This is a genomic window from Actinacidiphila sp. bgisy160 (genome assembly GCF_057707815.1).
This window is the reverse complement of record NZ_JBYIQW010000002.1, coordinates 1-115,343: the sequence shown is the minus strand read 5'-3', so window position 1 is coordinate 115,343 and position 115,343 is coordinate 1. Positions and strand designations below refer to the sequence as shown.

Annotated in this window: 85 protein-coding genes, 1 tRNA gene and 3 pseudogenes (1 of these 89 running past the window's edge); 39 read left to right on the top strand and 50 right to left on the bottom strand. The window is 72.0% G+C overall.

What is annotated here, in order from left to right; genetic code table 11:
* From AC3EUJ_RS03135 to AC3EUJ_RS03110, 6 genes and pseudogenes are all read left to right on the top strand, one after another.
* A protein-coding gene (locus tag AC3EUJ_RS03135) for a UvrD-helicase domain-containing protein (protein ID WP_431959319.1) crosses the window boundary here: on the top strand, positions 1-13,934 show its 3' portion. The gene continues 10,909 nt to the left of window position 1, outside the view; 13,934 of the gene's 24,843 nt are visible here — the last part of the coding sequence; its start codon lies beyond the left edge, outside the window; its stop codon occupies positions 13,932-13,934.
* The gene (locus tag AC3EUJ_RS03130) at positions 13,931-14,134 is read left to right on the top strand and encodes a hypothetical protein (RefSeq protein ID WP_431959318.1); all 204 of its coding nucleotides are present in this window, start codon (positions 13,931-13,933) and stop codon (positions 14,132-14,134) included. Before AC3EUJ_RS03135 ends, AC3EUJ_RS03130 begins: the two co-directional genes overlap by 4 nt.
* Positions 14,135-14,302: 168 nt before the next feature.
* On the top strand, positions 14,303-15,265 hold the full coding sequence (locus AC3EUJ_RS03125; RefSeq protein WP_431959317.1) for a hypothetical protein: 963 nt from the start codon (positions 14,303-14,305) through the stop codon (positions 15,263-15,265).
* A gap of 96 nt (positions 15,266-15,361) precedes the next feature.
* Positions 15,362-15,895: a hypothetical protein gene (locus AC3EUJ_RS03120; protein ID WP_431959316.1), complete on the top strand. Its 534-nt coding sequence runs from the start codon at positions 15,362-15,364 to the stop codon at positions 15,893-15,895.
* A gap of 16 nt (positions 15,896-15,911) precedes the next feature.
* Positions 15,912-16,106 carry an Rmf/CrpP family protein gene (locus AC3EUJ_RS03115; protein WP_431959315.1) on the top strand — a complete coding sequence of 65 codons (195 nt, stop codon included), beginning with the start codon at positions 15,912-15,914 and terminating at the stop codon, positions 16,104-16,106.
* A 291-nt stretch (positions 16,107-16,397) separates the two neighbouring features.
* Positions 16,398-16,616 (top strand): annotated as a pseudogene (locus AC3EUJ_RS03110) (HK97 family phage prohead protease); the annotation flags it as partial.
* A 128-nt stretch (positions 16,617-16,744) separates the two neighbouring features.
* On the opposite strand, the gene AC3EUJ_RS03105 reads toward AC3EUJ_RS03110, so the two are convergent.
* From AC3EUJ_RS03105 to AC3EUJ_RS03090, 4 genes are all read right to left on the bottom strand, one after another.
* Entirely contained in the window at positions 16,745-17,734 is a 990-nt protein-coding gene (locus AC3EUJ_RS03105) for a coiled-coil domain-containing protein (RefSeq protein WP_431959314.1), read from the bottom strand.
* Between the two features lie 154 nt (positions 17,735-17,888).
* Positions 17,889-18,851: an ABC transporter substrate-binding protein gene (locus AC3EUJ_RS03100; RefSeq protein WP_431959313.1), complete on the bottom strand. Its 963-nt coding sequence runs from the start codon at positions 18,849-18,851 to the stop codon at positions 17,889-17,891.
* A complete protein-coding gene (locus AC3EUJ_RS03095; protein ID WP_431959312.1) occupies positions 18,848-19,558 on the bottom strand; it encodes an ABC transporter permease in 711 nt (236 codons plus the stop codon). The genes AC3EUJ_RS03100 and AC3EUJ_RS03095 overlap by 4 nt, the downstream gene beginning before the upstream one ends.
* Complete coding sequence (locus AC3EUJ_RS03090) at positions 19,558-20,238, bottom strand: ABC transporter permease (protein ID WP_431959311.1); 681 nt, start codon at positions 20,236-20,238, stop codon at positions 19,558-19,560. Before AC3EUJ_RS03090 ends, AC3EUJ_RS03095 begins: the two co-directional genes overlap by 1 nt.
* 168 nt (positions 20,239-20,406) lie before the next feature.
* Here AC3EUJ_RS03090 and AC3EUJ_RS03085 point away from each other — a divergent pair, with 168 nt between their 5' ends.
* Together AC3EUJ_RS03085 and AC3EUJ_RS03080 are read left to right on the top strand one after the other, a co-directional pair.
* Positions 20,407-21,624: an ABC transporter ATP-binding protein gene (locus AC3EUJ_RS03085; protein WP_431959596.1), complete on the top strand. Its 1,218-nt coding sequence runs from the start codon at positions 20,407-20,409 to the stop codon at positions 21,622-21,624.
* A 13-nt stretch (positions 21,625-21,637) separates the two neighbouring features.
* Positions 21,638-22,252 carry a GPP34 family phosphoprotein gene (locus AC3EUJ_RS03080; protein WP_431959310.1) on the top strand — a complete coding sequence of 205 codons (615 nt, stop codon included), beginning with the start codon at positions 21,638-21,640 and terminating at the stop codon, positions 22,250-22,252.
* On the opposite strand, the gene AC3EUJ_RS03075 is transcribed toward AC3EUJ_RS03080, so the two are convergent.
* From AC3EUJ_RS03075 to dacB, 13 genes and pseudogenes are all read right to left on the bottom strand, one after another.
* Entirely contained in the window at positions 22,246-23,217 is a 972-nt protein-coding gene (locus tag AC3EUJ_RS03075) for an SMP-30/gluconolactonase/LRE family protein (RefSeq protein ID WP_431959309.1), read from the bottom strand. The two genes, AC3EUJ_RS03080 and AC3EUJ_RS03075, sit on opposite strands and share 7 nt — an antisense overlap.
* Positions 23,218-23,758: 541 nt before the next feature.
* Positions 23,759-24,253 (bottom strand): DUF3180 domain-containing protein, encoded by a 495-nt coding sequence (locus tag AC3EUJ_RS03070; RefSeq protein ID WP_431959595.1) that lies wholly within the window; start codon positions 24,251-24,253, stop codon positions 23,759-23,761.
* Between the two features lie 54 nt (positions 24,254-24,307).
* Positions 24,308-24,898 (bottom strand): 2-amino-4-hydroxy-6-hydroxymethyldihydropteridine diphosphokinase, encoded by a 591-nt coding sequence (gene folK, locus AC3EUJ_RS03065; RefSeq protein WP_431959307.1) that lies wholly within the window; start codon positions 24,896-24,898, stop codon positions 24,308-24,310.
* Positions 24,895-25,254, bottom strand: a complete 360-nt coding sequence (gene folB, locus AC3EUJ_RS03060) for a dihydroneopterin aldolase (RefSeq protein WP_018558516.1) — start codon at positions 25,252-25,254, stop codon at positions 24,895-24,897. The genes folK and folB overlap by 4 nt, the downstream gene beginning before the upstream one ends.
* Before the next feature lie 227 nt (positions 25,255-25,481).
* The gene (locus AC3EUJ_RS03055; protein ID WP_431959305.1) at positions 25,482-25,967 is read right to left on the bottom strand and encodes a nuclear transport factor 2 family protein; all 486 of its coding nucleotides are present in this window, start codon (positions 25,965-25,967) and stop codon (positions 25,482-25,484) included.
* A gap of 181 nt (positions 25,968-26,148) precedes the next feature.
* On the bottom strand, positions 26,149-27,006 hold the full coding sequence (folP, locus tag AC3EUJ_RS03050; protein ID WP_431959304.1) for a dihydropteroate synthase: 858 nt from the start codon (positions 27,004-27,006) through the stop codon (positions 26,149-26,151).
* Positions 26,937-27,209, bottom strand: a pseudogene (locus AC3EUJ_RS03045) (phosphatidylglycerol lysyltransferase domain-containing protein); the annotation flags it as partial. The gene folP and the pseudogene AC3EUJ_RS03045, both read right to left, overlap by 70 nt.
* Positions 27,210-27,268: 59 nt before the next feature.
* Positions 27,269-27,877 carry a GTP cyclohydrolase I FolE gene (folE, locus tag AC3EUJ_RS03040; protein WP_431959303.1) on the bottom strand — a complete coding sequence of 203 codons (609 nt, stop codon included), beginning with the start codon at positions 27,875-27,877 and terminating at the stop codon, positions 27,269-27,271.
* Between the two features lie 134 nt (positions 27,878-28,011).
* The gene (ftsH, locus tag AC3EUJ_RS03035; protein ID WP_431959301.1) at positions 28,012-30,063 is read right to left on the bottom strand and encodes an ATP-dependent zinc metalloprotease FtsH; all 2,052 of its coding nucleotides are present in this window, start codon (positions 30,061-30,063) and stop codon (positions 28,012-28,014) included.
* A 192-nt stretch (positions 30,064-30,255) separates the two neighbouring features.
* Positions 30,256-30,795 (bottom strand): hypoxanthine phosphoribosyltransferase, encoded by a 540-nt coding sequence (hpt, locus tag AC3EUJ_RS03030; protein ID WP_431959593.1) that lies wholly within the window; start codon positions 30,793-30,795, stop codon positions 30,256-30,258.
* Positions 30,796-30,831: 36 nt separating this feature from the next.
* Positions 30,832-31,818, bottom strand: a complete 987-nt coding sequence (gene tilS / locus AC3EUJ_RS03025) for a tRNA lysidine(34) synthetase TilS (RefSeq protein ID WP_431959300.1) — start codon at positions 31,816-31,818, stop codon at positions 30,832-30,834.
* A 176-nt stretch (positions 31,819-31,994) separates the two neighbouring features.
* Entirely contained in the window at positions 31,995-33,173 is a 1,179-nt protein-coding gene (locus AC3EUJ_RS03020; RefSeq protein ID WP_431959299.1) for a zinc-dependent metalloprotease, read from the bottom strand.
* Positions 33,174-33,390: 217 nt separating this feature from the next.
* Positions 33,391-34,800, bottom strand: a complete 1,410-nt coding sequence (dacB, locus tag AC3EUJ_RS03015) for a D-alanyl-D-alanine carboxypeptidase/D-alanyl-D-alanine endopeptidase (protein ID WP_431959298.1) — start codon at positions 34,798-34,800, stop codon at positions 33,391-33,393.
* 142 nt (positions 34,801-34,942) lie between these two features.
* Here dacB and AC3EUJ_RS03010 point away from each other — a divergent pair, with 142 nt between their 5' ends.
* Positions 34,943-35,437, top strand: coding sequence for an inorganic diphosphatase (locus AC3EUJ_RS03010; protein ID WP_431959297.1), 495 nt, complete (start codon positions 34,943-34,945; stop codon positions 35,435-35,437).
* A 76-nt stretch (positions 35,438-35,513) separates the two neighbouring features.
* Here the strand turns inward: AC3EUJ_RS03010 and AC3EUJ_RS03005 are convergent, their stop codons facing one another.
* The 3 genes from AC3EUJ_RS03005 to AC3EUJ_RS02995 form a co-directional block, all read right to left on the bottom strand.
* Positions 35,514-36,923, bottom strand: coding sequence for a wax ester/triacylglycerol synthase family O-acyltransferase (locus tag AC3EUJ_RS03005; protein WP_431959296.1), 1,410 nt, complete (start codon positions 36,921-36,923; stop codon positions 35,514-35,516).
* Between the two features lie 163 nt (positions 36,924-37,086).
* Positions 37,087-38,691 carry a threonine/serine exporter family protein gene (locus AC3EUJ_RS03000; RefSeq protein WP_431959295.1) on the bottom strand — a complete coding sequence of 535 codons (1,605 nt, stop codon included), beginning with the start codon at positions 38,689-38,691 and terminating at the stop codon, positions 37,087-37,089.
* A gap of 112 nt (positions 38,692-38,803) precedes the next feature.
* A complete protein-coding gene (locus tag AC3EUJ_RS02995; RefSeq protein WP_431959294.1) occupies positions 38,804-39,529 on the bottom strand; it encodes a DedA family protein in 726 nt (241 codons plus the stop codon).
* Positions 39,530-39,668: 139 nt separating this feature from the next.
* On the opposite strand from AC3EUJ_RS02995, the gene AC3EUJ_RS02990 reads away from it, so the two are divergent.
* Both AC3EUJ_RS02990 and AC3EUJ_RS02985 read left to right on the top strand, forming a co-directional pair.
* Positions 39,669-41,018: an ABC transporter ATP-binding protein gene (locus tag AC3EUJ_RS02990; protein WP_431959293.1), complete on the top strand. Its 1,350-nt coding sequence runs from the start codon at positions 39,669-39,671 to the stop codon at positions 41,016-41,018.
* A gap of 37 nt (positions 41,019-41,055) precedes the next feature.
* Positions 41,056-41,427, top strand: a complete 372-nt coding sequence (locus tag AC3EUJ_RS02985; RefSeq protein ID WP_431959292.1) for a YbjQ family protein — start codon at positions 41,056-41,058, stop codon at positions 41,425-41,427.
* Here the strand turns inward: AC3EUJ_RS02985 and AC3EUJ_RS02980 are convergent.
* The gene (locus AC3EUJ_RS02980; RefSeq protein WP_431959291.1) at positions 41,408-42,181 is read right to left on the bottom strand and encodes a MerR family transcriptional regulator; all 774 of its coding nucleotides are present in this window, start codon (positions 42,179-42,181) and stop codon (positions 41,408-41,410) included. The genes AC3EUJ_RS02985 and AC3EUJ_RS02980 overlap by 20 nt on opposite strands.
* 54 nt (positions 42,182-42,235) lie before the next feature.
* Between AC3EUJ_RS02980 and leuE the strand changes: the two genes are divergently transcribed.
* Together leuE and gad are read left to right on the top strand one after the other, a co-directional pair.
* The gene (leuE, locus tag AC3EUJ_RS02975) at positions 42,236-42,895 is read left to right on the top strand and encodes a leucine efflux protein LeuE (protein WP_431959290.1); all 660 of its coding nucleotides are present in this window, start codon (positions 42,236-42,238) and stop codon (positions 42,893-42,895) included.
* A 67-nt stretch (positions 42,896-42,962) separates the two neighbouring features.
* Complete coding sequence (gad, locus tag AC3EUJ_RS02970) at positions 42,963-44,414, top strand: glutamate decarboxylase (protein WP_431959289.1); 1,452 nt, start codon at positions 42,963-42,965, stop codon at positions 44,412-44,414.
* Between the two features lie 366 nt (positions 44,415-44,780).
* Here the strand turns inward: gad and AC3EUJ_RS02965 are convergent, their stop codons facing one another.
* The gene (locus AC3EUJ_RS02965) at positions 44,781-45,839 is read right to left on the bottom strand and encodes a M23 family metallopeptidase (RefSeq protein WP_431959288.1); all 1,059 of its coding nucleotides are present in this window, start codon (positions 45,837-45,839) and stop codon (positions 44,781-44,783) included.
* Positions 45,840-45,994: 155 nt separating this feature from the next.
* Here AC3EUJ_RS02965 and AC3EUJ_RS02960 point away from each other — a divergent pair, with 155 nt between their 5' ends.
* From AC3EUJ_RS02960 to AC3EUJ_RS02945, 4 genes are all read left to right on the top strand, one after another.
* A complete protein-coding gene (locus tag AC3EUJ_RS02960; protein ID WP_431959286.1) occupies positions 45,995-47,683 on the top strand; it encodes a SpoIIE family protein phosphatase in 1,689 nt (562 codons plus the stop codon).
* 116 nt (positions 47,684-47,799) lie between these two features.
* Positions 47,800-48,828: a rod shape-determining protein gene (mreB, locus tag AC3EUJ_RS02955; protein WP_431959285.1), complete on the top strand. Its 1,029-nt coding sequence runs from the start codon at positions 47,800-47,802 to the stop codon at positions 48,826-48,828.
* A 742-nt stretch (positions 48,829-49,570) separates the two neighbouring features.
* Positions 49,571-51,103: a vWA domain-containing protein gene (locus AC3EUJ_RS02950; protein WP_431959284.1), complete on the top strand. Its 1,533-nt coding sequence runs from the start codon at positions 49,571-49,573 to the stop codon at positions 51,101-51,103.
* 17 nt (positions 51,104-51,120) lie between these two features.
* Entirely contained in the window at positions 51,121-51,633 is a 513-nt protein-coding gene (locus tag AC3EUJ_RS02945) for a pyridoxamine 5'-phosphate oxidase family protein (RefSeq protein ID WP_431959283.1), read from the top strand.
* Positions 51,634-51,783: 150 nt separating this feature from the next.
* Here the strand turns inward: AC3EUJ_RS02945 and AC3EUJ_RS02940 are convergent, their stop codons facing one another.
* Positions 51,784-52,956 carry a DUF2786 domain-containing protein gene (locus tag AC3EUJ_RS02940; protein WP_431959282.1) on the bottom strand — a complete coding sequence of 391 codons (1,173 nt, stop codon included), beginning with the start codon at positions 52,954-52,956 and terminating at the stop codon, positions 51,784-51,786.
* 101 nt (positions 52,957-53,057) lie between these two features.
* Here AC3EUJ_RS02940 and AC3EUJ_RS02935 point away from each other — a divergent pair, with 101 nt between their 5' ends.
* Together AC3EUJ_RS02935 and AC3EUJ_RS02930 are read left to right on the top strand one after the other, a co-directional pair.
* Entirely contained in the window at positions 53,058-53,816 is a 759-nt protein-coding gene (locus tag AC3EUJ_RS02935) for an MptA/MptB family glycosyltransferase (protein WP_431959281.1), read from the top strand.
* Positions 53,817-53,861: 45 nt separating this feature from the next.
* The gene (locus AC3EUJ_RS02930) at positions 53,862-55,094 is read left to right on the top strand and encodes a S8 family peptidase (protein ID WP_431959280.1); all 1,233 of its coding nucleotides are present in this window, start codon (positions 53,862-53,864) and stop codon (positions 55,092-55,094) included.
* Between the two features lie 36 nt (positions 55,095-55,130).
* Here AC3EUJ_RS02930 and AC3EUJ_RS02925 read toward each other — a convergent pair whose 3' ends face one another.
* The 8 genes from AC3EUJ_RS02925 to AC3EUJ_RS02890 form a co-directional block, all read right to left on the bottom strand.
* Positions 55,131-55,565, bottom strand: coding sequence for a GNAT family N-acetyltransferase (locus tag AC3EUJ_RS02925; RefSeq protein WP_431959279.1), 435 nt, complete (start codon positions 55,563-55,565; stop codon positions 55,131-55,133).
* A 320-nt stretch (positions 55,566-55,885) separates the two neighbouring features.
* Positions 55,886-57,238: a cytochrome P450 gene (locus tag AC3EUJ_RS02920; RefSeq protein ID WP_431959278.1), complete on the bottom strand. Its 1,353-nt coding sequence runs from the start codon at positions 57,236-57,238 to the stop codon at positions 55,886-55,888.
* A gap of 28 nt (positions 57,239-57,266) precedes the next feature.
* Positions 57,267-58,403 carry a selina-4(15),7(11)-diene synthase gene (locus tag AC3EUJ_RS02915; protein WP_431959277.1) on the bottom strand — a complete coding sequence of 379 codons (1,137 nt, stop codon included), beginning with the start codon at positions 58,401-58,403 and terminating at the stop codon, positions 57,267-57,269.
* Positions 58,404-58,725: 322 nt separating this feature from the next.
* Positions 58,726-60,153: a cytochrome P450 gene (locus AC3EUJ_RS02910; RefSeq protein WP_431959275.1), complete on the bottom strand. Its 1,428-nt coding sequence runs from the start codon at positions 60,151-60,153 to the stop codon at positions 58,726-58,728.
* Positions 60,150-60,776 (bottom strand): GTP-binding protein, encoded by a 627-nt coding sequence (locus AC3EUJ_RS02905; RefSeq protein WP_431959273.1) that lies wholly within the window; start codon positions 60,774-60,776, stop codon positions 60,150-60,152. The genes AC3EUJ_RS02910 and AC3EUJ_RS02905 overlap by 4 nt, the downstream gene beginning before the upstream one ends.
* On the bottom strand, positions 60,757-61,116 hold the full coding sequence (locus AC3EUJ_RS02900) for a DUF742 domain-containing protein (RefSeq protein WP_089222571.1): 360 nt from the start codon (positions 61,114-61,116) through the stop codon (positions 60,757-60,759). The genes AC3EUJ_RS02905 and AC3EUJ_RS02900 overlap by 20 nt, the downstream gene beginning before the upstream one ends.
* On the bottom strand, positions 61,113-61,499 hold the full coding sequence (locus AC3EUJ_RS02895; protein ID WP_431959592.1) for a roadblock/LC7 domain-containing protein: 387 nt from the start codon (positions 61,497-61,499) through the stop codon (positions 61,113-61,115). The genes AC3EUJ_RS02900 and AC3EUJ_RS02895 overlap by 4 nt, the downstream gene beginning before the upstream one ends.
* A 23-nt stretch (positions 61,500-61,522) precedes the next feature.
* Positions 61,523-63,076, bottom strand: coding sequence for a sensor histidine kinase (locus tag AC3EUJ_RS02890; protein WP_431959591.1), 1,554 nt, complete (start codon positions 63,074-63,076; stop codon positions 61,523-61,525).
* Positions 63,077-63,810: 734 nt separating this feature from the next.
* Between AC3EUJ_RS02890 and AC3EUJ_RS02885 the strand changes: the two genes are divergently transcribed.
* Positions 63,811-64,590 (top strand): SDR family NAD(P)-dependent oxidoreductase, encoded by a 780-nt coding sequence (locus AC3EUJ_RS02885; protein WP_431959272.1) that lies wholly within the window; start codon positions 63,811-63,813, stop codon positions 64,588-64,590.
* A 115-nt stretch (positions 64,591-64,705) separates the two neighbouring features.
* Positions 64,706-67,153: a SpoIIE family protein phosphatase gene (locus AC3EUJ_RS02880; RefSeq protein ID WP_431959271.1), complete on the top strand. Its 2,448-nt coding sequence runs from the start codon at positions 64,706-64,708 to the stop codon at positions 67,151-67,153.
* 81 nt (positions 67,154-67,234) lie between these two features.
* On the opposite strand, the gene AC3EUJ_RS02875 is transcribed toward AC3EUJ_RS02880, so the two are convergent.
* Positions 67,235-67,639: a VOC family protein gene (locus tag AC3EUJ_RS02875; RefSeq protein WP_431959270.1), complete on the bottom strand. Its 405-nt coding sequence runs from the start codon at positions 67,637-67,639 to the stop codon at positions 67,235-67,237.
* A 95-nt stretch (positions 67,640-67,734) separates the two neighbouring features.
* Here AC3EUJ_RS02875 and AC3EUJ_RS02870 point away from each other — a divergent pair, with 95 nt between their 5' ends.
* On the top strand, positions 67,735-68,721 hold the full coding sequence (locus AC3EUJ_RS02870) for a sigma-70 family RNA polymerase sigma factor (RefSeq protein ID WP_431959269.1): 987 nt from the start codon (positions 67,735-67,737) through the stop codon (positions 68,719-68,721).
* 9 nt (positions 68,722-68,730) lie between these two features.
* Here AC3EUJ_RS02870 and AC3EUJ_RS02865 read toward each other — a convergent pair.
* The 6 genes and pseudogenes from AC3EUJ_RS02865 to AC3EUJ_RS02840 all read right to left on the bottom strand — a co-directional run.
* Positions 68,731-69,027, bottom strand: a pseudogene (locus tag AC3EUJ_RS02865) (STAS domain-containing protein); the annotation flags it as partial.
* Between the two features lie 104 nt (positions 69,028-69,131).
* Entirely contained in the window at positions 69,132-69,797 is a 666-nt protein-coding gene (locus AC3EUJ_RS02860; RefSeq protein WP_431959268.1) for a histone deacetylase, read from the bottom strand.
* A 37-nt stretch (positions 69,798-69,834) separates the two neighbouring features.
* Positions 69,835-71,010 carry a transcription termination factor Rho gene (gene rho, locus AC3EUJ_RS02855; RefSeq protein WP_431959267.1) on the bottom strand — a complete coding sequence of 392 codons (1,176 nt, stop codon included), beginning with the start codon at positions 71,008-71,010 and terminating at the stop codon, positions 69,835-69,837.
* A 313-nt stretch (positions 71,011-71,323) separates the two neighbouring features.
* The gene (locus AC3EUJ_RS02850; protein ID WP_431959266.1) at positions 71,324-71,527 is read right to left on the bottom strand and encodes a hypothetical protein; all 204 of its coding nucleotides are present in this window, start codon (positions 71,525-71,527) and stop codon (positions 71,324-71,326) included.
* 69 nt (positions 71,528-71,596) lie between these two features.
* Positions 71,597-72,421, bottom strand: a complete 825-nt coding sequence (locus AC3EUJ_RS02845) for a hypothetical protein (RefSeq protein WP_431959265.1) — start codon at positions 72,419-72,421, stop codon at positions 71,597-71,599.
* Positions 72,405-72,938 carry a SigE family RNA polymerase sigma factor gene (locus AC3EUJ_RS02840; RefSeq protein WP_431959264.1) on the bottom strand — a complete coding sequence of 178 codons (534 nt, stop codon included), beginning with the start codon at positions 72,936-72,938 and terminating at the stop codon, positions 72,405-72,407. Before AC3EUJ_RS02840 ends, AC3EUJ_RS02845 begins: the two co-directional genes overlap by 17 nt.
* A 223-nt stretch (positions 72,939-73,161) precedes the next feature.
* On the opposite strand from AC3EUJ_RS02840, the gene AC3EUJ_RS02835 reads away from it, so the two are divergent.
* Positions 73,162-73,692 carry a TerD family protein gene (locus AC3EUJ_RS02835; protein ID WP_431959263.1) on the top strand — a complete coding sequence of 177 codons (531 nt, stop codon included), beginning with the start codon at positions 73,162-73,164 and terminating at the stop codon, positions 73,690-73,692.
* Positions 73,693-73,762: 70 nt separating this feature from the next.
* On the opposite strand, the gene gdhA is transcribed toward AC3EUJ_RS02835, so the two are convergent.
* Complete coding sequence (gene gdhA, locus AC3EUJ_RS02830) at positions 73,763-75,109, bottom strand: NADP-specific glutamate dehydrogenase (RefSeq protein WP_431959262.1); 1,347 nt, start codon at positions 75,107-75,109, stop codon at positions 73,763-73,765.
* 970 nt (positions 75,110-76,079) lie between these two features.
* Between gdhA and AC3EUJ_RS02825 the strand changes: the two genes are divergently transcribed.
* The 3 genes from AC3EUJ_RS02825 to AC3EUJ_RS02815 are packed head-to-tail and all read left to right on the top strand — an operon-like array spanning position 76,080 to position 78,846.
* A complete protein-coding gene (locus tag AC3EUJ_RS02825) occupies positions 76,080-76,481 on the top strand; it encodes a very short patch repair endonuclease (RefSeq protein ID WP_431959261.1) in 402 nt (133 codons plus the stop codon).
* Positions 76,478-77,473 (top strand): DNA cytosine methyltransferase, encoded by a 996-nt coding sequence (locus tag AC3EUJ_RS02820; RefSeq protein WP_431959260.1) that lies wholly within the window; start codon positions 76,478-76,480, stop codon positions 77,471-77,473. Before AC3EUJ_RS02825 ends, AC3EUJ_RS02820 begins: the two co-directional genes overlap by 4 nt.
* Positions 77,474-77,484: 11 nt before the next feature.
* The gene (locus AC3EUJ_RS02815) at positions 77,485-78,846 is read left to right on the top strand and encodes a DNA cytosine methyltransferase (RefSeq protein WP_431959259.1); all 1,362 of its coding nucleotides are present in this window, start codon (positions 77,485-77,487) and stop codon (positions 78,844-78,846) included.
* 17 nt (positions 78,847-78,863) lie between these two features.
* Here the strand turns inward: AC3EUJ_RS02815 and AC3EUJ_RS02810 are convergent, their stop codons facing one another.
* The 3 genes from AC3EUJ_RS02810 to AC3EUJ_RS02800 are packed head-to-tail and all read right to left on the bottom strand — an operon-like array spanning position 78,864 to position 82,885.
* Complete coding sequence (locus tag AC3EUJ_RS02810) at positions 78,864-79,742, bottom strand: DUF6339 family protein (protein WP_431959257.1); 879 nt, start codon at positions 79,740-79,742, stop codon at positions 78,864-78,866.
* Positions 79,739-80,734, bottom strand: coding sequence for a hypothetical protein (locus AC3EUJ_RS02805; RefSeq protein WP_431959255.1), 996 nt, complete (start codon positions 80,732-80,734; stop codon positions 79,739-79,741). Before AC3EUJ_RS02805 ends, AC3EUJ_RS02810 begins: the two co-directional genes overlap by 4 nt.
* Positions 80,735-80,737: 3 nt before the next feature.
* Positions 80,738-82,885 (bottom strand): helix-turn-helix transcriptional regulator, encoded by a 2,148-nt coding sequence (locus AC3EUJ_RS02800; protein ID WP_431959254.1) that lies wholly within the window; start codon positions 82,883-82,885, stop codon positions 80,738-80,740.
* Positions 82,886-83,839: 954 nt separating this feature from the next.
* Between AC3EUJ_RS02800 and AC3EUJ_RS02795 the strand changes: the two genes are divergently transcribed.
* Genes AC3EUJ_RS02795 through drmB form a run of 4 tightly spaced genes read left to right on the top strand, consistent with a single transcriptional unit; the run spans position 83,840 to position 95,620 of the window.
* On the top strand, positions 83,840-88,603 hold the full coding sequence (locus tag AC3EUJ_RS02795; protein ID WP_431959252.1) for a DEAD/DEAH box helicase: 4,764 nt from the start codon (positions 83,840-83,842) through the stop codon (positions 88,601-88,603).
* Complete coding sequence (locus tag AC3EUJ_RS02790; RefSeq protein WP_431959251.1) at positions 88,600-90,504, top strand: UvrD-helicase domain-containing protein; 1,905 nt, start codon at positions 88,600-88,602, stop codon at positions 90,502-90,504. Before AC3EUJ_RS02795 ends, AC3EUJ_RS02790 begins: the two co-directional genes overlap by 4 nt.
* Entirely contained in the window at positions 90,501-93,758 is a 3,258-nt protein-coding gene (locus AC3EUJ_RS02785; protein WP_431959250.1) for a helicase-related protein, read from the top strand. Before AC3EUJ_RS02790 ends, AC3EUJ_RS02785 begins: the two co-directional genes overlap by 4 nt.
* Positions 93,755-95,620 (top strand): DrmB family protein, encoded by a 1,866-nt coding sequence (drmB, locus tag AC3EUJ_RS02780; protein WP_431959249.1) that lies wholly within the window; start codon positions 93,755-93,757, stop codon positions 95,618-95,620. The genes AC3EUJ_RS02785 and drmB overlap by 4 nt, the downstream gene beginning before the upstream one ends.
* 237 nt (positions 95,621-95,857) lie before the next feature.
* Here drmB and AC3EUJ_RS02775 read toward each other — a convergent pair whose 3' ends face one another.
* Positions 95,858-96,244 carry a very short patch repair endonuclease gene (locus AC3EUJ_RS02775; protein WP_431959590.1) on the bottom strand — a complete coding sequence of 129 codons (387 nt, stop codon included), beginning with the start codon at positions 96,242-96,244 and terminating at the stop codon, positions 95,858-95,860.
* 283 nt (positions 96,245-96,527) lie between these two features.
* Between AC3EUJ_RS02775 and AC3EUJ_RS02770 the strand changes: the two genes are divergently transcribed.
* The gene (locus AC3EUJ_RS02770; protein WP_431959248.1) at positions 96,528-96,779 is read left to right on the top strand and encodes a hypothetical protein; all 252 of its coding nucleotides are present in this window, start codon (positions 96,528-96,530) and stop codon (positions 96,777-96,779) included.
* Positions 96,779-97,171, top strand: coding sequence for a type II toxin-antitoxin system VapC family toxin (locus AC3EUJ_RS02765; RefSeq protein ID WP_431959246.1), 393 nt, complete (start codon positions 96,779-96,781; stop codon positions 97,169-97,171). The genes AC3EUJ_RS02770 and AC3EUJ_RS02765 overlap by 1 nt, the downstream gene beginning before the upstream one ends.
* A gap of 67 nt (positions 97,172-97,238) precedes the next feature.
* Here AC3EUJ_RS02765 and AC3EUJ_RS02760 read toward each other — a convergent pair.
* From AC3EUJ_RS02760 to AC3EUJ_RS02735, 6 genes are all read right to left on the bottom strand, one after another.
* Positions 97,239-97,312: transfer RNA gene (locus AC3EUJ_RS02760), tRNA-Thr, on the bottom strand.
* Positions 97,313-97,447: 135 nt separating this feature from the next.
* The gene (locus tag AC3EUJ_RS02755; protein ID WP_431959245.1) at positions 97,448-99,019 is read right to left on the bottom strand and encodes an alpha/beta hydrolase; all 1,572 of its coding nucleotides are present in this window, start codon (positions 99,017-99,019) and stop codon (positions 97,448-97,450) included.
* 101 nt (positions 99,020-99,120) lie between these two features.
* Positions 99,121-100,179 carry a hypothetical protein gene (locus AC3EUJ_RS02750; protein WP_431959244.1) on the bottom strand — a complete coding sequence of 353 codons (1,059 nt, stop codon included), beginning with the start codon at positions 100,177-100,179 and terminating at the stop codon, positions 99,121-99,123.
* 213 nt (positions 100,180-100,392) lie between these two features.
* Positions 100,393-101,604, bottom strand: a complete 1,212-nt coding sequence (locus AC3EUJ_RS02745) for a DNA polymerase III subunit delta' (protein WP_431959243.1) — start codon at positions 101,602-101,604, stop codon at positions 100,393-100,395.
* A 629-nt stretch (positions 101,605-102,233) separates the two neighbouring features.
* Positions 102,234-102,887 (bottom strand): hypothetical protein, encoded by a 654-nt coding sequence (locus AC3EUJ_RS02740; RefSeq protein ID WP_431959242.1) that lies wholly within the window; start codon positions 102,885-102,887, stop codon positions 102,234-102,236.
* 156 nt (positions 102,888-103,043) lie between these two features.
* Positions 103,044-105,080, bottom strand: a complete 2,037-nt coding sequence (locus AC3EUJ_RS02735) for an asparagine synthase-related protein (protein WP_431959241.1) — start codon at positions 105,078-105,080, stop codon at positions 103,044-103,046.
* A gap of 772 nt (positions 105,081-105,852) precedes the next feature.
* Here AC3EUJ_RS02735 and AC3EUJ_RS02730 point away from each other — a divergent pair.
* On the top strand, positions 105,853-107,265 hold the full coding sequence (locus tag AC3EUJ_RS02730) for an NsdA family TPR-like regulatory protein (RefSeq protein WP_018558441.1): 1,413 nt from the start codon (positions 105,853-105,855) through the stop codon (positions 107,263-107,265).
* 277 nt (positions 107,266-107,542) lie between these two features.
* Here AC3EUJ_RS02730 and AC3EUJ_RS02725 read toward each other — a convergent pair whose 3' ends face one another.
* Positions 107,543-109,009 (bottom strand): glycoside hydrolase domain-containing protein, encoded by a 1,467-nt coding sequence (locus AC3EUJ_RS02725; RefSeq protein ID WP_431959240.1) that lies wholly within the window; start codon positions 109,007-109,009, stop codon positions 107,543-107,545.
* A gap of 740 nt (positions 109,010-109,749) precedes the next feature.
* Here AC3EUJ_RS02725 and lhgO point away from each other — a divergent pair.
* From lhgO to AC3EUJ_RS02695, 6 genes are all read left to right on the top strand, one after another.
* Positions 109,750-110,988: an L-2-hydroxyglutarate oxidase gene (gene lhgO, locus AC3EUJ_RS02720; RefSeq protein ID WP_431959239.1), complete on the top strand. Its 1,239-nt coding sequence runs from the start codon at positions 109,750-109,752 to the stop codon at positions 110,986-110,988.
* A 12-nt stretch (positions 110,989-111,000) separates the two neighbouring features.
* Positions 111,001-111,759, top strand: a complete 759-nt coding sequence (trmB, locus tag AC3EUJ_RS02715) for a tRNA (guanosine(46)-N7)-methyltransferase TrmB (protein ID WP_431959237.1) — start codon at positions 111,001-111,003, stop codon at positions 111,757-111,759.
* Positions 111,760-111,826: 67 nt separating this feature from the next.
* Positions 111,827-113,431, top strand: coding sequence for a PrsW family intramembrane metalloprotease (locus AC3EUJ_RS02710; protein ID WP_431959236.1), 1,605 nt, complete (start codon positions 111,827-111,829; stop codon positions 113,429-113,431).
* A gap of 41 nt (positions 113,432-113,472) precedes the next feature.
* Positions 113,473-114,126 carry a DUF6230 family protein gene (locus AC3EUJ_RS02705; RefSeq protein ID WP_431959235.1) on the top strand — a complete coding sequence of 218 codons (654 nt, stop codon included), beginning with the start codon at positions 113,473-113,475 and terminating at the stop codon, positions 114,124-114,126.
* A gap of 86 nt (positions 114,127-114,212) precedes the next feature.
* Positions 114,213-114,863: a DUF6230 family protein gene (locus tag AC3EUJ_RS02700; RefSeq protein ID WP_431959234.1), complete on the top strand. Its 651-nt coding sequence runs from the start codon at positions 114,213-114,215 to the stop codon at positions 114,861-114,863.
* A 20-nt stretch (positions 114,864-114,883) separates the two neighbouring features.
* Positions 114,884-115,343 (top strand): DUF6114 domain-containing protein (locus AC3EUJ_RS02695; protein ID WP_431959589.1); only part of this gene is annotated, 460 nt, incomplete at its 3' end.

Below are 115,343 nucleotides of genomic sequence, written 5' to 3'. Positions count from 1 at the left end.
AGCTCGACGCGGAGCAGGCGCCGACCTCCCCGCAGCGGCCCGTGGGCCCGGGTGAGGACCCGTACCGGGTCGGCATGCCCGATGACATCTCGGGCCTGGACCGCGACCAGTTGGCGAAGCTGTACTCGAACGTGCGGGGACGCATCGAGGGCGACGACGTCAACCGTTACGACGAGCACAGGAACGACCCGGAGTACCTGCCGACTCTCAGGCGGTACATGCAGGAGCTCCGCGACGCCTACCAGGCTCACGACGCGGCCGGCCCCGACACCGAGTGGGACCGGGTCCGGGCGGACGTGGCGCAGGCCCGGGAGGAGCTGGAGGCCGCAACCCGGCAGGCGTTCGGCCGCAAGAAGCCCCCGAGCACGCTGGGACGGCTGCTGCGCGACCTGGCGGACGATTCGATCCAGCACGGCAGCAGCGGCGACACGCTCGAAGGCCGGCAGCAGCTCCTCTACATGGACGGGACGCCATCGACATCGCTGGAGTGGGACGAGTACACCCCCGAGCAGCGAGCCATCATGCTCGGGCCGCTAGCGCGGCTGCACAAGGTGCTCAAGGACCACACGGAACAGCTCGACCGGCACGAAGCGACGTTCCGGCCGCGCCCCGCGGGCGTGAGCATCGCGGAGCACGAGACGCTGCAGCCCGGCTTCCGTGAGCAGCAGGAAGCGCGCCCCGGTCGGGTGATCGGCGGCCGGTTCCAGTTCCAGCAGCCCGTGACCGACCCCGAGGGGCACGGCTGGTACGTCTACGCCGACGGCGACGAAGACGGCACCGTGGTCGTGGGCCGTGGGCCGGCGCGAGCCACGTTCCGCGCGGACGAGCTGACCCCGGAGACCGCGCCCGGCGAGCAGGTCACGCCCTCGCCGGAGCAGGTCGCGCAGGACATGGCGTCCACGGCCACCCCGGAGACCGAGGCCGAGCGGCTGGGCCTGTCCCGCGCGTGGGCTGCGGCCGACTTCCAGCCTGGCGACCAGGTGCGGTACCAGAACGTCATCGGCGGCCGCGGCGGCCACTCCGAGGGCACGTTCGCCCGCGTCGAGGACGATGGCAAGTGGACGCTGACCGAGCCCGGCACCGGCCGCGAGTACCAGATCGACCCGGCGGGGGTCGTCGCCCGCGTCCGCGACGGCGCCGAGCTGCGCGACCCCGAGGGCGAAGAGACCCGGCCCGAGCCCGCGCAGGCCCCGACCGCGCCCGCGAAGGCGCCGTCGGCGATGTCCAACGAGGAGATCGCCGCCGAGCTGATGGCGATGGACGAGCGCCGTTTCACCGAGGGCGAGCTGTCCGGCGCGGACAAGACCCGTATGGCCGTCCTGGAGGCTGAGCGGGACCGCCGTGCGGGCCGCAAGCCCGCCGCCCCGGCCAAGCCGAAGCCCGCTGCCGCGGGCGATAGCGGCCTGTTCGGTGCCCCGGCCAAGCCGAAGGACCAGCGGCCGGAGCAGATCGCCCAGAAGCCGGTGGACCAGTTCGGTACGCCGGACATGTTCGCCGACGCCGAGGGTGCCGAGCAGATGGAGGCCGCGCCCGAGTACCGGCCTGCGGCCGACATCAAGCCCGGCGACCGGTTCGTGGACGCCGACGGCAACGTGATCCAGGCCGGAGACGCGCCGGACGCTGTGGTCCGTACGGGCCGCGGCAAGGTCAGGGTGACCGGCACCGACGGCCGCCAGCACTTCTACGACCCCAAGGCGCACGTGCGGGAGGCCGTGGACTCCGACGGGGAGCCTGGCGGCCCTGTCACGCCGCAGGAGACCGCCCCCGAGTCGCAGGCGGCTCCGCAGGCGCCGTCTGTGCCCGAGGCCCCGGGCGTGCCGGAGACGCAGAACAGCGCGGACAACCCGCCGTCGATCGAGCTGCCGGAGGGGCAGCGGTGGGTGCACCGCAACGACTTGCGTCCTGGTGACGTGGCCCGCTTGTTCCGTCGAGGAGAAAATGACGGAACCGCCGACCTGATCACGTACACGGCCGTCCCGGACAGTCTGCATTTCGCTTCGTTCGACAACAGAAACAGGCTCAACCGCGGCTCCGCCACCACTTGGCAGCACTACGACCCGTGGGTTGCGGTGGTCGACAAGGGTGCGGCCCGCACGGCGGCCAACAGGCACCTCAAGTCGGCTGCTCACCGTCACACGCGTGAGGACATCGCGGAGAACCTGCAGCGGTGGGAGGAGCGCCGAGCCAACCCGCACAAGCCGAGGGAAGTGCAGTTCGCCGGCCGCAAGTGGCAACACGTCCAGCGCGAGACAGCCGACGGCGTGTTCGAGCATGACATCTTCGACGGCTCCCGGAAGCTAGGCACGGTCACCGGCAACGACAAGGCGTACACATGGCGGTCCGAGGACGGCGCCACGGGCGGCACGTATCCGTCGTGGCAGAGCGCCGCCGACGGCCTGGTGCGCGGCACCGTCGGCCCGAACGACGAGGACCCCGCGAAGCTCCACAGGTGGGGCCTGATGAGCAAGGAGGAACTGGAGGCCTACACCAACTCCACGGTCCCGGAGGGCTGGGAGCGGGTTCCGCTCTCCGAGGCGCGGCCGGGTGACACCGTTCGCATCGCTCACGCCAAGGACGCCTACCACTGGCGTGCTGTCGGCGTTGGCTGGCACGACCGCGAGTACCGGGTGGCCCGCGTGGACACCTGGAGCGACGGGACGCCCCGCCTTGTGGTGGAGGACCCCGAGGCTCCCGGCGGTGAGCGCGTGAAGCAGTTGCGCCGTGAAGAGTCCAAGATCGGCCTGATACGGCCCGCGTCTTCGGAACACGCGCCGCAGGCATCTCCGCAGGCGCCCGCCGCTCCGGCCACCCCGGAGCCGATTACGCCGAAGGACGCTGTCCCGGTCGCCAACCCCAACGCGGCCGCCGAGTGGGAGCGGGCCACCCCGCGCCCAAGCGCGGACATCACGGTCACGCGGCAGGGCAACAACGTCCTGGTCTCCTCCAGCGCGCCCGACGTGGAGCTGAACACCTGGCTCAAGTCCAAGAAGTTCTCGTGGAACCCCGCCTCCAGGAGCTGGGAGTCCAACAAGGGCGGCTGGCGCACCAAGGGCAACGTCACCCGCACCACCGACGGCATCGAGCGCGACGTGCGGGCGTACGTCGCCGAGCGCGACCAGCAGTGGGAAGCCGAGAAGGCCCAGATCGGCAAGACCCTCACCCCGGAGCTCCGCGAGCAGTACGAGCGTGAGGCCGCCGCGGTCGAGACGTACCCGCCGACCGGGCAGCAGCGCGACGTGCTCGACTCCGGCATGAACGGCGAGAACCTGGCCGTCGTCGCCTACGCGGGCACCGGCAAGACCTCCACCCTGGTCATGCTGGCCCGCCGGCTGCGCAACCGCCGCATCACCTACCTGGCGTTCAACAACGCGAACAGCGTGGACGCCAAAAAGAAGTTCGCCGGGATGCGGCACGTCAGCGTGTCCACCGCGCACTCCCTCGCGGGCCGCGACCTGGCCGTCACCCCCCTCGCCGACAAGGTGAAGGAGGGCAAAGCCGACGGCGGAATCGGCGAGCGCGCCGACAGCGTGTGGGCCGACTTCCTGGGCGTGCGCTCCGCGGCTGGCATGGACGGCTCGATCGACCGGGAAGACATCGTCGCCCTGGTCAAGGAAGCCATCCGCCGGTACCGCAACAGCGACGACGACGAGATCAGCGGCAAGCACGTCCCGTCGGACGAGCACCCCACGCTGCAGCAGGCCCGCGACCCGAAGGCCCTGCGGGACGCCGTGGTTAAGTACGCCCGCGCCGCATGGGCCGACAAGATCGACCCGCGCTCGAGGAAGCTGCACTTCTCGCACGACGACTACCTCAAGATCTGGGCCCTGAGCCGCCCGAAGATCGCCGCTGACACGATCTTCTTCGATGAGGCGCAGGACATTAACCCGGTGCTGCGCCGCGTCGTCATGGACAACATGCGGCCCCCGCACGGCGGCCCGGGCGCGCAGGTCGTCATCGTCGGCGACCCCAACCAGGCCATCTACGCCTTCCGGGGCGCGGAAAACGCCCTGGACGGGTGGCCGGCCGACCGCACGCTGCCGCTGAGCAAGTCGTGGCGGTTCGGCCCCGAGGTCGCCGACATCGCCAACGTGTTCCTCAAGCTCCTGGGTGCCACGCACCTGATGGAGGGCAACGACAACGCCACCACGGCGATCGGCCCCATCGACCAGCCCAACGCGGTGCTGGGCCGCACCAACGCGGGCGTCGTCGCCGCGGTGATGAAGGCACTGGGCGAGGGCCGCAAGGTCCACATGGTCGGCGGCGGCAGCGAGCTCAAGCGCATGGCCGAGGGCGCGCGGGAGCTGCAGAACGGCCAGCGGACCAAGAAGCACCCCGACCTGGCCCCGTTCAAGTCGTGGGACGACGTCCGCAAGTACGCCGAGAAGACCGACGGCGCACAGCAGCTCGCCGCGTTCGTGCGGCTGGTGGACGAGAACGGCGCCGACGACCTGATCGACATGGTTGACCGGCTGGAGGAGGACCCGAAGCGCGCCGACCTGGTCGTCTCCACCGCCCACAAGTCCAAGGGCCTGGAATGGGACCTGGTCCAGATCGGCACCGACTTCACCGGCCCGAAGGAGTCCACCGACCCGAGCGCGCCGGTACAGCTCCCCTCCGACGAGGAGCTGCGCCTGGCGTACGTCGCGGCCACCCGCGGCATGAAGGGCGTGGACCTCGGCTCTCTGGAGTACATCGAGGAGCTGCGCGGCCTGGCCGACGAGCGGTTCGCCGCACGGCAGCGCGAGATGCCCGGCAACGCGCCCGAGGTCGACGCCCCCAACACGGTCGAAGTCGCCCCGGAGAAGGTGCAGGCCGAGCTGGACGCCCTCAAGGACACCGAGGAGCAGCCGCATCACCTGATCCACGGCCAGGAGGTCGAGTTCACCCCCGAGGGCGGGGCCGGCACGCAGACCGGTCACGTCGTCCTGGATCGCGGCTACGGCGATGTGGTGGTGCGCGACGCCGACGGGCACGACCACGGCATCGGCCGGGGAGATGTCCGGCCCACCGGAAGCATCGGCACTGTGCCGGAGGCTGACTGGGCGAAGGATCTCCCGGAGGGCAGCACCGTCACCCGCGTCGGGGAGCTGGAGCCCGGCCAGATCGTCCGCCGCGTCGTCCGCGGCGATACCGGAGGTGACCACACGGTCTTCTCCGACCCGCTGATCATCACCCGCCGCAAGGACGGGATCGGCCGAGAGGACGAGGGCTCGCCGGAAGAGTCCGACGTGGAGGCCGTGAACCTGGCCACCGGCCAGATCTGGCACAACCCGCACGCCCGCCGCGAGCTGGAGTTCGTGCGCGACGACAGCCCCGCCGCACGCCGTCAGGCCGAGGAGGCGATGGCCGGGTTCGCCGGGCGCCAGGCCGAGGCGCACCGGCTGGCTGACGAGCAGGACGCCATCGACGCGGAGCTGACCGCCCGCGGCGAGGAGCTGCCCGTCACCCGGACGTTCAACACCATCCCGGACGGCTTCACGCGGGTGGACGGCGCCACCGCCGACCTGCAGCCCGGCCAGTGGGTGCTGTACCGGGACGACTACATGAGCACCCGGCACAAGCCCGTGTACCACGAGGCGCGCGTCGGATACAGGAGCAGCTCGTCCGAGGTGCTGTTCTCCCCTGACCGCGGCGAGAGGAACCACCGCGCCCACCACGCCTTCCGGCCCGACCAAGTGGTGGCGGTCCGCGACGACCAGGGCGCCAACACCGCTCCCGAGCCGCAGACCCCTGCCGCGCCGGAGGCGCCTTCTGACGGTGTGCCCGTGGAGGAGCGGTTTAACTCGTACCCGAAGAAGGGCTGGGTGCGGCTGAACCGGCGGCTTATCGATCTGCCCGAGGGTGAGCGGGTCCTTGTCGAGTGGCCCAAGAACACTGTCATGGCCTCCCCCGGCAGGTACATGGCCGTGCGAGTCGGCCCCCGCAACCACTACGGGTACACGGTGCTCGGCGGCAACGGCGGCGAGCACGCCTTCCTCTCCAGGTGGGTGATCGCGGTTCCCGAGGGTTCCCCCCTTGCCGGGGACCACACCCCCGAGACCCCCGAGGCGCACACTTCTCTGGCCGCCCCGGAGCCGATCCAGGGCCGGGCAAGCGAGCACGTCGACGCGGGCAGCCTCAAGCACGGTGACCTGGTTCGCGCGGTCGGCAAGGGCCCGTCCGGTGCGACGGTGACCCGTGAGGGCTACCTGCTCGCGGAGCCCGTGAAGGCCACCAGCATCCGCAACGAGGGCCGGGAGAGGGTGCCGGTGTGGCGGCTGGTCGTCGGTGACCGGCCCGACATGGACCCGAGCGACGGCCGCCGGATCGCGCTGGACCGCGGCGCCACGGTGGAGCGGGCCGTCTCCGAGGCCACACCCGACGGCACGCCCGAGGCCCCCAACGTCCCCGAGACTCCGGCCGGCGGCCCGAGCATGGCCGACGACCACCCGGTGCGATTCACCAACATCGGGGCGCTGCGGGACCACATCCGCTCCGGCGACCTGGGCGACTGGTACTCCGCGAGCACCGATGTCAGCGGCGGGTTCAGCACCCCGCGGCCGACGGCCGAGGAGCGGGCGCAGATCGCGGACAGCAAACTGACCGGCCTGTCCAAGGGCAAGCGGCTGATGGTCTACCCGAACCGTCACGCTCTCGGCGGTGGCGACCAGTACATGCGCCACTACTTCGTGGCCGTGCCCGGCTCGATGGAGCCCCTGGTGGGCGCGGGCACCCGCAAGGACGCCCTGGCGATGGCGAACGCCCTGGAAGGGGTCCGCGACAAGGACGGCCACCTCTTCCCGTGGGACTCCCCGGACGCCTTCGCCCTCGCGCAGAAGTTCGTCGGCCCGAGCGGCGAGTCCCTGAGCGTGGCCATGGGCCGGGCGCTGGCCGAGCACGACAACAAGTACGGCCAGTGGAACCTCAGCCTCCAGCAGGGCGCCGAGGACGCGAACTGGGAGGCAGCGGCCGCCGACTGGCACGCAGGCCAGGAAGCGGACGGCTTCACCGTCGCAACCCGCCCGTGGGACCTGGAGCCCGGCGACGAGGTCGTGTTCCCGATCACGCGCGACTTCCTGGGGGGTGACCGGGCCACCAAGCCGAACCTCAGCGAGAACGCGAACCCGATGGGCACCGTCCACGCCACGATCACCGGGCCCGGGCGCCTGCTGTCCCGGGGCATCCGCGCGTTCGGCTCGGAGAACTACGCCCAGTACCCCGCCGACGGCACCCTCACCATGCCCGACGGGCGCAGCGAGCACGTCCACATGGCCAACATCGAATTCGGGGTGGTGCGCCGCAAGCCGCGCCCGGCCGAGCTTGGCGACGGCAACAACGACCGCACGCCGGCACCCGGCACGCACGAGGACCAGGGCGACGTCGACACCACCCCGGAGACCGGCGGCCCGCACCCCGACGAGCACGGCACCGACGAGCCGCAGCCCCGCCCCGACCACGAGCAGGGCGATAGCGACGACGACACGGACGCGCAGGAAGGCGCGGACTGGCAGGACGAAGCCGACGACGCGGTCAACGAGGACGGCGAGGAGGAGAACGACGAGAACGGCCGGAAGAAGAAGCGCCGCAAGCGGCCCCGCCACCGCGACCGCGACGGCGACGGCCTTGACGGTCTCCCCGGCGGTGGAGGCCTGCCGCTCGCCCCACTGCCGAAGGTCCCCCTCGCCCCGGCAGGCGGCGGCTCCGGCCGCGCCCCGGCGGACGGCCGCGCCAAGGCCGTCGCGGACCTGCGGGACCGGTACCGCACCAACCCGTACCCGCGCGACGCCGACCACGAGGCGTTCCGGCGCGAGCTCGCCGAGAACCCGACGCTGGGTGTCTCCGCTGACGGCGGCGTCGCGTACTGGTCGACGGACGGCGGCCGCACCTGGCAGTTCGGGCACGCCCGGACCGCGCTGACCTTCGGCAGCCACGACGACTCGCAGATCAGCGGCACCGCCAAGGACGCGCAGCGGATGGCCGACACCTACGAGGCGATGCCCGACGCCAAGGGCCGGCCGTTCACATGGAACGCGCCGCTCGACCCGGGCCATGCCGCCGAATGGCGGGACGCGCAGGGCCGCAACCTTGCTCAGGCCATGCGGGCGGCCCGCGACGCCGACCGGCTCGCCGGGCAGTCGCAGACCCCCGGCGCGGCCAAGGCCGAACAGGCCGCCGCCGATGCGGAGAAGGCCACCAACGGCGCCGCGCAGGCCGTCCAGGACGGCGCGATGCCGACGTGGAGCGGCGGCCCCGGCCAGGTCCCCGACGACCTGACGGCGCTGGATGACGGGCAGCTTGAAGGCCTGCTGCATGTGCTCGTCCAGCACGCCACGGACAACGGCTGGGACGACATCGCGGACCTGGAGCGGGTCGGCGACGAGCAGGACCGGCGCAGCGCCCTGCCGCTGGAGGACCAGCTGCGGGAAGCCGAGGCGCGCCGCATCGCCGCGGGCAAGCCGCGCGACGACGCGCAGGACATCGCCGACGCCACGGGCGTGATGTCCACCCGCGAGGCCCGCCGGGACCGTCTGGCCCGGCTGACCGCCGAGCGGGAGGCCATCACGGCGGACTACCGCAACAACTACCAGCAGCCGATCCTGGACGAGCTGGCCACCGTGCAGGGCCTGGAAGGCAACGTCGCCAAGCGGGCGTCCATCGACCGGGCAATGAAGGCCCGCGAGAAGCAGCCCGCCGAGGACGCCCTCGCCGAGGCCGAGGGCCGTCCCGCGAAGACGATCCCCGGGCAGCGCCTGGACGACCCCACGTACCTGCTATTCGAGGCCAACCAGGCCACCTACGAGAAGAACGCGTCGGACGAGCTCAAGGACTGGGTCCGCGAGAAGTGGGGCGACGAGAACGCCCGCCCCATGTCCGGCACCGCCTTCTACAACGAACAGATCCGGCAGCGCCGGGCCCAGCAGGAGGCGTACGACGAGGAGCGGGAGGCCGCGGCCGCCGACCTGGCACAGCGCCAGGGCGAGGCCGGGCGCCGCTTCCCGACCCTGGACGACCTGCGCAACCACCTGTGGGACCTGACGTGGTCCGAGAGCCCCACCCGGGATCAGGACCCGTCCGGCTTCAAGACCCACGAGTGGGCGCGGCGCGTGAAGGCCGCTCAGGCCGCCGCCGACGACCCGTCGCTGGAACTGTCCAGGGGCGGCCGCCTGGCCGTGCACGAGGGCGCTGACGGCCGCTGGCACGTCATGGCGCCCGGGTCGGCGCAGGCCCTCGGCGACGCCGACGGCCTGGACTCCCGCGAGCAGGCCCACGCGCTGGCAGATGCGCTGGAGGGCATCGAGGACTGGCGGGGCCGGCCGGTCGGTTGGGACTCCGACCTGCCGCCGCTGGGCGACTCCGGGTTCCGGGACGCCGACGGCCGCCGTATCGGTGCCGCCGTCGAGAAGGCCCGGTACGACGCGCCCGGCCTGCCGCCCGTGCCGGAGCCGCTCGGCGAGGCGTGGGTGCGCCGCACCCGCGCCGCCCGCGACCAGTGGGCCGAGCACGGCTACACGTGGCCGGTGTGGGACTCCGCCGAACTGCGCCCCGGTGATGAGGTGCTGGCCCTGGCGGCGGTCCCGTTCCGCGAAAGCGGCGGCCGCACCCCGTCCCCGTTCGCGCACCCCAATGAGCGGGACGCGTCGATCACCTCCGCAGGCAAGAACCCGCGGATCGAGTACGCGACGGTGCGGGCCCGCATCGGCGAGGACGGGCAGCTCCACGACGCGCAGTGGGTCCGCGAGGACGGCCCGGACGGTGTTGTCGCCGAGCCGGTGCCCGTCGCGTGGGTGACCCGCGAGCACACCGTCATCGGCCGGCGGCCGCGCCGCGGTGAACTGGCCACCCCGCAGCAGCAGACGGCGGCCGACGTCGAGCGCGCCGCGACCAGCGGCGACGAGACGCCCGTCAACGCGCCGGAGCCCATCGGCGGGCAGCCCGCACAGTGGGTCCGCGCCGACGAGCTCCAGCAGGGCGACGTGGCCCGGCTGGAGGGCACCACCAAGGGCGGCACCCCGCGCGTCGCGTCCGGCTACGTGCAGGGCGTCCCGCAGGAGGTGACGGTCTCCCGTCGCGGGCAGCGTCAGCAGGCTCTCAAGATCCTGGTGGCGGAGACCCCCGACGCGGCGTCCGGTGACCGCACTCCGGTGTACGTCCCGATGGACGCGCAGGCGGCCCGCGCGCAGCAGCTCCCGCAGTCGACGCCCGGCGCCGCCCCGACCGGGGCGCAGCTCGACGCGCTGCAGGGCAACCTGCCCGGGCAGGTGCCCACCGACCGGGACGGCAACGGCATCTTCCCCGGCACGGTCGTGCGCGACCACAGCGGCCGCGAAGGCATCGTCACCGAGGCCAACAGCAGCGCCGTGGCAGTGCACTGGGAGGGCCAGCGCGGCAGCAAGCCGACGGCCCCGACCGCGCTGAGCGTGGCCGACGGCGGCGCCTCCCGGCCCGAGGGCTGGACCGCCGACGGCCGCCGCATCGAGCCGGGCCAGGTCGCCATCAGCGAAGACGGCCGCCCGCTGGGCGTGGTCGACCAGGTCGACGGCGACCAGGTGACCGTGACCGGCCCCGACGGCAGCAGCCAGGTGGACGCCTCCACCCTGCGCGTGTCGGGCACCGGCAGCGAGCAGGGCCCGGCGGTCGCTTCGCTGGAGCCCACCACCCTGCGGGACCTGCACAAGGGCGACACGGTGATGCTGGACGACACCGGACATCCCACCCCCGTCCACGTCACCGACGTGACGCACAACGGGGACCGGACCCGCGTGGAGTACGCGGACATCGCCACCGGGGAGGTGGGCGTTCTCGAGAACGTCAGCTCTACCAAGGTGCAGCGGGCCCTGGACGGCTCCGGCCGGCCCGCCGACATCGCCCCGCACGAGGCCACGTCGCAGGTGGACGACACCCGGGTCATCGAGGCGCCCGCCCCGATCGACCCCGTGACCGGGCCGACGACCGACCCGGACCTGACCCCGGCCGAGCGGGACGCCGTGGACGACCTGGACCTGATGGACCTGGACGACCCCGACGCCGTGCAGGCCTCCGTCCGCCTGAACGCGGACCTGCCCGTGACCGAGGACCAGGCGCAGGCCTTGGCGGACTCGCTGCGGCAGCACGCCGACAACGGGCCGCGCGGCCGCGTCGCGCGCCGTGCCGCCGACAAGCTCGACGGCGGACAGCCCGACGGTGACCAGCGGCCGACCCCGGGCACCGCAGGGGACGTTGCCCCCGGTGACCATGTCGCCATCCCCGATGCGGACGGCACTGCCGAACCGGTCGCGGTCAACGACGTGACCGCGGGCCCCGGCGGCACCCGCACCCTGGACGTCACCGACGCCGACGGGAACGCCTCGCAGCACACCATGGCGACCGGCGCCGCGGTGTGGCACCTGCCCGACCCGGCGAACAGCTACCGCGTCATCCTGCCGTCGAGCGACGACGAGGACGGCACGGTGACTGTGGACCCGGCCGACGTGGAGGCCGAACTGGAGTCGCTGGACGCCGATGCGCCCAGCGTCCCCGCCTCGGCCGCCACCCCGGCCCCGGCGCCGAGCACCCCGGCGCGGCCCGCCACCCCGGCATCGAGCGCCCCCGCCCGGGCCGCCGTGCGCATCCCGGCATCGCGCCTCAAGCGCGGTGACGTGATCGACGCCCCGACGGGGCTGGGCGCCGGCCTGCACTCGCACCGCCGAGTGCGGATCATCGCCCCGCCGCAGGTCGAAGGGTTCTGGCGCCGCTTCACCGTCCAGGACATGCAGACCGGCGAGGTGATGGAGCTGTCCCGCAGCGCCAAGTGGGTCGCCACCGTCCACGACCGCGACGACCGCAAGCCGCGGACCATCGCCGACCTGACGACCGAGCGGGCCCGGTCCGTGATGGACGCCGTGATCGACTCCGCGATCACCGGAGCCACCCCGGGCAGCATCCACGCCCTGCGGCAGTCCATCGCCGAGCAGATGACCCCGGAGGCCACCCGCGCCGCCGAGCAGCGCGTCGCCGCGGCGTTCCTCGCGGGGCTGGAGTACGACGGCATCAGCGGCCCGGAACTGGAGTACGCGCAGAAGGTCGCCAACGACGCCGCCAAGAAGGCCCGCGAGCAGGCCGTCGCGGCCGCCCTGCGGATCGTCAACGACATCGAGCCCCTTCCCGACGAGACCGAGGAGGACACCGCCCGCCGGGCCGTGGACCTGCTGCGCGGCATCTCCAGCGCGGTCGACGTCGACCGCATCGTCAACGCTGCGACGTCCCGGCACACCATCACCGCCATCAACAGCCCCCGCAGTGGGGGCGCCGGCTCCCGCCGGGGCGGCTACGGCGGCGGCTCCAGCCGGGGCGGTCGCGGCGGCCGCAACGCGCCGCTGATTCAGCTCAACTTCGGCTTCGGCAGCCGCCGGGCACAGGCCGAGACCGACCGGGCCGTCAGCGACCACGTCACGCAGGCCGTCACGCCCGCGCTGAACCGCATCGCCGACGCCGCCACGAACGGCACCCTCACCACCGCCGAGGCCGACCGGATCGCCGCCGAGGCCGCAGCCGCCCTGCAGAACGGCGAGCAGGCCGTGGCCGGGCGGATCGCCGCGGCGGTCACCGACGCCACCGGGGAGGAGCCCCGCCCGGGCCTGTGGGCGCGGATCTGGGCGTTCATCAAGCGCATTGCCCGCAAGGTCGCCGAGTGGGTGCGGTCCGTGGCCCGCAAGGCCGCCGAGAAGTGGCGCGACCGGGACCGCGAGCGGCTGTCCCGCATCGGCAAGGGCCTCGCCCGCCGCATCAAGTCGTGGCCGGAGGCCGTGGGCCTGCGCTCCCTGGTCGCCGACGCCGTACAGGGCGCGGAGGACGGCGCTGACAGTGCCGAAGCCGTCGCCCGCCAGGCCGCGGACATGCCCGAGCCGGGCCGCTTCGGGCAGATCGCCCGCCGCGTCATCGGCTGGCGCCGTACGAGCACGGCGGAACTCGAGGCCGGCCGACTGCCGGAAGTCTCCGACGGCACGCGGTGGACGGCTGACCGTGCCGCCGACGGCGGACCGGGCGAGAGCGCCATGCGGCACCTGGACACGCTGCTGGGCGCGGGTGACGCCGTGGACGCCGACGTGCTGACCCGCATGCGGCAGGCCGCGCCCGAGCTGGGAGCGGACCCGCACGCCACCGTGGCGGCCGCCCGCGACACCGAGCGGCGCGCCGTGGAGCGGGTCGCGCAGGTCACCGCGCAGGCCCGATCCGGGAACCGCGGCGCCGAGCTCGACCTTGCCGGGGCCGAGACCGAGACGCGGCACGCCGCGGCGGACGCCCGCCGCATGGAGGAGGCCTACAACCGGGCACTGCGGGAGGCCTCGCTGGCCGCCCTCAGCGACATCCGGCCCATGGGCCCGGGCGCCGACACCATGGTCGTGGGCGGCCCCGACAGCGACAGCAAGGAGGCCGTGAAGCGGTCCCTGCAGTTCCTGCCCACGGACTGGCTGAGCGCGGCCGAGGAGCTGACGATCCACCCCGACGGCCTCACCCGCGGCTACTACAACGTGGACCTGGGCGAGGCCGCCCTTGGCAGTGAGGGCGCCTCGGTGGCGTCCGCGCCGGGCCTGGACGCGCAGGCCCTCCACCAGCTCGGCCACCACATGCAGCACTCCATCACGGACTTGGCGGCCGCCTCGGAGGCCTACCACTGGCTGCGGACGTCGACCGGCCGCATCGGGAACCGGAAGCGCAACACGCAGGTCCGGCTCGCCGACCGGTTCCCCACCCGCGGGCACCGTGCCGACGCGACGGCCCGTGACGGCTGCTGGGCTGACCTGCTGGCCGGCATGGACGCCCGCGACGGCAAGTCGTGGCAGCTCCTGCCCGTGGGCCTTGAGTCACTGTTCTCCGACTCGTGGTATCTGGACGACGACCTGCGGAAAGTTCCTGTTCGGCGCGCTCGCCGTACTGGGCCGCAGGCCGTGACGGCGGAAGGGAAGTGGCAGCGGTGAGCGTCGTGCAGGTGAAGGGCGCGTTCGATGACGGGTCGCTGTACTCGGTGCGGCTGACCGGGCAGCGGGCCCGGCCCGTCATCGGGTCGCAGCGGGTCGCGGCCATGTTCACGCGGCTGCCGGACCTGGACGGCACCAACGCCCGCGCGGTGCTGGCGGTGCTGGAGGCCTGGACGAAGGTGATGGAGGTGACGGGGTAGGTGCCCGCTCCGGCGGGCCCGCCCCGCCCCGCCGGAGCCGTGCGTTGAGGGTTTATGCGCTCGTTCGCCCGAGGCTGCCGCCCGGGAGCGCAGTCGAGTGATCCATTGGTAGCGGCAGCCCCAGCTGGACTAGTCTGACGCCCAATCAACTGGAGCGTCGGGGGAACCATGGGCATCGAGGAGTTGGCAACGCAGGCGATGGCCTACGTGGCCGGGATCGTAGGCAGCACGGTCAGCGGTGTCGCAAGCCAACGACTCACCGAGCTGATCTCGACACGGCTGGCGGAGAGCCCGGGCGGGGCTCTCGCGTACATGCGCATGCAACAGGACCCGGGGGATGCCGACCTGCAGCAGGGCGCCGCCGCTGCGCTCCAGGCCGAAGCAGAGGCCGACCCGAGCTTCGCAGCGTCGCTGAGGGAAGCTTTTCAGGCCGCCACGGACGAACGCGTCACCGGGGATCCAGGGAAGATCACCATCGGTGGCGTGTTGATTGGCGGGAACGTCAGAGGCAGAGGGCAGATCGCCGGACGGGACATCAACAACTCGCGCCGCTCCATTCGCATCGGCCTTGGAGCCCTGGCTCTACTTGCCGTGGTCGGGACGGGCACGGCCGTGTACCGAGCCATGGCCGACTCTCAGTCTCCTGTGAGTCACCCCACCGGCAAGAGTCAGGGCAACGAGCAGTCGTCCAATGAAACGCCACCTCTGTCTCCTGCCGACAACGCGAAATGGCACGTAACCAAGTTCTTTTCAGATGTCTCCCGCGGGGACTTCGCGGCAGCCTGCACACAGATCAGTCCAGCCACTCTGGCAAAGAATGACGGAGATTGCACGACCGCGTTGAGTGATCTACTCGATGAGGGACGCAATGATCAGGAGTTCACCCAGGACGCCAGCGGGAACACCGTCGTCGACTATATGGCTACGGCACGCAAGGACATCAATTCTGGCCAGCTATTGTCATATACCGACATTTACTCATCTCAGGCAATTCCCGGACTGGACGAGAACCACTCTCTAATTACAGTGGAATTCAACAATGGCAATAGCTACGCCTTCGCCCTTCAGCGCCAACAGAACGAATGGCTGATCTTCAAATCCACTTGCTTTTACGCCAGCAGCGGCTGCTAGGCGAGGAAGCCATGTTCGGAGGAGGGCCGAAGCGCCGAGGCTGAGCTGACTCGCCAAGCTCGACGCAAAGCCGCCCGGCGGTCCATGGTGCGCGGCGTGCGTAGATTCCGACTCCAGCTCCAGGTCAAGGGCGCCCCCGGTGGTGGCCCCGCCATACCGCCCATGGACCCCGCCGCTGATCCGGCCGCGGCCGCCGACCCCAACGCCGGCCAGCCACCCATGCCCACCGACGACTCCCGCCCGTGGGCAGGTGACCTGTACGACGAAGGGGACGAGACGCTGCCCGACGACCCGTCGGTCACCGACCATTTCTCCGACCCGAACGGGGAGGAAGCTTGGCTGGAGAAGGCCCCGGACGGCACCCTCACCGGGTGGGTCCGTGACGCCACCGGCCAGGTCTACCGGTACTCCGACGCCGACGCGTGGGCAACCGACGTGGACGACGCCGGGATGACGCCCTCCGGTGGCGGCGCCCCCGCCCCCGGCGATATGCCGGACGGCGAGGAGCGCGACGGCCTGGACGAGGGCGACGACGAGGGCGACCTGCCCGGCCTGGACGAGGAGCCGGACGACGAAGAGGACGAAGAAGAGGACGACCCTTCCGCGGCTCCCAACCCGTTCAAGAAGTGACCCGGAGGCAGGCACAATGAGCGACACCACCCCGCCCGCCACGCTCGTGGAGGGCTTCCGGTCTGCCAAGGCCGGGGCGGAAGCTGCCCGCACCGGCAAGGACGCGCAGGCCTGCCCCTACCCGGCCGATGGCGACGTAGTGCAGCGCTTCCACCGGCACTTCTGGATGCTCGGCTACGACAACCCCGGCAGGCACAGCGCAGGACGGTAGGCACACGCGGCGCGCACGGTACCCAGGCCAAACCCCCGGCCTGGAAGGACCACCGTGCCGCCGCGCCCCCGCCCTCAGCCCCCCGAGCGGGGGACATCTCGAGCCATAGCCGCCGTGACCGGAGTCGAAGACGACGTCGGCGACGTGATCCTGCCCGGCGCCTTCGCCGAGACGCTGCGAAAGCGCCCGGTCAAGCCCGTGTTCTCCCACGAGTGGAAAGACCCCATCGGGGTCTGCCGCGGCGTGGAGGAGTGGCTGCCGGGCGACCCCCGGCTGCCGAAGACCACGCCCATGGGCGCGCCGTGGCCCCCGGCGGCCGGCGCCCTGGTCGCCGACGTGGCGTTCAACATGAAGACCACCCGCGGCCGCGATGTGTACGAGCAGGTCAAGCAGTGGCACGAGGAGGGCGGCGGCGCCCAGTGGTCCATCGGGTACACCGTCCCCAAGGGCGGTGCGACCAAGCGCGCCGGGGTCCGGATGATCCGCAAGCTCGAACTGTTCGAGGTCAGCCCCGTCCTGCACGGCGGGCACCCGCTGACGATGAGTCTGCAGGTGAAGGGCAACCCCGCCGGGCTCGACGGTGAGATGGAGTACAAGGCCACAGAACGGCGGGCCGCCCGCGGGCCGCCCGCCGGGCGTCAGGAGGACTGGGCGCGCAGCTCGCTGAGGTCCAGCTGCTCTGTCTCGTCGTGCGCGGTCAGGTCGATGACCTCGGCCTGCTCGGCCACGGCCTCGTCCCCTACGACGTCGGCGAGGTCCGCCTCCTTGGACGCCGCCTCGCCGGCCGCTTCCAGCTCCTGGCGGGCCTTCTCGTTCTTCGTGCCGAAGAAGTCGAAGCCGCCCTGGGCACGGCTGGCCTGGCGGTTGGGCTTGGCGTACGGCAGCACGGCCGCGGCGACCGCCGGAACGAGCTTGGGCTGGCGCACCGGCAGCGCCGGGCTGCTCCCCGTGCCACCGACGGTGTCGTCGGCGGGACGCTCACGGACGGCCGGGTCCAGCGCGTGCCTGCCCTGCGGCTCGTCGGTGTCGGCGAGGTCGCGGCGGCGCGCCGCCTCGACGGTGAGCGCGGCCTGCTGGCGGGCGCCGTTGCGCGAGAGGTCCCGCAGCGCGGCGGCGGCCCGCAGGTACGTGGCCGCGCTGACCGGCGCGGTGTAGGGCACGGGCAGCGCGGAGCCGACCGCCTTCTTCGCGACCCGGCCGTCCTCCAGCGCGCGGGCCCGCTCGGACTCGGCGGTGGCGTAGCGGCGCAGCAGGTCCGCGTGCTCCGTGCGGAGCCGGGCCAGTTCGGCGCGCTTGCCGCGCAGCTTGTTCTCCAGCTTGCCGCGCAGCTCGCGGGAGTCCTCGAGGTCCACCTCGAGCTCCGCGATCCGCTCGTCGGCACGCCATTCGTCGCGCACCCGCGCGGTCTTCAGGTCGGCGACCTGCTTGCCGGCGGCGCGGTCCCAGCTGCGCAGCAGGAAGGCGCCGCCACCGGCGACACCGGCCGCGGCGACGACGAACACACGGAGCAGCACCGGATCACCGATCACCAGGGCGCCGACAGCGAGGGCCGCGGCGGAGCCGGCGACCGTCACGGGCGGGAGCAGCCGGTGCAGCGGCTGGGAATGGCGGTGTCGTCCACGGGGCATGGTAGGGAACTTAGCGTGCCGGTGCGCCGTGTGGGGCCGCGGCATCCGATTTCCCACCGAACACACAACGACAAATACGGAGGGCGCTCGCGCGCATACGAAACGTCATGCGAACGCCCTCCCGCCACGATTTATTCGATCTTGTCCCTCGGGCTCAGCCCTTCAGCAGGCCCTTCGACTTGAGGTAGTCCGCGGCCACGTCCTCGGGCTTCTTGCGCTCGGCGTCCACCTGCTTGTTGAGCTCGGTGAGGTCGGCCGTGGTCAGCACCTGGGTGAGCTTGTCCAGGGCCGCGGCGACGTCCGCCCCGCCGGCCTCCTTCGCGTTGACGACGGGCAGCACGTTGTCGGCGTTCTGCAGACCCTTGTCGTCCTCCAGGAGCACCAGGCCGAACTGGTCGAGGGTGGCGTCCGTGGTCGTGGTGAGCACCAGCTGGTCGGTGCCGTCCTTGACCGCCTGCTTGGACTGGACGGTGCCGACGCCCTTGGTGTCGACCGACGTGACGTCTATGCCGTAGGTCTTCTTCAGGCCGGGCGAGCAGAAGGGCCGGATGGAGCACTCCTCGCCCGCGGCGAGCTTGACCGCGATCTTCGACTTGCCGAGGTCGGAAAGGGTCTTGAGGTTGTTCTTCTCCGCGAAGTCCCTGGTGACCGCGAACGCGTTCTGGTCGACGGCCTCCCCGGCCGGCAGCACCTTCAGCCCGCGCGGGTCTGCGAGTTCGGTGAGCGCCGTCACGGTGGCGTCGACGTCGGAGGAGGCGACGGGCGGGGCGTCCTTGCCGTTCGCCTTCGCGTTGAGGAACTCCGCCAGGGTGGCCGCGTACTCGGGGACGACGTCGATCTGGCCCTTCTCCAGGGCCGGTTCGTACAGCTCGCGGTTGTCGACCGTCTTGATGGTGGTCCTGTAGCCGGCGTCGGTCAGCAACTGCGCGTACAGCTGCGCGAGGACCGTGCTCTCGGTGAACCCGGCGGAGCCGACGGTCAGGGAGCCCTTGCCGCCGGCCTGTGAGCTTCCCCCACCCCCGCTCTTCTCCAGGCTGTCGCCGCCGCAGGCCGCCAGGCCCGCGGAAAGGACCGCCACGGCGGCCAGGGCGGTGGCGGTACGCAGGGCCTTGCTCATGTGAACTCCATCTGATGGGTGGGACGGGCAGGTCTTCGGGCGGGTCGGGACTTGTGCGCGGGGGACACCAGGCGCTGCAGCAACAGGAAGACTCCTTCCACGAGCAGGGCGAACGCGGCCACGAGCACCGCACCCGCGACGACCTTCGGGGTGTCGTACTGGGCGAAGCCGGCGGTGATGAGGCGGCCGAGGCCGCCCTCGCCGGGAATCGCGGCGAGCGTGGCCGTGGCGACGACCTGGACGGCCGCCGAGCGCACCCCGCTCATGACGAAGGGCGCCGCGAGCGGCAGCTCCACCCGGGCCAGCAGCTGGCCGCCGGTCATCCCCATGCCGCGGGCGGCCTCCACCGCGTCCCGGTCGACCTGGCGCATGCCGACGTAGGTGTTGGTGAGCAGCGGCGGGACGGCGAACAGCACCAACGCGATGATGGTGGGCCAGTAGCGTGCCGAGTTCGTCGCGACGATGAGCAGCACCAGGATGGCGAAGGTGGGCACCGCCCGCCCGACGTTGGAGAGGTTCACAGCGAGCGCGCCACCCTTGCCGAGGTGGCCGAGGAGGATCGCGACGGGCAGGGCCACGGCGCAGGCGATGGCCAAGGACACGGAGGTCAGCAGGAGGTGCTCGCCGAGCCGCTGCAGGACCCCGTCGGTGCCGGTCCAGTTGGCGCCCGTGGTCAGCCAGTCCCACGCGCCGGGGATCACCCCCATCAGCCCACCGCCTTCGCGAGCCTGGTCCACGGCGTGAGCAGCCGCTGCACCCCGAGCAGCAGCAGATCGGCGACGAGGGCGAACACCACGCAGATCACGGACGCGGTGAGCACCTCCGCCTTGAAGAAGCTCTGCATGCCGTCCTTGATGAGATTGCCGAGACCCCCGTAGCCGACGATCGCGCCGACCGTGGTGAGGGAGATCGTGGCGACCGTGGCGATGCGCACGCCCGCCATCACCGCGGGCATCGCCAGCGGCAACTCGACCTCCCACAGCAGGCGTACCGGCCCGTAGCCCATGCCGCGTGCCGCCTCCCTCGCGTCCTCGGGCACGGCATCCAGTCCGGCCAGGAAGTTCCTGACGAGGATGGTGAGCGAGTACAGGGTCAGGCCGGTGACGACCACTGACGCGGAGATCCCGAACACCGGCACCAGCAGCGAGAAGAGGGCCAGGGACGGGATCGTGTAGAGCACCGTCGTCACCCCCAGCACCGGCGCCGCGGCCGCCCGCCAGCGCCGGGCCACCAGGGCGAGCGGCAGCGCGAGCAGCACACCCGCCGCCACCGACGCCGCGGTGATCCACAGATGTTCCACCCCCGCGTCCAGCAACTCCTGGCTGCGTGTGCGCACGAACTCGCCGCAAATCCAGTCGTTCGCCGCGAGACAGTCCTGTCCGGCCATGCGATGCCACCTCCCCCGCCCGGTTCAGATCATGCAGGTGAGCGTAAACCCGGCCGCCGACATTCCCGGGTCCTGCCACATCCTCGCAACACCCCCTTCACAACCATCGCCGAGCGTGTACCAAGCTGGGGGATGAGCCGCACCGCCCAGCGCCGACGAGAGGTCCCGATGATCCGCTTCGAGAACGTCACCAAGCGCTACCCCGACGGCACCACCGCCGTCGACGACCTGACCTTCGAGGTGCGCGAGGGTGAACTCGTGACCCTCGTCGGGCCGTCCGGCTGCGGCAAGACCACGACGATGAAGATGGTCAACCGGCTCATCGAGCCCACCGCCGGCCGGATCCTGCTGGACGGCGAGGACATCGCCCGCACCGACCCGGTGCTGCTGCGCCGCCGCATCGGCTACGTCATCCAGAACGTCGGGCTGTTCCCGCACAAGACCGTGCTGGAGAACACCGAGACCGTGCCGCACCTGCTCGGCTGGACGCGCGCAAAGCGCCGGGCACGCGCCGCCGAACTGCTGGAACTCGTCGGCCTCGACCCGTCCGTGCACGGCTCCCGCTACCCCGAGCAGCTCTCCGGGGGCCAGCGGCAACGGGTCGGCGTGGCGAGGGCGCTGGCGGCCGACCCGCCGCTGCTGCTGATGGACGAGCCCTTCGGCGCCGTCGACCCGGTGGTGCGGGAGCGGCTGCAGTCGGAGTTCCTGCGGCTGCAGGAACAGGTGCGCAAGACCGTGTTGTTCGTCACCCACGACATCGAGGAGGCGGTCCGGCTCGGCGACCGCATGGCGGTCTTCGGCCCCGGCCGCATCGAGCAGTACGACACCCCCGCGACCGTGCTCGGCTCCCCCGCCACCCCGTACGTGGCCGGCTTCGTCGGCTCCGACCGCGGCCTGAAGCGGCTGTCCGTCACCCCGATCGAGACCGCCGACCTGGAGCATCCGCCCGTCGTCCGCGCCGGCTCCCCCGCCGCGGAGGCCGCCGCCGTCCTGGCGAAGCAGGGCGACCCCTACGCCGTCGTCCTCGACGACGACGGCCGGCTGCGCGGCTACGTCACCGCGGGCACCCTCACCTCGGGCACCGTGGCCGACCACACCCGCCGCCTGGAGGCCTGGGTGCCGGTGGGCGCCCCCCTCAAGCGGGCCTTCAGCGCGATGCTCCAGCACGACGCGGGCTGGACAGCCGTCGTGGACGGCGACCGCTTCGCCGGGGTGCTGACCCCCGCGACCCTCCACACCGCGCTGCGCCGCTCGGTCAACGAGGACGGCGACGACGGGAACGACGGGAACGACGGGAACGCCGATCAGGACGCGGGGCGGGCGGTGGCGGTCGAGGCGGGGGCGGGTGACGATTTCCGGGCGGAACCGGACGCCGATGCCTCCTGATGCGGAGCGTTCCATGACCACCCCACGGGACCTCATCATCACCGCCCTGGAACGGGCCGCCGAACACGCAGTGGAACCCGGCGACCTCTCCCTCGCGCTCGCCGCGGCCGAGGCCGTCGACCTCCTGGCCGCCGGGGCCGTCGCCCTGGACGGCGGCCTTCTCGTGCCGGGCGGGCACCGGGAGATCACCGACCCGCTGCTGGCGGAGGCCGCCTCCGCGCTGGTGCGCCGGCCGCCGTACGAGACCCCCGGCGCTTGGCTGTGGCGCAGGGGCCGCGGCCTGACCGACGGCTACCTGACGGGCCTGGAGGCCGAGGGCGAGGCCGTACGGGAACGGCACCGCAACTGGCTGGTCCGCCACACCCGGACCGTGCTGACCGAGTCCGCCGCCCGGCGCCGCGCGGCCGACCGCCTGGCGGCGGACGAGCCCGTCCTCGCCGCCCTCACCAAGGCGCTCGGCCTGCGCGGCGGCCCGGAGGCCGACGCGGCACCCGGCGTGACCGACCCCGCCGCGGCCCGCGTCCTGGCCACCCTCGACGACGCGCTGGCCGAGCTGGCCGCCGAACGCCTGCGCCGCTCACGGCGGCAGGCCGACGCCGCCGCCGAGAACGTCCGGCGCGGTTACTGAGACGGCCGGGCGCACACCGGGTCGTCGATCGCGCTCACGGTGTACGGGGGCCGGCCCGGCGGCTCGTCGTTCTGGCTGTTGACGACGTAGAGCCGGCAGCCGTGGCGGGCCAGCGTCGTCGGCAGGTCGAAGGGCTCGCCGGTCACGCGGTGCGTCACCGTGCCGCTGCGCAGGTCCGCGTCGAGCTCGGCGACGTAGACGCCGTTCGGCGCGCCGTAGTTGAGCACCGCGTACAGCGTCCGACCGCGCAACAGCATCCCGTCGGCCCCGAAGGACGCGCCACCCAGGTCCAGTTGGCCCACCTCCCGGGTGGCGACGTCCACCCGCCACACCGCCTCGGTCCCGTTGGACGCCACCAGCAGAGTGCGGCCCGTCCGGTCCGCGACGATGCCGTTCAGCAGCCAGTACTGCGCGGGGAACTGCGGAAAGGCGGAGCGGATGTCCAGCCACGGCTCCAGCGGACCGGGCCGGCCGTGGCGAAGGGCGGCCCGGTACACCACGGGGTTGGCCCAGTCGGTGACATAGACGGCGTCGTCGGTGATCACGAGGTCGTTCAGGTCGGGCGCGCCGAGCGGGCCGCCCTGGGCGGTGCGCGTGGCGAGCAGCCGCCCGCCACGGTCGTGGACGGTCAGCTCGGCGCCGCCGACCGAGTACACCCGCCCCCGGCCGTCGGTGTGCACGCCCAGTGTGCTCGGGCGGTCCGCCAGGCCCTGCGCGCGGAAGGGCCGCAGGCGGGCGTCGCGTACGTCGCCCCGGTACAGCGCGCCGGTGCCGTCGGAGGACACGTACATCGTGCCGTCGCGGTCGATCGCGATCCCCTCGGGCAGCACACCGGGCGCCCGGGAGACGACGTAGGTGCGCGGCAGTTCCCGCGCGGCGGCCGGGCCGGTCTGGACGGGCAGCGCCGCCAGGCCGGCCAGCAGAACCGCGGCGCACAGCCGCGGGAGTCGGGTGGTGCCGGGCATCGTCACAACCTCCGGGACGCGGGGCGGGCGTCCCCGCGGCGCGGGGACGCCCGAGAGCCTGCCGGGCCCCCGGCAGCGGCCGCATCGCCTTTCACGTCTGGGTGAAAGGCTCCGCCCGGCCGACAATCGGGCTTCGTGATCCGCCTACACTTCGCCACCGTCGATCTGCGCCGGACCACGCTCGGCCCGACCTGGCGCCGGGATCCCCCGGTCCTGCATCCGCCGTCCTGGTTCGCCACACAACCGACGATCCGCTACCTGCCCGACGAGCCGGCCGTGCTCGCCTACCCGAGGCACGGGCCCGAACCGGCCGGGGACCCGGGCCGCTGCTCGGAAGAACCCGGACGGCGGTGCTCCAGGCGCTGCGCGAGCCGGCGACGACCACCGCGCTCACCGAACGGGTCCCGGTATCCTCGCGGCGGCCCGCGAGCACGCCGAGCTGGTGCGCACGACCCGGCTCGGCACCACCGTCCTGCACAGCCTCACGCCGCTCGGCTCGTCCCTGCTGTCAGGCGAACCCGCCCGCGGCGCAGCGCCGACTCTAGGCCCGGCCGCCCACCGTGCCGGTGTGGTTGTCGTCCTCGTCCTCGGGGAGGCGGCAGACCCGCTCCAGGAAGATCGCGGCAGCGCAGACCGCGACCCCGGCGATCACCGCGGCACCCGCGTAGATCGCCTGGTCACGGCGGGGGTCGTTGTCCATCTGGTACATGGCGAGGAAGACGCACGCGCCGCCGTAGATCCCGGCGACCAAGGCCGCGACCAAGGCGCTGGCCTGGCCGAAGACCACCGCGCGGGCGGCCAGCAGCGGATCCACGCCCTTGGCACCCGGACGTCGCTCGCGCTGCGCGCGCAGCCGGGACCGCAGCGACAGCGCCGTCGCCGCCAGCACGGCGGCGATCAGCGCCAGCACGATCGGCGCGGCCACGGGCACGCCCGGCAGCGTGCCGAGCGAGTCCCACAGCTTCACGCCCGCCCACGAGAGCACTCCGGCCACCACGAACAGCCCGACCAGGGTCCTGATGCGCAGCGCCTTCACCGAGTGCTCGCTCCCCACATCACATCGACGAACGTACCGACGAGATCGTAACGATTACTCCGGCAGCCTGAGTTCCACGTCGCCCCGGGCCCACACGCTCTCCCGGCCCACGCTCGCCAGCAGACCGGCCACCGGACCCTGGCCCGGCAGCTCGGCGGCGGGGTCGACGTCGAGCCACGGCGCCAGCACGAAGGCCCGCTGGTGTGCCCGCGGATGGGGCAGCGTCAGCTCCGGGTCGTCGGAGACGACGCCCTGGTAGGCGACGATGTCGACGTCGATGGTGCGCGCGCCCCAGCGCTCGGTGCGGGTCCGGGCGAAGGCGTCCTCGATCGCCCGGCCGCGCTCCAGCAGCGAGGACGGCGGCAGCGTCGTCCTGATCAGGACGACCGCGTTGAAGTAGTTCGGCTGGGAGCCCGGCTCGACGCCCCAGGGCTCGGTCTCGTACACCGGGGAGACCTTCTTGACCCGGACCCCCGGGGTGTCTTCAAGGGCGTCCACGGCGCCCTGCAGCGTCTCCAGGCGGTTGCCGAGGTTGCTGCCCAGCGAGATGACGGCGAACTTCGGATTCTGCAGCGTCGAGTCCGCGGCGTCGACCTGCGCGACGACGGAGGCCGGGACCGGCTGCACGGTGGGGTCGTAGCTCACGGGCGCCTCCGGGTGATGGTGACGGACACATCGGCGAACGGGACGGTGATCGGGGCCTGCGGCTTGTGCACGGTGACCTCCACCTCCTGGACCAGGTCGTGCTTGAGGACCTGGTCCGCGATCCGCTGGGCCAAGGTCTCGATCAGGTCCACGGGCTCGCCCTCGACGACGGCGGTGACCTCCTCGGCCACGATGCCGTAGTGCACGGTCCTGGTCAGGTCGTCCGTGGCGGCGGCGGGGGCGGTGTCCAGGCCGAGGACGAGGTCCACGAAGAAGTCCTGGCCCTCGCGGCGCTCGTGCTCGAACACGCCGTGGTGCCCGCGGGCCTTCAGGCCGCGCAGCGCGACACGATCCACGATTCACTCCCGCTGGTCGTCGAACGGACGGGCGGGCGCGGTCCACCCGCCCAGCGGGAGGGGAGAGCCGCACCGCCCTTACTCGAATCTACCTTCGACCGCCGACAGTCCCCGGTACCGGGCACCGAGGCGGCCGACCGCACCGCGCTTACCCGGGGACGGAACGGCCTACTCCGGCCTTCACCGGTTCTCACCACTTCTTGGCTCGAACGAGTGGTCAGAAGGCCTCAGGCTGACCCCTCGCCGCCGTTGTCGGCGTCCTCCGCGGCGGCCTCGTCAACCCCGTCGGCCATCACCGGGGAGCCGTGGTGCACCCACAGCCGCCAGCCCTCCGGTGTGCGCCGAAACACATTCGTGGCGACCACCAGACCGCCCACGAGCGAGCCCATCTCGCCCTCCTCCTCGGCGGGGCCGCCGGTGAGGATGTTCTCGGTGCAGGTCACCAGGGCCGTGTTCCCGTCGACCGCCACCTCCACGTCGGTGAGGAAGAACTGGATGTACTCGGTGTTCGCCATGATCAGGGCGTACGAGCGCATCACCTCGCGGCGCCCCCGCAGCACCGGCCACCCCGGGTGCACCACGGACACCGTCTCCGCCAGCGGCCCGGTCAGCACCAGCTCCTCCAGCGCGTCCAGGTCGGACCGCTCCACGGCGTCGTAGAACGCCTGGTTGGCCTGCTCGACCCGGGCGGCCTCGGCCGTACGCGGCGTCATCGCGTTCCCCCGTTCGCTTCTCCGCCCGCTCGGCACCCCGCCGCGGGCATCGTCGTCACCCGCGGCCCGGCGGCCTCGCGTGCGTCGCTCACCGTGCCGCCCCCGTTCGCTTCTCCGCCCGCTCGGCACCCCGCCGCGGGCATCGTCGTCACCCGCGGCCCGGCGGCCTCGCGTGCGTCGCTCACCGTGCCGCCCTCTCCAGGGCCCGCGCGACCCGTACGGCGTCGGCACTGTCGTGCACCTCGTGCACCCGGACCGCCCATGCGCCGCGGCCCGCCACGATGGCGGTGACGGCGGCCGTGGCGGCGTCACGGTCCCTGGCCGGGGGCGGATCGCCGCCCTCGCCGGCCAGCACGCGGCCGAGGAACCGCTTGCGGGAGGCCGCGATCAGCAGCGGGCGGCCGAGGGCCAGCAGGTCCTCGACGTGGGCGATCAGGGTCAGGTCGTGCTCGGCGTTCTTCGCGAAGCCCAGCCCCGGGTCGAGGACGATCCGCTCCGGGTCGATGCCGCCCGCCACCGCGTGGTCGAAGCTGCGCCGCAGCTCGGTGGTGACCTCGCCCACGACGTCCTGGTAGACCGCCCGGTTGTTCATGTCGATGCTCTGGCCGCGCCAGTGCATCACGATGAACGGGCTGCCCGTCGCCGCGACCACCGGGATCATCGCCGGGTCCGCCAGTCCGCCGCTGACGTCGTTGACCAGGGCCGCGCCCGCCTCGACCGCCTTCTCCGCGACCGTGGCCCGCATCGTGTCGACGCTCACCACGACCCCGGCGTCGGCCAGCTCGCGGACGACCGGGACCACCCGGCGCAGTTCCTCCGCCTCGTCCACCCGCGCCGCGCCCGGACGGGTCGACTCACCGCCGACGTCCACCAGGTCGGCACCGGCCGCGACGAGGTCCAGGCCGTGCTTCACCGCGAGCTCCGTGTCGAACCACTCGCCGCCATCCGAGAACGAGTCCGGCGTGACGTTCACCACGCCCATGACCGCGCACCGGTCCCAGGACGGCAATCCGGCCACGTGGCCGCGCATCGTACCCATGGGGCCAGCCTAGAGCGGGCGGCTCTCCACAGGCGCCGTGAGGCCCACGCGGGGAGGGCCAGGGTGACGAATCCCTCGGCCCGCATGGCCGCCAGGCCGATCCGGGGCAGGTCCCCGGTGGCCCGGAGGACCAGGAAGCGCGGTAGTCACTCCGGCTGGAACCAGGCGTTGAACCGGTACAGCGACTCGATCCGGAACCACCGGTAGGACGGGAACCGCGGCACACGTGCAATGGGGGGCCTGGTGACGTCGGCCCTTCAGGTCACTGGGCCATGATCAGGCTCATCGCCTCGGCGCGGGTCGCGGAATCGCGCAGCTGACCCCGCACCGCCGAGGTGATGGTCTTCGCGCCGGGCTTGCGGACCCCGCGCATCGTCATGCACATGTGCTCGCACTCGATGACCACGATCACGCCGCGCGGTTCGAGTATCCGCATCAACGAGTCCGCGATCTGCGTGGTGAGCCGCTCCTGCACCTGCGGGCGGCGGGCGAAGACGTCGACGAGACGGGCCAGCTTCGACAGGCCGGTGATCTTGCCGTCCACCGAGGGGATGTAGCCGACGTGGGCGACGCCCACGAACGGCACCAGGTGGTGCTCGCAGCTCGACAGCACCTCGATGTCCTTGACCAGCACCATCTCGTCGTGGCCGAGGTCGAAGGTGGTCGTCAGGACGTCCTCCGGCTCCTGGTACAGCCCGGCGAAGATCTCCCGGTACGCCCGCGCCACCCGTGCGGGGGTCTCCCGCAGTCCCTCGCGGTCGGGGTCCTCCCCGACCGCGATCAGCAGCTCACGGATCGCGTTCTCGGCACGCTTCTCGTCGAACTCCCCGACGGGGCGCAGATCGCCATCAAGGGTCACCGGGTCGGTCATGTGTGCCTCGTTCCTCAGACGTGCCGAATGCGTGGACCGCGGGGAACCGCGGAAACACAGCGCCCCCCAGGATAGGAAACCTGGGGGGCGCGGTACGCATTCCGATGTCCGTGACCAAGGCCACGTCGCAGGCGTCAGGCCTCGGGGTTCGGCTCCTCCGGGAGCCCCACCGTCTCGGCGGGCTTGCTCAGGGACGCCGTGGCACTGCCGTTGGCCGTCGGCTGGGTGCCGTTGGTCAGGGCGAGCTCACGGGGCGAGAGCACCGGCGGGCGGGTCGACGGCGTACGCCGCGAGGATCCCGTCCAGGCCGGACGCGGCGGGCGCTTGACGATCGGCTTGAAGATCTCGGCGATCTCCTCCTTGTTCAGCGTCTCCTTCTCCAGGAGGGCCAGAACCAGGTTGTCGAGGACGTCGCGGTTCTCGACGAGGATCTCCCACGCCTCGTTGTGCGCGGTCTCGATGAGCTTCTTGACCTCTTCGTCGACCAGCCCGGCGACCTCTTCCGAGTAGTCGCGCTGGTGCGACATCTCACGGCCGAGGAAGGGCTCGGAGTCGCTCGTGCCGAACTTGATCGCGCCCAGCCGCTCGGTCATGCCGTACTGGGTCACCATCGCGCGGGCCGTGGCGGTGGCCTTCTCGATGTCGTCCGCCGCACCGGTGGTCGGGTCGTGGAAGACCAGCTCCTCCGCCGCGCGGCCGCCCATGGTCATGGCCAGCCGGTCGAGCATCTCGTTGCGGGTGGTGGAGTACTTGTCCTCGTCCGGCAGGACCATCGTGTAACCGAGGGCACGGCCGCGGGACAAGATCGTGATCTTGTGGACCGGGTCGCTGTTCGGAGAAGCCGCGGCGACCAGGGCGTGACCGCCCTCGTGGTACGCCGTGATCTTCTTCTCCTTGTCGGACATGATCCGGGTGCGCTTCTGCGGGCCGGCCACGACGCGGTCGATGGCCTCGTCCAGCATCGCGTTGTCGACCAGCTTCTTGTCGCTGCGCGCGGTGAGCAGCGCCGCCTCGTTGAGGACGTTCGCCAGGTCCGCGCCGGTGAAGCCGGGGGTGCGGCGGGCGACGGCCTTGAGGTCGACGTCCGGGGCGACCGGCTTGCCCTTCTGGTGGACCTGGAGGATCTCCAGGCGGCCCTGCAGGTCGGGGCGGTCGACGGCGATCTGCCGGTCGAACCGGCCCGGACGCAGCAGCGCCGGGTCCAGGATGTCCGGACGGTTGGTGGCGGCGATCAGGATGACCCCGCCCTTGACGTCGAAGCCGTCCATCTCGACCAGCAGCTGGTTCAGCGTCTGCTCGCGCTCGTCGTGACCGCCGCCGAGGCCCGCGCCGCGGTGCCGGCCGACGGCGTCGATCTCGTCGACGAAGACGATGGCGGGGGCGTTCGCCTTGGCCTGCTCGAACAGGTCGCGGACACGCGAGGCGCCGACACCCACGAACATCTCGACGAAGTCGGAACCGGAGATCGAGTAGAACGGGACGCCCGCCTCACCGGCGACGGCGCGCGCGAGCAGGGTCTTGCCCGTTCCGGGCGGGCCGTAGAGCAGCACACCCTTGGGGATCTTGGCGCCCACGGCCTGGAACTTCGCCGGCTCCTGCAGGAACTCCTTGATCTCCTGGAGCTCCTCGACGGCCTCGTCCGAACCCGCGACGTCCGCGAAGGTGGTCTTCGGGGTGTCCTTGGTGATCAGCTTGGCCTTGGACTTCCCGAAGTTCATCACCCGGGAGCCGCCGCCCTGCATCTGGTTCATCAGGAACAGGAAGACCACGACGATGAGGACGAAGGGCAGCAGCGACAGCAGGATGCCGACGAAGGCGTTCTGCTTCGAGGGCGCGACGGTGTAACCGTCGGGCAGCGTGCTCTTGTCGCCGTCGTCGACCTTGGCCTGCAGGATCTTGGCCACGTCGACGCCCTGGTCGCCGATGTAGCTCGCCTTGATCTTGGAGCCCAGGTCCTTGCCGCCTACCTTGGCGCCGTCCTTGAGCTCGACCTTGATCGTGTTCTCGTCGCCGGTGGTCAGCTCGGCGGACTTGGCCTGGTTGCTGTTGATGGCCTCGATGGCCTGGCCGGTGTCCACCGTCTTGTAGCCACCGGACGAACCGACGACCTGCATCAAGACGACCACGGCGAGGACAGCCAGCACGATCCACATGACTGGCCCACGGAAATAGCGCTTCACGTCCATCCATGCGGGGCGATCTCGCCCCGTCCCTCCTGCCACAGTGAGGCACCTCGGCCTGGGGGCCGCCGGTGCATCCGGTGTATGAACCGACCTTCGGACGGTACCCCAGCATTGTCACCCGAAGTCGCCGGAGACCGTAAACAAACAACGTTCCCACCCTCCAACGTGAAGGAGGGCGTCGGGGTTCCCGGAGCCTCAGCCGCCGTACACGTGCGGCGCAAGGGTGCCGATGAACGGCAGGTTCCGGTACTTCTCCGCGAAGTCCAGGCCGTAGCCGACCACGAACTCGTTGGGGATGTCGAAGCCGACGTACTTCACGTCGATCTCCACCTTGGCGGCGTCCGGCTTGCGCAGCAGCGTGCAGACCTCGAGCGAGGCCGGACGGCGCGAGCCCAGGTTGCTGATCAGCCAGGACAGGGTCAGTCCGGAGTCGATGATGTCCTCGACGATCAGGACGTCCCGGCCGGCGATGTCGGTGTCCAGGTCCTTGAGGATGCGCACGACACCCGAGGACTTGGTCCCGGCACCGTACGAGGACACCGCCATCCAGTCCATGGTGACCTGGGAGGACAGGGTGCGCGCGAGGTCCGCCATCACCATGACGGCGCCCTTGAGGACGCCGACGATGAGGAGGTCCTTGCCCTCGTAGTCCTTGTCGATCTGCGCAGCCAGCTCCGCCAGCTTGTCGTCGATCTCTTGCTTGGAGACGAGCACCTTCTCGAGGTCGGTGCCCATGTCGTTCTCGTTCACCCGCACAACTTCCGGCTCGGTCTACAGGGCCTGGAAGAACAGTCTGCCATTGCGCCGGCCGACGACGACGCCGCCCGGGAGGTTGAGCGGCTTCTGACCGCGCCAGGCGGTGAGCAGGCGGTCGGTCTCCTCGACGTGCCGGGCGAAGAGCGAACCGGCGGGTGAGCCCGCCGCGACGGCCGCCCGGCGCAGCACCCGGCGGCGCACGGCGGCGGGGAGGGTCAGCAGCCGCGCGACGTCCAGCCCGCCGTCGGCGTCCAGGGCCGTCCGCTCGGCCTGGGCCGCCCACTGGTCGAGGGCGTCCGCGTCGTCCCGGGAGAGCTGGGCGGTGCGGGCCAGCGCCTCCACGACGCCCTTGCCCAGGGACTTCTCCAGCACCGGCAGCGCCTCGTGGCGGACCCGGGAGCGGGTGTAGGCGGGGTCGTGGTTGTGCGGGTCCTCCCACACGTCGATGCCCTGCACCAGGCAGGCCTTGCGGACGGTGTCACGGTCCAGCAGCAGGAAGGGACGGCGGTAGCGCCCGTTGACGGCGGGCATGCCGGACAGCGACCGGATGCCGGAGCCGCGGGCGAGCCCCAGCAGCACCGTTTCGGCCTGGTCGTCACGGGTGTGCCCGAGCAGCACGGCGGCGGCGCCGGCGCGCTCCGCGACGGTGTCGAGCGCCGCGTACCGGGCGTCGCGCGCGGCGGCCTCCGGACCGCCCTGGCGGCCCACGGTGACCGCCACGGCGTCCACCGGGTCGAGTCCGAGACCGCGCAGGCGGTCGGCCACGTCGACGGCGCGGGCCGACGAGCCGTCCTGCAGGCCGTGGTCGACGGTGACGCCACCGGCCCGGATGCCGAGCTTGGGCGCTTCGAAGGCGAGGGCGGTGGCGAGGGCCATCGAATCGGCTCCGCCGCTGCAGGCGGCCAGCACGAGCGGGCTGCCGCCGGGGTGGTCGGTCAGGACGTCCTGGAGTACGCGGCGGACCGCCAGGCGTATCGCCGCGACCGCGGGGTGGGGACCCATGTCCGGTTTCCCTCCTGGAGAGGCTGGGGGAGGCGTCGGGACGGTGAAGATGACGCAGGGTAGCTAGATGGTGACAGACAGCGTGCGATACTCGAGCATCGCACGCTTACCCTGCGCCCACGGTCCCTCGGACGGGTGAACCGGGAGGCCCGGGGCCCGCTGTGCCCCGGGGCGACTCAGGTTTCACTCCGCCTGTGCACCCGCGCCACCCAGTCCGCGGGTTTGGCGATCTCCTGCTTGGTGGGGAGGGTGTTGGGCGAGGTCCAGATCCGGTTGAAGCCTTCCATCCCGGCCTCGTCCACCACGGTCCGCACGAAGCGCTCGCCGTCACGGTACTGCCGCAGCTTGGCGTCCAGCCCCAGCAGCTTGCGCAGCGCCATGTCCAGCCGCCCGGCACCGCTCTGCCTGCGGCGCTGGAACTTCTCCCGGATCTCCGCCACGGACGGCACGACGTCCGGGCCCACGCCGTCCATCACGTAGTCGGCGTGCCCCTCCAGCAGCGACATGACCGCGGTCAGCCGTCCCAGGATCTCCCGCTGGTTCGGGGTCTGCACGAGGTCGATCAGACTGCGGCCCTCGTCGCCGTCCGCGTCGACCGACGCCTCCTCCACATCGGGCCGGCTGCCGGTGGAGAACGACTGGAACGCCTCGCGGAGCCGCTCGATCAGCGCCGACGGGTCGATCTCGGTCTCGCCGAGGAAGGCCTGGATCTCCTGCTCGATGTGGTCCCGCAGCCAGGGCACGGCCGTGAACTGGGTGCGGTGGGTCTCCTCGTGCAGACACACCCACAGCCGGAAGTCGTGTGGGTCCACGTCGAGTTCGCGCTCCACGTGGACGATGTTGGGGGCCACCAGCAGGAGCCGCCCGGTGCGCGGCTCGCCCGGGCCGGGCGCGGCGGGACCGGCCGGCATGTCACGGCTCGCGGGGGCGAAGGTCTCGTACTGGCCTAGCACGCGCGAGGCCAGGAAGCTCAGCAGCATCCCGACCTCGACGCCGGTCACCTTCCCGCCGACGGTGCCCAGCACCGCACCGCCGGGGCCACCCGGCTTGCGGGCCTGCATCTTGTCCAGCAGCGGCTTCAGCACTTCGCGGAAGCCGGCCACGTTCGCCTTGATCCACCCCGGGCGGTCCACGATCAGCACCGGGGTCCCGGTCTCGGCCGGGTCCTCCCGGTCGCCGAACATCCTGGTGAAGGCCCGGACGTGCGCCTCCGACTCCTTTGCGTGCCGCCGCAGTTCCGCAACGACCGCGCGCGCCTCGTCCCGGCTCACGTCCGGTCCGGGCCGCACGAAGCGGGTCGCGGTCGCGACCGCGAGATTCCAGTCGACCATCTCCGCACCACCGATGCTCGTCATTCCTTCACGGTACGTGCTTGTCCCCTTCCCCGGGAGCGTTCCCCGCCGGGGCGCGGGCCGCGAACCGGGTTGCGGGTCGGCCGCTCGCCGGAGGCCGGGGGCGCCCCCGGCGGTAGCCAGGGCCGGCGCAACCCCACCCACCGGCGTGCCCACGCCGACGAGACCCGCGGTACCGCGCAGCCGCGGCGCCGCCGTGGGGGGTGCCGACCGGTTCCGGCTACTTGCGGCAGCCGCACGTGGCGAGTTCGGCGGCGAGGCGGTCGAGGGCGGACTGCGCGGCCACGGGGTTGGTCGTGCCGTTGGTCAGGAAGGCGAACGTGAGCAGCCGGCCGTCCGCGTCGACCACCGTCCCGGCGAGCGCGTTGACCCCGGTGAGCGTCCCCGTCTTCCCGCGGACCAGCCCCGCGGCCCCGCCCGCGGAGGTGAAGCGTTCCCGCAGCGACCCGGTGAAGCCGGCGACCGGCAGCCCGGTGAGGACGGGGCGCAGCTCCGGGTGGTCGGGGTCGGCCGCCAGCGCGAGCATCCCCGCCAGTTGCTCCGCCGTGAGGTGGTCGGCGCGGCTGAGCCCGCTGCCGTCCGCGAAGCGGGCCCCCTTCAGCGGGAGCCCGAGTTCGCGGAGCGCGGAGCCGATGGCCCTGGCGCCGCCGGAGAAGGAACCCGGGCGGTCCGCGGCGAGGGCGGTGTGCCGGGCGAGCGCCTCGGCGATGTCGTTGTCGCTGTTGGTGAGCATGCGCTCGACCAGGTCGGCCAGGGGTGCGGACCGCACCTCCGCCAGCAGGTCGGCCGCGCGCGTGCGGGCGGGCGCCTTGCCGGACTTCACCGCGCCGACGACCTTGATGCCGCGCCCCCGCAGCAGGTCCGCGAAGACCGACGCCGCGGATGCCGCCGGGTCCCACTGGCGGGCGACGGGGCCCTTGAAGCTCTTGCCGTCGCTGCGGCCCTCGTCGGCCATCAGCGCGGTGACGGGCGCGATGTTGTCGTTGTGCCCGATGGGGTGGACGGCCGGGCCGGTGAAGAGCGAGGTGTCGTAGGTGAGCTGCACCGAGCGGACACCCTTGGCGCGCAGCGCGCGGGCGGTGTCGGAGGCGAGGGTGCGCAGGGAGGCCGCGGTCCAGCCGCCGCCGGGCTTCGCGCGGGCGGTCAGGGTGGGGTCGCCGCCGCCGACCAGGACGACACGGTCCTTGCCCGCGGCGACCACCGAGGTGGTGAGCCGGTGGTCGGCCCCGAGCAGCGACAGGGACGCGACGGCGGTGGCGACCTTCGTGGTGGAGGCGGGGACGGCGGGCGTACCGGGGCTCTGCCCCCACACGGTCCGCCCCGACACGGCGTCCACGACCGCGCCCGTCGTCACCGCGCCGAGCCCGCCGTCGTGCAGCAACGGGCCGAGCCGTCCGGCCAGTCCGGACGTGGTCGGCACCGGCGTGCTGTGCGGCCCGGACACGGCGGTGAGCACCTCGGGGGCGGCGGGCGGGACCGGGGCGACCGCCCCCTTGTGGCCGCCCCCGCCGCCCTTCTTGTGGGGACGCGCCTGCTCCCCCTGACCGTCCCGGGAGGCGGCGATCGCCCGTTCGGCCGTACGCTGGCCTGACTCCCACGGTCCCGCTGCGGCCACAGCCGTCAGCGCCACGGCAAATCCTGCGGCAGCCGACCCTGCCACCACCTGCCAGTTCTTCGGAACGGGCACCCCGGACCAGCCCCTTTCGCGACCACACACAAGCGTGGGAGACACTTAATCACCAGAAGTATGTGCTGATCATGGAGGACAGGCTGTGCTCGAGTTCGACGTAACGATCGAGATCCCGAAGGGTTCCCGCAACAAGTACGAGGTGGACCACGAGACCGGTCGTATCCGCCTGGACCGGCACCTGTTCACCTCGACGGTCTACCCGGCGGACTACGGCTTCGTGGAGAACACCCTCGGCGAGGACGGCGACCCGCTGGACGCCCTGGTGCTGCTCGACGAGCCGACCTTCCCCGGCGTCATCGTGCGCTGCCGCGCGATCGGCATGTTCCGCATGACGGACGAGGCCGGCGGCGACGACAAGCTGCTGTGCGTGCCCGCCTCGGACCCGCGGGTCGAGCACCTGCGTGACATTCACCACGTCTCCGAGTTCGACCGCCTGGAGATCCAGCACTTCTTCGAGGTCTACAAGGACCTCGAGCCCGGCAAGTCCGTCGAGGGCGCCAACTGGGTGGGCCGCGCCGAGGCCGAGGCCGAGATCGAGGCGTCCTACAAGCGCCTGAAGGAGCACGGCGGTCACTGACCCCGCCGGCCGGCGCAGCCACGAGGGCGGCACCTCCCCTGCCGGGGCGGGCCGCCCTCCCGCGTGTCCGGCGGCCTCACCCGCAGGCGTCGAGCAGTTCGGCCAGCGCACCGTGCAGGGCCGCGGCGAGCGTGTCGGCGTCCGGCAGGGACTCCGCGTCCGCGAGCAGCCCGATGTGGACCCGGCGACGGTACGTGGAGAGGGCGATCGCCAGCGACTGGCCGCGGGCGAGCGGGGCGATCGGGTAGAGCTCCGCCATACGGCAGCCGTCCAGGGTGAGCGGCACGTCGAGCATCGGCACGTTGGTGACCAGCACGTCGAACAGCAGCCGCGCCGAGGCGGCGAGCAGCGGCGCGGCGAAGCGGTGCGCGAGCGGCGGCACGCTGTCGGCCAGCAGCGCGACGGCGCCGGGGCCGGAGTCGGGTCCGGCGTCCTTGTTGCGGTCCATGCCGGCGCGCACGTCGCGCAGCCGGGCGAGCGGATCGGGCTCGCCGACCGGTAGCCGCAGCAGGTAGCCGGAGATGCGGTTGCCCCGGCCGCCGCGCACGCCCCTGCGGCGGCGCCGCGCCACCGGGATCAGGGCGCGTGGGCCCGGACCCGCCGGGTCGTCGCCACGGGCCTGCATCCAGCGCCGCAGGGCGCCGGCGACGACGGCCATGACCACGTCGTTGACGGTCCCGCCGCTGGTCTTGCGGACCTGGTGCAGGTCGTCGACGTCGAGCGAGGCGGTGGCGAAGCGGCGCTCGGCGCCGCCCCCGGGTGTCCAGGCCGCGCCCAGCGCGGCGGGCCCGCCGGGGTCGAGGGAGGCACGCAGCACGGCCGAGCCGATGCCCAGGGCGCGCCCGGCCTCGCGCACCCGGTCCGGCAGGGAGGCGACGACCTGCCGGGGATCGGGCAGCGGCAGCCCCGGCAGGTGGATGCCGGGGCCCCGGACCTGGGCCGGCAGGGCCGCCTCGGCTCCGGCCCGCGGCGCCGGAGCCGCGGCGGTGGGCGCCGGAGCCGCGGCGGTGGGCGCCGGAGGGCGGGCCCCCTGGTCGAGGAGGGCGGCGCCGAACTCGACGGCGCGCAGACCGTCGGCCAGGGCGTGGTGCAGCTTGACCAGGACGTGGAAGGGCGCGTCGGGGGCGCCCTCGATGACGTAGACCTCCCACGGCGGCCGGTGGCGGTCCATGGGGCGGGACATCAGATCGGCCACGGCGCCCCGGGCGTCGGCCCGCCGTACGGCGTGGACGTGGCGCCGGGCGTCGAAGTACGCGTCGGCCGCCCAGGCGGCGCCGCCGACGCCGTACCAGACGTCCTTCACGCGCTGCCGCATCCGCGGTACCGCCTCGGCGCGGGCGGTGAGCAGCGCGGCGAGCCCGTCGGCGTCGACCGGGCGCTGCGGGTCGCGGTCGAAGACGGCGACCGCGCCCAGGTGCATGGGATGACCCGGCGAGTCCAGGTTCCAGAAGGCGAGGTCCAGCGCGCTCAGGTGCTCGTCAGCCAAGGCTCCATGCCTCCGGAAGGTCGGGGTTTGCCCAGGAACGGACTCCAGTTGGTGAAGTGAAACCCCTAAAACCGATTACAGTCAACTACGACCACGATACGGACAGTTAACAGCAGGTTGCCCGCACGACGGCCGGGCGGCGAGGCGACGGGGGCCGGACGGCTCAGAAACCGCGGGTTCGCTTGGCCGCCGCGCGGCGTCGTGCCTGGTCGGCCCCACCGGGCAGCTTGATGAACAACCGCGCGATCTCGCCTCCCAGGTTCACCCCGATGGCCACGGCGAGCGCGAGCGCCGCCGCCTTCGTCAGCGAGGCGAATCCCTGGTCCAGGTGACCGCGGGTCAGCCCGAGGAGCCCGAAGTACGTCGCGGAACCCGGCAGCAGCGGGCCGATGGCGGCCGTGACGTACGGCAGCGCGGAGGCCCGGCGGTAGCGGGAGAGCACCTGGCCGAAGAGGCCCACCAGACCGGCGGCGACGGCGGTGGCCGCGACCGGCGACATGCCGATGCCGATCCGCTCCTGGTGCAGCGCCGCGTAGACCGTCCAGGCGACACCGCCGTTGAGGGCGGCGATCACCAGCACGCCGCGCTCGCACTGCAGCAGCACGGCGAAGGCGAGGCTCAGCACCATCGCGGCCACCAGTTGCACCGGCGGGTTCTCGTAGGCCCGGAAGGCCTTGTCGGGGTCAAGTCCGGCGCCCAGGCTGACCCCGGCGTAGAGGACCAGCGTCACGCCGACGACGATGCCGGTGAAGAGGTACATCACCTCCAGCAGGCGCGCGGAGGCGGTGATGTAGAAGCCGGTCAGGCCGTCCTGGACGGCCGCCACCAGGGCCCTTCCCGGGATCAGCGCGAAGAGCCCACCGGTGATGACCGCGGAGGCCTGCAGGGTGCTCGTACCGGGCAGGTGCTGGCCGAACCGGGCGACCAGCACCCCCATCACGGCGGCGGGCATCGCCGCGGCGACGAACTGGTAGAACTCCGGCAGCCCGCGGCCGGCGCACACCCAGGCCAGCCGGTCGCCCAGCATCGCGCCGAGCGCGGCGATCGCGAACACCAGCGGACCGCCGCCGCCGACCAGCATGCTCGCGGCGCCCGCGAGGAGCCCGGCCGCCGCGGTCAGCAGCCGGCCCGGGTACGGGTGCCGGTTGCGGCGGATCCCGGCGAGCCGCCGGTAGGCGTCCTCCAGGGTGAGGTCGGCCGCGGTGATGTCGTTGATCAGCCGGAAGACGGCCGCGAGACGGGTGTAGTCGGTGGCCCGTCGGCGCACCGTGCGGTTGGCGGTGACCGGCGCGTCCACCAGCGAGGGCTGGTACGAGATGCCCAGCAGGGTGAACGTCACGGTCGGCTCGACCCGTCCGAGCCCGTAGGCGTGGGCAACGCCGAGCATGGCGGCCTCGACGTCCTCCGCGCCCTCGCCGCCGGCGAGCAGCAACTCACCGATGCGCAGCGTCAGGTCGAGCACGCGCGGGACCGGTGGGCCGCCCTCCGCCTCCGGCCGCCGGGCGGGCTGCTCGGGGGCCGGGCGCTCGCCGACGGGCATGCGCAGCATCGTGCGCATCCGGTCGGGCCACGGGGTCTCCTTGGAGAGGCTGATGACCGGAACGCCCTCGGGGGGCGTGAAGGCCGGGTGGGCCAGCTGCGGGGAGGTCCGGGTCTCCGGGCGGGCGAAGGCGGAGCCCTGCGGCTCGGGCCTGGGCAGTTCCACGCCCAGGGGCGGTGTGAACTCCGAGCCGCCGGCCGGCTGCTCGGGCTCCTCGGGGTGCGCCACGGGGATCCTCCTTTCGGTACGTGACCGCGTACGGGTGCGGGTGTGCCAGGGGGGAGGGTGCGGGCACCCTCCCCCCTGGCACAGCGGAACGACTGCCCACTCCCTCCGTCGGCTAACGGCGGTTCGCGCGGTGCCGCCCGCCCGGACCCCGCTGGAGCGGGGGCTGGCCGGCGTCGGCTTCGGCTTCGGCGTGGGTCGCGGGCAGCGGCCCGGCCTTCCTGGACGCCGCGCGGGCGCGCAGGAACTCGATCGCGATCGGGACGACCGACAGGAGCACGATGCCGACGAGGATCAGCTCGATGTGCCGGTGGACGAAACCGATCTGGCCCAGCCAGTAGCCGAGCAGCGTGACACCGACACCCCACAGCAGGCCGCCGATGATGTTGTACGTCACGAAGACGCGGTAGTTCATGCGGCTGACGCCGGCGATGACCGGAGTGAAGGTCCGCACGATCGGCACGAAGCGGGCGAGCACGATCGACTTGGCGCCGTGCCGCTCGAAGAACTCGTGGGCCTTCTCGACGTTCTCCTGCTTGAAGAGCCTGGAGTCCGGACGCCGGAACAGCGAGGGCCCGACCTTGCGGCCGAAGAGGTAGCCCACCTGGTCGCCGGCGACGGCCGCGATCCAGACCAGCAGGCACACCGACCAGACCGGCCAGTCCAGCCGGCCGCCCGCGACCAGCAGGCCGCCGGTGAAGAGCAGGGAGTCACCCGGCAGGAAGAAACCGATGAGCAGACCCGACTCGGCGAAGACGATCGCCAGCAGGCCGATCAGGCCCGCGGACGAGATGAGGTAATCGGGGTCGAGCCATTGCGGGCCCAGGGCGAGAGTCGTCACGCGCCAAAAGTATCAACGTGGTCGTGACCGAACCGTTCCCAGCCCGGCAACGCTCGGCTACGGTCCTCCCAAGCGTTTCACCGTGCACCACCGCAAGTCGCCCGTCACTCCTGAATCATCACGATCCGGCGGAACCCACATGACTCGCGCCATCTCCCTGCACGACGTCTCGAAGACCTACGGCCGCGGCGTACGCGCCGTGGACCGCTTCTGCCTGGACATCGCCCCCGGCGAGTTCCTGGTGCTGCTCGGCCCCTCCGGGTGCGGCAAGTCCACGGTCCTGCGCATGATCGCGGGCCTGGAGGACATCACCTCCGGCGAACTGCTCCTGGACGGCGAATACGCCAACGACCTGGCACCGGGCGACCGCAAGATGGCCATGGTCTTCCAGAACTTCGCCCTCTACCCGAGCATGACCAGCCGGGAGAACATCGGCTTCCCGCTGCGCTTCGAGAGGCCCGGGCAGGACACCGGCCCCCGGGTCACCGAGACCGCGCGGACCCTGGGCATCGAGGACATCCTCGACCGCTACCCGGGCCAGCTCTCCGGCGGCGAGCGGCAGCGGGTCGCGATGGGCCGGGCCATCTCGCGGCACCCTTCCGTCTTCCTGATGGACGAGCCGCTGTCCAACCTCGACGCCAAGCTCCGCTCGCACCTGCGCGCCGAGATCGCCCGGCTGACCCGCGGCATGGGCGTGACGACGGTGTACGTCACCCACGACCAGGCCGAGGCGATGTCGCTGGGCGACCGCGTGGCGATCATGCGCAACGGCGTGCTGCAGCAGGTGAGCCCCCCGCGCGAGGCGTACCACCTGCCGCAGAACGTCTTCGTGGCCGCCTTCATCGGCACCCCGCGGATCAACCTCGTGGAGGCGACCGTGGTGGCCCCGCTGGACGGTGCGATGTGGATCGACCTCGGACGGCAGCGGCTGGTCCTCCCCCAGCCGCTGAGCAGGGACCACCAGATGCTCCGTATCCAGCAGGGCCGGCCGGTCATCGTCGGCCTGCGCTCGGAGGCCGTGCGCATCGACCGGCCGAGCAGCGCGCGGCCCGGCGAGGTGGTGCTGAGCGGTGTGGTGGAGCACGTGGAGTACCAGGGCCACGAGTCGCTGGTGCACCTCGGCACCGGCGCCCGACCGGCCGTCGTGCCCGAACTGGAGTCCGCCCGTCCGGGCACCGCGCGGCAGCGCTCCCGGGCTGCGGCCCGGCAGGGCGGCCCGGCCGGCCTCGGCCGGCTGGTGCAGAAGGCCGCGACGCGGGTCTCCGGCGCGGGCCAGACAGCCGTGCTGGACCCTCCGGTCCAGCGGCCGGAGGCCGAGCGGCCCGCCACCGGGGGCGGCGACCTGGTCGTCCGCACCGGGCCCGACCTGCGGCTCCGCCCCGGCCAGCACGTGCCGCTGCTGGTCGACATCGCCCACCTGTACGTCTTCGACCACGCGGGCCACCGGATCTGCCCGGCCCCGGACCGCGCACCGCACCTGGAGTACTGAGGCTGCGACCGGCGGCGGACGGGACGACGATGCCGGTATGGGTCTCGACGAGTACGGCGGCGGACAGTCGCCCCAGTCCGCCGTCCTGGTGGTCACCACGAACGACGTGCCGGGCTACCGGGTGGAACGGGTGATCGGTGAGGTCTTCGGCCTCACCGTGCGCTCCCGCCATCTGGGCAGCCAGATCGGCGCGGGCCTGAAATCCCTGGTCGGCGGCGAGCTGAAGGGGCTCACCAAGACCCTGGCCCAGACCCGCACCCAGGCGATGGAGCGGCTGGTGGAGCAGGCGCAGTCGCGCGGCGCCAACGCGGTGCTGATGATGCGCTTCGACGTCAGCGAGGCCGCCGACGTCGGCACCGAGGTGTGCGCCTACGGCACGGCCGCGGTGATCACGCCCCGGCACGCCTAGCGTTGGCCATGATCGCGTCGTGAACGTACCGGGCGGTGCCCGGCGCGATCGACTCGTAGTAGGCGTTGAATCGCGGATCGGCCAGGTACATCTCGGCGAGACCGGTGTGGATCTCGTACGAGCAGTCGTAGTAGTGGTCCACGATGAAGCGCCGGTGCTCCTCGGCCAGGTCCATCGCGGCCTCACCGTCCGCCGGGGCGCCGGTCTCACGGAGCGCGACCAGCCGGGCGCCCCAGTCCTCCTGCTCGGCCTTGATCCGCAGCCAGTCCTCCTTGGTGTAGGAGGCGGCGCGGCGTTGCGACTGCTCGTACGCCTCGGTGTCGCCCCAGCGCTCCCGGGTCTCCTCGGCGTGCCGGTCGGGGTCGTAGTCCCCGAACACCTCGAACTTCTCCTCGGGCGTGAGGTTGATGCCCATTGTGCGTGCCTCCATGGCTCGTTGGACGGCGTCGGCCATCTCCGTCAGCTTCCCGATCCGCGCGGTCAGCAGCTCGTGCTGGCGCCGCAGGTGCTCCCGCGGGTCCGCGTTCGGGTCGTCGAGGAGGACCGCCACCTGGTCCAGGGGAAAGCCGAGCTCCCGGTAGAACAGGATCTGCTGCAGCCGGTCGAGGTCGGCGTCGCTGTAGCGCCGGTGGCCCGCGTGGCTGCGGGCGCTGGGCGAGAGCAGCCCGATCTCGTCGTAGTGGTGCAGCGTGCGGACGGTCACGCCGGCGAAACCCGCCACCTGCCCGACCGGGTAGCCCGTGCTCGTGTTCATGACCACACCCTCCGGCCTCACGCCACGTGAGGTGCAAGTGCCATATTGATGCGCATGCTGGGAATCACCGACCTGCCGACGTATCTGCTGGGCACCGTACTGATCGTGCTGCTGCCGGGGCCGAACTCGCTGTACACGCTCTCCGTCGCGGCACGCCGCGGCGTCCGGACGGCGTACCGCGCGGCCCTGGGCGTCTTCCTCGGCGACACCGTCCTGATGACCGCCTCCGCGGCGGGCGTGGCCGGGCTGCTCCAGGCCAACGCCGTGCTGTTCGGCGTCGTGAAGTACGCGGGCGCCGGCTACCTGGCGTGGATCGCCTTCGGCATGGCGCGGGCCGCCCGGGACATGTGGCGGTCCAGGGGCGCCGAGCCGGTGGCGACGGCGGCCGCGGCGGAGGCGGTGGCGGACGCCGAGCGGCCGTTCCGGCGGGCGCTGGTGATCAGCCTGCTCAACCCCAAGGCGATCCTCTTCTTCATCTCCTTCTTCGTGCAGTTCGTGGACCCCGGCTACGCCCACCCGGCGCTGTCCTTCCTGGCGCTGGGCGCCATCGCCCAGGTCTTCAGCTTCAGCTACCTGACGCTGCTGATCTTCGGCGGAACCCACCTGGCCGCCCAGTTCCGCCGCCGCAGGCGCCTGGCGGCGGGACTGACCTCGGGCGCCGCGGCCCTGTTCCTGGGCTTCGCGGCGAAGCTGTCGATGTCCTCGGCGGGCTGACCGGCCCCTGGCCCCGGCCGGCAGCCGCCGACCTGCCGATGACCGGTTTCACACGTATCGTTACGGTATGCCACTGCACAAAGGTGCCGAGGGCCTGCCCAAGCTCGCCGTGAACCCCTTCTACGCCGGGGCCGACCCGGTCGCCGGGATGCGCGCGGCGCCCCCCAAGCACCGGCTCCCCGACGGCCCCATGGCGCCCGCCACGGCGTACCAGCTGGTCCACGACGAGCTGATGCTCGACGGCAACGCCCGGCTCAACCTGGCCACCTTCGTCACCACGTGGATGGAGCCCGAGGCCGGGGTGCTGATGGGCGAGTGCCTCGACAAGAACATGATCGACAAGGACGAGTACCCGCGCACCGCCGAACTGGAGCGGCGCTGCGTGTCGATGCTCGCCGACCTGTGGCACGCGCCCGACCCGGAGAGCGCCGTCGGCTGCTCCACCACGGGCTCCTCCGAGGCCTGCATGCTCGCCGGGATGGCCCTCAAGCGCCGCTGGACGAGGCGTACCGGCGACGGCGCCCGCGCATCACTCGCACGCCGCCTGACGAGGCGCGCCGGCGCCCGCCACCCGGGCACCGGCCGCCCGAACCTGGTCATGGGCGCCAACGTGCAGGTCTGCTGGGAGAAGTTCTGCAACTTCTGGGAGGTCGAGCCGCGCCTGGTGCCGATGAGGGGCGACCGGCTGCACCTGGAGGCGGACACCGCCGTCGCGCTGTGCGACGAGAACACCATCGGGGTGGTGGCCGTCCTCGGCTCGACCTTCGACGGCTCCTACGAACCCGTGGCCGAGATCTGCGCCGCCCTCGACGCCCTGCAGGAGCGGACCGGGCTCGACATCCCCGTCCACGTCGACGGCGCCTCCGGGGCCATGATCGCCCCCTTCCTCGACGAGGACCTGGTCTGGGACTTCCGGCTGCCCCGCGTGGTCTCGATCAACACCTCCGGCCACAAGTACGGGCTGGTCTACCCCGGCGTCGGCTGGGCGCTGTGGCGGGACGCCGAGGCGCTGCCCGAGGAGCTCGTCTTCCGGGTCAACTACCTCGGCGGCGACATGCCGACCTTCGCCCTGAACTTCTCCCGGCCGGGCGCCCAGGTCGTCGCCCAGTACTACACCTTCCTGAGGCTGGGGCGGGACGGCTACCGCACCGTCCAGCAGACCGCCCGGGACGTGGCCACCTACCTCGCCTCGCGGATCGAGGAGTTCGGTGACTTCCGGCTGATCACCCGCGGTGACCAGCTGCCGGTCTTCGCCTTCACCACCGCCGACCACGTCACCGCCTACGACGTCTTCGACGTCTCCCGGCGGATGCGCGAGCGCGGCTGGCTGGTGCCCGCCTACACCTACCCGCCGGACCGCGAGGACCTGGCGGTGCTGCGCATCGTGGTCCGCAACGGCTTCTCCGAGGACCTCGCCGACCTCTTCCTCGCCGACCTGGAGCGCCACCTCCCCCAGTTGCGGGCCCAGGACCACCCGCTCCACCCACCCGGCGAGGCGCCCACCGCCTTCCACCACTGAGCGGCGCGGGGCGGGGCACACACACCCCATGGGGGAGGGCGAACAGACCAGGGGCACCGTCTTCATCGCCCTCGCCGCGAACCTGGCGATCTCCGTGGCGAAGGCGGTCGGCGGACCGCTCACCACGTCACCGGCGCTGCGGTCGGAGGCGCACACTCGCGGCCGGCACGCTCAAGCACACACTGGCCGGGGAGTTGCCCGAACTGGACCAGATCTTCCTCCACGTCACCGGCGCCTCCGACGAGGACCGGCGCACGGCGCACCGGCTGCGGCGGTCGCTGCGCGCGAGGCGGCCGAGGGCGGGGGCGGGGGCTGACCGGTCGCCCGGCCCGCCCCCCGCCCGCGTGCGTTGGGCTGCCTTGACGCTCAGCGGGCGATCCGCACCCCGTGCCGGGCGAGCCACGGCAGCGGGGCCACCGACGAGCCCATCTGCGGCGTGACGCGGACCTCGAAGTGCAGGTGCGGACCTGTGGAGTTGCCGGAGTTGCCGGACCTGCCGATCCGCTCGCCCGCACGGACCCGCTGCCCGGCGACGACCTCCAGGACGGACAGATGAGCGTAGTGCGTGCAGTAGCCGTCGTCGTGCCGGACCACGATCTGGTTGCCGAAGCCGTCACCGCACGCGGCCACCACCACCGTGCCGTCGCCCACCGCGCGGACCGGGGTGCCCGGCGGCACGGCGAAGTCCTGGCCGGTGTGGCGGTGCGCCCAGTGCGCGCCCGAGGCGTCGTAGCCGGCGGTCAGCGTGTAGTGCGTCACCGGACGCACCCAGTGCGGGGCGCCCTGCCGGTGGGCGGCGGCGGACGACCGGGACGGGGCCGGGGGGAGGTCGTGGGGGCAGTCCACCGAGAGGCCCTCGTGGGCCATGAGCGCCAGGTCCCGGGCGGACAACTGGGCCCGGGCGCGCAGCAGCCGCGCCTCGATGCGACGGCGGAGCACGTCCTGGCGGCGCGCCTCGCGGGCCAGCGCCGCCAGCGTCCGGCCGACGGCCTCGGTGTCCGCCGCCAGCCGGCGCTCGGCCAGCATCCGCTCGGCCAGCAGCGCCGCCTGCGCGTGGTCGCCCTGCCGGGCCAGCGTCGCGCCCTCCAGCATCCGGTCGGGCCGCCCGGTCAGCAGCAGCCGTGCCGAGGGTCCCAGCCCGCCGTTGCGGTACTCGCTGCGCGCCATCGCCCCGATCCGGTCCCGCAGCGCCTCCAGCCGTCGCCGCTCCACCGCCGCGGCCCGGTGCAGCAGCCGCAGGTCGGCGCGCTTGCGGCGGACCGCCCGCTCCGTGTCCTCGTACGCCCGCACCGCACGGGCCGCCTGCGCGTACAGCCGCTCCACCCGGGCCGACGGCCCGGGGCGCGGCCCGGGGCGCTCGCCGGCCACCGCCGGCGAGGCGGTCAGCAGCAGGCAGAGGGCCACGGCCGCCGTCGTCCATCGCATCGCCCGATCCTTTCGGGCCGCTCACCGGGGTGCCCGGACGACACGCCCCGCCGGCCGACGGCCACCCGGCGGGGTGACCGCATCCGGGCGTGCGCACGGCGGGGGACCGCCCGATCATGGGAACGGGCGCACTCGGCGGACAGGAGGGTGACCGGGTGAGCGGTGACGGTGAGCCCGGCGGCTGGTCACCGCTGGACCGCATGGTCCTGCGGCAGGTGCTGGACGGCACCCCCGCGGGCGTGGGCATCTACGACCGGCAGCTGCGCTACGTCTACGTCAATCCCGCCCTCGCCCGGATGAACGGCCTGCCCGCCAAGGCGCACCTCGGCCGCCGGATCACCGAGGTCCTGCCGGACCTGGACGACGCCGGGGAGGAGGCGCTGCGCCAGGTCCTGTCCGACGGCAAGTCGCGCGAGGTGCCCTCCAGCGGCCGTACGCACGCCGAGTCCGAGCTGGGCCGGCGCTACTGGCAGGGCGCGTACCACCGGCTGGACGCGGCGGACGGCACGGTGCTCGGCCTGGTCGGGATCATGTTGGAGGTCAGCGCCTCCCGCCAGCACCAGCAAGGGCTGGAGCGCGCCCGGGAGCGACTGGCGATCCTGGACCGCGCCGCCACCCTCATCGGCACCACGCTGGAGATGGACGAGACCTGTGCCGAACTCGCCGGGTTCCTCGTGCCGCTGCTCGCCGACATCGCCACCGTCGAGGTCTTCCCCGCCGAGCACTCCACCCCCTGCAACCGCGGCGTACTGCGGCTGCGCCGGGCCGCCATGGCGGCGCTGCCCAACCTGCGCGAGCAGGCCAAGGCGTTCGGCGAGCCCGGCGAGTACGTGGAGTACCTGCCGGGCACGACCATCCCGCGCTGCCTGCGGTCCGGCAGCCCGGTGCTGCAGAACCTCTTCGACGAGGAGGCCCTGGGCCACGGCGGGCAGGCCCGCGAACGCATGGCCGCCTTCCGCTCGGTGGGCATCCACTCGGCGCTGGTCGTGCCGCTGGCGGCGCGCGGCGAGCCCATCGGCACGGTGACCCTGGTCCGCCGCGGCGAATCCCCGGGGTTCACCGAGCGGGACACCGAGATCGTCCAGGACGTCGTCCGGCGGGCCGCGATCTACCTCGACAACGCCCGCCGCTACACCCACGAGCACGGCATCGCCCTGGAGTTGCAGCGTGCCCTGATGTCCGAGCCGGGCTCCCCGCACCCGTCCGTGGAGGCCGCGTTCCGCTACCATCCGGCCGGCAGCACCGCGCTGGTGGGCGGCGACTGGTACGACGCCGTACGGCTGTCCCGCGGGCGCACCCTGCTGGCCATGGGCGACGTCATGGGGCACGGGGTGGAGGCCTCGGTCGACATGAGCCAGTACCGCTCGATGCTGCGCTTCGTGGCCGCGGCCGGCCTGCCGCCGCACCGTATCCTGCGCCGGCTGGACACCCTCGTCTCGGAGGCCGAATCGGGCCGTCCGGCGAGCTGCCTGCTGGCCCTTGTCGACCCGGTGCGCAACACGTGCACCTTCTCCAGCGCCGGTCACCTGCCGCCCGCGGTCATCCGGCCGGACGGCACGGTCCGCATCGTCGACGTCCCGGTCGGCCCGCCGCTGGGCACCGGGCACGGGGGCTACGAGCCCGTCGCGGCCTCCTGCCAGCCCGGTGACGTCCTGCTGCTGTACACCGACGGCCTCGTGGAGCGGCGCGGGGAGGACATCGACGCCTCGCTCGACCGGCTCGCCGGGTTGCGCCTGCACTCCGAGGGTGATCTGGGCGGACTGGTCGACCGGGTGCTGACACTCCTGGTCGTGGAGCCGGCGGACGACGACATCGCGGTCCTCGCGGCACGGATCATCCGCTAGTCACATCAACCGCCCGGCGTACCACAACAGGCACATTTCGACTTGCGCCCGCACGATGATCAGACGGGCCGCCGCAGGGGCGGTCCCGGGAACCGGCCCCTCGGGGAGGATCTGCCGTGACCGTCAGTCTGGCGCATCTGCGTCGTTGCTCCGTTGCCGTCGACCTCGGGGCGTCGCGCACCCGTGTCTACCTCAAGCACCAGGGACTCGTCGTGGACGAGCCGAGCGTCGCCGCCGTCAACGCGCACAGCGGTGCCCTCATCGCGGTCGGCTCGCTCGCCGAGAAGATGACCGGCCGCACGCCGGAGCACATCCGCGTGGTCCGGCCCATCCAGGCCGGGATGGTCGTCGACATCGAGATGGCCCAGCGCATGCTCCGCCACCTGCTGGGCGGTCAGCTCCGCAAGGCCTGGCGGCGCAAACCGATGCTCCGGGCGGCCGTCTGCACCCCCAACGGCAGCGGCCCGCTGGCCCAGCGGGCCGCCGTCGAGACGATGTACGGCCTCGGTTCGCGCCGGGTCGAGCTCGTGGATTCCGTCATCGCGGCCGCCATCGGGTGCGGACTGCCGGTCGAGGAACCCGAAGCGACGATGATCATGCTCGCCGGGGCCGGCACCACGCAGATCGCGGTCATGTCGATGGGCTCGATCGTCGCCGCGGAGACCATCGCGGTGGGTGGCGACGCGATCGACCACGCCGTCGTCCAGCACCTGCGCAACACGCACGAACTCGTGCTGCCCAGCCAGTCGGTGCGGCCGCTGCACGAGATCCTCTCCGCGCCCGGTCCCATCGCGCCCAGCGCCGAGGTCCAGGGGCGGGACGTCGCCAGCGGGATCGCCCGTACGGTCCGCGTCGACACCGAGGCGGTGCGGCAGGCGATCCGGATGCCCATGGCGACGCTGGTCGACGGGATCGGCCAGGTGCTCCGGCGGTGCCCGCCGGACCTGGTCGCCGACCTCACCGACCGCGGCATCATGCTCGCGGGCGGCAGCGCGCTGCTGCCGGGCCTGGACATGATGCTCCGTCAGGCCACCGGGATGCCGGTCACGATCGCGGACCGGCCCGACGTCTGCGCGGTGCGCGGGCTCGGCGCGATGATGGAGGGCCACCCCGTCCCGATGCCGCTCGACCCCCTGTCCGTGTAGGCCCCGGCCGGGATCGGACGTCCAGGACGAGACGGTAGCCGGCCGCTCCCCGCGCCCGCGCCAGAACGGAGAGCGCGCGGTGGCTCGGCCGGGACGGGGAGCACCTCCCCGTCCCGGCCGAGCTGCGTCCCGGCGGCGGTACCGTCCCTGGCAGCGCCGGGATCAGCGCCGGCGGACCGCGGAAGCAGACCTCCGTGGCCGCGTCCCGCCGGCGGGGGCCGCCGGCCTCCTCGCCGGGGCAGGCCGTCGCGGTCCCAGTGCTCGTCACGGGGCCTGCGGACGAGGTGTCCGGGCTCGGCGGTCACGCCGCGGTCCTTGCCTTCTCGACGCGTTCGACGAGGCGGGCGGGACTTCGCGTGCGCGGGCACCGCCGACGGCGCGCTCGCGCAACGGGGTGCGGGCCCTGGGCGCCGAGGGCCCGGCCCGGCCGTAGCAGCACGGCGGCCCGGACGGCCTCGCCGTCCGCCTCCCGCCGTGCCGCCGGGTGCGGACCGAAGAAGGGCCCGTACGCGAAGGAGCCGCCGGCCGCGCTCGCGCCCCACATCAACCGCGGGGTCATCCACCACGGGACCGAGACCGACCTGCTGCGCGACCTGTGCCGCGCCCGCCAAGCCCGCCCGGGAGAGGGGGCGTTGCCCGACTGAGATCCATCCGCAACGGCATCGATGCCACCCGCCCGCGGGCTCCTGCGTCACAGTCGCAGAAGGCGCAGGGGGCGCCCCGGGGGAGGCAGGTGACGGTGATGCGACGGATCACGGCGGTGGTGCTGGCGGCGGTGGCAGCCGGAGCGGTCCTGACGGGTTGCAGCGCGAGCGGCGACCGGGGGCACACCAGCGACGCGCGGCCCGGACCGGTGCGGGGCGCGGACGCCCCCGAGGGCACCGAGTGGAACGGCGGCGGCACCGACGCGCAGGACCAGGGCCTGCAGCGGGCGCCGGACGCCGCACAGTTGTCGACATTCGCGCTGGACGTGGACACCGCCTCGTACGGCTATGCCAAACGGCGGCTCGACCAGGGCTCGCTGCCCTCCCCCGCGGACGTGCGCCACGAGGAGTTCGTCAACAGTTTCCGTCAGGACTACCCCGCCCCCAGGGGCGACGGCTTCTCCGTCACCGTCGACGGCGCCCGCATCGGCGACGAGGAGGGCTGGTCCCTGATGCGGGTCGGCCTCGCCACCCGCCCCGCGGACGAGGGGAACAGGCCCCCGGCCGTGCTCACCTTCGTCGTGGACGTCTCCGGCTCCATGGGTGATCCCGGCCGGCTCGACCTTGTCCAGAAGGCGCTCCGCGCCGCGATCGGCGAGCTGCGGGACGACGACTCCCTCGCCGTCGTGACCTTCAGCGACCGCGCGAGGGTCGCCCTGCCGGCGACCCGCCTCGGCGCCGGGGGCGCCCGGCGGCACGCCCTGTCCGTGGTCGACCGGCTCGCGCCGGAGGACTCCACCAACCTGGAGGCGGGCCTGCGCACCGGCTACGACGTGGCCCTGGAGAGCGCCCGGCGCGGGGCCACCAACCGGGTCGTCCTGCTCTCCGACGCCCTCGCCAACACCGGGGAGACCGACCCCGACGCCCTCCTGGAACGGATCGACCGGGCCCGCTCACGGCACGGCATCGCGCTCTTCGGGGTCGGCGTCGGCAGCGAGTACGGCGACGACCTGATGGAGCGGCTGGTCGACAAGGGCGACGGCCACACCTCGTACGTCTCCACGCCGGCCGAGGCCCGCGCCCTGTTCGTGGACCAGTTGCCCGTCAACATCGGCCTGCGCGCCCGCGACGCCAAGGCCCAGGTCTCCTTCGACCCGCGCACCGTCGAGCGCTACCGCCTGATCGGCTTCGAGGACCGTGCCGTCGCCGACGAGGACTTCCGCGACGACCGGGTCGACGGCGGCGAGATCGGCCCCGGCCACACCGTCACCGCGCTCTACGCCGTACGGCTGAAGGCGGGCGCCCGGGGCCACGTCGCCACAGCCACCGTTCGCTGGCTCGACCCGCACGACCGCTCCCCGCACGAGGCCGCCGGCGCCGTCGAGGCGGACCGGCTCGCCGGCCGCCTGTGGGGCTCCGGCACCTCCCCGAGGCTCCGGGTGGACGCGGTCGCCGCCTACTTCGCCGACGCGCTGCGCACCTACGACACGGGCGAGGAGCAGCTGCCCGGCGCCCCCGGGCTCGCCGTGCTCGGCGACCGTGCGCACGCGCTGGCCGCGACCACCGAGGACCCGGCGGTGCGCGACCTGGCGGAAGCCGTGGACAGCGCGTACGCGCTGCGCGCGGGCTGATGGAGTATCAGTGGAGCATGGCAGAAGAGAAAGAACCCGAGCCCGAGCTCGACGCCCGCTACAGCAGCACCGGCGCGGCCCCCACGACCTGGCACGACGCCCGCGGGCAACTGGCCGGGGCCGAGATCTACTGGCTGACCACCGTCCGCCCGGACGGCCGCCCCCACGTCACCCCGCTCATCGGGGTCTGGCTGGACGACGCCCTGCACTTCTGCACCGGCGCCGACGAGCGCAAGGCCAAGAACCTCGCCCACAACCGCCGCGTCGTCCTGACCACCGGCAACAACGCGCTGGGCGAAGGCCTGGACGTGGTCCTCGAGGGCAAGGCGGGCCGGGTCCGCAGCGAGAACCAACTGCGCCGGATCGCCGCGGCGTACGGGGCCAAGTACGGATCGGAATGGCAGTTCGAGGTACGCGACCAGGTCTTCGTCGGCGGCGGCCATGAGGCCCTGGTGTACGAGGTGGAACCCACCGTGGCCTTCGCCTACGCCCGCGGCACCACCTACAGCCAGACCCGCTGGCTGTTCTAGGTGCCCGGGCCGGGACGCGGCCCGGGTGCGTCTGCGGCCTGCCGTCGTGTGCCGGTTCGTCTCGCGCCCCCGAAGGGCGCGAGACGGCAGGACGGCCGAAGCACCGGCGCGGTCCACGTGACCGGACGGCGCCAAGGGCTGACGGCGCCATCACTCGCGGAGACGCCTGGACGGGCCGGCCGGGCCGTGGAAGGCCGCGCGGTCGGCGGCGGCGGTACCGCGGGCCCAGCCCTCGTGGTCGCGGCCTTTGAGGCGCTGGGTGCGGGTGTCGGGGAACATCGCGTCGGCGGCGCGGCCGACGGCGACCTCGCGGGCCGCCAGCGCGGGGAGCACCTCCGTGGCCCCGGCCCCGGCGGCCCGCGCGGCTTCCTCCGTCGCGTCGCGGGAGGCGGCGGCCAGGCGCTCGCCGATCCGGCCCGCGTAGGCGATGAGGAAGGACTCCCGGAAGTCCCGTGACAGGTCACCGCCCCTACCGCCCTTGCGTCGCGGGCGGCGCGCGGCGGGTCCCGGGGTGCCGCCGCCGCGCATGGCCGCCTCGGCCTGCACCAGCAGGGAGGTGTACAGCACCTCCACGGCCTCCAGGTCGGCCTCCCAGCCCACCACCGTCGAGAAGCCGAACTCCGCCGACCACACGGCACGGCAGCGGTTCGCCGCCGCGACCGCGTCGAGCAGCAGCGCCTTCGGCGCCTCGTACGGACGCTCCACGCCGATCCGCCGCGCGCCGGGACCGGCGCCGCCCGGGGCCGTACCCGCCACCAGCGCCTCGTCCACGCTGTGCCGTGCCATAAGGTGCTGGGCCTTCGCGCTCAGCGCCTCCGCCTCCTCCGGGAAGGCCGTGGACTCCGCCTTCGCCAGCAGCGCCCTGATCCGCCGCAGCATCGGATGCCCCGTACCGCCGGGCGCCGCGCCCGCGGGCGCGGCCGGCGGCGTGATCCCGGGCAGCCGCCCCAGCAGGCGGACGAGCTCCAGCACGGCCGTCGCCACGGTGAAGCGGTCCAGCCGCTCGGCCGCCCCGTACGCCGCCAGGAGGCCCGCCGGGTCACCGCCGGCGTCCGCCGTCAGGCGCCCGGCGAGCCGCACGTGCTCCGGTCGCAGTTCGCGGCGCACCATGCGCAGCAGGTCCGCGTCCTCCCAGCCGCGCGTCCGGCACCCCCGCAGTAGCCGGCCCACCGCGGTCACCACCGCCCGGCCGACCTCGTCCCATCCGGCCTCCGCCGCCGCCATGGCCGACGCCCCGGCGTCCAGCGCCGTCTCGACATCCCCCTCCGGCGCCCCCAGGGCGCCGGCGAACGCCGCCTCGACCACCGTCATCGCATCTCGCACGCGGTTCAGGATCGCACCGACACGCCGCGTACGGAGCACGGTGCCCATCCGCCCAGGCGCAGCGGGCAAGGGGGGGCCAGGGGGGCCAGGGGGGTGGAGCCTTGAGCACCGACAGCGACTGGTGCCCCGCGCCCGGCACGGCGTCCTCTTCGAGCAAGCCGGCCCGGAGCGGACGTGACACGCGCGACGGCTCTCGGCCCGGCGCCGGCACCGCCGCGCCGGCCGTCGGCGGCAGGGCCGCGGGGGCGCTTCCGGTACGGGACGGGATCGCGCTGCCGCACGGGGAGGCGGCGGCCGGACTGCTGGTGGCGTACTTCGGCCTCAGGCTGCTCGTCGCGGCGCGGTCGCGGCTCGGCCGGCTGGTACGCGGGCCCCGGCCGCCGTCGCCACGCGCCCTGCTCGCGGCCTTCGCCGAGCGGGCCGCACCGTTGCCGGCGGGCCCGCCCCTGTTCGGCAGGGACGTCTACAGCTACCTGGCGCAGGGCGCGATGGTGAACGCGGGCATCGACGCCTGCACGCAAGGACCGGGCGTGCTCGGCGGCACGGCGGCGGCCGAGGTGCCGGCGATCTGGCGGAGCGTGCCGGCCTGCCCGGTGACCTGGGTGCACCACCTGATGTGGGTGGTCCCGGCGCCGGCGGCGCCGGCCGGCGAGGCGCTGCGGGTCCTGCTCTGCAGCAGCGTCGTGTGGCTGTGGCTGTGGCGGGGCGACCCCGGTACCGGCGGCCTGGGCGCCCTGGTGGGCGGCTGCGCCTACGTCTGGATCGGCCCGGGGCTGCTCGTGGCGCCCCGGCCCGGATGGCGTACCTGGGCGCGCCCGCGTCCGATCCTGGCTGACAGGGTGGAGGAGAGGGCGGGCTGACGGCCCGTCGGCCGTGCTGTCCGCCGAGCCCGAGGAGATCGACGCATGCGTGTGTCCCTGCGCCGGACGTTCGCCGCGGTGCTGCTGACCGCCGTCCCCGCGCTGGCCGCCCTCCCCGCCCCGGCGCCCGCGCAGGCGCATTCCCCCGTCGCCCTGGCACCCCTGCTCGGGGTGGGAGCGCCGAACTCCATCCCCGGCCGCTACATCGTCACCCTGTCCCCGCACAGCGACCCCTCCTCCGTCGCGAGCGCGGCCGGGGTCACCCCGGCCCACGTGTACGACGGCGTGATGCGGGGCTTCGCCGCCCCGCTCACCGGGCGGCAGTTGGCGCGGGTACGGGCCCTGCCCTCGGTGCGCGGCGTCGAGCAGGACACCACCGTCACCCTGCCCGCGGAGGACCGGATCCCACGGGCGATCAGCCGCCTGATGCCGGGCACCCCGGCACCGCCCGGCGGCACCGGCCGCTTCTGGGGCCTGGAGCGGGTGAACAACCGCGCCCCGGCCACCCACGGCTACACCGTCCGGGCGACCGGCGCCAAGGTCACCGCGTACATCATCGACAGCGGGATCGACTTCACCCACCCCGAGTTCGGCGGCCGCGCCAGGCCCGGCATCGACGAGATGGAGGACGACGACCGGAATGCCGCGGACTGCGCCGGCCACGGCACGCACGTCGCCGGCACGGTCGGCGGCGAGCACACCGGGGTCGCCCGGGGCGTCACGCTGGTCTCCGTGCGCGTGCTGGACTGCGAGGCGCGCGGCCCCAACTCCGGGATCATCGCCGGGATCAACTGGGTCGCCCGGCACGCGGTGAAACCCGCCGTGGCCAACATCTCGCTGGGCGGGCTCTACTCGCCGACGATGAACGAGAGCCTGGACGCGCTGGCCCGGTCCGGGGTCTTCCCGGTCGTCGCCGCCGGCAACGACGACGTCAGCTCCTGCGTCATCTCCCCGGCGAGCGCGACCGAGGCCTTCACCGTCGCCGCGACCGACCGGACGGACCACCGGGCGCCGTTCAGCAACTTCGGCAGCTGCGTCAACCTGAACGCGCCCGGGGTCGACATCGCCTCCGCCTTCCCCGGCGGGCTCTACGCGGTCATGAGCGGCACCTCGATGGCGGCCCCCCACGTCACCGGCATCGCCGCGCTCTACAAGGACACCTACGGGGACACCGGCTTCGAGGTGCTGAAGAAGTGGCTCCTCGACCACGCCACCCGGACCACGGCCGCCGAACCGTGGGGCACCCCGCCGCTGGTGGCCTTCACCGGGAACCTCTGAACGGCCCGAGCCGCCCATGCCGCTCGTACTCCCCCGTCAGGTGAGCTCGCGCGTGAAGTGCAGCGCCGTGATCGCCATGCGGCGTGCGTGGTAGAAGCGGTGCGCCCCGTGGTTGGCGACGCCCGCGTCCAGTTCGAGCCGCTCGCAGCCCGCCGCCCGGGCCCTGGCCTCCACCTCCGCGAGCAACCGCGTACCCACCCCGGCGCCGCGCGCGTCCAGCGCCGTGACCATGTCGTCGACGAGCAGCATCCGCCCCCTGCTGGTGGTCACCACCCGGTGCGTGGCCACCCCCAGATAACGCTCCCGCTCGTCCAGCGCCGCTGTGAAGACCACCCCCTGCGCGTACGCCTCGGCGGCGAAGGCCGCGAACCCGTCGGCGGTCAGTGCCGGTCTCAACGCCCTGATCAAGGGCCCGACTTCAGCGGTCATGGCCGGTTCACCAGGCTTCACGTCCACGAACGTCAGTTCCATGGCGTGATCCTAGGAGGCGCCGGCGCCCGCCGCCGTCCGGTACGGATCAACTCGCCCGGACGTTCAACGCGCCGAAGGGCCGGGCGAATGCGCGCCGCTGCGGGGCCGGCGACACGGCACACTCCCACCCGGTCCTCGCAGGACCCTAGGGCGTGCCGTCACATGAGCGCCGGCCGCCCGGAGGGCGGGCCCCGCGGTGTCTGGTGCGGTGCATCGCAAGGCGGAGAGTCGTCCTCGTAGTGGGCTACTCGGACGATTCGACAACGCAGCGAGGTGCCGTGCCAGGCGCCGCGGGGCAGGCGGGCATGTGACGGCACGCCCTAGGCCTCGGCCCTCTCGCGGACCTCGACCACCATCGGCAACCGGTCGGGATGCGGCACGGCCGCGGTGACCTCCCGGGCCGTGTGGCCGGGAGCCGGGCGCAGCCGCCGCCGGCTGAGCACCGTGGCCAGAGAGATGATCATCTGCGTCCAGGCGAAGGAATCCCCGATGCACTTGCGGGTCCCCGCGCCGAACGGGACGAACGCCCCCCGCGGCAGGTCCGCGCTGCGCTCCGGCAGCCACCGGTCCGGGTCGAAACGCTCCGGGTCGGGGAACACGCGACGGTCCCGGTGCAGGGCGTAGAGGCTGAAGGCGACCTCGGTGCCGGCGGGCAGCGTCACCCCGCCGAGTTCGACGGGTTCCACGGCTCGGCGCATCAGCAGGGTGACACCGTGCAGCCGGACCACTTCGTTGATGACCCGCGGCAGATACTCGTAGGCGGGTACGTGCTCCAGCGCGACCGGGCCGGAACCCGAGACCGCCGCGATCTCGGCCAGCAGCCGCTCCTCGACCTCGGGGTGCCGTGCGATCTCATGGAACGCCCAGGTGAGGGTGGTCGCCGTGTTCTCCGCACCGGCGAAGAGGATCGTGCTGAGCTCATCCCTGACCTCCACGTCCGTCAGGGCCTCACCGGTGTCCGCGTCACGCGCCGCGAGCAGCGTCGACAGCAGGTCGGGCCGGTCGGTGTCACCGGACTCGCGGGCCGCCACGACGACGTCGTCGATGACCCGCAGGAGTTTGTCCGCCGCGGCGTCGAAACGGCGGTTGGCCGGGATGGGAACCCGGTCGAGGAACTTGGGTGAGGCGGTGCGCAGCAGCAGGGTGTTGACGATGACCGGCAGGTGCACCCGTATGGCGTCGACCGCGGGCTTGCCGATGTCCGTCGAGAACATCGTCCCCGCCAGCGTGCTGACCACCATGGCGGCCATCTCCCGCTCGACGGCGACGGTGTCCCCCGGCCGCCACGAGTCGGCCGCCGCCCGTGCCTGGGCCGCCATGACCTCGGCGTATCCGGCGATGCGGGACCGGTGGAACATCGGCTGCATCAACCGGCGGTGCCGGCGGTGGGTGTCTCCCCCGGCCGTGACCAGCCCCTCACCCACCAGGACCTTCAGCCGGTCGAAGAACCGCCCCTTCTCGAAGCTGCGTCCTTTGGTGACGAGCAACTCGTGGACCAACGCGGGACTGTTCACGAAGTAGACCGGCATCGTGCCCACGTCGACCCGGACGAGGTCACCGGTGTCCCGGAGCGACGTGACAAAGCCGAGGGCATTGCGCGCCAGCGGCCAGACGTGGCCGATGAGCGGTAGCCGGCCGGGGGCGCGCGGAACCGAGCGCAAGTCTGCATTCACCCCGAGAACTCCTCTTCTTTCGCGGAATCTAGGCCGTGCGCTGTGCCACCGGGTGTATGAAGGAGTCGACTGTCGTCGCCTGGGTGAACTCGTGTGGCGGACGGGACGGGTCCCGCTCGGGAAGCAGGTCCCACCACCACGCGATCGCCGGGATGTCCAGCGGATCCAGACTGTCGTCGCTGGGTGTGTCGCAGAAGGTCGAGGGGAGGTTCGCCGGATCATCGGGTGTGGTGTAGCGGACCGAGCTGACGCCCCAGTCCTGGGCCCCGCGTATGAAGTGGCCGAGGCTGTCGAGGAACTGGCGAAGCTGGGGGCTGCCGAAGATCCTCAGATGTTCCGAGACCCGGAGGAAGAGGTTCATCACGCGATCACGCTGTGCGATGACCAGGGTGAGGGCCTTGTCCTGCGGAAGACCCCGCTCCTCGGCGAGCACCCGCACCGCGTTCAGGTAGAAGCCGCCGGCGCGCTTCTCCTTGTGATGCGAGAAGATGTCGTTGTCCCAGCAGATGATGAAGTACGCCATCTCGGCCGTGGCGCGTACCGCGGTGAGGTCCCGCTCCAGCGGCTGGAGCTCGTAACCGTGCCCCATCTCCAGCAGCGGCATCATCACGGACGTGGCGCCGTCGTAGATCCGCATGAGCGTGTAGTCGTTCAGGTCCGGTACGGTGCCGCGGCTCCTGAAGGACGCCTCCCACACGACGGAGGAGAAGTACTCCCGCAGCGCGTCGACCCAGCGGGCGACCTGGCCGGGAGTGCCGTACACATCCATGCGGTAGCGGAGGTCCCGCAGTCCCTGCGCCAGCGGATCGTCCGCCAGCATGGAGACCTCGGGGTTCTGGGCGATGCGCAGCAGGCGGGAGAGCGCTCCCATGAGTTCGCCCGGCCGGGTCCCGATGTCGCCTTCCTCACAGTAGCCGTCGTCAACGCCGAAGAGCCAGATGATGAAGTCCGCGGCGATGGAGATGACTTCCTCGCGGCCGCCCGGGAGGATGCGGGCCGCGAAGGTGCCGATGTCGTGCTGGACGAGGCGGCTGCGAAGTGCGGCGGAGCCGATGGCGAACTGGTCTGCCCACTCGGCGGTCCGCGCGTCGATGGCGGCGTGGCTGGGATGAATGGCCGGACTGAGTGGAGAGTAGATCGGTGGAACTATCAGGTCGGGCCCCACTGACGGTCACCTCTCAGTTGTCAACCCTCTGACCACCAGCAGTTTCGCCTGGCACATGCCGAAGCGGAACACGAGTGGATCATTTACAGCGACCATTACTCCGGCATATGGCCAAGCAGTCAAGTGGCTAAATCTCGCCATGTGAAAGCTAGTTGGCCCACGCCGCGCTTGCGCCGGGTGTGCGCCGTGTGCGCGGACGGCGCACGCTCGCGCCGCGACCAGGCGGGAAGGGCCCTCCCGATACACAGAGGCGCACGGCGGGCGCACGGGCGCATATGCCCGTGCGCCCGCCGTGCGCGGGTCACAGAATGAGACGCTCGGGCTACGACCGCAGTCGGCTCCACAGAGCACTCCACCAAGACCGCCTGCGGGCCTGCTCCGGGGGCATCGGCGACGCGCCCACCTGTGCGACCGCGGCCGCGGAAGGCTGCGGCGCCGCCTGCGGCAGCGGCTGGGGGATCACTTCGCGCGGCGCCGGCCTCGCGCTGACCCCGGTGTCCTCCCCTTCTCGCGGACGGCGCGGGGTGAATTCCACGGGGAGTTCGGCGAGATGGTGCGAGGTCCACGCCGGGATCCGGGCGAGGTCCTCCGGCTCGACCATGAGCCGCAGGTCGGGAAGCCGGGCCAGCAGGACGTCGATGCCGGTCTCGGCGATCGCACGACCGATGTCCTGGCCCGGACATTCGTGCGGACCGCCGCCGAACGCGAGGTGGGACCGGTTGCCGTGCATCGGGGTCGCGAGGTCGGGACGGATGGCCGGGTCGGTGTTGCCCGCGGCGAGGCCCAGGAGGAGCATGTCCCCCTCCTCGATGCGCTGGCCTCCCAGTTCCATCGGGCCCGTGGCGTACCGGGCCGGCATCACCCACAGCGGTGGCTCGTCCCACAGCACCTGCTCCAGGCCGTCGGGCAGCGTCATGTGACCGCCCGACAGGTTGCCGCGGAACCGGGGATCGGTGAGCACCAGTTTCACCATGCCCGCGATCAGGTTCGCGGTGGTCTCGTTCGCGGCCACGAGCACCAGGCGCAGGTGCTGGATGACCTCGTCGTCGCTGAAACCGGCGGCGTCGTCGATGAGCCAGGACGCCAGATCGTGGCCCGAGTCGACGTGCTTCTCCGCCACCAGCCGGGTCAGCGACTCCAGGATGTGGACGTAGCTGGCGCCGGAGGTCTCGGTGCCCTTCATCAGGTCACGGCACGCCTCGGCGAGTCGCGGACCTTCCTCCTCGGGAAGTCCGAGCAGGTTCGTCATGACGAGCAGGGGCAACTGCTCGGCGAACTGGGGCACCAGGTCGGCACTGCCGGCAGCGGCGAACTCGTCGATCAGCTGGTTCGAGACCCGCGTCACGTGGCGGCGGATGCCGTGGCGGTTGAAGCGCCCCATACCGCGGCTGACCGCGCCGCGCAGTCGCTTCTGGTCCTCACCGTCGGCGAAGACGACCAGGGGCTGCCAGGTGATGGTGGGGGCGAGCGGATGCTCCGGCTTGAGCTCCCCGCGCTGGAAGACGCTCCAGCGCCGGGAATCGGAGGAGAACCGCGAAGGCGTGCGGAGCACCTCCAGGTTCTCCCGGTAGCCGAGCACCAGCCACGCCGGCAGATCGTCATGGAGCAGGACGGGGGCCACGGCTCCGTGCTCCGCCCGGAGCTTCTCGTAGACGCCCATCGGGTCGGCCTCGGCCTCGGGGTCGTAGAGCCGGCGTACGCCGGCGGCACCGGAGGCGTGGGCGGGGCACTCGGGGGGTGGTGTGGTCACGATGCCTCCGTGGAGAGCGCGAGGGAGTGCAGGTAGCGCATCAGGGTGAGCAGCACGTCGCGGCTGGAGTCCCGCATGCGGGCGTCGCAGTCCACGATCGGGACGTGCTCGGGCAGGTCCAGGGCGGCCCGCAGTTCCTCGACGGGGTGGGCGGGTGCCTCCGGGAAGGTGTTGATGGCCACCACGAAGGGCACCCCGCGCTCCTCCAGCCGCCCTATGACGTCGAAACTGACCTCGAGGCGCCTGGTGTCGACGAGCACGACCGCGCCCAGCGCCCCCTCGAAGAGCCCGTTCCAGAGGAACCAGAAACGCTGCTGGCCGGGGGTGCCGAAGAGGTACAGCACGAGTTCCCGGTTGATGCTGATCCGGCCGAAGTCCATGGCCACGGTGGTCGCGGTCTTGCGTTCCACCCCGGCGGTGTCGTCCACGCCGACACCCGCCTGGGTCATGGTCTCCTCGGTCGTCAACGGCCGGATCTCACTCACCGATCGGACCAGGGTCGTCTTGCCGACCCCGAAACCCCCCACGATCACTATCTTGACCGCGGCGGCGGCGGTTTCCGGCAGTGCGTCCTCGCTCCGCGGGCCGGCGACGACGAGGGGGTCAGAGCTTCTCAAGTCCATGCATCACCGCCTCAATAAGAGCGACGTCGGGAAGGTTGGCGGGCGGAATCGGCGAACGCGCCTCCACCCTTTTCTCGGCCAGCAGGTCGGTGAGGAGCACCGTCACCACGCTGACCGGGAGATTGAGGTACGCGGAGATCTCCGCCACGGAGAGGGGCGAACTGCACAGCCGCACGATCGCGGCCTGCTCCGGCGGCATCCCCGGCGGTGGTCCGGTGCGCGCCCGGACCAGCGTGACCAGGTCGAGGGTGGAAGTCTCGGACCCCCCACTCCGACCTCCCGTGATCACGTAGAGCCGCTCGGGGCTTCCTTCCTCCCATCCCTGACCCGATTCACTCATCCGGCCTGCTCGTCACTGCGCGGCGGACTGCTCAGGTGCTCGCCGATGCGCGCCACGAGGTCGCGCATCCGCTGCCCCATCAGTCCGGCGTCGACTCCCTCGTCCGCGAGCACGGCGAGGTACGCGCCGGCCCCGGCCGCCATCAGGTAGAAGAAGCCGCCCGACATCTCGATCACGACCAGCCTCATACGGCCGTCACCGTGCGGAAACTCGGTGGCGACGGCCGCCGCCAGGCTCTGCAGACCCGCACAGGCCGCGGCGAGCCGGTCGGCCGCGTCCGTGTCCGTACCCCACTGGGCCATGCGCAAGCCGTCCGCGGAGAGCACCACCACGTGGCGGGTCTGCGGAACGCTGGTCGCCAGGTCCTTGAGCATCCAGTCCATGTTGGCCCGCTGCTGAATCACGGCTACTCACCCTTATCTAACGACTCGTCACTGTTGCTGACGGGAGCGGCAGCGGGCGTCTCTCCTGACACGCCGCTCTGGAAGGCGGCCAACCACATGCCGGGCTGCACCGGCTCCTGGGCCGGTGGTTTGGCACGGGAAGCAGTGACGGAACCGGCAGCGGACGCAGAGCCCGCGGGAGCGGCCGCGGCGGGCGGGGTACGCCGACGCCGCTGGGGCAGCCCGTTCGAGGTGCGCTCGTGGACGACGGGGATGTCGTCCGCCATGTCGGCCATCACGGGGGCCGAGGCCTGGGGCCCCGAGATCCGCTTGGCGTCGGAACCGGAACCGGAAGCGGCGCCGGCGCGGGGCGCCGGGACGGACCGCGGACCGGAGGCGGCACCGATGCCGTGCGCCAGACCCGTCGCGTTCGTGGTGGTGGTGATCAGGTCCTGCGGGACGATCAGGACCGCGCGCACACCGCCGTAGGCGGAGGTCCGCAGCGAGACCTGGAATCCGTAGGCCTTCGACAGACGGCCCACGACGGCGAGGCCCAGGCGGGGCGTCTCACCGAGGCCGTTGAGGTCCATGCCTGCCTGCGCCTGGGCGAGCATCTGCTCGGCCCGCTGCCGGGCCTCCTCGCTCAGGCTGACGCCGCCGTCCTCGATCTCGATCGCGATGCCGGACTGCACCTCGACCGCGGTCAGGTGCACCCGGGTCTGCGGCGGGGAGTAACGGGTGGCGTTGTCGAGCAGTTCGGCGACCGCGTGGATCAGCGGCTCGACCGCGGGGCCGACGATCGCGACCTCGGAGACCGAGTGCAGCTCGACCCGCTGGTAGTCGGTGATCCGCGACATCGCGCCACGCAGCACGCTGAAGAGCGGGACGGCCTTGCTCCACTGGCGTCCGGGGCGGGCACCGCCGAGGACCGCGATGCTGTCGGCGAGACGGCCGATCAGGGCGGTGCCGTGGTCGAGGCGGAGCAGATCGCCGAAGACCTCCGGGCTCTGGCCGTGCCGGTCCTCCATCTCCCGCAGGGCACTCGCCTGCTGGTGGACGATGGCCTGCACGCGGCGCGCGATGTTCACGAAGGCGCGCTGCGAGGACTCCCGGATGTCCTCCTCGGCGGAAACGGCCGTGAGGACGGAGTGGAGAACGGCCTGGTGCGCGCTGCGGAACTCGGCGGTGAGGCCCTCGGTACGGGTGTCGACGCCCTTGAGCACGTCCTCGAGGAACTCACCGCGCTGGAGCCGCGCCATGGCGTCGGGCAACTGCTCCTTGGCGAGGCGTACGGTCTCGGCCTCCTGCTGGGCCAGCCGGTACTTCAGTTCGGCCTCGTGGCGGGCCACCTCGGCACGGAGTTCCGCGTTCAGGTGCCCTCGGCGGGCGACCTCGACGGCGAGGACGGCGACGGCCACCGTGGCGGTCACACCGCACCACAGGACGGCCACCCTGGCGGACGAGGGGACGGTCCAGACCGCGACGGTCGCGACCGCCGCGACTATGACGACCGGGAATAACCACGCGGACGTGGCGGTGGGCCGGTGGTCTCCGGGGGACGATCCAGCACGAACCATCAGCATCCTCAGGTGATCGCTAGTCATGGAACGAACACGGCACGAGCAGCGGATTGCGGCGTCAGCGGAGTCGAGGACCAGGAGGCTTCGCCTGACCTGGCGTAATTGCTACAACACGCTGAGCCGCAAGTAGCATAGCCGCTTCCGTTCATGGCTGATGCCGCATCACGATGCCCTTGGCACATGCCGATTGACGTATGGTTATCGGTTTCCACGCGTCGGCGCAAACCCCTCCCGGGCACTCCCTCACCATCTGTGCGCCCACGATTCGATCATGAGCAATGACCGATATAAACTGTTTGACCACGGATGGCTCGATCGGCGGCAACGCCGGTCCCCGTGTCCCGGGAGGCCCTCATGAGCGAGCAGGAACACGCTGGGCGGGCCGCTCCCGCGAGGACTCCGGAACCCCGCTTCCCCATGTCACTCGCCCCCCGCGGGGTGCGTACCGGGCCGGGACGCGGGAGGCGGCGGGCGGCGGGGACGGGTGTCGCGGAGGGCGGCGGGGCTCCATCAGAGCGGCTGGCTCCCCGGGCCGCCCCCGGGCGGGTCGGCGGGACCCCCGACGGCACGGCGGGAAGGCCCGGACGGGCCCCCTCCGACCGCGCGCGCTGCGCCCGGGCCGCGGAGCCCGGGAGGGGCTCAAAAATTCGCTTCACTCGTAAGAGTGATGGGGACTTGCGCCCGGCCCGTGCGGGGAGCAATGTCACGCGCGCGGGGACCGGGACCGCCCGATGACCGCCCGGGAGCTGCAGGGGCTCGCCGCGATCGTCACCGGCGGCGCCACGGGGATCGGGCTCGCCACGGCGGAGACCCTGGCGGCACGCGGCGCACGGGTCGCCGTGCTGGACCAGGCGCCCGGCCGGGCTCCTGGGCACGTGCACGCGCTCGCCGCCGACATGGCCGACGACACGTCCGTGCGCTGGGCGGTCGGCCGCGCCGTGGAGGACCTGGGCGGGCTGGACATCCTGGTCAACAACGCGGGGACCGGGGCGGTCGGCACCGTGGAGGAGAACCCGGACGGCGAGTGGCGCCGGGTGCTGGAGGTCAACCTCCTGGGCGTGGTCCGGGCGAGCCGGGCGGCGCTGCCGTACCTGCGCCGCTCCCCCTACGCGTCGATCGTCAACATCTCCTCGGTCACGGCCACCGCCGGGCTGCCGCGTCAGGCGCTCTACGCGGCGAGCGAGGGCGCCGTCCTCGCGCTCACCCTGGCCATGGCCGCCGACCACCTGCCCGAGGGCGTGCGGGTCAACTGCGTCACCCCCGGCACCGTCGACACCCCCTGGGTGGAGCGGCTGATCGCGGCCGCCCCCGACCCGGCAGCCGAGCGGGCCGCGCTCCAGGCCCGCCAGCCCAGCGGGCGCCTGGTCACCGCCCAGCAGGTCGCAGATGCCGTCGCCTACCTCGCCGGGCCCTCCGCGGCGGCCGTCACCGGCACCGCACTCCCCGTGGACGGCGGCCTGCACGCCCTGCGCCCGACGCCACCACCCGGCCCCGCACGGCCCCTGCCCTGAGCGGCCGCGGAGCCGGACCAGAGCCGGTCCACCGCGAGGAGCCACCGCGAGGAGCCACCGCGTACGGGACGCCCTAGCATGAAAGACACGTATCAGCGGAAATGGGACGTCCCTGATGGTCATGCCGGAGGGAAGCGCGGCGGCGCCGGCCAAGGCGCCGTTCGACCTGGCCTATGCCGCGTCGGCGCTGATCGACGGCAAAGGGACCATCGTCGGATGGACGGCCGCCGCGGAGCACCTGCTGGGCCATCCGGCCGCGGAGGTGATGCACCGCCCCGCCGCGCTGCTGCTCGCCTCGCCGGAGCAGGGCGCCGGGGCCGCGAAAATGGCCGCCCAGTGGCAGGACCAGGACATCTGGGGCGGTCTGGTGGCCGCCCGGCACCGTGACGGGCGGCGGATCGAGCTCGGCCTGCGGGTGTCCGCGCTGACGGCCCCCGACGGCGCGGAGCGCTGGCTGGTGTCCGCGATCGACCTGGCCAGGACCCCGTCGTGGGCGGTGAGCAGCGCCATCCTGGAGAGCTTCCTCAGCCGGTCCCCGATCGGCATGGCGGTCCTCAACCCCGATCTGCGCTACGTGTGGCTCAACGACACCCTGGAACGCTTCGGCGGCGTGCCGCGCGAGCACCGCATCGGCATGCGCATGGCCGACGCCCTGCCCGGGATGGACACCGGGGCGCTGGAGGCCATCATGCGCGAGGTGCTGCTGACCGGTGAGCCCGCGATCGACCACGAGTTCCAGGGCTGGACGCTCGCCGCCCCCTATCGCGAGCGGTCCTTCTCCACCTCCTTCTACCGCCTGGACGACGCCGAGGGCCGGATGCTGGGCGTCTGCTACATGGCCATGGACGTCACCGACCGGTGGCGGGCCCGGGCCCGGCTCGCGCTGCTCAACGAGGCCGGGGCCTGCATCGGCAGCACCCTGGACGTCACCCGCACCGCCCAGGAACTGGCCGACGTGTCGGTCCCGCGGCTCGCCGACTTCGTCACCGTCGACCTGCTGGAGCCGGTGCTGCGCGGTGCCGAGCCGCCGACCGGCGGCGCTCTGGGCGAGGTGCCGCTGTGCCGTGCCGCGATGCGCTCGGTGCACCCGGGCACCCCGGAGTCGATCGTCGCGCTCGGCGAGCGGATCAACGTCGGCGTCACCTCGCCGCACGTGCGCTGCATGGCCTCCGGCCGGTCCGAGATGGAGGCCGACATCGCCATCGACCGGGCGTCCTGGCTCACCAAGGACCCGGCCCGCGCGGCCAAGATCCGCGAATTCGGAATGCGGTCGGTGATGTGGGTGCCGCTGCGGGCCAGGGGCACCGTACTCGGCGTGGTGACCTTCGTCCGGCACCGCAGACCCGGCTCCTTCGAACAGGACGACCTGCTGCTCGCCGAGGAACTCACCGCCCGCGCCGCGGTGTGCGTGGACAACGCCCGGCGCTGGACCCGCGAGCACGAGGCGGCACTCACCCTGCAGCGCAGCCTGCTGCCGCAGACGCTGGCCGGCGGCACGGCACTGGAGGTCGCCTCCCGCTACCTGCCCACCGACATCCAGGACGGCGTGGGCGGCGACTGGTTCGACGTCATCCCGCTGTCCGGGGCGCGGATCGCGCTGGTGGTCGGGGACGTCGTCGGGCACGGGCTCACCGCGGCGGCGACCATGGGGCGGCTGCGAACGGCCGTCCACACCCTCGCCGACATGGATCTGCCGCCCGACGAACTGCTGGCGCACCTGGACGACCTGGTCATGCGGCTCACCGAGGAGGAGACCGCCGACCCGTCCGTCGCCGCCGCCGTCACCGGCGCCACCTGCCTGTACGCCGTCTACGACCCGGCGACCCGGCGGCTGACGACGGCCCGCGCCGGGCACCCGCCGCCGGCGGTCGTCGACCCCTCCGGCCGGGTCACCTTCGCCGAGCTGCCCGCCGGGCCGCCGCTCGGCCTGGGCGCCATGCCCTTCGAGTCCGCCGAACTCGAACTCGCCGAGGGCAGCATCGTCGCCCTCTACACCGACGGCCTGATCGAGACCTCCGGCGAGGACATCGACGTCGGCCTGGGGCGGCTCACGCACGCCCTGGCGCACCCCGAACTGCCGCTGCAGGAGCTCTGCTCGGCCGTACTGGAGCGGCTGCTGCCCGGTCCGCCCGCCGACGACGTCGCGCTGCTGATCGCCCGCACGCACGCGCTCACCGCCGACCGGTTCGTCGCCTGGGACCTGCCGCTCGACCCGGCGGTCGTCAGCGAGGCCCGGGCGCTGGCCGCGCGCCGACTCACCGAGTGGGGGCTGGAGGAGCTGCTGATGATCACCGAGCTGATCGTCAGCGAGCTGGTCACCAACGCCATCCGGCACGCCTCGGGGCCGATCCGGCTGCGGCTGATCCGGCAGTCGGTCCTCATCTGCGAGGTCTACGACGGCAGCAACACCGTGCCGAGGCTGCGGCACGCCAGGACCACCGACGAGGGCGGCCGCGGGCTCTTCCTCGTCGCCCAGCTGTCCCGCCGGTGGGGCACCCGCTACACCGCCGACGGCAAGGTCATCTGGGCGGAGCAGGAGATACCGGACATCGGCCGGGACTGAACGTCCGTCGCCCGCAGCGGGTGGGCCGCGGAGCTCACGGCCGAGGCAGCGGCCCGCCCGCCCCCGGCCGAAGTCCGGCGGTCAGCCCTCGAGTGCCGCCGGGTCCATGTACACGACCTCCCACAGGTGGCCGTCCGGGTCCTGGAAGCTGCGGCCGTACATCGGCCCCTGGTCCATGGGCTCGTTCGAGGGCGACCCGCCGGTGGCCAGGGCCGTGTCGACCAGCTCGTCCACGCGCTCCCGCGACTCGACGCCCAGGCAGTGGATGGACTCGGTGGTCTTCGTGGCGTCGGCGACCTCCTTCTTGGTGAACTGCCGGAAGAAGGGCTCGACCAGCAGCATCGCGAAGATGCCCTCGCCGATCACCAGGCACGCGGCGTTGTCGTCGGTGAACCGGTCGTCGAAGGAGAAGCCGAGGCCGCCGAAGAACGCCTTCGCCCTGGGCAGGTCCTGTACGGGAAGGTTGACGAAGATCTGGGTCGGCATGGTCCGCCTCGTTCCGTTCCGGGCTCTCTGTCAGTGGTCTGTGCTGAAGTAGACCCGTGGGCACTCCGGAACTCATCGGAAGGCGGAGGAGAACCATGAGCGATCTCGCTGCACCCCCGGATGTGGCACAGGAGCTGGAGCGTTATCGCGCGGAGCTGACCGGCTACTGCTACCGGATGCTGGGCTCGGCGTTCGAGGCGGAGGACGCCGTCCAGGACACGATGGTGCGGGCCTGGCGGGCGTACGACCGTTTCGAGGGCCGCTCCAGCCTCCGCTCCTGGCTGTACCGCATCGCCACCAACGCGTGCCTGGACATCCTGGGCGGCACCGGGCGCCGCGCCCGCCCGATGGACCTGGCCTCGCCCGGCACCGCCGACGGCCCGCTGCCCGGCACCCTGCCGGAGAGCACCTGGATCTCCCCTGCGCCCGACGACCGCGTCCTGCCCGAGACGGGCGACCCAGCCGACCTCGCCGACCAGCGCGAGAGCGTGCGCCTGGCGTTCGTGGCCGCCCTGCAGCACCTCGCGCCGCGTCAGCGGGCCGTGCTCATCCTGCGGGAGGTGCTGGCCTGGAAGGCCGCCGAGGTCGCCGAACTGCTCGACACCACCGTCGCCTCGGTCAACAGCGCGCTGCAGCGGGCCCGCGCCGCCCTCGCCGCCGCCGGCCCCGCCGTGACCGACCCGGCCCGTCCGCTCGACGAGGGGCAGCGCGCCCTGCTCGGCCGCTACGTCGCCGCCTTCGAGTCCTACGACCTGGAGGCCCTCACCTCACTGCTCCACGAGGACGCCACGCTGTCCATGCCGCCCTTCGGCCTGTGGCTGCGCGGGCCCGCGGACATCAGGGCCTGGATGCTCGGGCTCGGCTCCGGCTGCCGCGGTTCACGGCTCGTCCCCGTCACGGCCAACGGCACCCCGGGCTTCGGGCAGTACCGGCCCGCCCCCGGCGGGGGGCACGAACCGTGGGCGCTGCAGGTCATCGAGATATCGGACGGCCGGATCACCGGGCTCAACTCCTTCCTCGACACCGAACGGCTCTTCCCGCTGTTCGGCCTCCCCGCGCGCCTCGGGCCCCAGGCCCGTTAGCCCGCCCAGTCCCGTGAGCGCGAGCAGTTCCCGCAGGGCGCCGCCGGCGCCCCGAAGCCGGATGCGGCCGCCGTGGCGCCGGGCGGTGAGCTGCAGCCGCGCGAGGGCGTCGACCAGCACGACGTCCGGGACACCGTCGAGCCCGCCCACGTCGCACAGCACCGTGCCGCCCCGCTCGGCCAGCAGCGCCCGCAGCCGCTCGGTCAGCGGCGGGATCCCGGCGCGGTCGAGCCTGCCGGTCAGGACGAGCACGGCGGGCCCACCGCCCGGTCGGGAGGCGGGTGGGGGCGGCGCGGGCCGGGCCATGGCGACCTCCCGGAAGGGGTTGCGGGCATGGGCGTACGGGCTCTCGTGCGTGCCCGTACATCCCTAGGACCGGCAGTGCCGCCGTAATCCATCGGCGCGGTGCGTCACCGTCGGAGCAGCGCCGTGATCTCCCGGGGGGTCCAGGCCCCGTCCGCGCACCGCGCGAGGTAGGCCGCGATGCCGGGCAGGTCCCAGGCGCCCGTCTCGGCCAGGCCCTCGGCGATGTGCCGCAGGTAGATCCCGGACGGCCTGACGTGCTCGGTCCCGCCGCAGCCCCAGGGCGCGGTGAAGGTGAGCACGGGGTGCCCGTCCACGTCCCCGGGGTACAGCAGCGTCTCGTAGCGCCCGTCGCCCACCCGGGCCCTGCCGTACCGGAGCACCTCGCCGAAATCGAGGTCGGTACCCGGCGACCGGTACATCTCCTGGGCGGCGATGTCCGAGAACTGATCGATCGTCAGCAGATGGGCGCGGGCGCGCACCCCGCCCCCCGGCGCGTCGCGGTCGTAGAAGGCCCGGCCGCCCGACCAGACCGGCGACCGCGTCGCGAAGTACATCCGCCCCGGCAGCTCCAGCGGCACCGACCGCGGCGGCGGCCGCGCGTCCCGGCAGCCCGGGTACTCCCGGCCGCCCCCGGGCGGCGCCCCGCCGGCGAGATAGCTGTCGAGGCGCGCGAGGTGGGTGTTGGAGCCGTAGGCCCCGTACCAGACGAAGCCGGGCGGCCGGTCCCGCCGGCCGCCGCCCCGGGGTCCCACGCACCGCGGTGTGGTCACCACTCCATGATGCGGCTCCCCGGCCGGCACCGCGGGCTCAGGCGGCCGGGACCGTGCCGCGGATCTGCCGCAGGAACGCGGCGTTGTCCGGCGTCGCCCGCAGCCGCTCCAGCAACGTCTCCAAGCCCCCCGCACCACGCAACGCCCGCCGCAGGCCACGGGCGGCGGTCAGCTCGGCAGGGCTGAGCAGCAGCTCCTCGCGCCGGGTCCCCGACGGGGCCACGTCCACCGCCGGGAAGACCCGGCGGTCGGCGAGCCCGCGGTCCAGGCGCAACTCCATGTTGCCGGTGCTCTTCAGCTCCTCGAAGAAGTAGTCGTCGGCCCGCGATCCGGTGTCGACCAGCGCGGTGGCCAGGATGGTCAGCGAACCGCCCTCCTCCGCGAGCCGCGCAGCGCCGAACAGCCGCTTCGGGCCGAGCAGCGCCGCCGCGTCGACACCGCCGGACAGCGTCCGGCCGCCCGAGGACGCCGCGTTGTTGTGCGCCCGGCACAGCCGGGTGAGGGAGTCCAGCAGGACGACCACGTCCCGGCCGGTCTCGACCAGCCGCTTGGCCCGCTCGACGGCCAGTTCGGCGACGGCGATGTGCTGCCTGGGCGTCCGGTCGAAGGTCGAGGCGACGACCTCGCCCCGCACCGACCGCCGCAGGTCGGTGACCTCCTCCGGCCGTTCGTCCAGGAGCACCACCATCAGGTGGCACTCGGGGTGGTTGTCCGCGACGGCGTGCGCCAGCCGCCGCAGCAGCATGGTCTTGCCGGCTTTCGGCGGTGCGACGATCAGCCCACGCTGGCCCTTGCCGACGGGGGCCAGCAGATCCATGACGCGGGTGGTCAGACCGCCCTTCGGGCACTCCAGGCGCAGCCGCTCGGACGGGTGGAGCGGGGTCAGGTCCGCGAAGTGCCGCCGCCCGCGGGCCAGGCCGGCTGGCTGCCCGCCGACCTGATCGGCCCGTACGAGGGCACGGGAGCGGCCGGCCGTGGCCAGGCCTTCGACGGCGTCGCCCTTGCGCAGCCCGTACCGCCTGATCACCTCCTGCGGCACCGGGACGTCGTGCGGACCCTGCGCGTAGCCGGCGGTGCGCAGGAATCCTCGTCCGTCCTCGACGTCGAGGACGCCGGCGACGGCGACGAGCCGTTCGCCCGAGGGGGAGGAAGCGGGGGCGGGGGCGGGGGCAGGGCTGAGGGTGGGGGTGGGGGTGGTGGGAGCTGTGGGCATACGTGGTCCTCGGGAGAAGGGCGCGTACGGCGGCGGAACGGGCCGGCCGTCGGGACGCGCGGCAGAGGAGGCGGAAGCCTCGGGAGATCGCCGACGCGGGGCGCGGGCGGAAGGGAACGCCGCAGCGGACTGCGGGAGCGGACCGCAGGACGGCCACGCGGGGGAGCACCGGCGCCGAAGAGGGGCGCACAGCCGTGCTCTTCGCACTGTAGCACCGCGACTCCGGAGCGCGAACCGCCCCAATGTCGCGGACCTGTCACACTTCGTACGCATACGGCACACCCAACGGCCCCGCGCCCGGCCGCCGTTCCGGTCACCGGATGAAGTCCGTGCCGATCGCCGCCGCCGTGGCCGCGCTGCTGGCCGTCCCTGCGTGCACGGCGCGGTCCGCCGGGCCGCCCTCGCGGTCGTGACCCCCGCCCCCGGCGGGGACGAGCGCGCCCCGGGCGCGGCGGTCACCGTCGCCCTGTGCGGTCACCGGGCGCACCAGCCGCCGTGCCCCTTTCACCTCATCCATGGGAAGGAGCGATGAACAAGTGCCGGGTCGGAGGAACCCCGCAAAGCGGGCGGACCGGTCCCCCGCGGGTCAGCCCGGCGTGCCCGGGCTTACCGGGCCGCCAGAAAACGGCGCGGCGAACGTCGCCGTCCTCAGGCTGGCGGTGACCGCGTCGACGGTCCCCTTCGCCGGACGGTTGAAACAGGCGCTGACCAACAGGCCGACGGAGGACGTGGCGTCCGGGTCCTCCCCCCAGCCCGTCAGCTCCCACTGGCCGCCGAGCGCACGGCAGCCCTCACCCGCCGCCACCACACCCTTCACCATGAACCGGCCGGGCCGGTCGCCGCTGCCCCCCGGCGCCTCCACCTGCCGGAAGGAGATCAGCACCCCCTCCTCGGCGACCTTGTCCACGGGCGGACAGACCGAGTAGCTGATGATCTCCGGCTTCGTGCACTCGCCGCGCTCGTGGAGCGGCCCGGAGCCGACGAACCCGACCACCAGGCCACGCGGGCCGGAGGTCGTGAAGGACCGCCAGTTCTCGCCGCGCATCTTCAGCCTCAGCCCGGACAGGCCGTCCACGCCGACCAGTTCGTACCCGGGGTCCGTGCTCCTCGTCGGCCCCGGCAGGGGATACCCCGGAGCCGGCACCGAGCGGGACGGGGACGCGGCCGGCAGGATCCGCTGCCCCCGGGGCGTCACGGGATTCGCGGGCTGCAGCAACGCGGCGGCCATCACCGCCGCCGTGACGCCACCGACCGCCGCCACCGCCCCGGCGGCCACCCGGCGCCGCCTGCGCCGCCGCACGAGCCGCCTGACCTGCGCCATCCGGTCGTGGGGCGCGGGCGGCCGCGGCACGGCGCGCTCCAGCAGCACGCTCAGCTCCCACTCGTCCTCCGGCTCAGGCTCCGCGTTCACACCGCTCACCACCCCTCGCCAGGCTCGGCACCGCCGCGAGTTGCCCCCGCAGCATGGTCAGCGCCTTGGCCGCCTGGCTCTTGACCGTGCCGGGCCGGCAGCCGAGCACATCGGCGGTCTCCTCGACGCTCAGGTCCTCGAAGTAGCGCAGCACCACCACCGCCCGCTGCCGTGCGGGCAGCCGGCGTATCAGCACCGCCAGCGACTGCTCCAGGTCGACCGAGGCGAACGGGTCCGCCGCGGCCGCCACCGCCGTGTCCGGCACCTCGCCGTGCGGCACCTCGCCCCGCCAGCGGCGCTGCCACCACGAGGAGGCCGTGTTCACCAGCGCCCTGCGCACGTAGGCCTCCGGGTTCTCCCCGGCTATGCCCCGCCACTTCGGCCACACCTTGGCCAGGACCGTCTGCAGCAGGTCCTCCGCCAGGTGCGTGTCCCCGGTCAGCAGCCAGGCGACCCGCAGCAGCCGCGGCCCGCGCGCGGCGACGAACTCCTCGAAGTCCGTCTCCGCATCCCTCACCGTGGTGTCCTTGCCATCGTGTTCCTGTCCGTGCTCCCAGCAGCCTCACACCGCCTGAACCGCCTGGGACACCGGATCGGTTGCCAGGAATCCGGGATCGCCCTCGTTCGTTGCCGCCTCGGACGGGCGCGCGACGCGCGGCCGTCCGTCAACTGACCGCAGATGAAAGGGCGTTCCCCGTGACAGCCGCACCCGACCAGCAGGAGACGAGGAGAGCCGGCCTGTGAGCAGCGTCACCAAGGGCCTCGGTAAGGTCGAGGTCCGGCTCAAATGGGACCCGAGTCCGCTCGGCGCACCCGCCAGCGACCTGGACATCGTCGCGGCCACCTACAGCGCCGCCGACCCGCAGGGCACCCCGGCGTACCTCGTCCACTTCGACAGCCGTTCCCCGGACGGCACCATCACGCTCAACCGCGACAGCAAGACCGGCAAGGGGCTGGGCTTCGACGAGGTCATGACCCTCGAACTCGACCGGCTCGGCGCCGCGTACCACCGCGTCGTCGTCGGCGTGGTCGTGCAGCAGCGCGACGGCCGGATGACCTTCGGCGACGTCGCGGGCACCGGCGTGCGCGTGGTCGAGGGCCACACCGACCTCGCCGCCTCCGACCTCGGCGAGGTCGCGGGCGCCACGGCCGCCACCGTGGGCGAGTTCCGCCGCGGCGACGCCGGTGAATGGCGCTTCCGCCCCGGCCTCCACGGCTACGACACCGATCCGGCGGACTTCGCCCGCGTGATGGGCGGCGGCCCCTCCTGACCGCCGCCGGGCACGCCCGTGCCCTCCCGCGCGCGTCGCGGGAGGGCACGGGCACCGCACCGCGCGGCGCCTAGACGACGCCCTGCGCCGTCATCGCCTCCGCCACGCGCAGGAAGCCCGTGACGTTGGCGCCGAGGACGTAGTCGTCCGGCGTGCCGCCGTAAGCCGCGGCGGTGGCCCGGCAGTGGGTGTGGACGTCGCGCATCACCTGCGCGAGCCGCTCCTCGGTCCGCTCGAAGGTCCACAGCTCGCGGGACGCGTTCTGCTGCATCTCCAGCGCCGAGGTCGCCACACCACCGGCGTTGGCGGCCTTGCCCGGACCGAAGAGCACGTCCGCCTCCCGGAACACCTCGATCGCCTCCGGGGTGCAGGGCATGTTCGCGCCCTCGGCGACGGCCAGCACGCCGTTCTTCACCAGCGTCCCGGCGTCCTGCCCGTCCAGTTCGTTCTGCGTGGCGCAGGGCAGCGCCACATCACACGGCACGTCGAAGACCGAGCCGCGCTCGGAGTACCGCGCGTTCGGCCTGGCCTCCGCGTACGCCGACAGCCGCGCCCTGCGCACCTCCTTGATCTCCTTCAGCAGTTCCAGGTCGATGCCGGCCTCGTCGACGATGTAGCCGCCGGAGTCCGAGCAGGCCACCACCGAGCCGCCCAGCGCGCGGACCTTCTCGATCGCGTAGACGGCGACGTTGCCCGACCCGGAGACCACCGCCCGGCGCCCCTCGAAGCCCTGCCCGCGGGTGGCCAGCATCTCGGCCGCGAAGTACACCGCCCCGTACCCCGTCGCCTCGGTCCGGGCGTGCGAGCCGCCCCAGGCGACGCCCTTCCCGGTCAGGACCCCCGCCTCGAAACGGTTGGTGATCCGCTTGTACTGCCCGAAGAGGTAGCCGATCTCCCTGCCGCCCACGCCGATGTCCCCGGCCGGCACATCGGTGTGCTCGCCGAGGTGCCGGTGGAGTTCGGTCATGAACGCCTGGCAGAAGCGCATGACCTCGCCGTCGGAGCGGCCCTTGGGGTCGAAGTCGGAGCCGCCCTTGCCGCCGCCGATGGCCAGCCCGGTCAGCGCGTTCTTGAAGATCTGCTCGAAGCCGAGGAACTTCACGATGCCGAGGTCGACGCTCGGGTGGAAGCGCAGGCCCCCCTTGTACGGGCCGAGCGCGCTGCTGAACTCCACCCGGAAGCCCCGGTTGACCTGCACGCGCCCCTGATCGTCCACCCACGGCACCCGGAAGATCACCTGCCGTTCCGGCTCGCACATCCGCTCCGCGATCCGGGTGTCCAGGTACTCCGGGTGCCGCTCCAGCGCCGGCGCCAGCGTGTGCAGCACCTCCCCCACCGCCTGGTGGAACTCCCTCTCGCCGGCATTGCGCCGGCAGACGTCCGCGTAGACGGCCTCGATGTGAGCACTGACGTTCATGCGCGCCTTCCCTCGTCCAATGTCCCGGACGCGCCCGCCGTGGCGCCGCGTCCGGCCGTCGCCGTGTCAACGAGTACGGATGGAAGAAAGCAAGGTGTCAGGCGGAGCAACTCCGCACCCCGAAAGTTCCCGGGTCACCCGAACGGGCCGCGCCCTTTTGGTAAGGGCACGGCGTGTCCGGGTGGCTCGGGAGGTTGTCGGACGCCCACGCGTCCAAGCCGGCCGCCGCCCGGAGGATCACGTCGACGGGCCGGCCGTCCGGGACGTTCGGCGGTCACCAACCCCAGGCGGGCTGTCAGCAACGACACCCCCGTCCACGGTCGTGAAGCCGCGGAAGGCCTCCAGCGCGCCGTCCCGGGCACGGGAGCGAGTCGTCTCGTCGGCCTCGTCCTCGCGCAGCCAGTGCCGGACGGGGCCCAGCCCATGAGGAGGTCGGCCGCGGTTGAGGACACTCGGTCGAAGCCCGCCTCGTTCAGGATCCGCTCGGTGTGCACGGGATCGCCGAAGCAGGCCGGCCCGGTGTTCCCGGTCAGGCCGGGTACGGAGACCACGGTCCCGATCGCCCGGTAGATCTTCGTCTGGTCCATGCTCCGGTGGCCGCGCGGACACACGAACGCCAACCGTCCGCCGGGTCGCAGCGCGCGGCGAGGTCGGCGAAGAACATCACCCCGAAGCGGCTCACCGCCGCGTCGAAGCCCCGCTGGGGGAACAGGTACACCTGTGCGTCCCTCGTGTGAAGGCGACTTCGTCAACCACACCCGATCAAGCCCACTGGTTTCGCAACCGTCTCACCGTAAACTGACAGGGAGTGCGGTACGGCAGCGCTCGGCCCGTGATGGAATCGACACGACAGCCGTAGTCCGCTGGCTCGACCGCCCCGGACTCGCCTGTTGTCGGGACCGAGCCACGATCGTGAGGCACAGCTGCATTGAGCACAATGAAGCCGTCGTCGCCCTCCATCTCCGCACGCATGAGCAGGCAGGCGAGCAAGGACACGGCCGCCGAACTGCTCATCCGACGCCTCCTGCACGCGGCCGGCCTGCGCTACCGCGTGGAGTACCCGGTGCCGGGCATGCCGCGGCGCCGCATCGACGTGGCGTTCACCTCGGTCAAAATAGCTGTCCTCATCGACGGATGCTTCTGGCACAGCTGCCCGGAACACGCGACGCAGCCGAGGTCGAACGCAGAGGAGTGGCGGCAGAAGTTGGACCGCAACATGGCGCGTGACAAGGAGACCACGGAACACCTCGTAGTGGCCGGTTGGAAGGTACTGCGCTTCTGGGAGCATGAAGCACCGGATGACGTGGCTCTCCGTATCGCGGCGGCGGTGGAGCAGCGGAAGGTCGAGCGGGGACTGCGGAGGAATCGTTGAGCGGACTGAGCTTCGTCGACGTGTGCTCCGGGGCAGGTGGACTCGCGCTGGGGTTGGAACGAGCGGGCTTCACGCCTCGACTCCTCCTGGACAACGATTCGTCTGCCTGCGACACGCTCAAAGCCAACCGGCCGCATTGGAATGTGCTGAAAGCCGACCTTCTCGACTTCGACCCCGTGGACCACCCCGAGGTGTACGACGTCGATCTGCTGGCCGCTGGGCTACCCAGGGTGAAGTCGAACGCGACAGTGACGCGCCAGTCGTCGGACACCGAGTTGCGGCTCATCGAAGCGACCGCCTACCTGGTCCATGCCGTCCAACCACGGGCACTGATCATCGAGAACGTGCCGAGCTTCGTTGACCAGGGTTCCCTGGCGCCGGTACGTGACTTCCTCCACGAAGAGCTGAAGCACCTCGGCTACGAGCTGACCTGGTTCATCTTGAACGCTGTCGACTTCGGAGTGCCCCAGGACCGCATGCAAGGCATCCTCGTGGCCGTGAAGCAGCAGTGGGCGAGCGTCTTCCGCCCGCCCCGCCCCAGCCTCCACAAGCACGTATCGGTCGGACAGGCGCTGGCACCGTCGATGCGCTCCCGCGGCTGGCCGGACGCCGACCGTTGGGGGGCCCAGGCAACGGGGGTGGCCCCAACCTTGGTGGGCGGATCCAAGACACACGGAGGTCCTGACTTCGGGCCGAGCGGCACAAAGGCCAAGTGGCGGCGCATGGGGGTCTACACGAAGTCATTCGGGAACGAGCCGCCGGGCCCCGACTTCACGTGGGATCCGTCACTCGGGGACGAGGGACTGGTGAGGATCACGGTGGACCAGACCGCCCTGCTCCAAGGCTTCCCCGAAGAGTGGCGGATCTCCGGCCTGAAGACCGCCCGATACCGTCAGATCGGGCACGCCACCCCGCCGCCGGTCGGAGAGGCGCTGGGCCGAGCCGTCGCTGAAGCGTTGAGCGCGGATCCGGGCGTCCGCGCAGCCGGCTAGACTTCGGCCACATGACCAGCTCGGCGCACCACCAGCCCATCCTCCACAACCCCTTTGTCCTGGACCTCTTCGCAGGACCCGGAGGGCTGGATGTCGCTGGGCACGCGTTCGACATCCCCAGTCTCGGTATCGAGTGGGACAGAAGTGCGTGCCTCACGCGATACGCGGCCGGGCTGGACACCCTTCACGCCGACGTGAGCGCGGTACGCAGGGATTCCTTCGAGTCCCTGCCGCCGGAGATCAACGTGCTCGCCGGTGGCCCTCCGTGCCAGACGTACTCTGTGGCCGGACACGGCGCCGGACGCCAGGCCTTGGACCGGGTCAAAAAGTACATCGACCGGCTGATGGCAGGCGAGCCCGACCAGAAGATCGACGAGGAACTGAAATCCCTCCCCGATCCGCGCACTGCATTGGTCCTCGAGCCTCTCCGATACGCGATCCAGGCGACCAGGAGCCCGAACCGGGGGCACCGCCCGTACGACGTCATCGTCCTTGAGCAGGTACCGGCGGTGGCCCCGCTCTGGAAGCACTACGCCAAGGTCTTGGAGGACATAGGGCTTCCAGATGAAACCAAATACAAGGTTGTCTTCGGCATCCTCGACACCGAGACCTTTGGGGTGCCTCAGACACGATCCCGCGCGGTACTGATCGCTCGGCGTGTAGGGCTCGGAGAGCCCTCGCTCCCTGAAGCGACCCACCGTTCCTATGAAGCGAAGGAATGGAACTGGAAGAGCGGAACGAGCGAACCCGACCGGGCTGCGGGCCAGGTCCATCAGCCGACACTCAACGAGGGCGCCACCGCATCGACGAGCGGCGAGGAGCCCCCGCGCTGCAGGTCGATGCGGGATGCCCTCGCGGAACCGGTGGGCTCACATCCGGGCCGTCGCACTCGCTTCCTGGTCCGCTCGAACTACGGCAGTTCCGGGAACCCGGGAAGGCGTGGAGTGCGGACCGACGAGCAGCCCGCCGCCACCGTCACCGGTCGTATCTCCCGCTTCGTGGTCTTCGAGCACCTCGACGACGACATCGTCTACGAGGGTCCGCGGTTCAGCATGAACGAGGCGGGCATGCTGCAGAGCTTCCCGCCGGACTATCCGTGGTCCGGTACGGGGCAGGCCCAGCAGGTGGGCAACGCCGTACCGCCCCTGTTCGGTGCGCACCTGCTGAGCGCCGCTCTAGGGCTCCACGAGCCGGACCCGGAGGCGTTGAGGAAGCCGTGGCAGCCGGCCACGAAGGAACAGCAAGCCAAGCTGCGCAGCAACGGCTGCGGAGCCGCCGACGCCTGCACCGACAGGTGCCCACGCCCCGAGGACCAGGTGCCGCCGCCTTCCTCCGTGCGTCCTCGTAAGGGCAAGCAGACGCCGGCGAAGTAGTCCGAGCACAGCCCAGGTCAATCCCCGCTCCTCTTGCCCCTGACCGGCGCGGTATCGAACAGCTCCGTGAAGTAGCTGGTGAGCGCGGCCACGGATTCCTCCGGGACAGGGTCCTCGTCGGGCCCGTTCGGGAGTTCGTACCGCTCGACGGGTGGCGCCGATTCCGCTTCCGCGATCCAGTCCCGCAGAGGGGCGGGGTCGCGGGGCTGGTCCGGCGCAAGGATGTCGTAGATCAAGGTCGCTCCCGCCGCGTTGATCGCGACACTGAGACCGTTGACCTCTCGCCCGCCGGCGACCTGGCCGCTCTTCAGAAGACGGACCAGAGCCTGAGCGGTGGGACGGTGATCGATCAGCTCGCTCCGGAGGACGGTGTGGATGAGGTCCTGATTTCCACAGGCGATTTCGACCGGCTCGTAGTCCGACCCGTTCCTGAAGAGTTCGGCCGCCCACCACAGGCGGGAGAAACACTGACGATCCGCGGGGCCACGGAAGCGCTCGGCGGCGACGCGCCTTTCCGGCCTGGTCGCCGTCGGCTCCGACAGGTGCCGCCAGACCACGTAATCCGGGGCCACAGCCAGGGCGAGGTGGTTCCAGAGACGCTTGTCCGCCGCTTCTCGTCGCGTCAGGCGCAGCGTGGCGTGCAGCCGTGGCGCGAGCCACGCGTCCGCTCGGGTGCGGTCCTCCCGGAACTCGAACATGGCGTCTTCCACCAGACTCCGGACCGGCTCGGCCCACCACCTGGCGTCGTCCTTGGGGAGCGATTCGACGACCTTCGCCAGATCGATGCCTTGGTGTACCTGTTCCCCTTTGAGCAGTTCCTCGGTGAGAAACGGATCGACAGCGGAGGTGGCGAGCAGCCCCAGGCGCTCCGGTACGTGGTTGGGTTGGGTGATCACGTCTCACTCTCGCGGTTCATCTGTTCCAGACTGCGGATGACAAAGGACAGGGCCTTTGTGGCATCGGCGCGGCGGACTGCCGCGTAATGGATACGCGTCTGTAGCTCCACCCAGCCCGAGTCGCCGGTGCGCCGGCGATGGACCTGCCGTAGGGCCTCCTCGACACGGACACCGGGAATCACATCCGGGAGCATCTCCCGCAGCACCTCGCCCTGCCAGTCGGTGGGGAAGACCGGCCCGCCACCGGGTTCTACCTCCAGATCGCCGATGGCACCATGAAACACCGCGGTCCACACGTCAGTGGCCATCTGGGCGACCAGAAGGTCACGCACCTTGCTGTCCACACCCGAACCATTGCTGTCCAAGAGGTCGATGACGCCTTCCACATCGGTGTTCACGAACACCGAGGGGACTCTGGCAGAGGCGTCCACGATCCAGGGCGCGTCGGCGTAAGCCTGCAGCCACTCCCGGGAGCTCCTCTTGAACGATGCCTTTTGGACCTCTAGCTGTAGCCCACGGACCGGCTCGTCGGAAACCGTGTCGATGACCCAGCTCCGGTCGGTCTCGGCGATCGACCGACCGCGCACTCCGTCCACCGTCCCGACCGCGTACACAGCGAGGGAAGCCCGAGCCATGTGATCGTCGCGGAACACCTCCAGCGAGCCGGACCAGTCCCGTCCGTCCTCAGCGTCGAGCCTGAGACTCGCGGAGGTACGGACATTGGTCTCGCCGTCCGTCAGTACGGCGAGGACACACAGATCCGCCCAGGGCGCATCCGGCGCGTTCGCCCCGGGCGGCAGCGTCGCAGAAAGAGCGACAGTGGCGCTCACCCAGTCTGTGTGGCCCGCGACTCCGAGCGCGACAGCCTGCTGTTGGGTCGAGTACGCGGCGGTCTCCAACTGGTCACGGGTTCCGTCGGAAAGCTTGAGGGAAACCGAAGTCACTCTGAGCGTGATCGGCCGGTTGAGCCGCTTGTACGGGTAGAACTTCACGTGTCACTCCCCCTTGCCGGCGCGGAGTTCGACAACAAGACGAGTGAGCGTGGTCCTGACGGGGTGGCTGGTGACGTCGGTGGTTCCTCGGAACTTCGCACGTCGCACGCCGGGTGTGAAACGCAGCATTCCGTCCTCGGCTTCGCAGCCCTCGACGCCCACGAGTTCGGCCCAGTCCAGCCTGGGTCGGCCCCCCGAACGCACGTCCAGCTGCGCCACCGGCACCATCGGGACGATCTCGTCGCCACGCGGGATGCTGACTTCGCCGGTGATCTGCCACTCCCCGCCGTCGCCGACCGACGCGTCGAGCCCGTCCAGGACCGGAACCGCCGGGCCGGTCGGGGTCTTGGCCTTGGGCCTCGGTCGCACGGTCAATGCCTTGCGCAGGGCCTCGCCCCCTTCGCCGCTGCTGCGCTTCGGCCGCGCGACGAGTTCCCTCACCGCACTGTTGGCCTCGGCAGTCAGCGCGCTGATCCGCCGGTACGCGGACGGCGACCATCGCAGTGTCAGCTCTTCCGTCTGCCCCCAACGGTCATGCTCGGGAGGTTCCGCCGCACGTAGGAATTCCTCGGCCTCCTTCGCGAAGGGGGCAGTCTCTCCGGCCGCCTCCCCCACCAGCAGAACTGCCTGGAAAGGGTTGGTGCTGATCGGCAGCCTCGGGACCACGCTCCTCTTGACGGTCATGCGATTACCGCGCAACGAGTGCATCCGGTTCTTCGCCCCGTCCCTGTCCCCGTCGGCCTCGGTGACGAGCAGGACCGCTTGGTGCGTGCCCAGCGTCCCATGGGCACCTCCGGACAACGGCAGCTTCAACGGGACGCTCCGCGCCGCCACCTGCCCGGCCTCGGTCAGGCGATCCACCGTGGTGCCCTCGTAGTGTGCCCTCAGCGCACGGGTCCGAGCGGGCTGTTCGACAGACGGGTCCACCTGCTGCTCCGCCACGACCACCTCGCCGTTCCGAAAAGTACGGACGGACACCTCCAGGAGGGGAAGCTTGCTGCCCCCGCCGGTCATCGCGGCCCAGAAGTCACGCCCCAGCGCTTCGACCAGCCGGGCGTGCATCGCGCTGATATCACGCGTGTCCGCATCACCCTCCTCGTCGCCGATGAACCCGTCGTCGGGATCGGAGGAGTTCGCCGCGAGGCCGGCCACATCGTGCGCACCGACGATGAGGAAGGATGTACCGGGTTCGTCGTTCTCCCGGGTCAGGTACAGCCTCTCCACGGTCTCCTCGTCAGCCCACCAGGAACGGGCGACCATGGCGCCGGCCGAGTCAGGATCAGGGCGGCCGAACCAGGCTGGGCCTGCGTACGACCGGCCATCGACCTCACGCCAGGGCAGTTCGAGACGGCCGATGACACGGCGCTCAGTGCGTCCCTCATGAGGCACGGAGAGGGTGGAGTTGATGAGTACGAGCCCGAGGGCGCTGGTGGCCCATAGAGTCGCCTTGCCCAGGCCGTACGAACCACCCGCACCGGGACCCGACTTGAGGCTCTCCAATTGGCGTCTGACCACGGCGGCGAACTTGCCGTCCGCGTAGTCGTCGCCGATGAGCCCGGAGGCGTTGTAGTCGTCGACGCGGAGCAGGACCAAGCGGCCCTTCTCGTACATGTCGCGCACCCCGGCGTCCACGACCCGACCGACCTTCTGGTGACCGGCGGTCTCCGAGACGGCGGAGTAGTGCGGAAAGAGATCGTTCCAAAGGATCGCCTCACGGAAGGCGTCCAGGGCTTCCCCCGTGAGCTCGTGCAGCGTGTAACGGACCTTGACCGGGCGGCCGTTCTCGATCAGCCGCTCATCCAGGCTGTTCTGGCACGTCTCTCGCGCGAGAACCTGAACGTCGGCGTCGAAGGCGAAGGCGGCGGCATTGCCGAGGTCACGGCCACCGTCGGGGTAGCCGGGGCGGTGGTACCAGGTGACCGGGAGGCCGGCCTGGGTGTCGGTGGTCCGGGTGTGCACCGTGCCCAGATCCGTGCCGAGCGCCTTGGCGATGTCCGCCATGACGGTCGGGCGAGGCGTCGACCGGCCGGTGATCCACGCGGACACAGCGGCCCGGGTCAGCTCGAGCTCGTCGGCCAGTTCAGCCTGCGTCTTCCCTGCAAGCTTGAGCTGTCGGGCCAACCACGGCCCGAACTCCTCACCTGTCTCCACGCGCCGCCTGCTCTTTCCTGAGAGTCCCATGCCGATCGCACGGTGTGGGCCATGAGGCTATTTTGACAAGTGCCGCAACGTCAACCAGCAGTTGATTGAGTCCGATCGCTCAGACGACTTCAGTCCGGTCTCAAAAAACCTGCCTCGAATGACCCCGTTTCGCCCCGTCTGCGACACCTCGCAAGCGGAGCCCTCCAACTCACTTTCATCATGGGGCAGTTGGAGGTTGACCTTCGGCTGACGAGCCACGTAACGTCACCCGACGACGGGAACTCCGTCTCGCTCGCGATTCCGAAATCGGGAAGGCGTGCGGCTTCAGGAGAAGTGTGACCAATTTCAGAACCTCGTGACACCCGACACCTCCACGGAGTTCCACGAAGAAAGCCCTCCTGAAAAGGACTGGCTGCACGAGACCTCCATCCGCTAGCTTAATCCCGGGGGAAAGAGTCACCCAAGGCGTCAACTTATCCCATTTCGTTTTCACAGGGGGCGCGTGCCCAAATTCACCCCTGTGCGGCTGCGCGACGCGACCTGACAGGGGGTAGACCGGATGACTGAGCAGGACAGTGAATCATTGGACTCATTTCGGGATTCGAGTGCATTCGAGCTGGATATCAAGACGGCGGAGAGCAAGGTCGAGGTCCTGGCAATCCTTCACAGACACGACATGTCCCAGGCAGATTTCACCATCAGGTTCCCCGTACTGGCGAAGGTGGCCCAGGAGCTGCCGGACGACCCGAACGGGGCTGCTCTCCCGCACTGATGCAGCGCGTCGGGCCCGAAGTCTCGGTCTCGCAACAAAACCGACGAATTCATCCTGATGCCTCCGCTTCATGAAGACGCTGTGGAAGATGACGCACAGCGCCACGACGACACGGGCCAGCCGACAAGCCGGTCGCCGGCTCACCATTCACTCTTTCGCCCGGAACTTTGACACCCAGGAGCGCAGAAGCAGTGCCGTCTTCGTCCTCTTCGGTAACCGAAACCGTTCTCGAACAATCCTCTCGCGTCCTGCAGACTTATGCTGTGGACCCCGGCCTCGTAGCCGAACATGCCAATGGAGAGCGCCGAATCACCCAGGGCGGATATGGCGACCGTCAGCTTTTCGAGCTCGTTCAGAACGCGGCAGATGAGATGTCCGGCGCGTCGGGTGGGCGAGTTCAGGTCGTCCTCACAGAGACCCATTTGTACTGTGCGAACGAGGGCAATCCGGTAACCTCAGAAGGCGCGGAGACAATTCTCCGGATGAGCATGTCGAAGAAGCGTGGCGGCCAGATCGGGCGTTTTGGGGTGGGCGTCAAATCGGTTCTCGTGGTGACCGACGCACCGGAATTCTTCAGCAGCACGGGAAGTTTCGGATTCGACCGCGCGTGGTCGTACGAGCAGATCAGGGCCGTGCCCGGCGTGACGGAGCGCTACGGCCCGAAGTTCGACGCCCCTGTGCTGCGGATGGCTCGTCCTCTGGACGTGCAGGCCGAGCGAGCGTCCGATCACGTCCTGAACGAGCTGTTGAACTGGGCCACCACCGTCGTTCGTCTGCCCCTGCTCCCGAAGGCGGATGACCGGCTGGGCCGGGACATGCACGGGGGACGTGCCAAGGACCACGGCGAGCCTCGCGAGGAATTCCCGGTCGGCTTCCAACTCTTCTCGCCGCACGTCGCGAAGGTCGTGCTGGAGGACCGCCGGCCACGGCCCATGGCCCGTCGGACACTGACCGCCCAGCAGACCGGCGACCTGCACACCGTGGCCGAGGAACGGACCGGGAAGGCCGTCGCCACCGAACGGTGGCGCGTGTTCACCACCACCCACGAACCTGGTCCGAGCGCCCGCGCAGACGCCGGAGAACTGCACGATCGGATCTCCCTCGAACTCGCCTGGGGCGTCCCCGCCCTGGAGAAGGACCCGGAGAGCGGTCTGTACGTCAGCCCGCGATCACGCGGCCGCGGCAAGTTCTGGTCCTTCTTCCCGACCAAGTACGAGATGTCGCTGAGCGGCATCCTCAACGGCGCCTGGAAGACGAACGAGGACCGCCAGAATCTCCTCGACTCCTCCCCCTTCAACCAGGAGATGATCCGGGTGTCGGCGAAGTTGGTCGTCAACGCCCTCCATGCCCTTGCACCCGCCGAGGACCCGGCCGCCTATCTCCCTCTGCTTCCGGGCCGAGTCAAGGAGGCGATCAGCTGGGCCGACGAGTTCCTGACCCGGGAGATCTGGGCCCGCACCGCGGACCGGCCGTCGCTGCCCGACCAGGACGGCGTCCTGCGCGTCCCGACGACGCTGAAGATCCACCCGCGCCTCGACAAGGACCTGAAGAAACTGTCCCGCTGGCTGCGGATGTGGCATGAGTGCTCCGGGCGCCCCTCGAACTGGCTTCACCCGAGTGCCGAGGCGGATGCCCTACGCTCCGGAAAGGTCGAGCACATCATCAGCGCGGCCGGGCATGAGCGGACCGATGTCCGCGAATGGCTGGAGGCGCTGGTCGAGAGCGGCACCCCTGAGGCGTCGGCGGTGGCCGTTCGCATCCTCGCCGAAATGATCGAGAACGGCTCTCCCTATGCCGAGGAGGCCCGGAAGGCCCACATCGTGCTCACCGAGGAGCACGGTCTCGTCGCACCCGTGCACGGGAAAGTGTTCCGGCGCGCCGACCAGGGCGGCCTGCGCGAGGCCCTGGTCTACGTGGTCGACGAACTCGCCCAGGACCCATCGCTGGCTCACGCGCTCGGTGTCCTGGGCATCCGGGAGGCCGATGTCGAGGGACGGTTCGACAGTGTCCTCGATCAGGGCTTCGACCACTACAGCCATTCGGACTGGGAGCGCTTCTGGGAGCTGTTCCGTCAGGCGGGGATCCGTCGCCTGACGCACAAGGTTCTGGAGCGCGTGCCCGCGGCACGTTCGACGCTTCGGGTGCGGACTGCCGACGGTCGGTTCCGGCCGGTCGAGGACTGCATGCTGCCGGGCGTCGTGGCCGACGCGAAGCGCGACCCGAGCATCGCTGTGGACATGACCTTCCACTCCGACGACACCGCGTTCTTCTCTCAGGTCGGTCTGCGCGAACGGCCGACCGGCGGGTTCCGGCCGCAGGAGGGTGAGGCGTGGTTCGAGGAGTACCGCGAAGCGCTCCACGCCGCCTACCTGCGCCGCCTGGACACTAGCGCCCCGCGCCCGGCGTTGAACCGGATGAAGGTTGAGGGTGCCGCTATCGGCGGCCCGCTCCACCTCTTCCGCGCCCTCTCCGAGGAATCCCGCGCCGCTTTCCTGAAAGTGCTGCCCGATGACGCCGTGGTGGACAACTGGACGCGCCAGATAGGCGCACAGACCAGCACCCGACAGGCCGTGCTCTCGCCGATCCGGTGGATGCTGAGGAAGTTCGGCACCATCGCCACCTCCCAGGGGATCAAGCCGCTCAAGGAGGCCGTCGGACCCCAGCTCGCCGGCTACCGGGATGTGCTACCGGTCGCCGACATCTCCCCCGAGAAGGCTCGGAGGTTGCGACTCCCGACCACCGTCGACGAGGTCCCTGCCGACCGTTGGGACGCGCTCCTCGACGAGGTGACCCGTAGCGAGGACGACTCCTTCGTCGGCGCCACCTACGTGATGCTGACCAGATTCGGTGCGGACTTCCCCGAGGACACCCTGACCCGATGTCGGATCGGCGACGCCTGGGGAACCCGGCCCGACGGTGAGATCACCGTCGCCGTCGGAGCCGCTCAGTACCAGGCGCTGCGCGCCGAGCAGCTCCCGGCGCTGCTCGTGCCGACCGCCGACGATGCCGAACTGATGATCGAGAAGTGGGGCATGCTCCGCTACGCCGACGTGATCAGCCGGGAGACCCGCGAGGTGCCGGAGGGTGACCCCGTACCGCTGGTCGAGTTGTTCCCCGCCCTGCGGCAGCGTCTGAACAGCGGGAACCGTAACAGCATGGTGCAACGGTGCAGTGAGTTGGAGGAGGTCACCCGTACGCCCAACGGCACGCACGCCTCCCCCCTGGACGCCGTGCGCCAGGACAGCACCGTCAAGGTCCGCCTTCCTCTGGACCCCGAACCGATGCTCCGCCTCATCGACCGCGAGCTCGGCCTGGGCCTCGGTGCTGCAGGTTGCCGTGCGGTTCTGGAGCACCAGGACCGTATGGCTCGGGACAGCGAGCTGAAGGCGGCGCAGAAGACGGTGCGCGAGGCTGAGGACGTGGTTACCAAGATCGAGCTGCTGATCGGTGCGGACGCTCTCCGGACCGGCCTCCCTGAGGGATTGATGGAGGCCGAGCTGCAGGCGACCGACGGGGTGGAGCCGTCCGGGCGCCGGATAGCGCAGATGGCGTTCAACGCTCACGGGGACGGGGTGCTACAACAGCATGCTCGGGACATCCAGGCGCATTTCCCCAACGCTCCGGTCTCGTACGGCGGTTCGCCGGCCGCCATCGCGTTCGTCTCGGAGCTGAGGCTGCCTGTCGCGTTCGCCGGCTCGAGGACTCCGTCCCCGCCTCCGTTCGAGACCATCGAAGGCCCCAGGGATTTCCCAAGGCTTCACGAGTACCAGGAGGACCTGGTCCGGAACATCTCCACCATGCTCGACCGTCTGGCCCCCCAGCGCGGAATGCTGTCGCTGCCGACCGGCGCCGGCAAGACCCGCGTCACCGCCGAGGCCGTGATCCGCTGGGTGAAGCGGGTCGGCGACCTCAAGGGCCCCCTGTTGTGGATCGCACAGACCGAGGAATTGTGCGAGCAGGCCGTTCAGAGCTGGAAGTTCGTCTGGAGCAAGGTCGGGGCCGAACGGCCGCTGACCGTCAGTCGACTGTGGAGCACCAACGAGGTCGGCGATGTCGTCGATCACCCGCACCTGGTGGTCGCCACCGACGCCAAGCTGGAGCGCTGCCTCGGCACCGACCAGTACGCCTGGCTGCGTCAGGCCGTGCTGGTCATCGTGGACGAGGCGCACACCGCCGTCTCCAAGCGATACACCGAGATTCTGAGCCAGTTGGGACTCACCCAATACGAGACGGGGCGGCATCTACTTGGCCTGACCGCCACCCCGTTCCGCAACCGTAACGAGGAGGAGACCCGCCGGCTGGCCGGCCGCTTCGGCAATCGACGCCTCGACGAAGGAGTCTTCCCCTCGGGTGACCCGTATCGCGATCTCCAGGACTGGGGGATGCTGGCGCAGGTCGAGCATCGCACCCTTGAAGGCGGCAGTATCGAACTCACCCGGGACGAGAAGACACACGCCGAACGCATGGCCATGCTCTCCCGGTCCGCGGAACAGCGGCTCGCCGACGACCATGCGCGCAGTCGGCGCATCGTCGACGCTATAGCCGATCTTCCTGGCAGCTGGCCGACGTTGCTCTTCGCCACCTCTGTCGACCACGCCAAGTACCTCGCGGCCATACTCAACGACCGGGGTGTCCGGTCAGCAGCCGTGGACTCGACGACCAGTGCACAGGACCGTCGTACACGCATAGAGAACTTCCGCAGCGGACGTATCCGGGTCCTCACCAATTACGGTGTGCTCACCCAGGGATTCGACGCTCCCGCCACGCGTGCCGTGGTCGTGGCCCGGCCGGTCTACAGCACCAATGTGTACCAGCAGATGATCGGCCGCGGATTGCGCGGACCGCGGAACGGTGGCAAGGAAAGCTGTCTGATCCTCAACATCAGCGACAACATCACCAACTTCGACACCGACCTCGCCTTCAATGAGTTCGAACACCTCTGGAGCCGGAAGTGAGCGACGCCTACCAGGACAGCCCCCCGCTCACCGACGAGCAACTGGCCGTGGTCGAGCAGCCTTGGGACGCTCGCGTCCTGGTCAGCGCAGGCGCCGGTGCCGGAAAGACCCACACCCTGGTACGTCGACTCGACGCGCTGTGCGGTCACGAGGACGCCGAACAGGCCCTGGAAGCCGCTGAAATCCTGGTGCTCACCTTCTCCAGAGCGGCTGCCCGGGAGCTGCGCGAGCGGATCTCTCGGCACGGAGAGGCGGCCCACCGAGTGCGGGCCCGTACGTTCGACGCGTGGGCCTACGAGGTGCTCCTCCAGGCACACCCGGACGTAGACTGGGGAAGGGTCGGCTTCGACGAGCGGATCGCCGGCGCGACCCACGCGATCGAGAAGGGTGCGCTGGAGATCGGTGACGCGGTCCCGCCGGCCCATGTCGTGATCGACGAGGTGCAAGACCTGCTGGGTGGGCGCCGCGAGCTGGTGGAGACGCTTCTCGACCGCTACCAGGACAGCTGCGGTTTCACCGTCGTCGGCGATGCCGCCCAGTCCGTGTACGGCTTCCAGATCCAGGACCTGGGCGAACGCGCGGACGAGACCGGCCGGTTCTTCGACTGGCTGCGCTGCTCCTACCCCGACGACCTGGTGGAGCTGAACCTCACCCGGAATTTCCGGGCCACTACCCCCGAGGCCCGGGTCGCTCTGGGGCTCGGACCCCGGCTCCAGCGGCTGAACGATCCGGACGAGGCTGGAACGCTCTACGACGAACTGCGCGACCTCGCCCTGGATCCGGCCAACGGCATGGGGGGCCTGGACGACGAGTTCACCCTGGACGGCCTGCGGGACCTCTCCGACACATGCGCCGTCCTCACTCGTGACAACCAGCAGGCTCTCGTGATCTCCGACCTGCTGCACACGCACGGCATCGACCACCGACTGCGACGCCCGCTGGAGGAGCGTCCGGTGCCGTACTGGGTGGCCGAGTTGCTGCGCCGCACGGAGGCGAGTGCCCTCACCGAGGACCGGTTCCGTTCGCTCCTCGCGAACATCCCACTCCCGTACGAACCCGACGCCGGCACCCTGTGGACGGTGCTGCGTCGCGCCGCTCGTGGAGCGGGACGCGGTGTTCTGGATCTGGACCGGTTGCGCCGGGCGGTCGCCCAAGGCGGATTCCCCGACGAGGCGTCCGACCCGGAGACGGCCAACGTCGTCGTCTCGACGGTGCACCGGGCCAAGGGCCTGGAATTCGACCGGGTGATCGTCCTGACGCCACCGACCCTTGCCGAGCTCCACAAGCGGTACCGGGACGAGCTGGACCTACCCGCCGAGGCCCGCGCCCTGTACGTGGCGATGACGCGTGCCCGCCACGACCTGTACCACGTGGCCCCTCCCGAACTGCCGATCTTCAGGAGGGCGGGGGGCCGGCACCACGGTCGTCGCTACCTCGGGTCGTGGCGGTCGTACGACAGGTACGGGATCGTCGCCGAGCCCGGCGACGTGAACCGGGATGACCCGCCCGGCCACGAGACGGACGCCGTCGCCACTCAGACGTATCTCCTGGACCAGGTTCGTCCCGGTCAGGAGGTGCTGCTGCGCAAGCGCCACGGTCTGCCTCTGGGCGAGACGGAGAGCCCGCCGTACGCCCTGGTGCATGAAGGACGGGAGATCGGCGAGGCCTCACAGAGGTTTCGCGAGGAGCTGTTCCAGGTGCAGAAGGTGAACCGCGCCTGGGACCCTTGGTGGCCCGACGAGATCCACGGTCTACGGATCGACACTCTGGAGACCGTGACGGGCAGCACCGCCGCCGGCGCGAACGCCGGTCTCGGGGAGCGAGGCGTGTGGATCGTCCCGCGCATCACCGGCATCGGACGGTACCGGAGAGCCGACAACTACGAGGAGCAGCGCGCATGACGCAGGTGGCAGGCCGGCACTCCGAGCATTACCGGGTCCGGGACGAGGAACTGCTGGCGGGGCTCCGTCGTGAACTCCTGGGTCCCGCCGAGGACCTCGATTCGGACGGCCGGGACGAGATCCTCACCCAGGACGCGCCGATCGACCGATATCTGACCGGTGTGCTGTATCCGCTTGCCGCGGACAGGGCGGCCAAGGAGCGGCAGGACGACGACGCTCACGGACGGCAAGACCTGGACTCCGCGCCCCTGATCGCCCGCGAGGACGCCGAGGAGTCCGGCGGCACACAGGAGGTCGGCACCTCGGGGGACAGGCGTCCCTCCTCCATGGGTCTCACCTTCGCGGTCCGCCCAGCCATAAGCGGTTCGATCCTGGTCTCGGCCCGTGCGGCCGTCTACGAGCCCACCGACGCCGCCGGCAAGCGTGTCCCTGCCCGCCGTGCCGAGGCCCGTACCACCGCCGACCAGCGGGAGCGGTGGCAGCGCAAGGAACTTGCTCTCCCTGACCAGACCATCGACGTCACCCGGCCTGATCCGAGGATGAGAATCACGCTGTCCCCGGAAGCCGCGCTGCACGTCAACGTCCGGCGTCGAGACCCGACCGAAGGCACGGTCACGATCACGGTCACGTTGATCAACACGCAGAAGGTCGGGGAGTGGGATCTCCAGGACGCCTTCTCCCTGTTCCAGTGCGGCCTGAGGGTCCGGGCCGCCGACGGCTCCAGCGCGTTCGTCGAGCGTCCCGCCCCAGCCGCCGATCACGACCCGGAGGTCGCCACCAGTCGGTTGCTGCACCGCCACGCCCCGACCTTCGCGGTCGGCCACGGCTGCGCCGCCGAGTGGGACTGGACTCCGCAGCCGATCGGTATGACCGAAGCTGAAATCCCCGCTGTCTCCGAGGTGCGGACCCAGTTCGTGCCCTCCGTGGAGGTGCTGCTCACCGACTCCAACCCGGAGATCGACAGCTCGGCGCTGTCCATGCTGGGGCTGGCCGATCGGCCCGACGCCGAGGTCCTGGCCGCTCTGGAAGGACTCGCCACGGGGTACGAGCACTGGATCGACGGCAAGTCGGCCGAGGCGGACGCGCTGACGGGCGGCCCCCACGAGAAGCCCGCTCGGGAGCAGGTGGCGGCCTGCCGGGAGGCGCTCGCCCGAATCCGTGAAGGCATCGAGCTGCTGCGGACCAAGGCCGATCTGATGAGGGCGTTCCGACTCGCCAATCACGCCATGGCCGATCAACGCGCCCGTAGTGCCTGGGTGAAGGGCGGACGTGTCGGCGCCCCCGACCCGGCCGCCGGTCGCTGGCGTCCCTTCCAGATCGCGTTCGTTCTCCTGTGCCTGGCCGGCATCGACGAACCTGCACATCGCGACCGACAGATCTCCGACCTTCTGTGGTTCCCGACCGGTGGTGGCAAGACAGAGGCTTACCTCGGGCTGATCGCCCTCACGTCCTTCCTGCGCCGCATCCGCAACGGCGCGGACGGCGGCGGCGTCACCGTCCTCATGCGGTACACGCTGCGGCTGCTCACCCTCCAGCAGTTCGAGCGCGCGGCGATCCTGCTCTGTGCCATGGAGCAGATGCGGCGCACTACCCCCGAGTTGGGCCGTGAGGAGTTCTCCGTCGGCATGTGGGTGGGACGATCGGCCACCCCCAACACGCTGGCCGTAGCAGGTCTGAAGCTCGACGAGTTGCAGAGGAATCTCGGCAAGCGCCTCGCCACCGAGAATCCCGTCCAGCTGCATGCCTGCCCCTGGTGCGGAACTCGTCTCGACGCACGAAACTATGAGGTCGACGAGGACGCCAAGCGTATGCGTGTCCGCTGTCCGGGCGCGGACTGCGACTTCGCCGACGGCCTGCCCGTCCACTTGGTCGACGAGGCGGTGTACGACGCGCGGCCGACCCTGGTGATCGCCACCGTCGACAAGTTCGCGTCCATGCCCTGGCGTCCCGCGACCTCCGCGCTCTTCAACCGCGACCACGACCCGGACGGCGGCACCCCTCCCCCGGAACTGATCGTGCAGGACGAACTACACCTGATATCTGGGCCGTTGGGGACCCTCACGGGTCTCTACGAGACCGCGGTCGACGCACTCGCCGATCGCCCCAAGGTGATCGCCTCCACGGCGACCATCCGTCGCGCCGCCGAGCAAGGACGCCATCTCTTCGCCCGCGACGTACGGCAGTTCCCTCCCGCCGGACTGGATGCCCGCGACTCGTGGTTCGCGGTGGAGACACCGCGCGAGGAGAAGGCGAGCCGCCGCTATGTCGGCCTCCTGGCCCCCGGCACCAGCCAATCCACCCTCCTGATCCGCACGTACGCCACCCTGCTGCACAGGGCCAAGCAGGCGAAGACCGATGATGAGGTCCGCGACGCCTATTGGAGTCTCGTCGGATACTTCAACAGCCTTCGGGTGCTGTCGGCGGCCGAACTCCAGGTCCATGACGACGTGGTGGCGTACCTGGAATTGCTGGCCGAGCGCGAGGGAGTGGCTGCCCGGTCGGTCGCCAACTACTCCGAGCTGACGAGCCGGATCGACGCCAGCGAGATCCCCACCCGCCTCAAGGGCATAGAGAAGCGGCTGCCCGACAACGACACCGTGGACGTTCTCCTGGCCACCAATATGATCGCGGTCGGCGTGGACGTGGACCGCCTCGGCCTCATGGCCGTGATGGGCCAGCCGCAGACGACCGCCGAGTACATCCAGGCCACCAGCCGGGTCGGCCGAGCGCACCCCGGCCTGGTCGCGGTCATGCTCAACTCGACCCGGTCCCGGGATCGTTCTCACTACGAGACCTTCCAGCACTTCCACTCGGCGCTGTACCGAGAGGTCGAGTCCACGTCCGTCACCCCGTTCTCCGCCCGCGCCCGCGACCGGGGCCTCCACGCAGTGATCGTCGCCCTCACCCGCATCATGATCCCCGCCGCTCGCCCCAATGAAGGGGCCGGCCAGGTCGAGTCGTACGAAGGCGTACTCCGGGGGCGCATCAAGTCGATCCTCCTGGAGCGCGTGGAGGCGGTCACCCGGGAGGAGACCGACGCCGTGTCCCGGGCCTTCGACGAGTTCGTCGACTGGTGGTGCGCCGAAGCCGAGATCCACAACGGCCTGCTCTTCGAGCCTCAGAGGGGCAGCCGATCCCCTTCGCTCCTGAAAGCGTACGACGACGAGTCCCAGGACGCCGAGGCATGGTCCACATTGTGGAGCCTGCGCGACGTCGACGCCGAGACCGCCCTGTTCATGGAGGCAACCCGATGACACCGCCCCCCGCCCGCCGTCGCCGGACCGGCTTGAGCGGCGCCGGCCCCGCCCACAACCTGCTGCGGCGTGGTGCGGTCCGCCGCGCTCAGGCGATCACCACGTACGGCGTCGGCTCGCTCATCGCCGTCGACCACGAGTCCTTCATCGTCTCGGGCCTCGACGAGGCCGAGCAGAGCTGGAACCGTGACGAGTCCCCGCGGATCCACGAACGACGCCTGGCCCGGGTGCTCGAGGTCGACTACTTCCGGCTGCCACCCGCTTCCGACGACACCAGCAGGGACGGTCTCCGCGTCCGCCGATTCCCCATGATGCACTCCTGCCCCGAGTGCAACGACCTGCAACGGCACCGCGACTTCAATCCGCCCGCCGGGCGAAGTGTCTGCGGTGCGTGCGAGGTCGACCTGGTCCCCTCCCGCTTTGTCGTCGCCTGCGAGGCCGGACACCTCGGCGAGTTTCCGTACTGGCAGTGGGTGCATCGTTCCGCGGACCGTGGTGCCACATCTGCGGGGCAGTGCGGTGGGAAGCTCAAGATGACTACAACCGGGCGCACTTCATCGCTCCGCTCCATCCTGATCTCCTGCACCTGTGGGCAGGCTCCCGAGGTCTCCATGGAGGGCTCCTTCCGCAGGCGCTCACTCAAGGACTTGGGTCTCAAGTGTCGGGGCACCCGTCCGTGGCTCAGCGCGTCCGCCCTTGCTCAGGAGTGCGGACTGCCGCTGCGCACGTTGCAACGTGGTTCGTCGGCGGTATGGCAGCCGGTGTTGAAGTCGGCACTTTCCATCCCGCCTTGGAGCGACGGCCGCGCGGATCCCCTCGCCGAGCATTGGGGCGCGCTCCGCAGGTACGACGAGCGCGAGCACGTCAAAATCTATCTCGATGGCGTTTTCAAGGGGAAGTGTCCGGTACCACTGGACGAGGTGATGACGCTCCTCGACGCGGAGCGCAAGGAGGACTCCGACAGTGAGTCCGCCCCTACCTTCGACCACCGCTACCGTGCCCTGCGCAACAAGGAGTACGAGCGTCTCCGTGCGGGCAACGACGAGAGCGAGCAGTCCCACAACGAGCAATTCGTCTGCGAGACCCCGCTGGGCGACCAGAGCGTGCTCGATCCGCTCGGTGTCACCGGCCCGATGCTGGTCAAGAAACTTCGCGAGGTCCGCGCCGTGAAGGCGTTCACTCGGCTCGTCGACGCCGAGTCGTCGACCGATTCCGCGGAAATGCCGCTGTCCGAGCGTCCCTTGCGTTGGCTTCCGGCCATGGAGGTACATGGCGAAGGAGTCTTCCTCCGCCTGGACGAGGACCGACTCGGCGCGTGGGAGAAGACCATGGCGGTGGCGGCCCGGGTCGATCGGATGCGTACCGCCCACCAGCGGTTGCTGGAGCACCGGGCCGACGACCCCAGCCGGATCGTCCCCTCTCCTGCCACCCCTCGCATGGTGCTGCTGCACACGCTGGCCCACGTCCTCATCAACGAGTGGAGCCTGAAGGCGGGTTATCCGGCCGCAGCCCTGCGCGAGCGGCTTTACGCCGCCGACGACATGGCCGGGGTACTCGTTTACACAGCGACGAGCGACTCTGCGGGCAGTCTGGGTGGTCTGGTAGCTCAGGGCGAACCAGAGGTGCTCGATCGGGCGGTCCGCTCGGCGGTCCGTCGTGCCGAATGGTGTTCCTCGGATCCGCTCTGCATCGAGACCGAAGTGTCCGGCGCCGGTGGCATCAACCTGGCGGCCTGTCACTCCTGCGTGATGCTTCCGGAAACGAGTTGCGAACACAACAATGTTCTGCTCGACCGCGCCCTGCTCGTCGGTACCCCCGACGACCCTCGACTTGGCTACTTCGAGGGCGTCCTGGGGCAGTGACATCAGCGTCGTTGTGACGGGTATGGGCGCGGCGTTCGCCACGGAGACGGCAACGTGGCACGGGCTCTGCGGCACGTTCGACGACAGCTCGTCGGACCCCTCGGTCCGCTCCCCTGGGCGGCCGAATCCGGTGCCACTGGGCGTCGCATGCCTCAGCCCCTATCAGGGCGGGTGCCGGGTAAGGACTCTCCTTACCCGGCACCTTGCTGTCAGCGATGGGACCTGTGGCCTCGGAGGTCAGCGCTGAGCGGATCGCTTCGCCTTCACCTCGGCGTAAACCCGCTCCGCGATCGCCTCGGGCGCCTCATGCTCCCAGAACCTGAGTACGGTCCAACCGGCCGCAATCAGGTGGTCCGTCGTCTCACGGTCGCGGGCGATGTTGCGCTCGAGCTTCGTCCGCCACCACTCCCTGTTCGCCTGGGGATGCGTTGCGTGCTCGGGGCAGCCGTGCCAGAAGCAGCCGTCGAGGAATACGGCGATCTTCGTCCGGCCGAACAGGATGTCCACCGTCCGGCGGGACATACCGGGCACGGGAACGTGGACGCGGTACCTCAGCCCACTGCCGTGCAACAGGCGGCGGACTGCGAGCTCCATCGAGGTGTCACGCGATGCCTGGCGACTCATGCGCGCGGCCACGGCGGGGGAGGATGCGATGGGCGGCATACCGTCAGTTTCCCGCACATACCGACCCTCCGTCGAAGAGGTCGCGCATCCCCTCGGCCTCGCTTCGCGCCGCTGTCGGCAACATGACAGGCTCGCATCAACAGCAGACACAGTGGGCCACGTATCGAGTCGGCAAATGCAAGGACAGCGCTCGTCCGGCTCCCGCGCCGCCACAGACCTCGCCGGGCCGACCCTCGCCTTAACGCACCCAAGGAATGTTCCTACCTTCGGTAGGATGTGAACCATGAGCGGTAGCAAGAAGTATTCCGTCAGCCTCCCCGAGGACCTCGCCGAGGCCGTACGCGCCCACGTGGGCCCCGGCGGCTTTTCCGCCTATGTGGCCGAGGCGCTGGAGCAGCGTGTGGCCATCGACAAGCTCCGTGAGATCGTCGCCGACTTCGAGACCGACAACGACCCGCTGTCCCGCGATGAAGTCGAAGCAGCCCGTGCCGTACTGCGCCGCGATCGACGTGACGCGGGCGGTGCCGCGGCCTGATGCCCGGCACGCTCCTCCTGGACAGCGAGGGCCTGTCCAAGCTGTACCTCAAGAATCGCGCCGTTCTGGCCCTCGTCCAGGCAGCCGCGGAAGAAGGCGTTCGGGTGGCCACGACCGCGATGACCACGCTTGAGGCGGACTACGAACGCATTCACCCCGCCCGCATCCGATGGGTGCTTTCCCGGATCGACGTCCATGACGTCACCAAGGACATCACCGACCAAGCCGCGGCGCTGTTGCGCGAGCACCGACTCAGGGGCCACAAGTACGCCATCGACGCCGTCCTCGCGGCTACCGCCCGCTCAGCGCAAGGACCCGTCACCGTCCTCACCTCCGACACCGAGGACATCACCTTGCTCTGTGGACCCGGCATCGAGGTCGTCAAGGTCTGACGCACGTGGATCGCGGGCGTCCAGACAAAAAGCCCAGGTTCCGCATGATGGAACCTGGGCCTCTTCGAGCCGCCTAAGGGAATCGAACCCTTGACCTACGCATTACGAGTGCGTCGCTCTGGCCGACTGAGCTAAGGCGGCAGGCTGCCGAGACAGCTTGGCATCGGCAGCGGGCACAAGTCTACACAGTTCTCGAGGGGCCCCTGACCAGGGTGCCGTCCGGATCCGGACGGCACGGGCCTGGCCGAGCCGGCACGGGCCGGGGCCCCTCGTGGGTCAGCAGGTCTTGCCGTCCGCCGGGGGCGTGCCCTCGAGGAGGTAGCGGTTGACGGCGGCGTCGATGCAGTTGTTGCCGCGGGCGTACGCCGTGTGGCCGTCGCCGTTGTAGGTGAGGAGGACGCCGGAATCGAGCTGGCCGGCCAGGGACTTGGCCCAGGCGTACGGCGTGGCCGGGTCGCGGGTGGTGCCGACGACGAGGATGGGGTCGGCGCCGGCCGCCTCGATGCGGTGGGGCTTGCCGGCGGGCGGGACGGGCCAGTAGGCGCAGATCAGGCTCGACCAGGCGAGATTCTTGCCGAAGTGCGGGGACTCGGCGGTGAACGAGGAGACGGACTGCTCGGCGGCCGGCGGACCGGACAGGGCCGGCGGCAGGTCGAGGCAGTTCACGGCGGCGTTGGCGTACATGAGGTTGTCGTAGCGGCCCCGGTCGTCGCGCTCGTAGTACGTGTCGGACAGTGCGAGCAGACCGCTCCCGTCGCCCTTGTTGGCCTTGGTGAGGGCGGTGCGCAGGGTGGGCCACATCGACTCGTCGTACATCGCCGCGATCACGCCGGTGGTGCCGAGCGCCTCGGTCAGCTTGCGTTGGCTGCCGGTGTTCAGGGGCTTGGCGTCCAGCTGCTTGAAGAAGGCGTCGAGGCGGTGCCCGGCGTCGGCGGTGCTCATGGTGCCGAGCGGGCAGTCGCGGTGGGTGATGCAGTCCCTGGCGAAGGCGTCGAAGGCGGTCTCGAAGCCGGAGGCCTGGCCGCGGCTCGCTTCGAGGGCGGAGATCGACGGGTCGACGGCGCCGTCGAGGACGAGCCGGCCTGCCTTGTCCGGGAAGAGCTCGGCGTAGGTGGCGCCCAGGAAGGTGCCGTAGGACTTGCCGACGAAATTGAGCTTGCGGTCGCCGACCAGGGCGCGGAAGACGTCCATGTCACGCGCGGAGTCCACGGTGCTGACGTGCTTGAGCAGCTTGGCCGACCGCTGCTCGCAGCCGTCGGCGAACTTGTTGTCGGCGGCGACGAGGGCATTGACCTCCGCGCCGTCGTCCGGGGTGACGTCGGTCGCCGTGAAGGCGTCCATCTGGCTGTTGCTGAGGCACTCGACGGGCTCGCTGCGGGCCACGCCGCGCGGGTCGATGGCCGCCATGTCGTAGCGGGAGGTGACCGCCGACGGGTAGCCGAAGGCCGCGTACTGCAGATAGTCGATCGCGGAGCCGCCGGGGCCGCCCGGGTTGACCAGCAGGGTGCCGAGCCGCTTGCCGCCGTCCGCGGCCCGCTTCCGGGTGACGGCGAGCTTGAGGTCGGTCGCCGTGGAAGGGTGCGCGTAGTCGAGGGGGACCCGCATGGTGGCGCACTGCATGCCCGGCATGTCCTTGCAGTCGCGCCAGGACAGCCGCTGCTCGTAGTACGGCCGGAGGTTGCCGTAGGCGTCCGCGGGAGCGCCCGAGGGCGGCGGCCCGCCGAGCGAGCCCGCCGGGGACGAGGCGACGGCACGGTGCGTGCTGCCGCCGGTCGTGCACGCGGACAGCATCAGCCCGGCGACGGCGAGGACGGTGCCGGAGGTACGGAGCAGGCGCGGGGTGTGCATCGGAGCCTCGGTTCCTCGTGGTGGTGATCTGGAGCGTATCCGTGGGGCCGGTGGCGAACCGTCCTCCACAGTCCTCGTACGGGTGATTCCGGCCCGCGCCGTCAGGGGCGGTCCGGGCCGTCGAGCTTCTCGGTCGCGTACCCGGCGACCAGGGCGAAGAGCCGTCGCCGCGGGGCGATGCCGTCCAGCACCCGGACCCCGGCGGACACGCCGCGTACCCGCTCCCGCAGGGCGAGGGCGGAGCGCCGGGCGTCCTCCTCTCCGGAGGGTACGGCGAGCAGCAGTGCGGGGCGCGGCATGTCCCGCCCCGCGTAGCCGTCGTCGGCGGAGAAGTACGGCGGCGGGCCGGACCGGTCGATCCCCTCGTAGTCGCCCGAGACGCCGATCGCCGTCGCGAAGCCCCGTGGGTCGGTCAGCTGCTGCCGTACGACGCAGGCCGCGTCCCCGTCGGCGCCCAGCAGCGCCCGTGCGGGGCGGCCGGGCAGGACGCGGTAGAGCCGGGGGAGCTCGGCCGGGACGGACGCGAGACCGGCGCCCGGGCCGGCGTCGCAGCGAGCGGGCAGAACGACCACGAAGGGATCGGCGATGCCGCGCAGCGACTGGGCGGCGAAACCGGCGAACAGGTCCGGGTCGGCGGGGTCGATGTGGGCCACGACCAGAGGGAAGTAGAGCCCGGCGGAGTCCGGGTAGTCGTACTGCGGCGGCAGCCAGACCCGCGTGCCGTCGGACAATTCCTGGAGCGTACCGCCGGCCGGGTGACCGAGGGTGCGCGGCGGTTCCAGCCCGGCGTCCACGGGGTCCGACGGCACCGGCCGCGGCGGTGGCGCGGACGACGGCCGGGACGGCGGTGGCGCGGCGGCGGTGACCGGGCGCGGCGGCGAGGGCGACGGGTCCCGCGGGCCGGACGGCGAGCAGACGCCCAGCGTGATCGCCACCGCGGCGGCCAGTGCGGACCCGGCACCGCGCAGCACCGTGCCGGTGCGCTCGACGGGCAGTTCGTACGCGCGGCCGGCGCGCTGCTCCCACCAGTGCCGCAGCGCCGAGCGGGCGAGCGCCACCGCGACGGCTCCGGCCGCAGTCAGCAGCGCGTACAGAACGACGACCTCGGCCACCTCGGGCACGTGCGGCACCACCTCGGGACGTCCCCACGGTGCGGGCACGGGTGGGGGCACCCGCGCCAAAGGCAGGGGGGAGCGCATCCCGTGCGCTGGGATCACCCCCGCGGGGACAGCGGCCGGGGGCACCGCACAGCAGCCTGCGGCAAGGCCGGGCACACCGGGGAGCGGCGACGCGCGGGCACCACAAACGATCACCCGTCCGCCGGATGATCAAGGGCGCGGGGCGCTCCGGGCAGCTGGTTCCCGCGCCGGCGGTCAGCCCGCGCGCAGCGCCAGCGTCATCGCCTCGACGGCCAGCAGCGGCGCGACGTTCCTGTCCAGGGCCTCACGGCAGGCGAGCACGGCCTCGATGCGGCGCAGGGTGTTCTCCGGCCGCGAGGCCGCCGCGATCCGCTCCACGGCGTCCCGCGCCTCGACGTTCGCGATCGCGACGGACGTGCCCACCTGCACGGCCAGCACGTCCCGGTAGAAGCCCGCCAGGTCGGTCAGGGCCAGGTCGAGGGTGTCGCGCTGGGTACGGGTGGACCGGCGCTTCTGCCGGTCCGCGAGCTCCTTCATCACGCCCGCCGTGCCGCGCGGCATGCGGCTGCCCGCCCCCGCGGACGCGCCGAGCGCCGCGCGCAGCTCCTCGGTCTCCTTGGCGTCCGTCTCCTCGGAGACCTGCTTGGCGTCCTCCGTCGCCGCGTCCACCAGCTCCTGCGCGGCCTTCAGGCAGCCCCCGACGTCGTCCACGCGCAGCGGCAGCCTCAGCACGGCCGCGCGGCGGCTGCGCGCCCCCTCGTCGGTGGCGAGCCGGCGGGCGCGGTCGATGTGCCCCTGCGTGGCCCGCGCGGCGGCCTCGGCGATCACGGGGTCGATGCCGTCGCGCCGGATCAGCACGTCGGCGACGGCGTCCACGGGCGGGGTACGCAGCACCAGGTGCCGGCAGCGCGAGCGGATCGTCGGCAGCACGTCCTCGACGGAGGGCGCGCACAGCAGCCACACCGTCCGGGGCGCGGGCTCCTCGACGGCCTTGAGCAGTACGTTGCCGGCGCCCTCGGTGAGGCGGTCCGCGTCCTCCAGCACGATCACCTGCCAGCGTCCGGACGCGGGCGACAGCGTGGAGCGGCGGACGAGGTCGCGGGTGTCCTTGACGCCGATGGAGAGCAGGTCGGTGCGAACCACCTCGACGTCGGCGTGCGTACCGACCAGGGTCGTGTGGCAGCCGTCGCAGAAGCCGCAGCCCGGCGCACCGCCCAGGGCCCGGTCCGGGCTCACGCACTGCAGCGCGGCGGCGAAGGCGCGGGCGGCCGTGTCACGGCCCGCGCCGGGCGGGCCGGTGAACAGCCAGGCGTGCGTCATCTTCGACGCCGCCGGGAGCGCGGTGCCCGCGGCCACCGCCGTCACGAAGGCGTCCGCGTCCCGCGCGGCGGCGGCCAACTGCTCCGTCACCCGGTCCTGGCCGACCAGGTCGTCCCATACCGCCATCGCGTCCGCCCGTCCTGTGCTGCCCTCTGCCCGTGTCTTCCCCGGCCCCACCATTGTCGGGCACGCCACCGACACGGGGCCCTGCGGGGCGGGGCGGGGGTGCGTCGTTGTTGCGGCCGGTTGTCGTGTGTGGGTTGTGTGCGCCTGCGGCGGGCATCCCCCGCCCTCCCCCAGCCTTCGGCCGGGGGGACTCCCATCCGGCGCGGTTGGTTGCCGCCTGCGCGGGGTGCGTGGTGGGCCGGGGACGGGGCCTCCGGGGCTGGGCATTCTGGACCGCATATTTATGTGCATGGCGGGCGGTGCAGGTCGGACCCCGGGTGCCGCACAACACATATGCGTCAGCGTCCAGAACACCCACCCCTACGACCCCGCCCCCTCCGTATCGCCGGCGACCAACGGCCGGTGGGGGGTGAGAAGGCGGTCCGGGGCTGCCGCAAGTGCCTCTCTGAACCCCCCTCCGGCCGCCAGGCGCCCACACGACCGGAGGGGGTGTGGCGGGGTGCCCCCGCAGGGGACGAGCGGCGGACCCGGCGCCCAATGATGTGGGGGTGAACCGCGAGCGCCGAGGGGGTGGGCGGACGCCCGCCGCAGGCGCGAACGACCCGCACACGGCGTCCGGGCGCGGCCGGTCACCCGGAGACGCGGCGGTGCCGGCGGGGAGCCGGCTTGCGGCAGAGCATGACGAACGCCGTGACCGAGGCGATGCCCAGCGCGGCCAGGGCGGCGGCCACGCCCGCGGTGACGTCGGAGGGGCCGGTGGAGGGGCCGGTGGAGGTCGTCGCGGAGGTGAGCCCCGTCCCGGGGAGGCCCGTGCCCGGGCCGGTGGACGCCGCCGCCGTCACTCCGGGCACGGCGCCCGCGGACGGGGTGCCCGGATGCGGCGTCGGCGTCGGCGTCGCCGTCCCGTCCGGGCAGGCCACGGTGAAACCCTGCGGCTTCGCGTCGGAACCGGCCCACCGGAACCGGTAGGCACCGTCGGCGAGCACGACGCGGTCGGTGCTCCCGGTGCCCTGGGCGCCGGTGACGAGTGTGCCGACGACCGCGTCCTCGCCGCGGGCGTACGAGACCGTCCAGTTGACCGGCTGGTCGGGGCCGAAGCCCTCGGCCCTGAAGAAGAAGGTGCACACCGTTGCGCCGGCTTCGCGCGTCCTGCCCAGCGTCTCGTCGTAGAGGCGGAGCCCGGGCCGGTCGGCGGGCGCGCCGGAGGCGTGCGCGGCCAGGCCCAGGAGGGCCGCGGCGACGGCAGCGGCGGCGAGGGCCGCCGCCGTGGTACGGATGCGCATGCTCCGAGTGTCCCGGAGACCCGCGCGAAGGGCTGCGCCGGGGTCCGTTTCCAGCCGGGGACATATGTGGAGCAACGTCCTCCATATCCCCCTGGGCGGCACACTCGTGGGGCGCACGCCCCACCAAATGACCGTAATCGCACGGCCGTTGGCCTCCTACAGCGACAGCCGCCGCACCCCGCCGGCGACGGCGCGCTGTTCCGGCACCTCCGTGCCGGTCCAGCAGGAGCCGCGCCGCGCCAGCAGCCGGCGCAGCCACACCTCCGTGGCGACCAGGTCGGTGAGCCCGTCGACGGGCACCGGGTCGCCGTCCGCCGCCGCGCGGAGGGCGACCCGTACGACCCGGGCCTCGACGAGCCCGGCGTCCGCGAGCAGCGGGGCCTCGAAGAGGTCGAGCAGGTCGTCGACGGCCGCCCGCAGGCCCGCACGGACCGCGACGGCCGTGGAGACATGGGAGTTGGCGCCCCAGCCGGGGGGCAGTTCGCGGATGCCCGCGCCCGCCAGGACGGAACGCAGGATCGTGGCGCGGGCCCCCGGCTGGACGCGCAGCGTCTCGGGCAGCGCGCGGCAGGCCCGCACCACCTGGTTGTCCAGGAAGGGGGCGTGCAGGCGCTGGCTGCGCACCTCGGCGGCCTGCTCGAAGACCCGGTGGTCGGCGGCGTGCCGGGCGAGCGCGGCGCGCGCCCGGCGCTCTCCGGGGCGCTCCACCGTCGTGCCCGGCCGGGCCGCCGCGTCCTGCAGGCGAACCGAAACCTCGGCCAGCGCCTCGCCGGTCAGCCAGCGCGCGGCGGGACCGGGTCGGCACCACGCGAGGGCCGCCAGAGAGGCGGCCAGCGCGTCGCCGTGCTCCTCGAAGCGCCGGGCCAGCAGCCGTGCCGCGGCGTCCTCCACACCCTGCCGGTAACTGGTGCGCGCCAGCCGCCGCGCCGCCCGGTACACCGTGAAGGGCACGAACACCGAGCGGCCCGACGGCCCTTCCGCCCGAGCCAGGGCGGTGACGGGACGCAGCAGGCCACGCCGCCGCCGGTCCATCAACAGGTCCGCCAGCCGCGCCGGATGGGCGTCCAGCACCTGCCGTGCGCCGTGCCCCACGAAGTGGTCGGCGCCGCCGGCCGCCAGGCGCCGCCGGTGCCGTTCGGCGGTGACCAGCGAGGGGCCCGGCTCGTCGGTGAGCGGCCCGCTGTCCAGGAGGTCGGCGTACGGCAGGGCCTCCGGCCCGCCCGGTACGACGACGTGGTGCAGCCGGGGGTCGGCGGCCATGCTGCGGGCGCGCTCCAGTTCCGCCTCGCGCGCCTGGACACCGCCCGTGGCGAGGTCGTTGAAGGTCACCGCCAGCAGGCGCTGCCCCGCCGCGGAGCCGTGCCCGAGCGGTGTGCCCGGCATCCCCGGCAGGCCGGCGGCGAGCAGGGCGAGCGTGGAGGAGGCACTGCCCCCGGACAGGTCGGCGCCGATGCCCGGCGCCGGGTCCTCGCCGGGGTCCGGTACGAAGCGGGGCTGCGCGAGCCGCGTACGGACGGCGTCCACCAGCGCGTCGCCTATGCCGGCGACCGCCCGGTCCGGGTCGGTGGAGGCGGCCGGGGTGCCGGCGACGGCCAGCGAGGCGGTGGGCTCGTAACCGCTGACCTCGGGCACGCCGTCACGCATGATCAGCGCGTGCCCGGGCGGCACCCGGCGCACCCCGGCGTACGGGGTGCCCTCGCCGAGCGCCTCGGGGGAGTCGGGGCAGGCCAGCAGCGCCGCCAGGTAGGTCACGTCCAGGGCGGCCTCGGTGAGATCGGCCAGCGGCAGCGCGGCCGTGCCGTACGCCGTGCCGCGCGCCCACTGGGTGTGGAACACCGGCCGGGCACCCGCGAGATCGCCCAGCACCGTGATGCGGCGGCCGATCTGCAGGACGCAGGTGTAGCTCCCGGCCCAGGCCGTCAGATGGCGCAGCGCCCCGCCGCGCGCCGCGAACAGCCCCACCCGCAGGTCGGTGTCCGAGGCAGCGCAGCGGCCCAGCACGGCCAGCCGCGCCACGGAACCGTTCTCGGCGTGGACGATCCGCACCTCGTCGGGGCGCCAGTCGCCCACCATCCACAGCGGATCGGGGTCGCTCCACAGCAGTTGCGCGCCGACGGGCTGCAGGGTGCGGTCGGGGCGCACGCCGGGAACCTGTCCCACGGCAGCGCTGCTCCACCCCACCAACCACCGCATCGCCGCCTCCACAGGTCGTGGATTACGTGGGCCACCGTGGCCAACCGGCCCCGCGGCAGGCCGAACTGCCGCCCCGTCCGATGAACATGCTGCCACGGAGCGGCGCACAAAGAGGCGCATGAGGACATGGTTGAGCGCCGGACGGCGCGTCACGCGCGGTCCGGCGTGGGCCGGTTCGACCCAACTCCCCACCGATAATGGTCACTTGGAAGGGGCCACCGGATTTCAAACGTCATTTTCCGGTCAATGTCCGGGGAGCCCGCATTCGTCCGTTGTGCTACGTGTGGGGGTCGCGGTCCGGGAGGCGTGGCGCACCTCCCGGACCGGTCCGCCACCCGCGGGGATTGTGGTGACGGAGCCCCCTGACCCGCCACTACCCCCCATAGCCGCACATGAGAGCCGCGGGTCAACCCACACCACCATGGAACCGCTACCGCCCGAACCGGCACAGAGCGCGCGGATGGGCGCACGGCCGCATACGCCGGTAGCACGCGCCACCAGCAGGAGTCGCCAGACCGCATTCAGGGCAGGAATCTCGCCATCCGGGACAACAGCTCTTAACGGGCGGGATACGGCGAACTACGCTGGGTTCACCCGAGAAGCGATGGTCCCGGCAGCTCGGGGTCCGGCGCATGCCCGGTGACGGGCGGCGGCGGCCCCGGCACACCTCCACAAGAGGCGCCGGGCCAGCCGTTGTGGTGCGTCGAGAGGGTGTGACAGGCGTGGCAGGCGTACGCGGCCCTCGCGCTTACGGCGAGAGGTGGTAGTGGTCATGACCAAAGAACCCCGAGGGCCCAACGAGAAACTCGGCACCCTTCTCGCCCTGGCCGGCATCAGCAACGCGGGACTCGCCCGCAGGGTCAACGACCTCGGCGCCCAGCGCGGTCTGACCCTGCGGTACGACAAGACCTCCGTCGCCCGCTGGGTCACCAAGGGCATGGTGCCGCAGGGCGCCGCCCCGCACCTCATCGCGGCGGCCATCGGAAGCAAGCTCGGCCGTCCCGTGCCGCTGCACGAGATCGGCCTCGCCGACGCCGACCCCGCGCCGGAGGTGGGCCTCGCCTTCCCCCGCGACGTCGGGGAGGCCGTGAAGTCCGCCACCGACCTGTGGAAGCTCGACCCCGGCCGCCGGGGCCCGGGCGGCGGCGGCATCTGGCAGAGCCTCGCCGGCTCCTTCGCGGTCAGCGCCTACGTCACGCCGGCCTCCCGCTGGCTGATAACCCCGGCCGACGCCCGCGTCGCCCGCGAGGACCCCGCCCCGGGCACGCATCACGTCGGCCACTCCGACGTCGCCAAGCTCCGCGAGGCCGCGGAGGACGCCCGGCGCTGGGACTCCAAGTACGGCGGCGGCGACTGGCGTTCGGGCATGGTGCCCGAGTGCCTGCGGGTCGAGGCGGCCCCGCTGCTGCTCGGCTCGTACAGCGACGAGGTCGGCCGCTCCCTCTTCGGCGCCACCGCGGAACTCACGCGGCTCGCCGGGTGGATGGCCTTCGACACCGGCCAGCAGGAGGCCGCCCAGCGGTACTACATCCAGGCCCTGCGGCTCGCGCGCGCCGCGGCCGACGTCCCCCTCGGGGGCTACGTGCTGGCGTCGATGTCGCTCCAGGCCACGTACCGCGGCTTCGCCGACGAAGGCGTGGACCTGGCCCAGGCCGCCCTCGAACGCAACCGCGGCCTCGCCACGGCGCGCACGATGTCCTTCTTCCACCTCGTCGAGGCCCGCGCCCACGCCAAGGCCGGCGAGAGCGCCGCCTGCGCCACGGCCCTGGCCGCCGCCGAGTCCTGGCTCGACCGCGCCCGCGACGGGGACGCGGACCCGCCCTGGCTCGGCTTCTACTCCTACGACCGGCTCGCCGCGGACGCCGCCGAGTGCTACCGCGACCTGCGCGTGCCCGGGCAGGTGCGCCGCTTCACGGAGACGGCGCTCGCCCGGCCCACGGAGGAGTTCGTGCGGTCGCACGGGCTGCGGCTCGTCGTCTCGGCCGTCGCGGAACTCGAGTCCGGCAACCTGGACGCGGCCTGTGCGGCCGGGGTCAAGGCGGTCGAGGTGGCCGGGCGGATCTCGTCGGCCCGGACGACGGAGTACGTGCGGGACCTTCTGCACCGGCTGGAGCCGTACGGGAACGAGCCGCGCGTCGCCGAGTTGCGCGAACGGGCCAGGCCGCTGTTGGCGGCGCCGGCGTAGCCGGGGCCCTGGCCGGACGGGTCGCCCTGGACCGGGCGCCCTGTCACGGGCGTGCCCCGGGCCTCCGGGACCGGGGAGCCTCGGAGGGCTGGACCGGGGTTCCGGTGCCGGGGCATTCCGGACCGCACGGGTACGTGCGTGCGGGCGGTACGAAGAGCGGGCCCGGGCAAGCGCACACATGGGCCGCAGCGTCCGGAACGCACCCTCCGGCCCCGGCCCCTCCCGTCGAAGGCGCGGGACGGACCGGGGACCGGCGGGTGCGGCCTCGAGGTCGGCCTCAGCCGACGATCGCGACGGGGGCGTCCCAGGCGTCGTGGTCCAGGCTGCGAGCCGTCGGGTCGCTGCCCCACTTCTCACTGGTGCAGTAGTTCGTGGTGGGGCAGGTCTCGTACTGGTGGCCGCGCCGGTGTCCCGTCCACAGCGTGCCGGGCAGGTAGGCGAAGCTGGTGGAGACGGTGTCGTCCTTGTGGTTCCAGTCCGCGTACCACATCACGTCGGGCAGGCTGGTGGCCGGCGGGGAAGCGCTCGCCGCCTTGGCCATGTCCGCGACGCCGGAGCCGCCGCTGCTGTAGAAACCGGCCCAGTAGCCTCGCTTGTGCACCGCCAGGTCCCAGTACCGGACGTAGGTGAGCACCGCCTGACTGCAGGTGGCGTCGCCGGCCTTGTAGGCCTCGATGTCCACATAGATCGGGCTGCCGGGGCGGATGCCGAGAGCCGCGGCGGCGTTCGCCGCGTCGGCACCGTCAGCGGAGCCCTGGTCCTTGGCCGTGGTCGCGTCGAACCGGACCTTCTTGGCCGTGTTGGTGGTGCAGTACGGCTGTGAACCCAGGTAGGTCGGGATCAGCTTCCAGCCGGTCTTGGAGACGCTGGTCACCCAGCTGGGGGTCAGGTTGGCCTGGGTGGTGTCGAACCGGTTGACGCCGCCGATGTACACGCCGACGGCCTTGTACGGCGAGGTGCCCCACCAGGCGTTCATGGTGGTCAGGCTCGGCGCGCTCGCGGTGTCGAACGCCTCGCCGGTGACCACCGACGGGGAGGCCAGCACGACCGTGTTCCGGTGCTCGGCGGAGACCCCGGCCGAGGACAGCGCGGTCTTCCCGACCACCGCGCGCAGCGTGGTGGAGCCCCACGAGGGTGCTTTCCAACTGAACGTGGTGCACAGGTTCTTGACCGTTGAGCCGCTGATGCAGGTGCCTGCCGGAGAGGCGGTCACCGCCTTGGACGTGATGTTCGTCCAGCTGCCGCTGCTCAGCTTCTGCAGGTAGACCGTGCGCGTGGAGTCGAAGGTCGTCCCCGTGAACTTGAGCGTCGCGGTGCGACCCCAGGTGATGGTGCCCGGCACCGACAGCTGGGCGCCGGTGCTGTTCAGGTGGGTCGTGACGCTGGTGCTCACACCCGTCTTGGACTTGTAGCTGCCCGAGGCCGGGACGTACACGCGCAGCGTGTACGTGGCCGCGCTGTTGCTGTACGTCTTGATGGAGAAGGTGTGCGTCGAGGTGGTGGTTCCCGACTTCAGGGTGTGCCACGCGCCCGAGTAGTACCGCTGGAAGCTCACGGCCCGGCCAACCGGGCCGTTGGCGGTGCCGGTGGCCTTGAGGTAACCGCCGGCGTTGGACTGGTAGGACAGGTGCCAGGTGACGCTGGTGCTGTTGGTGGCTGTGACAGCGGCGGCCTGCGGGGCCGCGGCGCCGAGCGCGGTGAGCGCTGCGGCGGGTATGACGGCTAGACGCCATGCAGGGGGCATCTGGTCCTCTCTGTCAATGTCCTGGGTCAATGGCGTGGCGGCGGTGCGGCCGCCACGCGGTCAAGCCTCCGCGCCAGGCGCTACGGCACCTGGCGACCGGATGGGCAAGGGCAATGCAGGCGTCAGAGTCCCACACGCCCCGCGCCGCCCCCGTACCGGGTCCCGAAGGCGGCAGGCAACTCGTCCCCCGGGCAGTGATGTTGCTGCCACCCGATGGCTCCTCCTGCCAAGCTCCCGGAGCACACGCCCAACTGGCCCGCCGGGCCGCACGGAGCGCGGCGCCCCGACTGTGACGCGTGCGGTGACGTGGCCGGCGCCGCGTGCGGCCAAGGCCGACGGGACCGCGGGCAGGCGGACCGAGGAAACGGCGCCGGGTGAAGGCGAAGGCCCTGGCCGCCGCGACGGCGGCCACGCCGCCGCTGGGAGGGCATACGCCTGGCCACCGGCTCCCCGAGCGGCTCCCCCGGGCCGCGGACCCGGGGAAGCCGTGGGACGTCGGGCATCGTCCTTCGGTTCGGGCCCGGATGGCGACACGCCTCGCAGGTTTACCCGGCCTTCACGTGGGTCACCACAGGGGTGATCGGGCATGTGACTCCGCTCCCCACCTGAAGGGCGGCTTCCGAGCCGAGGGTTGCGGTCCAGCCCGGACCGGTCCCTTGCGGGACGGACACAAGGCACCACAGGCCAGGGAAGCGATTCCCCCACCGGCGGGAACCGGTGGTCCCCTCGCTAGGAGACTGATGGAGGCAGCGGACGTCGTCGTCGTCGGCGCCGGCATCGTCGGCCTCGCGACCGCGTACGCGATCACACGCACCTCCCCCGGCACCTCCGTCCTGGTCCTGGACAAGGAGGACGGCCCCGCACACCACCAGACCGGCCACAACAGCGGCGTGATCCACAGCGGCATCTACTACCGCCCGGGCTCCCTCAAGGCGCGGTACGCGACGCAGGGCGCCGCCGAGATGGTGAAGTTCTGCGCCGGCAACGACATCCCGCACGACGTGACGGGCAAGCTGATCGTCGCCACCGAACGGGAGGAGCTGCCCCGGCTGCACGCCCTCGTCCAGCGGGGGCGGCACAACGACATCCCCGTACGGGAGCTGGGCCCGGCCCAGATCGCCGAGCGGGAGCCGCACGTACGCGGTCTGGCGGCGATCCACGTCGGCACGACCGGGGTCTGCGACTTCACCGCGGTCGCCGCGGCCATGGCCCGCCTCACCACGGAGGGCGGACGCGGCGAGGCCCGCATCACGTACGGCGCGGAGGTGCGCGCGCTCCACCGCGACGGGCGGACCGTGATCGTCGAGCCCCGCAGCGGCCCGCCGGTCCGGGCCAGGGCGCTGGTGAACTGCGCGGGCCTGCACTGCGACCGCATCGCCCGCATGGCCGGCGCCACCGGCCCCACCCGGAAAGGCGCCGCGGGCGTGCGCATCGTGCCGTTCCGCGGTGAGTACTACGAGCTGCACCCCGCCCGCGCCGGCCTCGTCCGCGGCCTGGTCTACCCCGTACCGGACCCCGCCTTCCCCTTCCTCGGCGTGCACCTGACCCGCGGCGTCGACGGCTCCGTGCACCTCGGGCCGAACGCCGTCCCGGCGCTCGCCCGCGAGGGCTACCGGCGACGCACCGTGCGCCCCCGCGACCTCCTCGAGACCGCCGCGTTCCCCGGCACCTGGCGGATCGCCCACCGCCACTGGCGCTACGAGGCCGGCGAGATCCGCCGGTCGCTGTCGAAGCGGGCCTTCGTGGAGTCCGTGCGGCGGCTGCTGCCCGAGGTGACCGCCGACGACCTGGTCCCGGCCGGGGCCGGGGTGCGGGCGCAGGCCGTGCTGCGTGACGGGACGCTCGTCGACGACTTCCTCATCACGGGCGACGGGCCCTTCGTCCACGTGCTCAACGCCCCCTCGCCCGCCGCGACGGCCTCGCTGCCGATCGGCCGGGAGATCGCCCGCAGGGCACTGACGGTGCTGGAGCGTACGTAAAATCGACGCATCATGTCGAAGCCCCGCACCCCCCACTTCCCGGGCGGCCCCGCCTCCCACCCTCATCCGAACGCGCACACCGAGCAGCGCATCCGCACCTTCCACCCCCGCCGCGGCCGGGTCACCCACGGCCAGCGGGCGGCGCTGGAGCGGCGCTGGGCGGACTGGGGCGTCGACATCGACGGCACGCCGCTGGACCTGGACAAGCTCTTCGCCGACGCGGACCTCGCCCCGGACCGCCCGGTGGTCCTGGAGATCGGCTTCGGCATGGGCGACGCCACCGCCGCGATGGCCGCCGCCGACCCCGGCACCGGCATCCTCGCCGCGGACGTGCACACCCCCGGCCAGGGCAACCTCGTCCACCTCGCCGAGCGCGAGGGCCTGCGCAACGTCCGGGTCGCCAACGGCGACGCCGTCGTGCTGCTGCGCGACATGCTCGCCCCGGGCTCGCTGGCCGGCCTGCGGGTCTACTTCCCCGACCCGTGGCCCAAGGCCCGGCACCACAAGCGCCGCATGATCCAGCCGGAGTTCGTGGCCCTCGCCGTCTCGCGGCTGCGGCCCGGCGCGACCGTGCACTGCGCGACCGACTGGGAGCCGTACGCCGAGCAGATGCTGGAGGTGCTGACGGCGGAGCCCGCCCTGGTCAACGCCCACGCCACCGCGAGCGGCTACGCCGAGCCGCGCCCGGCCTTCCGCCCGATGACCAAGTTCGAGCGCCAGGGGATCGCCAAGGGCCACGTCGTCCACGACCTGGTCTTCCGGCGCCGGTGAACGTTCGGCCGCGCGGTAATCCGTAACACCATCGCGCCACGCCGCCACCGCCCCGTAAGGTCATCGGGTGTCCTCGTACTCGCATTCGTCCGACTCGCCGCTCCCGAGCCCGGCGGCCCAGCCGGGCGTACCCGAGTATCCGGAACACCAGCAGCAACCGCAGTTCGCGCTGCCCGCGCCGGGGCAGTGGCACTACAAGCCGCGCCGGCACTTCTGGGAGAACCGGACGCTCCGGCTGGTGGCGCTCTTCTCGGTGCTCGCGCTGTGCGGGGTGATCATCCTGGCGCTGGTGCGCCGGCAGACCGGCACGGAGGGCTTCCTGGTCGGTCTCCTCCTGGCGGTCCTGCCGGTCCCGCTCCTCGGTGGGGCCTTCCTGTGGCTGGACCGGGTGGAGCCGACCCCGCTGCGCAACGCGGTCTTCGCCTTCGCGTGGGGCGCGTGCGCCGCCACGCTGGTGGCCATCCTCGCCAACGAGTACGCGACCGAGCTGCTCGCCACGACCTTCACCGCCAGCGATTCCCAGAGCGACATCTGGGGCGCCACCTTCGTGGCCCCCGTCGTGGAGGAGAGTGCCAAGGGCGCCGCCGTCCTGCTGCTCTTCCTCTTCCGCCGCCGCGACTTCACCGGGATCGTCGACGGCGTCGTCATAGCGGGGCTCACCGCCACCGGCTTCGCGTTCACCGAGAACATCCTCTACCTGGGCTCCGGCTTCGCCGAGGACCAGTCGTACGGGACCGACGGCGGCCTGGGCACGACCGCCGCGATGTTCGTCGTCCGGATCGTGATGACGCCCTTCGCGCACCCGCTGTTCACCTCGCTCACCGGCATCGGCTTCGCCATCGCCGCCACCTCCCGCCCCGGCCGGGCCCGCCGCTGGCTGGCCCCGCTCGGCGGCTGGCTGCTCGCGATGGTCCTGCACGGCACCTGGAACGGCTCCGCCTCGTTCAGCCCGCTCGGCTTCCTCGCCGTCTACGCGACGCTGATGATCCCGCTCTTCGGCCTACTGGTCTGGCTCGCGATCTGGTCCCGCTCCAACGAGCTGAAGACCATCCGCACCCAGCTGCCGCTGTACGCCATGGCCGGCTGGCTCAGCCTGCCCGAGCCCGCCGCCATCGGCTCCATGAAGGGCCGCGGCCTCGCCCGCTCCGCCGCCCACCGCGCGCAGGGCAAGGACGCCGCGCGCACCGTCCGCGAGTACGTGTCCTTCGCGACCTCGCTCGCCTTCCTGCGCGCCCGGGCCAACCGCGGGGCCGCCGGCGCGGACTTCCAGGCGCGGGAGCAGGAGCTGCTCCACCACCTGTGGGAGCGCAAGGCCGTCGCCCAGCCCGCGCTCACCCATGCGGCCCACGCCATCCGGCCCGCTTTCCCGCCCGTGTACCCCTGGGCGGCGCCCCCGTCCGGAGCGCCGTACGGGCCGTATCCGCAGGTCCAGCCGTACGGGCAGCCTTACGCGCAACCGTACGGGCAGCCTTACGCGCAACCGTACGGGCAGCCTTACGGGCAGCCCTGGCCCCAGCCCCAGGCCCCGCAGGCGTGGCCGCAGCAGCCCTCGCAGCCGGAGGCGCACCCCCAGCGTTGGGGCCCGCGCGGGCAGCAGGTGCCGCCGCAGCAGGGGTGGTACCCGCCCACCGCAGCCCCCTACCGGGACCCCCGGGGCGGCCGCCACCGCTGACTGCGGTTGCCCGGTTCCCCGGCCGGGGTTGCAATGTCCGTGTGAGCCCGCTGATACGACGTACGAGTCGCTCCAGCTGCCGTCCCTCCGGCCGCACCAGCTGGACGCGGACGGCCGTCGTCCTCATACCAACCCTGGCCGTCGCCACCGTCGTGGCCGTCGGCGCGGGGGCCGGGGTGGTGCCCGTCTCCCTCGCGATCTCACCGGCCATGACCGCCCTGTCCGGCCAGAACATCAAGATCTCCGCAGACCGCTTGACCGGCACCGGCTTCACCCAGTACGTGACCGCCGACCGGACCGCCGAAGGCGACTTCCCCCAGGCGGTCTCCGCCATCAGCTCCGCCGAGCTCCACAACCTGTGCCAGTCCGTGGTCGCCTCCCTTCCCGGCCTCGGTCAGGTCACCCTGCTGATCACGGCGGGCGGCGGCGACACGCCCGTCCACGCCGACCAGCTGATCGTCGACACCGACGACCTCGCCGGCGACGCCACGTTCCACAACATCCAGATCGGTGTGGACGCCTCGAAGACGGACGCCGAGGGCAGGGCCAAGGGCCCGGCCGGCGCCCTGGGCCAGCAGGCCGAGAGCGTCACCATCGACCACCTGCGGCAGACCACCAAGTCCGTGAGCGCCGCCACCTTCCGGCTGAACGGCCTCCACATGACGGTCAAGAAGGGCGCCAACCCCTGCTTCTGACCCGAATGGGCGAGCGCGTACGGCCGTCGGGGTGATTACCGACCGCTACCGAGCGACCGATCAGACTTTCCCACGGTTGACGGGGTGTGCTGACCACCGAGCCCACCGAGTCCCGGCCCGCCACGTCCCAGGCCGCCGCCTCCGGCCGAACCAGCTGGAAGCGGCTCGCCCTCGTCATGGTGCCGACCGTCGCGGCCGCGGGCGCCGCCGTCGCGAGCCTGGCCACCGGCGCGCTCGCCGCCTCCTTCGGGGTCTCGGCCAACTCCTTCATCGTCGCCGGAGAGAGCTTCCAGATCTCCTCCTCCCTCCTGGAGGGCGACGGCTTCGTACAGTTCGGCGTCCTCGACCGGGGCCGTGACGCGGTCTACCCGGAGGCGCTGTCCGGCATCCGCCGGGCCACCCTGCACGACCTGTGCCAGTCCGTCGTCCAGCCGGCACCGGTCATCGGCCCGGTCACGCTGCGGCTGACCTCGGACCCGGCGAGCGCCGACCGCCTCATCGCCGACGCCCACGACCTCAAGGGCGACGCCGTCTTCGAGGACATCCACATCGGCCAGGACGCCTCGACGGTGGACCAGGTCCCCGGCGTCCGGGGCCCGGCCGGGGCCTTCGCCCAGCAGGCGACCTCCATCCGCGTCCGCGACCTGCGGCAGGAGACGCGGTCGGTCAGCGCGGCCACGTTCCGGCTGCCGAACCTGCATCTGCAGGTGCTGCGCGGCGACCACTCCTGCTTCTAGGAGAGGCCACCGTGACCCGCATGCTGAGCCGCGCCGGAGCCCTCCGGTCCCGCTTCCGCACCTGGCGCCGCAGCCGTCCCTTCTGGGCCGGCGTGTGGACCCTGCTCGCCGGGGTGGAGATCCTCTCCATCCCACTCGCCCCGCTCTCCCTCATGATCCACGAGGGCATCGCCGGTGTCTCCGGCCTGCTCATGGGCGTCTTCCTGGTCGTCCTGGGCCTCACCCTGTGGCTCGCCCCGCACTACCGCGCCTTCGCCGGCATCGCGACCCTGGTCTTCTCCGTCGCCTCGCTGGTGCTGTCCAACTTCGGCGGTTTCCTGCTCGGCTTCCTGCTGGGCGTCATCGGCGGGGCCATGGCCGTCAGCTGGGTACCGGACGGGGACGACGACGGCGGCCGCGGAAGGCGCGCCCGGCCGGTGCCCGACTGGGGCGGCGGCGGGCGCGGGGGGGGGGGGGGGGGGGGGGGGGGGGGGGGGGGGG

Bases quoted from the DNA above. Each gene is read 5' to 3' on its own strand.
- AC3EUJ_RS03125 (WP_431959317.1), top strand. From the start codon at position 14,303: ATGGGCATCGAGGAGTTGGCAACGCAGGCGATGGCCTACGTGGCCGGG.
- AC3EUJ_RS03115 (WP_431959315.1), top strand. From the start codon at position 15,912: ATGAGCGACACCACCCCGCCCGCCACGCTCGTGGAGGGCTTCCGGTCT.
- AC3EUJ_RS03105 (WP_431959314.1), bottom strand. From the start codon at position 17,734: ATGCCCCGTGGACGACACCGCCATTCCCAGCCGCTGCACCGGCTGCTC.
- AC3EUJ_RS03100 (WP_431959313.1), bottom strand. From the start codon at position 18,851: ATGAGCAAGGCCCTGCGTACCGCCACCGCCCTGGCCGCCGTGGCGGTC.
- AC3EUJ_RS03095 (WP_431959312.1), bottom strand. From the start codon at position 19,558: ATGGGGGTGATCCCCGGCGCGTGGGACTGGCTGACCACGGGCGCCAAC.
- AC3EUJ_RS03090 (WP_431959311.1), bottom strand. From the start codon at position 20,238: ATGGCCGGACAGGACTGTCTCGCGGCGAACGACTGGATTTGCGGCGAG.
- AC3EUJ_RS03085 (WP_431959596.1), top strand. From the start codon at position 20,407: ATGATCCGCTTCGAGAACGTCACCAAGCGCTACCCCGACGGCACCACC.
- AC3EUJ_RS03080 (WP_431959310.1), top strand. From the start codon at position 21,638: ATGACCACCCCACGGGACCTCATCATCACCGCCCTGGAACGGGCCGCC.
- AC3EUJ_RS03075 (WP_431959309.1), bottom strand. From the start codon at position 23,217: ATGCCCGGCACCACCCGACTCCCGCGGCTGTGCGCCGCGGTTCTGCTG.
- AC3EUJ_RS03055 (WP_431959305.1), bottom strand. From the start codon at position 25,967: ATGACGCCGCGTACGGCCGAGGCCGCCCGGGTCGAGCAGGCCAACCAG.
- folP (WP_431959304.1), bottom strand. From the start codon at position 27,006: ATGGGTACGATGCGCGGCCACGTGGCCGGATTGCCGTCCTGGGACCGG.
- folE (WP_431959303.1), bottom strand. From the start codon at position 27,877: ATGACCGACCCGGTGACCCTTGATGGCGATCTGCGCCCCGTCGGGGAG.
- ftsH (WP_431959301.1), bottom strand. From the start codon at position 30,063: ATGGACGTGAAGCGCTATTTCCGTGGGCCAGTCATGTGGATCGTGCTG.
- hpt (WP_431959593.1), bottom strand. From the start codon at position 30,795: ATGGGCACCGACCTCGAGAAGGTGCTCGTCTCCAAGCAAGAGATCGAC.
- tilS (WP_431959300.1), bottom strand. From the start codon at position 31,818: ATGGGTCCCCACCCCGCGGTCGCGGCGATACGCCTGGCGGTCCGCCGC.
- AC3EUJ_RS03020 (WP_431959299.1), bottom strand. From the start codon at position 33,173: ATGACGAGCATCGGTGGTGCGGAGATGGTCGACTGGAATCTCGCGGTC.
- AC3EUJ_RS02990 (WP_431959293.1), top strand. From the start codon at position 39,669: ATGACTCGCGCCATCTCCCTGCACGACGTCTCGAAGACCTACGGCCGC.
- AC3EUJ_RS02985 (WP_431959292.1), top strand. From the start codon at position 41,056: ATGGGTCTCGACGAGTACGGCGGCGGACAGTCGCCCCAGTCCGCCGTC.
- AC3EUJ_RS02980 (WP_431959291.1), bottom strand. From the start codon at position 42,181: ATGAACACGAGCACGGGCTACCCGGTCGGGCAGGTGGCGGGTTTCGCC.
- leuE (WP_431959290.1), top strand. From the start codon at position 42,236: ATGCTGGGAATCACCGACCTGCCGACGTATCTGCTGGGCACCGTACTG.
- gad (WP_431959289.1), top strand. From the start codon at position 42,963: ATGCCACTGCACAAAGGTGCCGAGGGCCTGCCCAAGCTCGCCGTGAAC.
- AC3EUJ_RS02965 (WP_431959288.1), bottom strand. From the start codon at position 45,839: ATGCGATGGACGACGGCGGCCGTGGCCCTCTGCCTGCTGCTGACCGCC.
- AC3EUJ_RS02950 (WP_431959284.1), top strand. From the start codon at position 49,571: ATGCGACGGATCACGGCGGTGGTGCTGGCGGCGGTGGCAGCCGGAGCG.
- AC3EUJ_RS02945 (WP_431959283.1), top strand. From the start codon at position 51,121: ATGGCAGAAGAGAAAGAACCCGAGCCCGAGCTCGACGCCCGCTACAGC.
- AC3EUJ_RS02930 (WP_431959280.1), top strand. From the start codon at position 53,862: ATGCGTGTGTCCCTGCGCCGGACGTTCGCCGCGGTGCTGCTGACCGCC.
- AC3EUJ_RS02925 (WP_431959279.1), bottom strand. From the start codon at position 55,565: ATGGAACTGACGTTCGTGGACGTGAAGCCTGGTGAACCGGCCATGACC.
- AC3EUJ_RS02905 (WP_431959273.1), bottom strand. From the start codon at position 60,776: ATGGACTTGAGAAGCTCTGACCCCCTCGTCGTCGCCGGCCCGCGGAGC.
- AC3EUJ_RS02900 (WP_089222571.1), bottom strand. From the start codon at position 61,116: ATGAGTGAATCGGGTCAGGGATGGGAGGAAGGAAGCCCCGAGCGGCTC.
- AC3EUJ_RS02895 (WP_431959592.1), bottom strand. From the start codon at position 61,499: ATGGACTGGATGCTCAAGGACCTGGCGACCAGCGTTCCGCAGACCCGC.
- AC3EUJ_RS02890 (WP_431959591.1), bottom strand. From the start codon at position 63,076: ATGGTTCGTGCTGGATCGTCCCCCGGAGACCACCGGCCCACCGCCACG.
- AC3EUJ_RS02885 (WP_431959272.1), top strand. From the start codon at position 63,811: ATGACCGCCCGGGAGCTGCAGGGGCTCGCCGCGATCGTCACCGGCGGC.
- AC3EUJ_RS02880 (WP_431959271.1), top strand. From the start codon at position 64,706: ATGGTCATGCCGGAGGGAAGCGCGGCGGCGCCGGCCAAGGCGCCGTTC.
- AC3EUJ_RS02875 (WP_431959270.1), bottom strand. From the start codon at position 67,639: ATGCCGACCCAGATCTTCGTCAACCTTCCCGTACAGGACCTGCCCAGG.
- AC3EUJ_RS02870 (WP_431959269.1), top strand. From the start codon at position 67,735: ATGAGCGATCTCGCTGCACCCCCGGATGTGGCACAGGAGCTGGAGCGT.
- rho (WP_431959267.1), bottom strand. From the start codon at position 71,010: ATGCCCACAGCTCCCACCACCCCCACCCCCACCCTCAGCCCTGCCCCC.
- AC3EUJ_RS02850 (WP_431959266.1), bottom strand. From the start codon at position 71,527: ATGGATGAGGTGAAAGGGGCACGGCGGCTGGTGCGCCCGGTGACCGCA.
- gdhA (WP_431959262.1), bottom strand. From the start codon at position 75,109: ATGAACGTCAGTGCTCACATCGAGGCCGTCTACGCGGACGTCTGCCGG.
- AC3EUJ_RS02825 (WP_431959261.1), top strand. From the start codon at position 76,080: ATGAGCAGGCAGGCGAGCAAGGACACGGCCGCCGAACTGCTCATCCGA.
- AC3EUJ_RS02815 (WP_431959259.1), top strand. From the start codon at position 77,485: ATGACCAGCTCGGCGCACCACCAGCCCATCCTCCACAACCCCTTTGTC.
- AC3EUJ_RS02785 (WP_431959250.1), top strand. From the start codon at position 90,501: ATGACGCAGGTGGCAGGCCGGCACTCCGAGCATTACCGGGTCCGGGAC.
- drmB (WP_431959249.1), top strand. From the start codon at position 93,755: ATGACACCGCCCCCCGCCCGCCGTCGCCGGACCGGCTTGAGCGGCGCC.
- AC3EUJ_RS02775 (WP_431959590.1), bottom strand. From the start codon at position 96,244: ATGAGTCGCCAGGCATCGCGTGACACCTCGATGGAGCTCGCAGTCCGC.
- AC3EUJ_RS02770 (WP_431959248.1), top strand. From the start codon at position 96,528: ATGAGCGGTAGCAAGAAGTATTCCGTCAGCCTCCCCGAGGACCTCGCC.
- AC3EUJ_RS02765 (WP_431959246.1), top strand. From the start codon at position 96,779: ATGCCCGGCACGCTCCTCCTGGACAGCGAGGGCCTGTCCAAGCTGTAC.
- AC3EUJ_RS02755 (WP_431959245.1), bottom strand. From the start codon at position 99,019: ATGCACACCCCGCGCCTGCTCCGTACCTCCGGCACCGTCCTCGCCGTC.
- AC3EUJ_RS02745 (WP_431959243.1), bottom strand. From the start codon at position 101,604: ATGGCGGTATGGGACGACCTGGTCGGCCAGGACCGGGTGACGGAGCAG.
- AC3EUJ_RS02740 (WP_431959242.1), bottom strand. From the start codon at position 102,887: ATGCGCATCCGTACCACGGCGGCGGCCCTCGCCGCCGCTGCCGTCGCC.
- AC3EUJ_RS02735 (WP_431959241.1), bottom strand. From the start codon at position 105,080: ATGCGGTGGTTGGTGGGGTGGAGCAGCGCTGCCGTGGGACAGGTTCCC.
- AC3EUJ_RS02730 (WP_018558441.1), top strand. From the start codon at position 105,853: ATGACCAAAGAACCCCGAGGGCCCAACGAGAAACTCGGCACCCTTCTC.
- AC3EUJ_RS02725 (WP_431959240.1), bottom strand. From the start codon at position 109,009: ATGCCCCCTGCATGGCGTCTAGCCGTCATACCCGCCGCAGCGCTCACC.
- lhgO (WP_431959239.1), top strand. From the start codon at position 109,750: ATGGAGGCAGCGGACGTCGTCGTCGTCGGCGCCGGCATCGTCGGCCTC.
- trmB (WP_431959237.1), top strand. From the start codon at position 111,001: ATGTCGAAGCCCCGCACCCCCCACTTCCCGGGCGGCCCCGCCTCCCAC.